107 protein-coding genes, 1 tRNA gene and 1 other annotated feature (1 of these 109 running past the window's edge) are annotated in these 115343 nt (G+C 40.2%); of the genes, 89 read left to right on the forward strand and 19 right to left on the reverse strand.

Features of this window, described 5'->3' with window-relative positions; all coding sequences use genetic code 11:
- Positions 1-450: 450 nt before the first annotated feature.
- Entirely contained in the window at positions 451-966 is a 516-nt protein-coding gene (locus tag O3607_RS06370) for a DUF308 domain-containing protein (RefSeq protein WP_302209198.1), read from the reverse strand.
- A 157-nt stretch (positions 967-1123) separates the two neighbouring features.
- Positions 1124-1327, forward strand: a binding site (T-box leader).
- A 180-nt stretch (positions 1328-1507) separates the two neighbouring features.
- Between O3607_RS06370 and O3607_RS06375 the strand changes: the two genes are divergently transcribed.
- The 5 genes from O3607_RS06375 (at position 1508) to O3607_RS06395 (ending at position 6478) form a co-directional block, all read left to right on the forward strand.
- Positions 1508-3046, forward strand: coding sequence for a 2-isopropylmalate synthase (locus O3607_RS06375; RefSeq protein ID WP_105089572.1), 1539 nt, complete (start codon positions 1508-1510; stop codon positions 3044-3046).
- A 1-nt stretch (position 3047) separates the two neighbouring features.
- Entirely contained in the window at positions 3048-4307 is a 1260-nt protein-coding gene (gene leuC, locus O3607_RS06380) for a 3-isopropylmalate dehydratase large subunit (protein WP_005387441.1), read from the forward strand.
- 1 nt (position 4308) lies between these two features.
- Entirely contained in the window at positions 4309-4800 is a 492-nt protein-coding gene (locus O3607_RS06385; protein WP_009351898.1) for a 3-isopropylmalate dehydratase small subunit, read from the forward strand.
- Positions 4801-5004: 204 nt separating this feature from the next.
- Positions 5005-6075, forward strand: a complete 1071-nt coding sequence (leuB, locus tag O3607_RS06390; RefSeq protein WP_287542782.1) for a 3-isopropylmalate dehydrogenase — start codon at positions 5005-5007, stop codon at positions 6073-6075.
- 73 nt (positions 6076-6148) lie between these two features.
- Positions 6149-6478: a multidrug efflux SMR transporter gene (locus tag O3607_RS06395; protein WP_060924999.1), complete on the forward strand. Its 330-nt coding sequence runs from the start codon at positions 6149-6151 to the stop codon at positions 6476-6478.
- A gap of 27 nt (positions 6479-6505) precedes the next feature.
- Here the strand turns inward: O3607_RS06395 and O3607_RS06400 are convergent, their stop codons facing one another.
- Positions 6506-6643, reverse strand: a complete 138-nt coding sequence (locus O3607_RS06400; RefSeq protein ID WP_316690111.1) for a hypothetical protein — start codon at positions 6641-6643, stop codon at positions 6506-6508.
- Between O3607_RS06400 and O3607_RS06405 the strand changes: the two genes are divergently transcribed.
- The 16 genes from O3607_RS06405 to O3607_RS06480 all read left to right on the forward strand — a co-directional run bounded on the left by O3607_RS06405 (position 6630) and on the right by O3607_RS06480 (position 23199).
- Positions 6630-7169, forward strand: coding sequence for a hypothetical protein (locus O3607_RS06405; RefSeq protein WP_119206645.1), 540 nt, complete (start codon positions 6630-6632; stop codon positions 7167-7169). The two genes, O3607_RS06400 and O3607_RS06405, sit on opposite strands and share 14 nt — an antisense overlap.
- 322 nt (positions 7170-7491) lie before the next feature.
- Entirely contained in the window at positions 7492-8679 is a 1188-nt protein-coding gene (locus tag O3607_RS06410; RefSeq protein ID WP_016476159.1) for an MBL fold metallo-hydrolase, read from the forward strand.
- Between the two features lie 684 nt (positions 8680-9363).
- Complete coding sequence (locus O3607_RS06415; protein ID WP_371443577.1) at positions 9364-11331, forward strand: S-layer homology domain-containing protein; 1968 nt, start codon at positions 9364-9366, stop codon at positions 11329-11331.
- 346 nt (positions 11332-11677) lie between these two features.
- On the forward strand, positions 11678-12163 hold the full coding sequence (locus O3607_RS06420) for a GNAT family N-acetyltransferase (protein WP_195186333.1): 486 nt from the start codon (positions 11678-11680) through the stop codon (positions 12161-12163).
- Positions 12164-12373: 210 nt separating this feature from the next.
- Complete coding sequence (locus O3607_RS06425) at positions 12374-13123, forward strand: DUF969 domain-containing protein (protein ID WP_038149042.1); 750 nt, start codon at positions 12374-12376, stop codon at positions 13121-13123.
- A 1-nt stretch (position 13124) separates the two neighbouring features.
- Positions 13125-14054, forward strand: coding sequence for a DUF979 domain-containing protein (locus O3607_RS06430; protein ID WP_129823523.1), 930 nt, complete (start codon positions 13125-13127; stop codon positions 14052-14054).
- Between the two features lie 117 nt (positions 14055-14171).
- Entirely contained in the window at positions 14172-14825 is a 654-nt protein-coding gene (gene pcp / locus O3607_RS06435; RefSeq protein ID WP_287533529.1) for a pyroglutamyl-peptidase I, read from the forward strand.
- A 32-nt stretch (positions 14826-14857) separates the two neighbouring features.
- Positions 14858-16186 carry an S-layer homology domain-containing protein gene (locus tag O3607_RS06440; protein ID WP_298697115.1) on the forward strand — a complete coding sequence of 443 codons (1329 nt, stop codon included), beginning with the start codon at positions 14858-14860 and terminating at the stop codon, positions 16184-16186.
- Positions 16187-16417: 231 nt separating this feature from the next.
- Positions 16418-17533, forward strand: coding sequence for a glutathione S-transferase C-terminal domain-containing protein (locus tag O3607_RS06445; protein ID WP_295218732.1), 1116 nt, complete (start codon positions 16418-16420; stop codon positions 17531-17533).
- A gap of 32 nt (positions 17534-17565) precedes the next feature.
- Positions 17566-19062 carry an MmgE/PrpD family protein gene (locus O3607_RS06450; RefSeq protein ID WP_371443578.1) on the forward strand — a complete coding sequence of 499 codons (1497 nt, stop codon included), beginning with the start codon at positions 17566-17568 and terminating at the stop codon, positions 19060-19062.
- On the forward strand, positions 19055-19894 hold the full coding sequence (locus O3607_RS06455; RefSeq protein ID WP_371443579.1) for a transporter substrate-binding domain-containing protein: 840 nt from the start codon (positions 19055-19057) through the stop codon (positions 19892-19894). Before O3607_RS06450 ends, O3607_RS06455 begins: the two co-directional genes overlap by 8 nt.
- A 55-nt stretch (positions 19895-19949) precedes the next feature.
- Positions 19950-20666: an amino acid ABC transporter permease gene (locus O3607_RS06460; protein WP_265138279.1), complete on the forward strand. Its 717-nt coding sequence runs from the start codon at positions 19950-19952 to the stop codon at positions 20664-20666.
- Between the two features lie 6 nt (positions 20667-20672).
- Complete coding sequence (locus tag O3607_RS06465) at positions 20673-21389, forward strand: amino acid ABC transporter permease (RefSeq protein ID WP_004694252.1); 717 nt, start codon at positions 20673-20675, stop codon at positions 21387-21389.
- Entirely contained in the window at positions 21386-22159 is a 774-nt protein-coding gene (locus O3607_RS06470; RefSeq protein WP_287499694.1) for an amino acid ABC transporter ATP-binding protein, read from the forward strand. Before O3607_RS06465 ends, O3607_RS06470 begins: the two co-directional genes overlap by 4 nt.
- Before the next feature lie 11 nt (positions 22160-22170).
- Positions 22171-22653, forward strand: coding sequence for a GNAT family N-acetyltransferase (locus O3607_RS06475; RefSeq protein WP_077707931.1), 483 nt, complete (start codon positions 22171-22173; stop codon positions 22651-22653).
- A gap of 147 nt (positions 22654-22800) precedes the next feature.
- Complete coding sequence (locus tag O3607_RS06480; protein WP_371443580.1) at positions 22801-23199, forward strand: hypothetical protein; 399 nt, start codon at positions 22801-22803, stop codon at positions 23197-23199.
- A 56-nt stretch (positions 23200-23255) separates the two neighbouring features.
- On the opposite strand, the gene rbsB is transcribed toward O3607_RS06480, so the two are convergent.
- From rbsB to O3607_RS06520, 8 genes are all read right to left on the reverse strand, one after another.
- Positions 23256-24158, reverse strand: coding sequence for a ribose ABC transporter substrate-binding protein RbsB (gene rbsB, locus O3607_RS06485; protein WP_060919259.1), 903 nt, complete (start codon positions 24156-24158; stop codon positions 23256-23258).
- A gap of 9 nt (positions 24159-24167) precedes the next feature.
- The gene (locus O3607_RS06490) at positions 24168-25103 is read right to left on the reverse strand and encodes an ABC transporter permease (RefSeq protein ID WP_123138321.1); all 936 of its coding nucleotides are present in this window, start codon (positions 25101-25103) and stop codon (positions 24168-24170) included.
- On the reverse strand, positions 25103-26584 hold the full coding sequence (locus O3607_RS06495) for a sugar ABC transporter ATP-binding protein (protein WP_316062152.1): 1482 nt from the start codon (positions 26582-26584) through the stop codon (positions 25103-25105). The genes O3607_RS06490 and O3607_RS06495 overlap by 1 nt, the downstream gene beginning before the upstream one ends.
- Before the next feature lie 67 nt (positions 26585-26651).
- The gene (rbsD, locus tag O3607_RS06500; RefSeq protein WP_005387472.1) at positions 26652-27065 is read right to left on the reverse strand and encodes a D-ribose pyranase; all 414 of its coding nucleotides are present in this window, start codon (positions 27063-27065) and stop codon (positions 26652-26654) included.
- A gap of 26 nt (positions 27066-27091) precedes the next feature.
- Complete coding sequence (gene rbsK, locus O3607_RS06505) at positions 27092-27979, reverse strand: ribokinase (RefSeq protein WP_005387473.1); 888 nt, start codon at positions 27977-27979, stop codon at positions 27092-27094.
- A 342-nt stretch (positions 27980-28321) separates the two neighbouring features.
- Positions 28322-28648, reverse strand: coding sequence for a type II toxin-antitoxin system RelE/ParE family toxin (locus O3607_RS06510; RefSeq protein WP_005387474.1), 327 nt, complete (start codon positions 28646-28648; stop codon positions 28322-28324).
- A gap of 4 nt (positions 28649-28652) precedes the next feature.
- Positions 28653-28934 carry a type II toxin-antitoxin system Phd/YefM family antitoxin gene (locus tag O3607_RS06515; protein WP_005387475.1) on the reverse strand — a complete coding sequence of 94 codons (282 nt, stop codon included), beginning with the start codon at positions 28932-28934 and terminating at the stop codon, positions 28653-28655.
- A 234-nt stretch (positions 28935-29168) separates the two neighbouring features.
- Positions 29169-29825, reverse strand: coding sequence for an NAD(P)H-binding protein (locus tag O3607_RS06520; protein ID WP_005387476.1), 657 nt, complete (start codon positions 29823-29825; stop codon positions 29169-29171).
- A gap of 254 nt (positions 29826-30079) precedes the next feature.
- Between O3607_RS06520 and O3607_RS06525 the strand changes: the two genes are divergently transcribed.
- From O3607_RS06525 to O3607_RS06645, 25 genes are all read left to right on the forward strand, one after another.
- The gene (locus tag O3607_RS06525; protein ID WP_039969495.1) at positions 30080-30325 is read left to right on the forward strand and encodes a type II toxin-antitoxin system prevent-host-death family antitoxin; all 246 of its coding nucleotides are present in this window, start codon (positions 30080-30082) and stop codon (positions 30323-30325) included.
- Positions 30326-30327: 2 nt separating this feature from the next.
- Positions 30328-30648: a type II toxin-antitoxin system RelE/ParE family toxin gene (locus O3607_RS06530; protein WP_129823534.1), complete on the forward strand. Its 321-nt coding sequence runs from the start codon at positions 30328-30330 to the stop codon at positions 30646-30648.
- A gap of 142 nt (positions 30649-30790) precedes the next feature.
- Entirely contained in the window at positions 30791-32416 is a 1626-nt protein-coding gene (locus O3607_RS06535) for a tryptophan transporter (RefSeq protein ID WP_005387479.1), read from the forward strand.
- Positions 32409-33221: an energy-coupling factor ABC transporter ATP-binding protein gene (locus tag O3607_RS06540; RefSeq protein ID WP_371443581.1), complete on the forward strand. Its 813-nt coding sequence runs from the start codon at positions 32409-32411 to the stop codon at positions 33219-33221. Before O3607_RS06535 ends, O3607_RS06540 begins: the two co-directional genes overlap by 8 nt.
- Before the next feature lie 9 nt (positions 33222-33230).
- Complete coding sequence (locus O3607_RS06545) at positions 33231-33899, forward strand: energy-coupling factor transporter transmembrane protein EcfT (protein ID WP_371443582.1); 669 nt, start codon at positions 33231-33233, stop codon at positions 33897-33899.
- A 312-nt stretch (positions 33900-34211) separates the two neighbouring features.
- Positions 34212-34712, forward strand: coding sequence for an N-acetyltransferase family protein (locus O3607_RS06550; RefSeq protein ID WP_371443583.1), 501 nt, complete (start codon positions 34212-34214; stop codon positions 34710-34712).
- 86 nt (positions 34713-34798) lie between these two features.
- A complete protein-coding gene (gene hisJ / locus O3607_RS06555) occupies positions 34799-35662 on the forward strand; it encodes a histidinol-phosphatase HisJ (protein WP_371443584.1) in 864 nt (287 codons plus the stop codon).
- A 116-nt stretch (positions 35663-35778) separates the two neighbouring features.
- Positions 35779-36168: a hypothetical protein gene (locus O3607_RS06560; protein WP_295213008.1), complete on the forward strand. Its 390-nt coding sequence runs from the start codon at positions 35779-35781 to the stop codon at positions 36166-36168.
- Positions 36169-36206: 38 nt separating this feature from the next.
- Complete coding sequence (locus O3607_RS06565; RefSeq protein WP_024064634.1) at positions 36207-36575, forward strand: hypothetical protein; 369 nt, start codon at positions 36207-36209, stop codon at positions 36573-36575.
- A gap of 169 nt (positions 36576-36744) precedes the next feature.
- Positions 36745-38442 (forward strand): ShlB/FhaC/HecB family hemolysin secretion/activation protein, encoded by a 1698-nt coding sequence (locus O3607_RS06570; RefSeq protein WP_371443585.1) that lies wholly within the window; start codon positions 36745-36747, stop codon positions 38440-38442.
- A gap of 66 nt (positions 38443-38508) precedes the next feature.
- The gene (locus O3607_RS06575; protein WP_371443586.1) at positions 38509-44625 is read left to right on the forward strand and encodes a hemagglutinin repeat-containing protein; all 6117 of its coding nucleotides are present in this window, start codon (positions 38509-38511) and stop codon (positions 44623-44625) included.
- Positions 44622-45014, forward strand: coding sequence for a hypothetical protein (locus O3607_RS06580; RefSeq protein WP_213467512.1), 393 nt, complete (start codon positions 44622-44624; stop codon positions 45012-45014). Before O3607_RS06575 ends, O3607_RS06580 begins: the two co-directional genes overlap by 4 nt.
- A gap of 474 nt (positions 45015-45488) precedes the next feature.
- A complete protein-coding gene (gene hisG / locus O3607_RS06585; RefSeq protein ID WP_371443587.1) occupies positions 45489-47090 on the forward strand; it encodes an ATP phosphoribosyltransferase in 1602 nt (533 codons plus the stop codon).
- A gap of 49 nt (positions 47091-47139) precedes the next feature.
- Positions 47140-48417, forward strand: coding sequence for a histidinol dehydrogenase (hisD, locus tag O3607_RS06590; RefSeq protein WP_371443588.1), 1278 nt, complete (start codon positions 47140-47142; stop codon positions 48415-48417).
- Between the two features lie 21 nt (positions 48418-48438).
- Entirely contained in the window at positions 48439-49029 is a 591-nt protein-coding gene (gene hisB / locus O3607_RS06595; RefSeq protein WP_371443589.1) for an imidazoleglycerol-phosphate dehydratase HisB, read from the forward strand.
- Between the two features lie 26 nt (positions 49030-49055).
- A complete protein-coding gene (gene hisA / locus O3607_RS06600) occupies positions 49056-49775 on the forward strand; it encodes a 1-(5-phosphoribosyl)-5-[(5-phosphoribosylamino)methylideneamino]imidazole-4-carboxamide isomerase (protein WP_371443590.1) in 720 nt (239 codons plus the stop codon).
- A 95-nt stretch (positions 49776-49870) separates the two neighbouring features.
- Positions 49871-50629, forward strand: coding sequence for an imidazole glycerol phosphate synthase subunit HisF (gene hisF, locus O3607_RS06605; protein ID WP_285365351.1), 759 nt, complete (start codon positions 49871-49873; stop codon positions 50627-50629).
- Between the two features lie 113 nt (positions 50630-50742).
- The gene (gene hisI, locus O3607_RS06610) at positions 50743-51060 is read left to right on the forward strand and encodes a phosphoribosyl-AMP cyclohydrolase (RefSeq protein WP_285365350.1); all 318 of its coding nucleotides are present in this window, start codon (positions 50743-50745) and stop codon (positions 51058-51060) included.
- Positions 51061-51062: 2 nt separating this feature from the next.
- Positions 51063-51389, forward strand: a complete 327-nt coding sequence (gene hisE, locus O3607_RS06615; protein WP_285365349.1) for a phosphoribosyl-ATP diphosphatase — start codon at positions 51063-51065, stop codon at positions 51387-51389.
- Positions 51390-51426: 37 nt separating this feature from the next.
- Positions 51427-52503 (forward strand): histidinol-phosphate transaminase, encoded by a 1077-nt coding sequence (gene hisC, locus O3607_RS06620; protein WP_371443591.1) that lies wholly within the window; start codon positions 51427-51429, stop codon positions 52501-52503.
- 200 nt (positions 52504-52703) lie between these two features.
- A complete protein-coding gene (hisH, locus tag O3607_RS06625; RefSeq protein WP_371443592.1) occupies positions 52704-53330 on the forward strand; it encodes an imidazole glycerol phosphate synthase subunit HisH in 627 nt (208 codons plus the stop codon).
- Between the two features lie 12 nt (positions 53331-53342).
- On the forward strand, positions 53343-54113 hold the full coding sequence (hisF, locus tag O3607_RS06630) for an imidazole glycerol phosphate synthase subunit HisF (RefSeq protein WP_295792534.1): 771 nt from the start codon (positions 53343-53345) through the stop codon (positions 54111-54113).
- A 247-nt stretch (positions 54114-54360) separates the two neighbouring features.
- Positions 54361-56193 (forward strand): carbon starvation protein A, encoded by a 1833-nt coding sequence (locus tag O3607_RS06635; protein ID WP_081442687.1) that lies wholly within the window; start codon positions 54361-54363, stop codon positions 56191-56193.
- A gap of 120 nt (positions 56194-56313) precedes the next feature.
- Entirely contained in the window at positions 56314-57927 is a 1614-nt protein-coding gene (locus O3607_RS06640) for a membrane biogenesis protein AsmA (protein WP_009351863.1), read from the forward strand.
- 119 nt (positions 57928-58046) lie between these two features.
- Positions 58047-58442, forward strand: coding sequence for a hypothetical protein (locus tag O3607_RS06645; protein ID WP_119206577.1), 396 nt, complete (start codon positions 58047-58049; stop codon positions 58440-58442).
- Between the two features lie 138 nt (positions 58443-58580).
- Here O3607_RS06645 and O3607_RS06650 read toward each other — a convergent pair whose 3' ends face one another.
- Positions 58581-59327, reverse strand: coding sequence for a copper amine oxidase N-terminal domain-containing protein (locus O3607_RS06650; protein WP_119206578.1), 747 nt, complete (start codon positions 59325-59327; stop codon positions 58581-58583).
- A gap of 300 nt (positions 59328-59627) precedes the next feature.
- On the opposite strand from O3607_RS06650, the gene queF reads away from it, so the two are divergent.
- The 16 genes from queF to O3607_RS06730 all read left to right on the forward strand — a co-directional run bounded on the left by queF (position 59628) and on the right by O3607_RS06730 (position 74368).
- Positions 59628-60125, forward strand: a complete 498-nt coding sequence (gene queF, locus O3607_RS06655; protein ID WP_024066478.1) for a preQ(1) synthase — start codon at positions 59628-59630, stop codon at positions 60123-60125.
- A gap of 49 nt (positions 60126-60174) precedes the next feature.
- Complete coding sequence (locus tag O3607_RS06660) at positions 60175-60987, forward strand: hypothetical protein (RefSeq protein ID WP_238672590.1); 813 nt, start codon at positions 60175-60177, stop codon at positions 60985-60987.
- A 213-nt stretch (positions 60988-61200) separates the two neighbouring features.
- Positions 61201-62115: a cysteine synthase A gene (gene cysK / locus O3607_RS06665; protein WP_129823540.1), complete on the forward strand. Its 915-nt coding sequence runs from the start codon at positions 61201-61203 to the stop codon at positions 62113-62115.
- Positions 62116-62217: 102 nt separating this feature from the next.
- The gene (epsC, locus tag O3607_RS06670) at positions 62218-62826 is read left to right on the forward strand and encodes a serine O-acetyltransferase EpsC (RefSeq protein WP_005387517.1); all 609 of its coding nucleotides are present in this window, start codon (positions 62218-62220) and stop codon (positions 62824-62826) included.
- 264 nt (positions 62827-63090) lie between these two features.
- Entirely contained in the window at positions 63091-63525 is a 435-nt protein-coding gene (locus tag O3607_RS06675; protein ID WP_005387520.1) for a DNA starvation/stationary phase protection protein, read from the forward strand.
- 50 nt (positions 63526-63575) lie between these two features.
- Positions 63576-63666: transfer RNA gene (locus O3607_RS06680), tRNA-Ser, on the forward strand.
- A 203-nt stretch (positions 63667-63869) separates the two neighbouring features.
- Entirely contained in the window at positions 63870-64622 is a 753-nt protein-coding gene (locus tag O3607_RS06685; protein WP_371443593.1) for a hypothetical protein, read from the forward strand.
- A gap of 19 nt (positions 64623-64641) precedes the next feature.
- Positions 64642-65904: an Nramp family divalent metal transporter gene (locus O3607_RS06690; protein WP_287499827.1), complete on the forward strand. Its 1263-nt coding sequence runs from the start codon at positions 64642-64644 to the stop codon at positions 65902-65904.
- Positions 65905-66199: 295 nt separating this feature from the next.
- Positions 66200-66802, forward strand: a complete 603-nt coding sequence (locus O3607_RS06695) for a hypothetical protein (RefSeq protein ID WP_285365337.1) — start codon at positions 66200-66202, stop codon at positions 66800-66802.
- A complete protein-coding gene (locus O3607_RS06700) occupies positions 66780-67526 on the forward strand; it encodes a YaaA family protein (protein ID WP_316058872.1) in 747 nt (248 codons plus the stop codon). The genes O3607_RS06695 and O3607_RS06700 overlap by 23 nt, the downstream gene beginning before the upstream one ends.
- Positions 67513-68649 carry a [FeFe] hydrogenase H-cluster radical SAM maturase HydE gene (hydE, locus tag O3607_RS06705; RefSeq protein WP_229055721.1) on the forward strand — a complete coding sequence of 379 codons (1137 nt, stop codon included), beginning with the start codon at positions 67513-67515 and terminating at the stop codon, positions 68647-68649. The genes O3607_RS06700 and hydE overlap by 14 nt, the downstream gene beginning before the upstream one ends.
- 92 nt (positions 68650-68741) lie before the next feature.
- Positions 68742-69407: a hypothetical protein gene (locus O3607_RS06710; RefSeq protein WP_371443594.1), complete on the forward strand. Its 666-nt coding sequence runs from the start codon at positions 68742-68744 to the stop codon at positions 69405-69407.
- Between the two features lie 134 nt (positions 69408-69541).
- On the forward strand, positions 69542-71608 hold the full coding sequence (gene fusA / locus O3607_RS06715; RefSeq protein ID WP_060925032.1) for an elongation factor G: 2067 nt from the start codon (positions 69542-69544) through the stop codon (positions 71606-71608).
- Positions 71609-71963: 355 nt separating this feature from the next.
- Complete coding sequence (locus O3607_RS06720; RefSeq protein WP_060925033.1) at positions 71964-72440, forward strand: YhcH/YjgK/YiaL family protein; 477 nt, start codon at positions 71964-71966, stop codon at positions 72438-72440.
- A 4-nt stretch (positions 72441-72444) separates the two neighbouring features.
- Positions 72445-73338 (forward strand): DMT family transporter, encoded by an 894-nt coding sequence (locus tag O3607_RS06725; protein ID WP_227283441.1) that lies wholly within the window; start codon positions 72445-72447, stop codon positions 73336-73338.
- An 88-nt stretch (positions 73339-73426) separates the two neighbouring features.
- The gene (locus tag O3607_RS06730; RefSeq protein WP_371443623.1) at positions 73427-74368 is read left to right on the forward strand and encodes a DMT family transporter; all 942 of its coding nucleotides are present in this window, start codon (positions 73427-73429) and stop codon (positions 74366-74368) included.
- Positions 74369-74420: 52 nt separating this feature from the next.
- Here the strand turns inward: O3607_RS06730 and O3607_RS06735 are convergent, their stop codons facing one another.
- Both O3607_RS06735 and O3607_RS06740 read right to left on the reverse strand, forming a co-directional pair.
- Positions 74421-75032, reverse strand: a complete 612-nt coding sequence (locus O3607_RS06735) for a Fic family protein (protein WP_195394526.1) — start codon at positions 75030-75032, stop codon at positions 74421-74423.
- Positions 75025-75213: a hypothetical protein gene (locus tag O3607_RS06740; protein ID WP_060925036.1), complete on the reverse strand. Its 189-nt coding sequence runs from the start codon at positions 75211-75213 to the stop codon at positions 75025-75027. Before O3607_RS06740 ends, O3607_RS06735 begins: the two co-directional genes overlap by 8 nt.
- A 135-nt stretch (positions 75214-75348) precedes the next feature.
- Between O3607_RS06740 and O3607_RS06745 the strand changes: the two genes are divergently transcribed.
- The 3 genes from O3607_RS06745 to dcuC all read left to right on the forward strand — a co-directional run bounded on the left by O3607_RS06745 (position 75349) and on the right by dcuC (position 79461).
- Positions 75349-76644: an amidohydrolase gene (locus O3607_RS06745; protein WP_285365327.1), complete on the forward strand. Its 1296-nt coding sequence runs from the start codon at positions 75349-75351 to the stop codon at positions 76642-76644.
- A gap of 162 nt (positions 76645-76806) precedes the next feature.
- Positions 76807-78051: a M20 family metallo-hydrolase gene (locus O3607_RS06750; protein ID WP_371443595.1), complete on the forward strand. Its 1245-nt coding sequence runs from the start codon at positions 76807-76809 to the stop codon at positions 78049-78051.
- 156 nt (positions 78052-78207) lie between these two features.
- Positions 78208-79461 (forward strand): C4-dicarboxylate transporter DcuC, encoded by a 1254-nt coding sequence (gene dcuC / locus O3607_RS06755; RefSeq protein ID WP_371443596.1) that lies wholly within the window; start codon positions 78208-78210, stop codon positions 79459-79461.
- 184 nt (positions 79462-79645) lie between these two features.
- Here dcuC and O3607_RS06760 read toward each other — a convergent pair whose 3' ends face one another.
- Complete coding sequence (locus O3607_RS06760) at positions 79646-80824, reverse strand: MFS transporter (RefSeq protein WP_371443597.1); 1179 nt, start codon at positions 80822-80824, stop codon at positions 79646-79648.
- A 49-nt stretch (positions 80825-80873) separates the two neighbouring features.
- Positions 80874-83087, reverse strand: coding sequence for a sel1 repeat family protein (locus tag O3607_RS06765; protein ID WP_371443598.1), 2214 nt, complete (start codon positions 83085-83087; stop codon positions 80874-80876).
- Positions 83088-83673: 586 nt separating this feature from the next.
- Here O3607_RS06765 and O3607_RS06770 point away from each other — a divergent pair.
- The 6 genes from O3607_RS06770 (at position 83674) to trpA (ending at position 90927) form a co-directional block, all read left to right on the forward strand.
- Positions 83674-85143 carry an anthranilate synthase component I family protein gene (locus O3607_RS06770; protein WP_371443599.1) on the forward strand — a complete coding sequence of 490 codons (1470 nt, stop codon included), beginning with the start codon at positions 83674-83676 and terminating at the stop codon, positions 85141-85143.
- The gene (locus tag O3607_RS06775) at positions 85143-85709 is read left to right on the forward strand and encodes an aminodeoxychorismate/anthranilate synthase component II (RefSeq protein WP_119206233.1); all 567 of its coding nucleotides are present in this window, start codon (positions 85143-85145) and stop codon (positions 85707-85709) included. The genes O3607_RS06770 and O3607_RS06775 overlap by 1 nt, the downstream gene beginning before the upstream one ends.
- A 588-nt stretch (positions 85710-86297) precedes the next feature.
- Complete coding sequence (gene trpD, locus O3607_RS06780; protein ID WP_298633145.1) at positions 86298-87308, forward strand: anthranilate phosphoribosyltransferase; 1011 nt, start codon at positions 86298-86300, stop codon at positions 87306-87308.
- A 3-nt stretch (positions 87309-87311) separates the two neighbouring features.
- Complete coding sequence (gene trpCF, locus O3607_RS06785; RefSeq protein ID WP_371443600.1) at positions 87312-88811, forward strand: bifunctional indole-3-glycerol-phosphate synthase TrpC/phosphoribosylanthranilate isomerase TrpF; 1500 nt, start codon at positions 87312-87314, stop codon at positions 88809-88811.
- 138 nt (positions 88812-88949) lie between these two features.
- A complete protein-coding gene (trpB, locus tag O3607_RS06790) occupies positions 88950-90143 on the forward strand; it encodes a tryptophan synthase subunit beta (protein WP_295804538.1) in 1194 nt (397 codons plus the stop codon).
- Entirely contained in the window at positions 90136-90927 is a 792-nt protein-coding gene (gene trpA, locus O3607_RS06795; protein WP_156719401.1) for a tryptophan synthase subunit alpha, read from the forward strand. The genes trpB and trpA overlap by 8 nt, the downstream gene beginning before the upstream one ends.
- Positions 90928-91065: 138 nt before the next feature.
- Here trpA and O3607_RS06800 read toward each other — a convergent pair whose 3' ends face one another.
- The gene (locus O3607_RS06800) at positions 91066-91356 is read right to left on the reverse strand and encodes a hypothetical protein (protein WP_227283452.1); all 291 of its coding nucleotides are present in this window, start codon (positions 91354-91356) and stop codon (positions 91066-91068) included.
- 166 nt (positions 91357-91522) lie between these two features.
- Here O3607_RS06800 and O3607_RS06805 point away from each other — a divergent pair, with 166 nt between their 5' ends.
- The 9 genes from O3607_RS06805 (at position 91523) to O3607_RS06845 (ending at position 102995) form a co-directional block, all read left to right on the forward strand.
- Positions 91523-92446 (forward strand): DUF805 domain-containing protein, encoded by a 924-nt coding sequence (locus O3607_RS06805; RefSeq protein ID WP_287536479.1) that lies wholly within the window; start codon positions 91523-91525, stop codon positions 92444-92446.
- Position 92447: 1 nt separating this feature from the next.
- Entirely contained in the window at positions 92448-93017 is a 570-nt protein-coding gene (locus tag O3607_RS06810) for a DUF805 domain-containing protein (protein ID WP_371443601.1), read from the forward strand.
- 218 nt (positions 93018-93235) lie between these two features.
- Positions 93236-93871: a DUF805 domain-containing protein gene (locus O3607_RS06815; RefSeq protein ID WP_024066823.1), complete on the forward strand. Its 636-nt coding sequence runs from the start codon at positions 93236-93238 to the stop codon at positions 93869-93871.
- A gap of 147 nt (positions 93872-94018) precedes the next feature.
- Positions 94019-94945, forward strand: a complete 927-nt coding sequence (locus tag O3607_RS06820; RefSeq protein WP_178884253.1) for a DUF3829 domain-containing protein — start codon at positions 94019-94021, stop codon at positions 94943-94945.
- 336 nt (positions 94946-95281) lie between these two features.
- The gene (ileS, locus tag O3607_RS06825; protein WP_371443602.1) at positions 95282-98116 is read left to right on the forward strand and encodes an isoleucine--tRNA ligase; all 2835 of its coding nucleotides are present in this window, start codon (positions 95282-95284) and stop codon (positions 98114-98116) included.
- A gap of 152 nt (positions 98117-98268) precedes the next feature.
- On the forward strand, positions 98269-98493 hold the full coding sequence (locus O3607_RS06830; RefSeq protein WP_227283456.1) for a hypothetical protein: 225 nt from the start codon (positions 98269-98271) through the stop codon (positions 98491-98493).
- A gap of 777 nt (positions 98494-99270) precedes the next feature.
- Positions 99271-100392: an inverse autotransporter beta domain-containing protein gene (locus tag O3607_RS06835; protein ID WP_129823571.1), complete on the forward strand. Its 1122-nt coding sequence runs from the start codon at positions 99271-99273 to the stop codon at positions 100390-100392.
- Between the two features lie 24 nt (positions 100393-100416).
- The gene (locus tag O3607_RS06840) at positions 100417-101682 is read left to right on the forward strand and encodes an inverse autotransporter beta domain-containing protein (RefSeq protein ID WP_302208569.1); all 1266 of its coding nucleotides are present in this window, start codon (positions 100417-100419) and stop codon (positions 101680-101682) included.
- Between the two features lie 62 nt (positions 101683-101744).
- Entirely contained in the window at positions 101745-102995 is a 1251-nt protein-coding gene (locus O3607_RS06845) for an inverse autotransporter beta domain-containing protein (protein WP_178884259.1), read from the forward strand.
- A gap of 114 nt (positions 102996-103109) precedes the next feature.
- Here O3607_RS06845 and O3607_RS06850 read toward each other — a convergent pair whose 3' ends face one another.
- Together O3607_RS06850 and O3607_RS06855 are read right to left on the reverse strand one after the other, a co-directional pair.
- On the reverse strand, positions 103110-105479 hold the full coding sequence (locus O3607_RS06850) for a tetratricopeptide repeat protein (RefSeq protein WP_371443603.1): 2370 nt from the start codon (positions 105477-105479) through the stop codon (positions 103110-103112).
- Positions 105480-105662: 183 nt separating this feature from the next.
- Positions 105663-106445 carry a basic amino acid ABC transporter substrate-binding protein gene (locus O3607_RS06855; RefSeq protein WP_039969510.1) on the reverse strand — a complete coding sequence of 261 codons (783 nt, stop codon included), beginning with the start codon at positions 106443-106445 and terminating at the stop codon, positions 105663-105665.
- Between the two features lie 248 nt (positions 106446-106693).
- Here O3607_RS06855 and O3607_RS06860 point away from each other — a divergent pair, with 248 nt between their 5' ends.
- Positions 106694-107875 (forward strand): amidohydrolase, encoded by a 1182-nt coding sequence (locus tag O3607_RS06860; RefSeq protein WP_371443604.1) that lies wholly within the window; start codon positions 106694-106696, stop codon positions 107873-107875.
- Here the strand turns inward: O3607_RS06860 and O3607_RS06865 are convergent.
- On the reverse strand, positions 107868-108194 hold the full coding sequence (locus O3607_RS06865; RefSeq protein ID WP_005387587.1) for a hypothetical protein: 327 nt from the start codon (positions 108192-108194) through the stop codon (positions 107868-107870). The two genes, O3607_RS06860 and O3607_RS06865, sit on opposite strands and share 8 nt — an antisense overlap.
- Before the next feature lie 131 nt (positions 108195-108325).
- Between O3607_RS06865 and O3607_RS06870 the strand changes: the two genes are divergently transcribed.
- The 8 genes from O3607_RS06870 to O3607_RS06905 all read left to right on the forward strand — a co-directional run.
- Entirely contained in the window at positions 108326-109465 is a 1140-nt protein-coding gene (locus O3607_RS06870; RefSeq protein ID WP_371443605.1) for an HAD family hydrolase, read from the forward strand.
- A gap of 117 nt (positions 109466-109582) precedes the next feature.
- A complete protein-coding gene (locus O3607_RS06875; RefSeq protein ID WP_227720587.1) occupies positions 109583-109780 on the forward strand; it encodes a 4Fe-4S dicluster domain-containing protein in 198 nt (65 codons plus the stop codon).
- Between the two features lie 273 nt (positions 109781-110053).
- Positions 110054-111589 (forward strand): glutamine-hydrolyzing GMP synthase, encoded by a 1536-nt coding sequence (guaA, locus tag O3607_RS06880; protein WP_371443606.1) that lies wholly within the window; start codon positions 110054-110056, stop codon positions 111587-111589.
- Positions 111590-111886: 297 nt separating this feature from the next.
- Positions 111887-113566 (forward strand): retron Ec67 family RNA-directed DNA polymerase/endonuclease, encoded by a 1680-nt coding sequence (locus O3607_RS06885; protein WP_322350894.1) that lies wholly within the window; start codon positions 111887-111889, stop codon positions 113564-113566.
- A gap of 257 nt (positions 113567-113823) precedes the next feature.
- Positions 113824-114147 carry a hypothetical protein gene (locus O3607_RS06890; protein ID WP_303881111.1) on the forward strand — a complete coding sequence of 108 codons (324 nt, stop codon included), beginning with the start codon at positions 113824-113826 and terminating at the stop codon, positions 114145-114147.
- Between the two features lie 30 nt (positions 114148-114177).
- Positions 114178-114642, forward strand: coding sequence for a GNAT family N-acetyltransferase (locus O3607_RS06895; RefSeq protein ID WP_303881113.1), 465 nt, complete (start codon positions 114178-114180; stop codon positions 114640-114642).
- Positions 114643-114697: 55 nt separating this feature from the next.
- Positions 114698-115117 (forward strand): GNAT family N-acetyltransferase, encoded by a 420-nt coding sequence (locus tag O3607_RS06900; protein ID WP_303881116.1) that lies wholly within the window; start codon positions 114698-114700, stop codon positions 115115-115117.
- 134 nt (positions 115118-115251) lie between these two features.
- A protein-coding gene (locus O3607_RS06905) for a GNAT family N-acetyltransferase (protein ID WP_303881119.1) crosses the window boundary here: on the forward strand, positions 115252-115343 show its 5' end (the start). The gene runs 397 nt beyond the window's last position; the window shows 92 of its 489 coding nt (coding positions 1-92); it begins with the start codon at positions 115252-115254; its stop codon lies beyond the right edge, outside the window.

The raw sequence follows: 115343 nt of genomic DNA on the forward strand, positions 1-115343 counted from the left end.
AACAAGAAGTATTGATGCTACCGGGCATTGGTAAAAAAACAGTGGAACAACTAGAGCATAATGGTGTTATATTTAAAGCCTAAGATGTGACTTGAATTTAATAGCGATCCTAGGATAACGAAGGGCTATTTGTCTTTTTCATAATTAATATAATCCCTTTGATGAGTATCTTGGTACTGATCAAGGGGATTTTAAATTACTACAGGGTTGTACTAATTTTTGTCCTATAACCCCATTATTACGCTAATGTTAGAGCGTTGGGCTAGTTGCTAAATAAAAGAGCTAGAAAAGCGTCTAACCACTTGCAAATGTAGTAGGCGAATACATTTAGCATGACGGCTAGCCAAAACAAATAAAATAGCTGCCACAAATACGAAATAGACATCGTAATTTATGACAGCTATTTGGCAGTACATGGTCAATCTTATAGTGTAATTATTTAGTTATATTCTATTTTTTAAAAGCCTCACCGATGGAATAAATTCCGTCAAATAAGAAACCGAAGGCGATGAAATAGATAAATGCTTCACCAAAAGCGATCGGCTCGAATATAAGTAATAGGCCTAATAGTAAAAGAATTAGTGCAAGCCATTTTGCATTACGTCCCATGAGTGATACCATGCTGTCGGACTTTCTTGATTTAATGAAAATAAAGATGGCTTCAATTACCATCCAGATGCCGATTGTGATTGGGAGTACTAATGGTAGGAATGCAAATCCGCCGGATATTAAATAGATACCGAATAGAGCATTGATAATGCCGCTGATAAGATACCAGCCGCTACGTAATTCAGACGATAACGTAAAATAATTTATAATAGAGCTGACCGCACTGACGAAAAAGATAATAGAAAAAAGCCAGGCAAAAGCTATGAGATTAATAACGGGATTTAAGAGTAAGAATATCCCCAGGATAATGCTTACAATACCCGATAAAATAAAGAAGAATTTACTTGAACCACTCATAATAATTCCTCCAATCATTGGTACTGCCTATTTACACTATACGTGAGATCATGGGGGATGTCAAATTGTAACGATAAAACTGTGTTTTCACAAAACTCACATGTCCATCCTGTTGACACAGTTCTATAGAATACCGTATAATACCTTTATATCTTAAATACGAGCTATGAATGGGTATAAAGGTTTACAAATCCTGCTTTCAGAGAGTTGCCGGTTGGTGCGAGGCAATAGAGGTTGTACGCTGACACTCTCCCGTGAGCTTTGGTGGCGAATGCAGCAGTAGTCATCGACGGTGGTTCCGTTATACCCGCAACGAGTCCCAATTAGGGTGGTACCGTGTTATGAATATAACGCCCCTTTGAGCAACGACAGTTGTTCTGAGGGGCTTTTTTTATTGTAAAAGTCTAGTAAAATTACTGATTTGATGTATCTACGTTGGCTTCAGCCGAAATAGCGTTGAAATCGGCGGTTTTACTAAACTTTCACAATGGATAGATATAATACAGTGTTATGTTTTATTAGTATAGAAAAGGTGAAGATTATGGATCAAAATCGCGTATATTTCTTCGATACAACCCTTCGTGATGGGGAACAAACACCAGGTGTGTCTTTACAAACTCCTGAAAAAATTGAAATTGCGAAAGGCCTAGTACGCCTCGGCATCGACGTAATCGAAGCTGGTTTCCCAGCAGCATCCCCTGGGGATTTTGAAGCAGTACAAACGATTGCACGCGAAGTGAAAGGCGCAACAATTTGTGCGTTGGCACGTGCTAATGAAAAGGACGTACAAAAAGCGATTGATGCATTGAAAGATGCGGAACGTAGCCGTTTGCATGTATTCATTGCTATCTCTGAACTTCATATGGAATATAAATTAAAAATGACTCGCCAAGAGGTATTGGATAAGGTTAAATCCGTATTGGCATATGCAAAAGGTAAGGTTGATGAAATCGAGTTTTCTGGTGAAGATGCGGCACGCTCTGATTTAGATTTCGCATGCCAAGTATTTGGTGTTGCCATTGCTGGTGGTGCAACAATTATTAATGTACCAGATACAGTAGGTTACATGAACCCTAATGAGTTCGGTGATAAAATCCGCTATATTAAAGAACATACACCAGGCATTGAAAATGCAATTATCTCCGTTCACTGCCATGATGACTTAGGTCTTGCTAATGCAAATACGTTAGCTGCTATTAAAGCAGGTGCACGCCAAGTAGAAGGCACAATTAATGGCCTAGGCGAACGGGCTGGTAACGTAGCGATTGAAGAAGTTGTAATGGCTCTTAAAACACGCCATGATTACTTCGGCGACCTTCAAGTGAACATTGATACAAAACAATTTACGAAAGTTTCTAAACTAGTAAGTCGTTTGACAGGTGTTGTAGTTCCTCCAAATAAACCAATCGTTGGATCTAATGCCTTTGCTCATGAGTCTGGTATTCACCAACATGGTATGATGAGCAATCCTGAAACATATGAAATCATGACTCCTGAGTCCGTAGGGGCTGAAAAAACAGACCTCGTATTGGGTAAACACTCTGGCCGTCATGCCTTTGCTGATCATTTGGCAAAACTTGGTTTCCAATCTTTCACAGAAGAGAAAATCAACGACCTCTTCGCTAAATTCAAAGAATTGGCTGACCGTAAAAAACAAGTATACGATGATGACATTATCGCTCTTGTAGTAGACAACTTACATCATAAAAAAGCATTCGAGCTTGTGGCTCAATACTACAAATTGGGTGAAAAAGGCTATGCTTACGCAGACGTTCGTCTCATGACTCCAGAAGGTGAGAAAGCAGATGCTGCCGTAGGTGACGGTCCAGTAGACGCATCCCTTAAAGCAGTTGAACGTGTAGTTGGCTTGCCAATCAGCTTAAAAGACTACCAAATCCGCGCTATTACAGCAGGTAAAGATGCCCTTGGGGAAGCAACCCTTAAGGTAGAATACAACGGTCGTTTATACCATGGTCGTGGTATCAGCACCGATATCGTTAAATCAAGTGTAAATGCATATATTAATGCAGTAAACTCAGTATTCCTAGCTATGGAGCTAGAACAAGAGGAGGAAAAATAATATGGGTATGACCATTACTGAAAAGAATATGGCTCGCCATGCGGGTCTTGATGTTGTAAAACCAGGCCAAATCATCGAATGTCATTTGGATGCGGTATTGATGAACGACATCACATTCCCACCAGCGCGTAAAGAGTTCTTAAAAATCGGCAAACCTGTATTTGACCGTCATAAAATTTACTTGGTACCTGACCATTTCACACCAAACAAAGATATTCAATCCGCTACACAAGCTAAAGTAATGCGCGATTTCGTACGTGAACATGGCATTACAAACTACTTTGAAGTGGGTAGAATGGGTATTGAGCACGTTATTTTGCCAGAAAAAGGCCTTATCGGTCCAGGGGAAATGATGATTGGTGCTGACTCCCACACTTGTACATATGGTGCAGTAAATGCATTCTCCACAGGCGTAGGCTCCACTGATGCGGGCGTAGCTATGGCAGAAGGTAAAACTTGGTTCAAAGTGCCTGAAACAATTAAGGTTGAGCTTATCGGCAAACCTAACAAATGGGTAACTGGTAAAGACGTAATTCTTGATTTAATCGGTCAAATCGGCGTAGACGGCGCTCGTTACATGGCTCTTGAATTCGCTGGCGACGGCGTACAACACATGACTATGGCAGATCGTCTTACAATTTGTAACATGGCTATCGAAGCTGGCGGTAAATGTGGCGTATTCCCTTACGATGCAGTAACTGAAGAATACATCAAAGGCCGCGTAAACCGTCCTGTTGAGCCAATCGCTCCAGATGCTGATGCAGTATATGCTCAAACGATTACAATTGACTTGTCCAAATTGCAACCAGTTGTAGCATTCCCTCATTTGCCATCCAACACACATTACATCAACGAAATCGACAAAGATATTAAAATTGACCAAGTTATCATCGGTTCTTGTACAAATGGCCGTTACGAAGACTTGGTGGCAGCTGCAGAGATCTTCAAAGGCCGCAAAGTAGCTCCATTCGTTCGTTGTATCGTAATCCCTGGTTCCCAAGATGTATACGACCAAGCTATGAAAGATGGTTTGTTAGACATCTTCATTCAAGCTGACTGCGCTGTGTCCACACCAACATGTGGTCCTTGCCTTGGCGGTTACATGGGTATCATGGCTGAAGGGGAACGTACAGTTTCCACTACAAACCGTAACTTCCGTGGTCGTATGGGTCACGTTGATTCTGAAGTATATTTGGCGAGCCCTTACGTGGCGGCAGCAAGTGCTGTATTAGGCCGCATTGCAGGCCCTGAGGAGGTTTAATATGGATTTTGAAAGCAAAAAAATCTGGCGCTACGGCGACGATGTAGATACAGACGTAATTATTCCAGCTCGTTACTTGGCAATTGCTGATTGGAACGAATTGGCAGAACATGCGATGGAAGATATTGATACAACTTTCGCACCTAATGTGAAAGCTGGCGAAATCATGGTAGCAGGTAAAAACTTTGGCTGTGGTTCCTCCCGTGAACACGCACCAGGCGTTATCAAAGCAAAAGGAGTGCCTGTTATCGTAGCACACTCCTTTGCCCGTATCTTCTTCCGTAATGCTATCAACATCGGTTTACCAGTAGTTGAAATCGGTGAACAAGTCGATCGTATCGACGCTGGCGATGCAATCGGCGTAGACTTGTCTAAAGGTATCGTGTATAACTTGACTAAAAACGAACAATACCAAGGGACTGAATTGCCACAATTCATTCAAGATATTGCGGCAGCTGGTGGTCTTGTGAACTTTGCGAAAAACCGCAAGTAAGGGCGAGCCGAACACTCGTCTCAAGCCTCCACTGGCCAGGTCTGACTTCGGCCTGCGGCCTTCGCAGGGCCAAAGTCGTTTTCGACGAGCATTCGGCTCTCGGGAGTGTGAAGGCGCGGCACAGGCTATATAGACCTGAATAGTGCAATAAAGGCTGATGAGTTTGTGGCTCATCTATGAGCATTTGTTATATGGAGAGGTAATATGAGCGAAAAGAATATCGTATTGATTCCTGGTGATGGTATCGGTACTGAGATTATTGCTGCAGCGAAGGCTGTTTGTGATGTGGCTTTTGAGAAAGCTAATGTAAAGGTTAATTGGATTGATAAAAAAGCGGGCGGTGCGTCTATTGATGCATATGGTGTGCCTTTGACTGAGGATACTATCGAGGCTTGTAAAGCAGCTGATGCTGTATTGCTTGGTGCTGTAGGCGGTCCTAAATGGGATAATGTGGATCCTACTATCCGTCCTGAAAAAGCAATCCTTGGTCTTCGCAAGGAGCTTGGTTTGTTCTGTAACTTGCGTCCTGTAAAAATCTATCCATCTTTGCAAGAGTATTCCCCACTTAAAAAGGAACTCGTACAAGATGTAGATTTCGTTATCGTTCGTGAGTTGACTGGCGGTATTTATTTCGGTGAACGCGAAGAGGCACAAGGTGAAGGCGCTAACGAGTTTGCTTGGGATAAAGAAACATACAGCCGTTACGAAGTAGAGCGCATCATGGATATTGCTATGGAAACAGCTCGCAAACGTAACAAAAAGGTTGTATCTGTAGATAAAGCAAATGTATTGGCTTCTTCTCGTTTGTGGCGTAAAATCGCTCAAGAGAAAGCTTCAGCTAATCCAGATATTGCAACAGATTACTTCTACGTAGATAATACAGCGATGCAACTTGTTGTAAATCCTGCACAGTTCGACGTTATCGTTACAACAAACTTGTTCGGCGATATCTTGTCTGACGAAGGTGCTGTTATCTCTGGTTCTATCGGGCTTTTACCATCTGCATCCATGGGTACTGGCACGGCATTGTACGAACCAATCCATGGTTCTGCACCAGACATTATGGGCCAAAACTTGGCGAACCCATTGGGTACAATCTTGTCCGCAGCTATGATGTGCCGTCACTCCCTTGATTTGCCTCAAGTGGCTGACGCTATTGAAAAAGCTGTTGAACAAGTGCTCGTTGATGGTTACCGCACAGGCGATATCTACCGCGAAGGCTTGAAACGCGTAGGTACCACAGAAATGGCGCAAGCTGTTATTGAACGCCTATAATAGGTGCGATTGAGTGCGTACTTATGAATTGAAGAGAGGGTTGTAAGGCCCTCTCTTTTTTGTAGGAGGGGTTATGTTATCTTATTTTTTACTTGCCTTATCTATAGGGCTTGAGCTATTTGCTACGACCATGTTGAAAGCATCTGATGGCTTTACGCGGCCGTTACAGACTATTGCCTGCGTATGTGGTTATGTAGGATCTTTCTATACATTGACGCATGTACTGAAATATATTCCACTCAGTGTTACCTATGCTACCTGGTCTGGCGTAGGTCTCGTGGTGACGGCTCTCATTTCTGTTTTTATCTTTAGTGAGGGCTATAATATGTACACCATTTTGGGGATAGGTCTTATTGTAGTTGGTGTTGTCATCCTTAACTTGTGGGGCAGTGTAGGGAATTAAAACTATAGCTAGTTTCTATATCATAAATTAGAATACTGTAGATGTAGATGTAGATGTAGATGTAGATGTAGATGTAGATGTAGATGTAGATGTAGATGTAGATGTAGATGTAGATGTAATTATTGAGCAATATATTTCAAAGGAGGCCTTTATGAATTCTTCCATGTATCGAAATTTAACCATTACTGCGTTATTGATGGCATTAGCCATCATGATTCCTATTATGATGCCTCTGAAAGTTGTCATTCCACCGGCATCGTATACACTAGCGAGTCACGTGCCTATATTCCTGGCTATGTTCTTGTCTCGTAAGATGGCTGCTTGTGTTGTTATAGGCTCTACGCTAGGTTTCTTTGTAGCTGGCTTCCCTATCGTTATCGTTATGCGCGCTGCATCTCATATCATCTTTGCCTTGATGGGGGCCTATTATATTAAACATCATCCAGGCGTATTGACTGGGGCTCTATCCTTTGCTACGTTCAACCTTGTATGTGCCATCGTTCACGCCATCGGTGAAGTATTAGCATGCCTCTTGTTCTATACTACGACTACGATGCCAAATATCGATCTTATCTACGTCGTATTTGTCCTTGTTGGTGGCGGGACCATCATTCATAGTATAGTTGATGGATATATTGCGTTATATATCTATAAAGCTATCCCAGGATTATCTAAGCCTGAGAATAAATAATCGGACGTTATTCTAGCTTATTTAAGGTAGATAATAAACAACCCGCTATTAAAACTACATATGCTCGTAACCACTCATAGGAAATCTATTGTACGCTAATGTATAGAATTTGATTATCTGTGAGTGGTTTTTTAGAATAATTATCAAATCTGTACCTGCAGATACAGACTTATCAATGTGATATGGGTATAATAAAACCACAGTTAATGACCGAGTTGTGATATATGCATAGGTATATAGATAGGTACATATACACAGATACCACATAGGCCATACATATTGTTAATTGTGAAAGACTTTCACAAGAATTATGGAGGTTATTATGAGAAAGCATATAAAAAATAACGTGTCTTGGGTTGGTAAAATTGACTGGGAATTACAAGAGTTTCACGGTTCTGATTACAGCATTAATAATGGATCTAGCCAAAACGCGTACTTGATTGAAGAGGAGAAAACTGTCCTCATCGATACCGTATGGAAACCTCATTCCTCAGAGTTTATAGACAATTTGGAATCTGAAATTGATCTAAACAAGATTGATTTTATCGTATGTAATCACGGCGAAGTTGATCATAGCGGTTCCTTGCCAGCTTTGATGGAAAAAATTCCAAATACGCCGATTTATTGTACAGAAAATGCTGTTAAATCCTTGGTTGGTCAATACCATCATCCAGAATGGAATTTTAAAACTGTGAAGACAGGTGATTCCGTAGATATCGGTAACGGTAAATCTTTGGTATTCGTAGAAATGCGCATGCTCCATTGGCCTGACTCTATGGCAACCTATATGACTGGCGACAATATTTTGTTCTCTAACGATGCGTTCGGACAACATTTCGCGGTAGAAGAATTGTGGGCCGATAAGGCTGATCAATGTCGTCTATGGGCAGAGGCGATGAAATATTACGCCAATATTTTGAATCCATTCTCTCCATTGGTAAAAGCTAAGGTTGAAGAAATTCAAAAGCTCAACTTGCCAATTGATATTATCGCTACTAGCCATGGTGCAATTTGGCGTGAAAACCCATTGCAAATCGTAGAGAAATACTATGAGTGGTCTCAAGCATACCAAGAAGACCAAATTACAGTCGTATATGACACTATGTGGGATGGTACAAAGAAATTAGCCCATAAAATTGCTGATGAGATTGCTAAACAATCTCCTGATACACGGGTTAAGATCTTTAACATCAGTAAAACAAATAAAAACGACATCATGACAGAAGTATTCAAATCAAAAGCGATCGCCGTTGGTTCTCCGACAGTAGGGAATAGTGTTATCTCTTCTGTAGCTGGTTGGCTCGACTTTTTGCGTGAATTGAAGTTTAAAAATAAAAAGGCTGCCGTATTTGGTACCTACGGTTGGTCTGGTGAATCTACGAAGGTACTTCGTGAAGAATTAACTAAATATGGTTTCTCTGTGGTAGAACCTGAAATTAAATGTAACTGGAATCCAGATGCAGATGATTTTGGTAAAGCAGAAGAACTTGTAAAAGCCTTGTTGGCTTAATATATAAAAAGCTCCTAACGTTCATGTAACGTAGGAGCTTTTTGGTATTTATGATAGCTATGGAAAGAATATGGATGCTGTATATATAGATTAAGCCTTGTTTTGTAAACTTATGCGAATATTTTGGGTGATATGTGTATACTTATTAAGTTATTTAAGTAGATATAGAATACTATTAAGAGTAAAAATAAAATTATTATAAAATCCAGAAAAATGATTAATTATTCTCTCATTGGAAGTTCAGAAAGTGTTCATGAAGTTAATGTGAATAAGGGTTGGTGGGCTACTTGAAATATTCATAAAACTTATTAAAATAGCAATTATTTATAAGTTATACAAAATATATTCTGTAGAATCTTTAAAAAGCTGTGATTTTTCTTACTCATCATTAAAAATGATGAGTATATTGATACAACAAAGAATGCCAGTAATCATGCTATTTTTTGGAATTATGAAGAGTTATTAATGAACTTTATATGGGAAAAAGGCTTGTTTATATCGTAAAACTTTGATATGCTATGCGGGTAATCAACAATATAAATTTTTCTTAAATTGAATCAAATATATTTCTTATGTGAGAAGTGAGAAGTATATTTTATCAGCCCGAGGAGAGAGGCGGAACTTAGAGAGGTTGAAAAATTGTATTGTGTTTGGTTAAGAATTTTAATTTAGTGAGGGTGTAAGATGAGAGAAAACAAACATTCCAAAAAATTAGCGTTTGCTGTATTGGCTGCTGCTGCAGCTGTAGGTGCTACTGTTGCTCCGGTAAGTGCAGCAACACCTGTATCTACAGCAGATGGTTTTATTTTTGCAGCCGTAGGTGATCAAGCTGGTCAAACTCCAGATACTACACATAATAGTATTTCTTATGGTACTGTTGCAAATGGTACAGCTACTAGCATCGCTGTAGGTCAAGGTAATACAATTACAAGCGCTAATGGTTCTAGCAGTGCATACGGTAACCAAAACTCCATTAATGGTAACCAAGCTAACGCATTTGGCGATGGTAACACTGTAACAGGTGCATTTGCACAAGCTTTCGGTGATAGCAACGTAATTAACGGTACAAATGCTATCGGTTATGGTTATAACAATACTGTAGATGGTACAACTAAAAACTACCGCGATCGTACTTTCGATAATGAACCTGATTCTGCTACATTGTTAAACGGTTCTTGGAATAGCAACTCCGTAGCTATTGGTTCTAAAAATACTGCATTAGGTAGCTCTGCATTGGCAGTAGGTAATGCAGCACAAGCAAAAATGAGCGAATCCGTTGCTATTGGTCATGAAGCTCAAGCTGACAAAACTTGGGGCATTGCAATCGGTACTCGAGCAACAGCTTCCGATGTACGTTCTTTAGCTCTTGGTCACCAAGCAAAATCCACTGGTTACAAAGCTAATGCTATCGGTGCTGATGCTACAGCTAATGGCAACCATGCTAATGCTATTGGTTCCTCTGCAACAGCTACTGGCGATCATGCACAAGCATTCGGTGCTGGAGCTCAAGCAACAGGCGTACGTACTAACGTATTCGGTTCTGATGCAGCTGCAACTGCTGATTACAGCATTGCAATCGGTAACAAAGCTAATGCATCCACTGCAAACTCCATTGCATTAGGTGCTGACTCCACTACTCGTTCTGCAACAAATGTAACTAGCGCAACTGTAGCTGGCCATACATATGGTGGCTTCGCAGGTACTAGCCCTGTAGGCTCTGTATCCGTTGGTAAAGCTGGTCAAGAACGCCAAATCCACAACGTAGCAGCTGGTAAAATTTCCGCTGATTCCACAGATGCTGTAAATGGTAGCCAATTGTACTCCGTAGCAAATGATTTACAAACTCAAATCAACAACTCCACACCAGGTCAAATCAACAATAATATTACTAACTTGAACAACCGAGTTGGCAATGTTGAAAAACGCGTTAATAAAGTAGGTGCAGGTTCTGCTGCATTGGCTGCTTTACATCCATTGGACTTCAATCCAGATGACAAATGGACAATCGCTGCTGGTTATGGTCACTACCACAATGCTAACTCCGCTGCATTGGGCGCTTTCTACCGTCCTAACGAAGACACAATGTTCTCCGTTGGTGGTACTGTAGGTACTGGCGAATCTCAATTGAATGCTGGCGTATCCATTCGTCTTGGTAAACGTTCCCCTGAGTCCCGCTCTCGCGTAGCTATGGGCCGTGAAATTGCTGAATTGAATGCACGTCTTCAAGATATGGAAAACAAATATAACAACTTGTTACAAATCTTGACTCCACATGCAATTGATCCTAGTAAAACTGCTGAATTCCCAGACGTTCCTCGTAACCACTGGGCTTACCAATACATTAGCCAATTGGCTGGTAATGGTATCCTTGTTGGCTACCCTGATGGCACATTCAAAGGCGACGTTAAGATGACTCGTTACGAATTCGCTACTATGTTGTACCGTGCACTTCAAAATGGTGCTCCTATCGATGACAACATGAAACGTGCTATGAACGAATTTGGTCCTGAATTACAAAATATCCGTCTTAACCACTTCCGTGTTGATCGTATTTCTGGTGCTGACAACGATCGTCATAAAACAGAACGTGTTCGCGTTAACAACGAACCTAAAACTCAACGCGACGTATACGGTTCCCGTATTAATCAATAATATATTGATAACTTCCCCTCGAGCTTTTGAAAGCTCAAAAACAGGATGTATCCTTGAGATACATCCTGTTTTTTTGTATTTATATAGATATTAATATATTGCCTCTGAAATATTAATATTTATACATTCCGTGTATATTGGATAACTTTTATGGTAGAGCAGTATTGATGCTATAAAAATATCTATATTACAATATATCATCCTCTATTTTCTTCTTAGGCATTAAAACTTCATGCAATATTTATGTAAATATATTGCAACTTAATACGTATAAGTGTATAATAACGGTCATAAGTAATAAATATGCAAAACTAGTGAATAAAAACATAAATATGAGGGAATGACAATGAAAGAATTTAGACAATTAACAGTAGCGGATACAGCAGAATATCATAAGGTATTAATCGACGGCTATGCAGCGATTAAAGACTATCCAATTACATTCGATGCTATCGATTTTACTGAAGAAGAATCCAAGGCATGGATCGAAACCTATCCTGTATATGGATTGTATATTGATGGGCAACTTGTTAGTTCCATTACGTTCTGTATGCCGTGGATTAAATATTCTACACCGGATAAATTTCCCCACATTGCTCACTTTGTAACGGCACCTGAGTTCAAAGGTAAAGGCTATGCTCGGGAAACGCTTGGTCATGCGGAAGAATTATTGATCGATCAATTTAAAACGCCAGCTGTTACATTAGGTACAGCACAAGAACATCCGTGGTTGCCTAAAATGTATGAATCTTTCGGCTTTAAAGCATATGATAAAGTTCATTTTAGAGGTAAACAACATACTACTATACTTTTCAAAAAAGATTTATTATAGTTGCCTAGTAACTAATCAAACCTTATACATAACTATTTTGATATAGAGTGTACTTAATGTGACATAATAACTGTATCAAATGAGAGTAATGTATAAGGTTTATTTGTTTATGCAAAAAAAACATATTTGGGTATATAATGTAAACATATATATTATATCTATGAACTATAGAACTAGTTTATAGATGGTTTGTAGAAAGGATGTGAGACTATGTTAGTCTTATCTGGTATTTTAGTGATGGTCATCGGTCTGATGCTGCGCTTTAATGCCTTGTTAGTTGTCGTAGCCGCAGGTTTTGTAACGGGCCTTGCAGGTGGTCTCAGTATCAACGATATCGTTGGTGCCATTGGGGAGGCTTTCGTTAAAAATCGTTATATGTCATTATTTATTTTGATTTTACCTGTTATTGGTCTTATGGAACGTCATGGCTTACGTGAACGAGCAGAAATTTTGATCGGCAAGATTAACGCTGCTACGGCTGGTCGTATCTTTATGATTTATTTATTTGTGCGCCAAGTAACTGTAGCTTTTGGTATTAACATGTCCGGTATGGTTGCCATGGTACGTCCGTTGATCGCACCTATGAGTGAAGCTGCAGTAGCTCAAGGTCGCCCAGTATCTCAACGTACTCTTGATAAGGTGCGTGGTATAGCTGCTTCTGCAGATAATACAGGCAATTTCTTCGGTCAAAACTTGTTCCTTGCTGCTGGTGGGTTATTGCTTATCAAAGGCGTTATGGAACAATTAGGTTATTCTGTAGAGTTAACAGATATGGTGTTATACGGATTGCCAACTGCTGTTTGTGCCTATATCGTTAACTTCATTCGCTTTATTATCTTTGATAAAACAATTCAAGCCTCTGTAGCTCGTGACGAAGAGGATATGAAATCTGGTAAATTAGTACCTAATGAATTTAATATCCTTGTTACACCAGAAGAATTAAAGAAGGAGGCTGAATAATATGTTAGAACTTATCTATAAAATGCAGCCCTTAGATTATGTATATCTTCTCGTAGGGATTATTCTATTTATCTTTGCCATTCAATCATTCCTTGATAAAGAACATAAATATCGTATCGGTACAGGCTTATTCTGGCTCTTGTACAGCGTGTCCTTTATCTTTGGCTCTTATCTATCTAAGGAAATCAATGGCTGGCTCGTTATCGCCATGGCTGCTATCGTCTTGGTAAAACAACTCGGCAAAGGTCATTACTTTGAATCTCCTATTGAATTCAAAAAAGGCGAAGCAGTTCGTATTGGTAATGTTATTTTCGTACCGGCTTTACTTGTTGGTATCATCACATTTATCATTGGCTTCTTTACTAAATTAGGCGCTCTTGTAGGCCTTGGTATTGCAGCCATCATTGCTATGGGTGCTGCTCTTTACATCACTAAGGGTTCATTTAACCAAGGGTTCCATGAAGGTCGTCGTCTCATCGATGCTATCGGTTGGACTGCTATTTTGTCCCAATTATTAGCGGCCCTAGGCTATCTATTTAATTTGGCTGGCGTTGGTAAAATTATCTCCAGTGCTGTAGCTAGTGTGGTGCCTGCCGATAATGTATTCCTCGTAGTTGTAGCTTACTGCATCGGTATGGTCATCTTCACAATGATCATGGGTAACGCCTTTGCAGCCTTTGCGATGATTACAAGTGCTATCGGTGTTCCAATGCTCGTTGTAGCTCATGGTGCAAACCCAGCTGCTATTGGTGCTATCGCAATGCTTGCTGGCTATTGCGGTACTTTGATGACACCTATGGCGGCAAACTTTAACATCGTACCGGTAGCGCTCCTTGAAATGCGCGACCAATACGGCGTTATTAAAGCTCAACTTCCAATTGCATTGATTATGCTCGTATTAAACATCTTATTGATGTATTACTTTATTTAACCCTTTTCTATGAAAGTATGATATTCTTATGAAACTATATGATATATCCTTTTAAGGTTACGTGTCATGTTTGATTATTTTAATGCACCATAAGATATATCGTTATGAGGTAGTGTGATGAAAACAATTTTGATTACCGGTTTTGATCCATTTGGCGGTGAACCTATTAACCCAGCTTGGGAAGCGGTAAAAATAATGGATGGCTATACCGATGGTGAGTATAAGGTAGTAACTCAAATGGTTCCTACTGTACGTTACAAATCTGTTGATACTGTGAAAGCAGCGGCTGAACAATGCCAACCAGACTTTATTCTATGTGTAGGTCAAGCAGGGGGGCGCCCAGATATTACAGTAGAACGTGTTGCTATTAACTGCGATGACTTCCGCATTCCAGACAATGGAGGCAACCAACCTGAAGATGAACCTGTTGTAGCAGATGGCCCTAGTGCCTATTTTGCAACGTTGCCAATTAAAAACATCGTTAATGCATTGCACCAAAATGGCATTCCTGCAAAGGTTTCTAATACAGCTGGTACCTTTGTATGCAATCACTTGATGTATGGAGTGTGTCATTATGCAGCACAAAAAGGCAATATTAAGGCGGGCTTCATGCACATTCCGTACTTGCCATCTCAAGTTGTGGATAAACCAAATCAACCAAGTATGGCTGTTGAAACTGTACGTGCCACATTGGAAACCATCGTTCACGTATTAGCTCATGGTGAAAGCTACAAGGCACAAGATATTAACTATACAACACCTCACGAATAAATGTGATATCTATATGAGAGAAGGTCTTTTTAATGAATAAAAAGTTGGTAGCAAGTTTAGTTTCCTGTATGGTATTGGGTTCTGTAAGTGTGTATGCAGCCAATCCATTTTCCGATGTAGATGCTTCTAGTTGGGCGTATCAATCTGTTGAGCAATTAGCAAATGCAGGTATTATTAATGGATACCCTGATGGAACTTTCAAAGGCAGCAATCCTATTACGCGTTACGAAATGGCTCAAATGGTGGCTAAAGCGATGGCTAACCAAGATAAAGCCAATGCTGAACAACAAGCGATGATTAATCGATTGGCCGATGAATTCGGTTCTGAGCTCAACACATTAGGTGTACGAGTAGCCAAATTAGAAAATCAAGTAGGGAATGTAAAGGTAACTGGTAACTATCGATTGCGTTACCGTGGCAGCGAATTGAAAAATGATACCTATGCGTATGGTAAACATTCTTCCTTTGATTATCGCGCCCGTGTTATCTTTAATGCTAAAGTTAATGATAAAACTGATGCTGTTGTACGTATTCAAGGCTCTAGTGAACTCGGTAATAGCAATGCAACACAAGGCAAAATTAATCTTGCCTATGTAGATCATCATTTCGGTAAAGACACAACTTTGCGCGTAGGGCGTCAGCTCTATACACCAGCTCTAGGTCTTATGTATGATGATCTCGTTGATGGTGCTCGTCTCATGTACAAACATGGCAAGCTTGATGTGTCCGCTAGTTATGGTTACTGGTTGGGCGGCGCTCCTACATACCAAACTAAAGACAATACTATTACTGCCGCTATGGTTGAAGTTAAAGGTAAACTCAATAAACATGTTACCCTTGGCGGTATGTATGGTCGCTTCCATAATGGTAAATTGTACCAAGGCCAAGATGTGGATGCACTTACTGGTAAACAAGTTAAATCCTTTATTGATTCTCCATACAAAAACATTTGGGGCCTCAACGCAAACATGAACTTTAAACGTTGGAACGTCTTCGGCGAATGGCTTACAGCACCAGGCGTATCTGATTCTCATGCGTGGATGGCTAGCCTTGGTTATGGTAACTATGACATTAAGAAAGCTCATACTTATAGCGTTCGCGGTCAATACTACTATGAAGAAGCAAATTCTCCAATCTTCAGTAGTGCCTTTGCTCCTGCCTATAGCTTCTACAATCAACACTATGTAGATAATAAAGGCGTCGGCCATGTACGTAATGGCTTTAAAGGCTTCGTAGCTAATGTAAACTACGTACCATTCCAAAATGTATCCATCGGTGCTTACTATGGCTTCGGTAATAAAGATATGGACGGTAATAAATTAGGTGATTACTGGCGTACAGATGTAAACTTCATGTTCTAATTACATAATCTAAATAAAGCTCGAGTTATATCTAGAAAAGATATAGCTCGGGCTTTTTTGTTTTCAATAATCATTATAAATTTTAAATACCTATTATTGACATAGGTATTTAAATAATGTAATATAATCACATAATCATATTAAGTTAGTAGGAATAAGTGAGGGATATCACAGTAGCTTTCAAAATAAGAATTGTAAAGCGAATCGAGATGACCTCTATAGGAGTATAGAATGAGTGAACACGTAGATGTAAGCAACATCAAGGATCCTAGTATCGCGGCAGCTCGAAAAGAAGTTGAGTTCCAACGTGCTATGAATCCTTGTCCTATCGATTTTTCTGAGTTTCAGTCTAGTAATCCTCGTTCTCAAGGGGAGCAAAAGGAGTATGAAGGTAAAGATGCATCGAATTTTAACCGTCGTCAAAAATATTCTGATAGCGAAGAACCTCAATTCACAACACCTTTTGGGAGTGAACCAGGGCTTCTACCTGTAGAAAAAGATCGTTACCGTCTTGTATGGTCTAAGCATTGTCCTTGGGCTCACCGCATTGCCATCGCCATCGATTTGCTTGGCTTAGATACAGTAATCTCTAAAGGCACTGTTGATCCATTGCGTCCAGCAGGCGTTATTGCAGACTGGTTCTTTACCCTTGATAAAGACGAAAAGGACCCTGTATTGGGCATTCACTCCTTAGGTGAAGCGTACCGCAAAGGCGACCCTAACTACGACGCACGTTCCACAGTACCAGCTATCGTAGATGTTACAACTGGTGCGGTAGTAAACAACGATTACCATGCGTTGACTACAGAATTAGCATTGGGCTTCAAAGATTTCATCTCTCCTGATGCTCCAGATATTTACCCAGAAGAATTGCGTGCCGATATCGATGCATTGAACGTTATCATCTACGCTGACTTCAACTTGGCGGTAAACTTGGCAGCTCTCGTAACAAACCAAAAAGATTACGAATACTACTATGACCGTATCTTTGCTCGCTTAGACTGGCTCGAAGAACGCCTTAGCAAGCAACGTTACTTGATGGGTGATACTATTACAGATCCAGATATCCGTATCTTCCCAACATTGGCACGCTTTGACCTTGTGTTCTACCAAAAATACTTGGTTAACAAAAAACGCCTCGTGGACTATCCAAACCTTTGGAACTACGCGAAGGACTTATACTCCAACCCAGCATTCGGGGGCACAACAGACTTTGACTCCATGCGTAAACGTTTCTACTATGTAGACCATACGCCATTTGAAGATCTACCACGCCTTGTTCCAAAAGGTCCAGACGACTCCATTTGGTTAGAACCAAATGACCGTGCTGAAAAATTTGGTAAATAATAGATTAATGTTAAATAACTGAAAGGGAACCCATGGATTTAGTAACACAGACGATTGTGAACTACATAGAACAAACGGATGTGACGAACCGTGAGGACCTCCTATCAGTGGCTCGCATTGCTTTTCTAGATTATCTGGCGTCCTTAGCCTCCGCTGAGACGGAACAAGCCGTTCAGGACTTAGCTCAGTTTATAGGGTCTAATCAAAATATAACTGTTAATCAGGATACATCTACTAATCAGAATAAAACAGCTAATCAGGATAAAACAGCTAATGTAGATGGTTATGACAGCTATTTAACCGTTAAACGAGCCGACAAGGCTCTGTATTATGGATTCGCCTCGCATTATCTAGATTTTGATGATGCCCAGGCAAATTTGGCGGGTCACTTTAGTACTGTTTTATATTCTGCTCTACTAGCAGTGCTGGATCCCACCGATACGTGGCATGATTTTCTTCATGCCTATATCATCGGGGCCGAGTTAGAGGGTATCATTGGTTCTCTCATCAATCCTGCCCATCGGACCCAAGGATGGCATTCTACGGGGACCGTTGGTGTTATTGGGGCGGCGGCCGCTATAGGCGCTTTGCGAGGCCTTCATGGTGAAAGCTTGGCTCAGCTCCTGTCTCTGGCTGCTACTCAATCGGCGGGCATGTTCTTTCAAAGTGGTACAGATGGTAAGCCGCTCCATGCGGGACTAGCAGCACGCAATGGCGTATGGGCTTACGAACTGTTACAACATACATCACTTCAAACAAGTACAAAACCATTTGACCCTGAACGGGGTTGGTTTAAGACCATCGGTAATATTACTGTTACATCAAATGACATCGCTAGTCGTTGGCTAGCGCCAGGGCAACTCATTGACCCTGGTTTATGGATGAAAGTCCACCCGTATTGCTCGGCAGCTATTTGTGGCGCTGAAGCAGCAGAAACCGTGGCACATAGTATATATACTACATCTTCTTCGTATGTGTCTAAGCACTACAACGTTTCACCAGATGCAGAGGAGCAAGGTAAACGTAGACTATGTGCCACCCTCGTTTCTTCCCTTTGGGATGATATAGATAGAGTTACTGTACACTTCCCGCCTGGTGCTGATGCAGCATTGCGGTATACAGCGCCAACAACAGGTCGAGAAGGGCAGTTTTCCATAGAGTACATCGTGTACCAAGTCCTTGCGTATGGAGCGGTACAGGATGAACTATTTAAGATTGATAGCATAGACCAATCAGTACGAGACTATATGAATCGTATAGAACGTGTCTATGACTTGCCGAAGGTATCCCAAACAGAGCGGATTACAAAGGTAACCGTTACCTTAAAGAATGGAGAGACTTTCACAGAGACGGTGAGCAATCCGAAAGGATCACCGAATAATCCTCTTACATTAGAGGATATACGCATTAAATTAGGTCTCACCTTAGAGACAAAACAAATAGATAGAATGATTGAGGCTTTTACCAATACTGATAAGGTAGAGCCATTCTTGCTAACATTGCGAAAAGAAGGAGTTTTACATGTTTAATACAAAGAAATTGACGAAATTATTCGCCATCGGCGCATTGGCACTAGGCGTGCTCGTTGTAGCTGGCTGTGGCGATGATACATCTAAGGAAGCGAAAGTAAATCCAGATGCTAAAGTAGTTAACGTAGCTACACGCGGTACAGTTCGCCCGTATTCCTACACAGATGATAACGGCAACCTTACAGGTTTTGACGTAGAGTTGTTGAAAGAAATTGAACGTCGTAATCCAGACCTTCACTTCAACTTCAAGCCTATGGCTGTTGATGCTGCCTTCGTAGCGATGGATGCAGGCCAAGTGGATATGATTGCGAACCAAATGCGCCGCAATCCTACACGTGAAGCAAAATACTACTACACAAATGAGGTTAACAACTACTCCACACGTAAATTAGTAGTTAAAAACGACCGCAATGACATTTCTAAACTAGATGATTTGAAAGGCAAAAAAATCGCCGTTACTACATCCTCTGAGTTTAATGAATTGGTAAAACAATTCAACGAAACAGCTAATCCACCAATTGACATTATCTACACAGATAAAGCAGGTGCTGAAACATTGAACCTCGTTGCTACAGGTCGTGCCGATGCAGCTGGTGAGTACGAATACGTAATTAACTCTGCTATTAAGGACCGTGGCTTACCACTCAAAGCCGTAGGCGATGTATTGGCAGTAGTACCAACCTACTTCTTGTCTAAACGGACAGACGACATGAAACAAGTAAACGAAAAAATCGATAAAACGATGAAAGAAATGCGTGCTGATGGTACGTTGAAAAAACTTTCTGAACAATATCTTGGTGGGGATTACACATTCGATCCAACACAAAAATAACGAATAGGCCGCCTTGGCGGCCTTATTCTATTATGTCTAGAAGCGAGGTGCTACTGTGGGCAAGTATTTTGATGTGTCCTACATGATCCAAGCGTTTCCACAGCTCTTGAATTATGTGCACGTAACGGTGCTCATTACCGTTATTTCTGCCATCTTAGGTGTTATTTTAGGCTCTATCATAGCCATCATTCGCCTCAAGAAGGTACCAGTATTAAACCAATTATTTATCGTATTTATATCCTTTATGCGGGGCACTCCATTCTTGGTACAGCTGTTCCTCATATACTTTGGGGTGCCAGAAATCATGTCCCATATGGGGCTTAACATGAGAAATGTGCCGGGCCTCGTATTTGTATACGCCGTGTTTACATTGCATATTGCGGCGTATAGTGCCGAAATCATGCGCTCCAGTATCGATGCGGTGGCTCCTGGTGAGAAGGAAGCTGCTAAGAGCCTTGGTATGACCGAGTTCCAAAGCTATGTGCGCATCATCTTGCCGCAGGCTTTCACTATGAGCATTCCACCGTTGACGAACCTCGTTATCGGCATGTTGAAAGGGACGGCGCTCATCTTTAACGTCGGCGTTGTAGATATGATGCGTAAGGCGGACCTCATGGGCGGCAATAGCCAGCGTTATCTTGAGTTATTCGTAGATGCAGCCATCATTTACGGCATATTAATTATCATCGTGTCCCTCTTGGGCCGATTGCTTGAAAAACGTTTTACCGTTGCGGGCAAGGAAACGCAACGCATTTTGATCAGTGAGGAGTAGGGGCTTATGGGACATATTATTGATTCAACCTATATTTATGGCACCTTCTTTGCTGTCATTCCTTATGTGAAAGTAACCCTCATGATCACCTTCCTCAGTGTTGGTTTGGGTACAATCCTAGGACTATTAAGTTGCGTGCTACAACAAAATAAAGTACCTGTGCTCAGTCAGCTCAGCTATTTGTACGTATTGTTGTGCCGTAGTATTCCGAACATGGTTCTCTTATACCTCGTGTACTATGGCTTGCCAATTCTTTTCCTCGCCTTAGAGGATCAAACAGGGGTGCATGTGCCTTTTGAAAAGGTGCCAGCTACCTTTGTAGCCGTTGTAGGCTTAACCTTACACACAGGGGCGTATTTGAGTGAAATCTTCCGGGCTGCTTTACAATCTGTACCGAAAGGGCAAATGGAAGCGGCTCAAGCCATCGGTATGACTTGGTTCCAAGCGTTCCGTCGCATTGTATTGCCACAAGCGACAGTCTTTGCGTTGCCACTATTTACGAACCAATTCCTTAACACTATGAAGAGTACGAGCATCGTATTCGTCATCACGGTTATTGAATTGTTTGGCGCTGCAAAGTTATATACAGAAGAAAATTCACAGTATTTTGAGGCCTACATCGTGGTGGCCGGTCTATTCTGGGTGATGGGGATTGTCTTTGAATTTATCTTCCATCGTTTAGAAATCTATGCAAGCAAGTATAAACGAGGTAATGCATTATGATAGATATTAAACAAGTTCACAAATCCTTCGGGAACCGTGAAATTTTAAAGGGCATCGACCTACATGTGCCAACGGGATCTGTAACGGTTATCCTTGGCCCATCTGGTAGTGGTAAGACGACGTTCCTTAGAACGCTTAACTTCCTTGAAAAGGCCGATGCAGGGACAATGCAATTAAATGATATTTCCGTAGACTTACATAAAGCATCTAACAAGGAAATCTTAAACGTCCGCCGTAACACATCCATGGTATTCCAGTCTTATAACTTGTTCTCCAATAAAACAGTTATTGAAAACATCATGGAAGGCCTTGTAACAGTTAAGAAAATGAAAAAATCTGAGGCCCGTGAAATTGCGCAACGCTTCCTCAAGGAAGTAGGTATGGAAGGCTATGATGATTACTATCCAGTACAACTTTCTGGTGGTCAACAACAACGTATTGGTATCGCTCGTGCCCTTGCGATGGACCCAGAGGTTATCCTCTTTGATGAACCTACATCTGCTCTCGATCCAGAGCTCGTAGGTGAAGTATTGGCTGTAATTCGCAAGATTGCGAAAGAACTCAAGGTTACGATGATTATCGTAACTCATGAAATTGGCTTTGCCAAAGAAGTGGCGGACCAAGTCGTATTCATGGAAGGCGGCGTCATCGTAGAACAAGGGGACCCTAAGGTTGTCCTTGAACATCCAAAAGAAGAACGAACACGCAAATTCTTGAGCCGTTACCTTACACTAGATAGTGAACAACCTCTAGATAGCGCAGCACTTTAAACGAGGTACATATGAAAGAATTTAGACAGTTAACCGTAGATGATGCAGCTGAGTATCATGAGGTGTTGATTGCGGGCTATGCGGAGAATAAGAACTATCCTATATCCTTTGATGCCATCAACTTTAGCCAAGAAGAGTCGCGGGCGTGGATCTTAAAATATCCTGTATTTGGTCTCTACGTAGATGGCTCCTTGGTATGCTCTATTTCATTCCGTATGCCTTGGATCCCAAAAGCTACGCCAGATGTATATCCGCACATTGCACACTTCGTGACGGCCCCTGAACATAAGGGAAAGGGCTATGCTCGTGAAGTCCTAGCTGAAGCAGAAGACCTATTGCGCAATGTATATAAAACACCAGCCGTAACATTAGGTACGGCTGCAGAACACCCATGGCTTGCCAAAATGTATGAAGGCTTTGGCTTTAAAGAATATAAACGAACACAACTACCTGGGAAGGTACATACCACTATATTCTTTAAGAAAACACTGTAAGAGGAACTCTAATTTGGAGTGCTACCATACAAATAGCGACTAGTTAAGCTAATCAACTAGTCGCTATTTTATTTCTAGTTACTATTTTGTTAATACATGTAATGTTATAATAAATAGAAATATTACTATTTGTGGAGTGTGAATAGGATGTATGAAATCGTAAATGAACCTAATTTAACCATTGCTTTTGATATGGATACAGAATTATCTCAATTTGGTGTGTTTGGCGTATATATTAAACAGGGCTACAATATCTGTGCTGGGTACATTGACCCTAGTGACTGGTCTGGTATTCATAGGGGATACAAAGAATTAGTTGAGCTATATGAAAACTGTAAAGGAAAAGCAACCTTTACTTATGTGTTAACTGGAGAAGGGGATACGCTTACATTCTCGTTAGATCAAAAGGGTGCTCTAACGATGGAGATTAACATCTGTACCACTTATAATTACAAATGTAATATGACTATTGAAAGTTTAGATCAAACGTATTTGCCAAAGTTTATTGAGTTCTTTAAAGTGTTTTTAGAGAAAGAGCCGAAATAAAAAGAGTCGCGTCTTTAAGATGCGACTCTTTTTCTGTACCCAGTTTCTATATACAATTATTTTGTAACAACTTTAAGATCTACAGGGATTTTAGCTTCTACAGCTTCGCCTTTGATAACTTTTTGAGCTGTATCAATAGCGATTTTACCCATTTGGTCTGGTTGTTGAGCAATTGTTGCAGCCAATGTGCCGTCTTTAACAGCTTTGTCTGCATCAGCAGTACCGTCAAAGCCTACGATGAAGATTGTTTTGCCTGCGGATTTAGCTGCTTGGATAGCGCCCAATGCCATTTCGTCGTTATGAGCGAAGATAGCTTGTACATCAGGGTTAGCTTGCAAGATATTTGTTGCTACGTTCAAACCTTTTGTACGGTCGAAGTCAGCACTTTGTTTTGCTACTACTGTTAAGTCTTTGTCAGCTACGTTGTGGAAACCTTGGCCACGTTCACGAGTTGCGGAAGCACCAGGGATACCTTCGATTTCTGCAACTTTTGCAGCTTTGCCTACTTTATCAACGATAAGTTGAGCTGCCATTTCGCCACCTTTTACGTTATCGGAAGCGATGTGAGCTACTACTTTGCCTTTGTCAGCAGAGCGGTCAACAGTGATTACAGGAATGTTTTTAGCATTTGCTGCTTCTACGGAAGTAGAGATAGCTGCAGAGTCTACAGGGTTGATGATCAATACGGAAACACCGCTTTCAAGCAAGTCGGAAATGTCGTTTGCTTGTTTTGCAGGGTCGTTTTGAGCATCAACGATTTTAACTTTAAGACCAAGCGCTTTAGCTTGAGCCTCAACGCCTTCTTTCATAGTTACGAAGAATGGGTTGTTCAATGTGGAAACAGAGAAGCCGATCGTGCCGGATTTTTTGTCGCCGCCGTTATCAGCGCTTTTACCACAGCCTGCTACAAGACCGATAACCATGATAGCCATCGCCAACAGTAACAATAGTTTTTTCATAGGAACCTCCTAGGCTTTCTTGCGGTCTGCAAGAACCGCCAATAAAATGACAATACCTTTTACAACTTGTTGATAGAAACTGGAAACGTCGAGAATATTTAACCCGTTGTTGAGGGTACCGATAATGAGGGCACCGATTAATGTGCCAACGATATGACCACGACCACCAGCAAGGCTTGTGCCGCCAAGAACTACGGCTGCGATAGCGTCGAGTTCGTAGCCTGCACCTGCTGTAGGTTGTGCAGAGTTAAGACGAGATGTGATGATTGCACCCGCGATACCACAGAGCATACCGGTTAAGGCATACACGAAGATTTTAACGCGGTCAATCTTGATACCAGCAATGTAACTTACCTTTTCACTACCACCTACGGCGTATGTTTTACGTCCTAAGGACGTGCGGCTCAATACGAACCAGAGGATGATGAAAGCTAGGAACATTGTGATAGCTGGAACTGGGAGGCCTGCAATATCTCCTTGGCCAAAGCCGTGGAATAGAGGGTCTTGGGTAAGGCCAGAGATTGGATTGCCGTCCGTGAATACTAAAGTCGCACCACGGTAGATGGTCATGGTCGCCAAGGTAGCGATAAATGGAGCTACGCGGCCATAAGTAATAACGAGACCGTTAATACCACCCAATACAAGACCAGCACCTGCAGCTAAGAAGATAGCCAATACAGGGTCAGTACCAGTTACGATGAGATTGGCCATCACTGCACTGGAGAGGGCGAGGATGGAACCAACGGATAAGTCGATACCGCCTGTTAAGATGACGAAGGTCATACCAAAGGCGATGATCGCATTGATGGATACTTGGCGCAACAAGTTACGCAAGTTAGAGAATTCAAGGAAACTGTCGTTCATGACAGAGATAATTACAAATAATAGGATGAGGCCGATGAGGGGGCCTAATTTTTTTACATATTGTAGCGCTTTGCTGTCCATTATTGTCCTCCTGTGGCTAATGTCATAATCGATTCTGGTGTTGCATCGCTGCGGTCCAAGATACCTGCTACGCGACCTTCATGAATGACCATAACGCGGTCGCTCATGCCGAGCACTTCAGGTAACTCAGAGGACACCATGATAATGGACACACCATCGTTCGTTAATTCATTCATTAAATCATAAATATCACGTTTCGCACCGATATCGATACCGCGTGTCGGTTCGTCCATGATGATAATGGATGGCTTTTTACCAACCCATTTTGCGATAACTACTTTTTGTTGGTTACCACCGGATAGGGACGATGCCGGTTCGTGAATAGATTGTGTTTTAACGCCTAGTTTTTTAGACAATTCGTCAGCAAAGGAATTGAGCTTGTTGCTATCTAGTATATGAGATGGGCAAATTTCGCCAAGGTTCGGCAAGGTAATGTTGGAACCGATGGAGAAATCGAGGATCAAGCCTTCGCTCTTTCTATTTTCTGTGATGAAAGCAATGCCAGCTTTGATGGCATCTTCTGGTTTTTTACAGTTGAGAACGGAGCCGTTAACTGTTACGGTGCCGCCATTATGTTTATCTACACCGAAAATGGCGCGCATAATTTCTGTACGGCCAGCGCCCATGAGGCCTGCTACGCCAAGGATTTCGCCTTTGCGCAAGAAGAAGGAAATATTGTTATCAAAACCTTCTGGTTTGAGGTTGTCCACGCTCATCACCACTTCGCCTGGTGTTGTGGTGCGAGCAGGGTAGAACTCGTCGATAGAACGGCCTACCATGTGGCGTACTACTTCGTCTACAGAAATCTCAGATGTTGGTTTAGTGATGATGGTGTGACCATCACGCATAACCGTAATTGTATCACATTCACTAAATACCTCTTCCATACGGTGAGAGATATATACGATAGCAACGCCGCGTGCTTTCATTTTGCGCATCATATTAAACAATGTCGCCGTTTCACGCTCTGTAAGGGCTGCTGTTGGTTCGTCCATGATGACAACCTTTGCATCTAACATCAAGATGCGGAGGATTTCTGTCATTTGTTGGTGACCAACGGAGCAAAGGCCCGCCTCAGTTGTGAGGGGCAACTCGATGCCTAGTTCGCGACATGTATTTTCCGCCTCAGCGAGCATTGCCTTTTTATCGAGCATGCCAAATTTATTGCGCTTTGGTCTCATTAAATATAGGTTTTCTAACAATGTTAGGTTTGGCCAAATGTTGAGCTCTTGGTGGATGAAAGCCACACCGTTTAGCTCGGCTTCTCTCGGGTTCGGGAAGGTGCGCTCTACGCCGTTGATGGTGATGGTACCAGCGTCTGCCTTGTGAATACCCGTAAGGATATTCATGAGGGTGGACTTGCCAGCCCCGTTTTCGCCCATCAAGGCGTGAACTTCGCCCTCCTTGAGGGTAATACTTACATCGCGCAGTACTTGGTTCGTACCAAATGCCTTCGCAATGCCTGACATAACAATTTCCATAACTACTCCTATATGATTGGTGAAAGTATCGTTTACACTTATGTGCTGCGTTTTGTATGCGATTATCCTACGGACGGTCGCTGAAAATACAATCGGCGCGCAAGATAATGTTGGCATACGGAGACGCTTCACCAGTTCTAATAATGCATTTGCATTGTTTTGTAGCTTCTTTGAAAGCTTCATGGCTTGTTTCGATCCATTCATATTGATCGGATGGGAAGGTAGACTCCAAGAAGTTGTAAGCCTTTGGATTATTTTCTTTAATTTCTGTTGCCACATGAACTGCTTCGGATTTCATATGCTTAGCGATGACGGATACTACTTGCTCAAAGCTTGGTACACCAAAATCTAAGGCTAAGTCAATCTTTTGAACCCCTTCAGGTACTGGTAAGCCACAGTCGGAGATACAAATTGTATCTGTGTGACCTAAATCAGCAAGCACCTTAGCAATATGGCTATTTAAAATGCCGTGTCGTTGCATGGTAAACTCCTTATCTATTCAATATGTTAATTCTCAGCCAAGAATGCAGCAACCTCATCCTTCGTAGGCATACCACCTTGGGCGCCCAAGCGTTGGATGGAGAGGGCTGCGGCTGCGTTGCCGTAGTGCAATGCATCGGCTAAGCTTTTACCATTAACGATAGCCGTTGCAAAGGCACCGTTGAATGTATCGCCTGCGCCTGTTGTATCTACTGGATCAACCTTAAAGCCAGATACGGTGTGAATTTCACCATTATCTGCATAACCTACGCCCTTGCTGCCGAGGGTAACGATGATTTTGTTTTCATTTGCCAATAATGTTTCCTCTGTAGATTGGTTAGGGTAGAGGGCAGATAGCTCATGCTCATTTGGCGTAATATAGGTTGCTAATTCTAACCACTCTGGATTGAGGTCAGCCGCTGGAGCTGGATTTAAGAGGACTTTCACATTAGCCTCGTGACAACGACGAACGATGTATTCGATGGTGGGAATAGGAATTTCGTTTTGCACCATTACGAGATCTGCTTGCTCGATAGCAGACCAAGCGTTATCTACTACGCTTTTGTCAACCTTAGCATTAGCACCTGCAATGACAATGATGCTATTATCGCCTTCCGCCAATGTGATGTGGGCTGTACCTGTTGTAGTATTCGGCACAGTAACAATGTAATCTGTATTGATGAAATTTTCTTTTAGATTATCTAAAATCATTTGGCCGTATGCATCTTCGCCGATGCAGCCTACCATAGTAACCTCTGCACCGAGACGAGCAGCAGCTACCGCTTGGTTTGCACCTTTACCGCCGTGGGCGATGTGCAATTCGTTGCCCATGATTGTTTCGCCTGCCGCCGGACGTTTATCCGCGAGCACTACAATATCCATGTTGCAACTACCAATAACAACAATGCGATTCATAATAACTCCTTAATCAGCCTCAGCCCTAAGTGGGACTAAAAATGGATATCGTTAATTTTTATACATGAATTTTGCGATATTTCATACAACAAAATGTATATATAAATAGTATCGATAACCGCATAGGCGTTTACTTTCACATATCTATTAGTATAACTTAATCATTTATTAGTATAGCCTAAATACGAAAGTTTATCTATATAAATAACTATAAAATATGGGAATAAGAAAAGGTATATCCAAAATCTATATTACATGAGTAAAAATGTACTGATTAGATTTTGGATATACCTATTTGAATGGTTATTTTGTTATTGAAAAAGTATTGAATAAGGTGAAACGTTATAATCCATTTAGTATATTTACATAATCTTGTCGTTGATCAAGTATAGAGATTAAATAAATTGTTTTTGTTTCCTCTACAACTGTGTAGAAAATGATAAGTTTTTCTAAAATTAACATTCGAAAGTCGCTGTCATTAAGTGCTCTAATTTTAGGTTTAGCCCCCATATATGGATGGTTCATAAGATTTGAAATCGAATTTTGAATATTTTCTTTGACTTGTATAGCTGTTTCTTTTGAAAACTGCATAGCTATATAAAGTATTTGCTGATGTAGCTCTTTATTGAACTTTTCCGTAGGAATGATTGTGTAGGTTTGGGTTTTCATAGAGTTACCCCATTTGATCTAGCATTTTATCAATACTGCTGAAGGTTTCATCAAGTGTAGTGGTGCGACCTTGAATGATATCGTTTTGCCCTTCTACAAGAGAGGATAGTAATTCTATTTTTGACTTTAACATATTATATGTATTATAGCCGAGACTTACGGTATCACCACGACCATTTACAGTAATAATGGCAGCCTCATCTTTAAGTTGTAAGGATTTAGAAATTTCAGGATACTTATTTCGTAAATCAGAGGATGGTCGAATTGTTTCACGTAATATTCCCATAGTTATCTCCTTATAATTTTAAAAGTGTTAGTTCATTATTTATATACTGTAATTATATCATTTAAACGATATAATTACAGTATATAAATATATATGAGATATTTAATTCAAATAGGGTTAACTAGATACTTTAATCATAAATGATATATAAAAAGACCATCTTCAAGCGCATTGAAGATAGTCTTGTATTGGTATATAGTATTTTCTCTTTTTTACTAAATATTCATTTATATATTAGTGAAAGCTTGGTTTGTCGTAGTGTGTGCCTGGTTCGCCAATACCGATGCTTGCACGGTGGAATGGTGTTTCATCATCTACATGTAAGATGTCGAAGATAGCTTTTACTACAGCTTCTCGTGTAACTTGGGCATCGTTAAATTGAACACCTTCAGGAATGAGCTCATAATTTGTATTTTCTGGATCATTGTAGAGCCATGTGAGGCGCAAGATTGTGTAGTTTAAGTTGGATTCGCGCAACACATTGCGTGCTTGACGTTCGCCTTGTACATAGCTAATAGGCAAGCTGTCGAAGGTCCATTTTTCAAGTGCTGCAGGGAATTCGCCAGAAAGACCAGCCATAGAAAGACCGATAACACGGCGTACGTTTTTACGGCTCAATGCTTTCACAATAGCCGCCATATCGCTGCCAGACTCCATAGCGCCTACAAATACGATCTCTGCATTTGTTACCGCTTCCTCTAATTTAGCAGGATTTTGGAAAGAACCCTCGATGACAGTAACGCGTTCATGTTCTAAAATTTCTGGATGTAAACGAGTACTCAATTGGCGACCATATAATGTAAGGTGCATATCTGTATATGTTAATAATGTAGCAGTCAACTTTTGTGCAATTTGGCCAGCGGCCCCTAAAATTGTAATATATTTGTACATATAGACCTCCTATGTCCTAGGCATAAGTATTTGTATGCATTATATCACAACTATATGACGAGAAAGTGAGAATAACAATTTAATTAATAGCTAGAATTTCTTTTGTTGTTATAAGATACTCAAATCGATTTCTTCAAATTTTAGAGATGCGCTGTAAAATTTGATGTTGAATTTACATGATAATTTAACTACAATAATGATAAGATATTAGAAAGATGAGTGTTATATCACTAAAGTATTCTGGAGGTGATAGTATGCCGAATATAAAACCTATTTCAGATTTACGTAATTATTCTGAAGTTTTACGTGATGTTACTATAGATAGTCCTGTATTTTTAACTAAAAATGGTAGAGGTAGGTATGCAATTATGGATATTCAAGATTATGAACGTGTAATGGCTACTATAAAACTTATGGGGGCTTTAGAGACAGGTCGTAAATCTGGTGAAGAACAAGGCTGGATTTCATCAGAGCAACTAAAGAGTGAATTGGGGATTTGATTATGAATAATCAAATTAGCTATGCACCAAAAGCACGAGAAGATTTGCTAGAAATAAAATCTTTTATAGAAGAAGAAACCGGTGATATTGAGTTAGCTAAGAAAACCGTTTCGGATATAGTGACTACGAATGACTCGTTGAGTATATTTCCAGAAATGGGGCAGCGATTATTGATTAATTTAGAAAGCAAAATTGAATACAGATATTTACTTTGTCATAATTATTTAAGTTTTTATCGTTATTTAGACCGGACTATCTATATTGATAGAATATTAAACAGTAGACGTGATTATCTTAGAATACTATTAGATGAAGTACATTAGTTATTAAAAGCACTATCGTTAATAGATGGTGCTTTTTATCATATGATAAACATACTATCTATAATAGTATCTTGCCTTTCACAAATCTCTGAAGAATGTTACAATAGACACTATATATTCATTTTTAGAAAAGAGGCTATTTATGGAACGGATTCAAGATCTTGTGTACACGCATGTGCAGGGTGGCCAGTTTAGATGGGTTACTGTCAGCACATTGATGCTCGCATTGGGCACGATATTGCATTTGGTGAGCCCTAGTGTGGCTGGGGTAACGCCGAACTGGACGATTGCTACGTACTGCGTAGCTATTTTATTGACTCGCCCTAGTTTGAGTCAAACATTAGGGATTGGCCTTGTAGCGGCCCTCATTAACGTATTGACGTCTAAGTCAGCATTTCCTTATGGCAACTTGTTGTCAGAGCCAGGCGGTGCGTTGACGGCAGCTCTCGTGACACGCGCTATGTTGTCCGTGAAGTTCCGTAAAATCGGTGGTTTTGATTTAACGCCAATTCTATCTGGCTTTTTAGCGACTGTTGTATCTGGTGGTATCTTCGTTACTATTTTGTGGAAAGTATTGGGCTTACCAGACAATGTATATATGTATGGTATGTGGCCGATGGTTCTTATCGTAGGCGCTTTGAATGGTGCCATTACGCCAATCTTGTACATTCCGGCGCAACGTCTATTCTCCAAACGCGGTATGTTGCCAAGTACAGATCAATTGACATCTGACCATAGTCACATGACGATTTTGCCTGAGCGCCAAGCTAAGATTTCCATTGAACACGTAAATTACTACCATCCTAAGGCGACGACACCATCTCTTGAAAACATCAATCTCGACGTACATGATGGGGACTTCCTCGTTGTGACTGGTCCTGCTGGTTGTGGTAAAAGTACTCTTTGCATGGCTATGGTAGGGGCTGTGCCTAAATTCTACGGCGGTCGCCTTGAAGGCATGGTGTTCGTAGATGGTAAAGCGACTACGCAAATGGAAATTCCTGAATTGGCTAATCACATCGGTGTAGTTCTTGCCGATTACGATACACAACTCGTAACGATGACTGTTCGTGAAGAAGTGGCCTTTGCCATGGAAAATCGCGGTTATGACCGTGAAACCATCAAAGCACGTTCTGAAGAGGTGTTTGCACAAGTTGGTCTTATCGGCTTAGAAGATCGCAAAATTACTAGTCTATCCGGTGGTCAACGCCAACGTTTGGCGATTGCTTCCGTATTGGCTACGAACCCAACTGTTCTTGTTCTCGATGAACCAACGAGCTCCCTTGACCCAGATGGGACTGCCGAATTATATCGCCTCGTAGGTGATTTGAACAAGAAACACGGTATTACCGTTGTCGTTATCGACCATGACTTACACGCTGTATTGCCGTATGCAAACCGCATGGCTCTCATGGTGGATGGCTCTATTGCATGTGACGACGATGTACCAACTACGCTTCGTTACATGTACGAACACAATATTCACGTTGATGCGTTGCCATCCGTGTTCACTACGTATATGGAACTTGAACAAGCGGGCTTCCACAGCGATGAGCCTTGGCTTAGCATCGAGTCTGCTATCAAGGGCTTGCACCAAATTGAAATGGCTCACGCCATCCAAACTGAGGTGCATGGTGAAAGCAACTCTAGAGTAAATCAATCTAAAACAGTAGAAAATTCTACTAATCAATCCAATACAGTAGTAAATAAACAACCAATTCAACGCGTTGATGATGTACAAGGAAAGGACGGTGGCGCTCATGCTTAAGGTTGAAAATATCCGCTTTGGCTATGTGCCATCCGTAGACATCTTCCGAGATGTGACTTTCACCATCGAAGGTGGCGAATATATTGCCATCGGTGGTCGTAATGGTTGTGGTAAAACGACGATTACTCGTTTGCTCGTAGGCCTTGAAAAGGCTAGCGAAGGCCGCATGTACTATAACGGCACAGATATTACGTCTATGCCACCATCTAAACGTGGTCAATTCATCGGTTATGTATTCCAACAACCGGATCGCCAAATGTTCAGACCTACTGTAGCGACAGAGGTTGCTTTTGGCCCTGAGTCTTTGGGCCGTAGTAAATCCGAAGTGAAACAAATCGTCGACGAAGTGTTGGAACGCACAGGTATTGCTCACTTGCGTGATGCGTATCCTCCAACATTGCGCCGCGGCGAAAAGCAACGCGTTGCTATCGCTTCTGCATTAGCGATGCAATCTAAAATCCTCATCCTCGACGAACCAACAAGTGGTCAAGATGGTAAGGAAACTAAAGAGTTGTTAGCGTTATTGCGCCAACTCAATCAAGAAGGCATTACGATCCTTCTCATTACACATGATATGGAAATCATGGCTAGCGAATGTAGCCGTGCACTCATCATGGGTAACCAAACCGTTGCCTTTGATGGCAGTCCAGAAGAATTATTCAAGAAGTCTACGGACGAATTGCAAGACCTAGGCCTTACAAAACCTCCAAGTGTGGAACTTTCACTAGCGGTACCATCCCTCGGTTATTGCAAATCCATGGATGAATTGAAATCTAAGTTAGTGGCTCAGTTGGGCAGAAAATAGGAGGGACATATGGAACGTTTAGTACCGTTAACAAAAATCTTGATGACCCTCGCTGTATCCGTGTGGGCCATTCTATTACGCGACTGGGCATCTCTATTGGCCTTAGTCGTTGTAGAACTTGTCGTGTTATTTGTTGCAGGTTTATTAATCAAACAACGTAAGGCTGTAGCGGCATTGACTAGTTTTGCTGTATTCCTTGGCATCATTCAATTCCTCGGTAGCGGCGATATAACATCTGCCATCGTATCTGGCTTGCGTATGCTTGCGATGACACTTGTGTTTATCTGTCTATTGGCAACTACAAAATTGCAAGACCTTACAGCAGCGCTCGTAACACAATGCAAAATTCCTTATGAATATGCATTTATGTTCACCGCAGCACTTCGCTTTGTGCCTGACTTCATTGCTGAAAGCCATGCTGTACAAGAGGCGCAAGCGTGCCGTGGTTTATCCTTAGAAGGCAACTTCATTAAACGCATGAAATCTTACGCATCCGTGATCCAACCATTGCTCTTAAAATCCTTGGGCCGCTCCGAAACAATGGCGTTGTCCCTAGAACTACGCGGCTTCGGTGGACCTACTCATAGCTTTGCAGCGTCTGTAGGCTTGAAAACTATCGATTACGGCGTGATTGGGGCATTGATTGCTATTACAATACTACTATTCGTAATTGTGTAATAGATAGAACTAGATAAATTCATAGTGTTAATTGTGTTATAATTAATTTGAAGAGTATGGGGTATCTTAATTGGTACACCTGAAAAGACACCTGGAAATGGCCAAATTTCTAGGTGTCTTTTGTTTATCTTTTGGAAATTTATTTATGATATCCTACTGATAGGTAGTAAGCGTACAAAATATTGCCTACAATATAACAAAAAGGGCGAGTTGAAACTCGTCCTTTTTTCTTGCGTATTTAGGTTCTTTTTATATATTATGTTATATAGAAATAATTTCAGTTTTGGATAACAACTGTTTTGAGGGCTTCTTATGAGTGAATTAGTAATACGACCAATTACAAAGGATGATATCGCAGTTTGTTTAGATATTTATAATTACGAGGTTGTGAACGGCGTAGCAACGCTTGATCTTGAGCTGCGTACGTTGCCAGAGTGGCAGGAGTGGTATGAGGCGCATCAAACTTCAGAGCATTGTATTTTTGTAGGTCTTATAGATGATGTAGTTGTAGGTTATGCATCGCTTTCACCATATAGAACAAAGGATGCTTTCAAAAGTACTGTCGAATTATCTATTTACATTCATCAAGAATATAGAGGCAAAGGCGTGGCATCTAAGTTGATGGCACATATTTTAGACCACGCAAAAGAAACGGATACATTGCATACGGTGGTGTCTGTTATTACGGCAGGGAATGCAGCGAGCACGGCATTGCACGAGCGTTTTGGATTTACCTATTGTGGGCTAACACCGCAAGTTGGTTTCAAACATGGTAAATATCAGGATACCGAAACATACGCATTATTGGTATAATAAAACATAGATATTAAAGTAAAGACTAATAATGTACAGATGATAGATAAGGGTTCGCCAAGGGGTAGGGCGAATAGGGTGATTGAATGAACATGAAGGATGAACGGCAGTTTGTTGGATACAGCAAGTATCGAAGCCGTCTTGTAGATGGTCATGTGCATACAGAATTGTGTCCCCATGGTAGTGGGGACCGAACTGCATTGATGATTGAAAAGGCCATCGAGTTGCGTATTGAAAAGGTATGCCTTACAGAGCATGCGCCGTTGCCAAAGGCTTTTGCAGCTGAATATGGTGGTGACCAAAAGGCCTATGATACAGCGTCTTTGAAATTAAACCAAGTTGATAGCTATCTAGAATTAGGTCGTCAATTACAACGTGCCTATGGTACACATATCGATATCTCCCTCGGCTTTGAGGTGGATTATATTCCAGGCTTTGAGGCAGATATTCAGGAGTTCCTAGACCGTTATGGTCCATTAACGGATGATAATATTTTATCCGTTCACTTTATGGAAGGCGTTAATAATGCCTTTTACTGCTTAGACTATAGCCCTGAAGAATTTGAAAAGGGTTTTGGTCCGTGGATTGAAAAACAATATGAGTTGTATTACAAATATTACTCTACTGTACGCCAAGCCGTACGTGCTGACCTCGGCGAATATACACCAAAACGCATCGGTCACTTTGATTTGATTAAGAAATACCAACATCACTTTGGTTTTGAACATCACTTAGATCGTCGTAATGCGCAGGTGGTAAGTGATATTTTACATATCATGCGCGTACAAGGTCGCGAGCTAGACTATAACATGAGTGGTTTCTTTAAACCAGACTGCCGTGAAATGTATCCAAGCCGCTTTATCCAAGGCATGGCTGCTGTCATCGGCGTGCCATTTGTATTGGGCTCTGATGCACATAGCATAGCAGATATAGAAAAAGTTTGGGGATAATTGCAAAAGGTCTATACTTGGCTCTATTCTTTGTAACATATGGGTAAAAGTATAGGCCTTTTTATATATTACCGTGATTTAGATGCACAGAATCGTTAAGTAGGATAGGAAATAATATGAATTATAGTGCTGCAACATATATAATAATTTGCGTATTTATCATATACTTATTCGATGTTTTTAAAGTGCAGTCTTTTCGATTAAACAATATTGATTTAAAGAAGAGTGTAGAAATTAAAATTTTTCAGTTAATAAAAGGTCTCGCTGTGGTAGCATATACTGTAATTCCTTGGGGCCACACCTTGTGGGGAACAAGAGTATTAGCAGTAATCTTTTTATTGGCAGTATTAGGTGATATTTATTCTAGAAATAAAGTTGCTAAAGCGGTTACAGGTTTGTCAGTTTCTGAAAAAGAACGTTTATGTCGTTCTGCTAACATGCTTTATCTTTATTTTATTCCGTATATGCTAGTCTGTGTAACTGTAATTATTTTTATGAATTTTTAGTGTGTTAGCTGATTAGGCATTTTAGAGGAACAGAACGTATGGAGATAATACTTAAAATTCTAACTCTTATTATACTTATTGGTATATTCTATAACATTAGACAACGCAAGAAGTATGATGAATGGAATGAAAAGAAAAATCAAGCCATATATGATTTGGGGCAAATTTTGGCATGTGACAGAGAACAAGCTAAGTTTGTAATAGATCAACTAGGACATCATGCGGTACCTATTGATGCGGTAGTTGAGCCTATGTCTGTTGTCTCTATTCATGGTGAAAGTATGTACGGCTATGCTTTCGCTTATAATGAAATAAAGGGATGTTTTACTCTAAACGATAAGTTTGAAATAACAAATTTGATTTATAATGATGTGGACTTATTACAGTTAAATTCTTTATCTTTGTAAGATACAATGCAGTGATATTATTTTAAATAGAAGGTAGTTGATAAAATTAATCAACTACCTTCTATTTTTACCAAAATAATAAATAGAATACAAAAATGTTTAATATTTTATTGCAAAAAAAAATATAATTTAATATATAATTTACTTTATGAAGAAAGGAGAGGAATTAATGAGAGTTGTATGTATTGCAGCAGGTTGTGTTAGCTTGCTGACCACATTCGGTATTATGCCTAGTTTTGCGGCAGAAGTATCAAACCCATTTATACAACAAGAAGCGGCCCGAGCCGATGCTTCATTACGCCAACGTGCAGAAGCACCAATGACTGGGGCCGCTTTGCCGCGTTCAGAATCTGCCTATACAGGTTTAGATAAAGTGCCAATGAAGTCATTACCTAAGGAAAGTACATCGTTTGCAATAGAGCATATTGTAGTAACTTCTTCAGAACCAGTGTTACAAAAATATAAAAATCAATTGCAGGTATATAACCATAATCGCATTGGAACTGAGGGTATTCAGTTTTTACAAAAGGAATTACAAGAGCAACTGTTATCTGATGGGTATATTACGAGTCAAGTAGTTGTGCCAAATCAAGATTTACAGTCTGGTACACTCACTTTTGAGATTATGCCTGGCTATGTAGAAGATATTGTTCTTACAAATTCTAAAGCACGTACTAATTGGCGTAGTGCCTTTCCTGTAAGACCGGGTTACGTATTACGTCGTCAAGCTCTTGAGCAAGGGATTGACCAAATGCGTAATGTACCAGGTCAAGATATTAAGATGACTATAGAGCCAGGTACAAAACCATTACATTCTATTATTAAGCTTACTGTTGAGCAAAAAGGTTTCGTACACGGATCTTTGATGCTAGATAATTCTGGAAATAAATCGACAGGGATGTATCAAGGAGCTGTATTTTTATCTTTTAGTCAATTGGCAGGACTCAATGACGTATTAACTACTAGCTTTACAAAAGATATCAGTCATCATGATGATGGTCATGGATCAAAACAATATGCGGTTAGCTATTCTGTTCCTGACGGAAATCGTACGTATCGTATTTCAACGTACAAATATAGCTATAATCAATTGGTATTCATGCCAAATGCGTTTCGTTCTTCTGGCACTACGCAAGGTACAGAATTTGCAGTAGAGCAAGTATTAAATAGAACAAGTCGCTCTAAGACTTCGGCTGTAGCTAAAGTCATTCATAAGGAGCGTCACAATTATTTAGATGATGTAGAGCTTGGTGTACAAGAGCAACATACAACCGCTGTCGAGGTGGGTTTATCTCATCGTCAATATAGTGGGAATACTGTATCCGATGTTTATCTATTCTATCGACAAGGTATTAATGGATTGGGTGCTCAAGTACGGAGTTGGGAAGGCTTGTCAGATAATCCTACTACACTATATAAAATGGCAGGCGTAGAAGGTCAAGTTCAAACGGGTGTTCGTATGGGTCATAAGCAAGGTATGTATACGATGCGTTTTAGAAGCCAGTTTACAGACCAACGCTTATTTGGTACCGAACAATTTAGTATTGGTGGTCGTTATTCTGTACGAGGCTTTAGTGGAGAAGAAACCTTAAGAGGAGATTCTGGCTATTACGTACAAAATGAATGGGCATTACCATTTAGAAAGCAACAAGTCACCCCTTATGTAGGTGTAGATATTGGACATGTATGGGGCCCATCTACAGAAACGCAAGTAGGTAATACCTTGGTTGGTGGCGTAGTCGGGGTTCGCGGAACAGTTGGTGATGCTGTAAATTACGATGTATCACTGGGAACCCCTATTAAAAAGCCAGAAGGGTTTGATACAGATACGCGTGTGTGGGCCTTTAGAGGTAGTTATCAGTTTTAAGTGTTGTAATCTAGTGCAGCTATACCGTTACATGGTGAATGGTATGTACTAGAAAAGGAGAGTAATATGAATATAAGAAAGCATACGGCAATGGCTATCTTTGCTGCATTGTTAGCGACTAACTCTGCACCATGGATTCCTATGGCCCTTGCTAATCCTGTTGTACCTGATCAAGGTAAATTAGGACCAAAAATAGAAGAAGCTAGAAATGGCATGACTGTCGTTAATATTAATACACCTAATGATAAAGGGTTATCACATAACCAATATAATGCATTCAATGTAGACGAAAAGGGGCTTATATTAAATAATGCGAATCGACCTGTAAATACAGAGCTTGCAGGCTATATTATGGGGAACCCTAATTTAGTAGGTCCAACGGCTAATACAATTTTAAATGAAGTAACGGGTACAGGCTCTACTTCTATGAATGGTGCTCTTGAAGTAGCCGGTAATAAGGCACATGTTATCGTTGCCAACCCTAATGGTATTTCTGTTAATAATGGCACATTTATTAATGCAAGTAGCGCTACACTCACAACAGGTAATCCAATAATTAATAATGGTAGTGTTACAGGCTATAATGTACAAAAAGGTGTTATTACAGTTGGTGAAAAAGGTCTTAATGCCTCTAAAACAGCACGTACAGATATGCTTGCTGAGGCTGTAAAGCTCAATGGTAAAGTTTGGGCCCAAGATGCTCAAGTTGTAACGGGTAAGAATGATATTTCCGTAGATGCTACTGGTAAAGTTACAAATACTCACAAAACTGGTGAATCGAGTCAAGTCGGCCTTGATGTAGCTGCTATTGGTGGGATGTATGCTAATAGTATGTACTTGGTGGGTACCAACGAAGGCTTTGGGGTTAATAACCAAGGCGTATTGTCTGCACAAAACAAACTCACCATAGATAGTACTGGTAAGTTGCAAAATACAGGTACGATAGCTGCTACAGATGCCAATATTACAACCCAAAGTCTAGAGCAGATGAATAAGGGTAAACTTTATGTAGATACAGCAAAGATTACTACTGACTCTATAATACAAACTGGTAATGCTACGACTAAAGAAGCACCTGTTATGATTGCTCAAAAAGATTTGTCTATAGCAACAAAATCTATTGTTAATACAGATGGTAGTGTAATCAAAGCAGAAGGTAAATTACAGCTTGGTAAAACGATGGATGAGAAAGGTACAGTATCCGGTAAAATAGATTCTGTAGTAAATACTGCATCTACCATTGAGTTTGGTCAAGGTGGAGCTTTACTTGCGAAATCTGTAGATAATAAAAATGGTGGTATTACCCTTAAGCGTGTAGCGGTAGAGGGTAAAGAGCATATCAAAAACGAAGTAGCTCCATCCGGTAGTATTAAGCGTTATCAATTGTCTGAGGAACGAATTTATGGACATGATGATGAAATTCCAAAAGATAAAGTAGTTGTACACTCTTCTGAGAATCTACAACTTTCCATAAATGGTAAACATCATGATAGTTGGACTAAATATGAATATGATCGTACACGTGAGGAAGATGTAGTAGATACATCTAATCCTGGACGAATTATTTCTGGCGGTAATTTACATGTGGATGTAGATCATATGGTGAATGAGGCTAGTCAAATTAGTGCTGTTGGAGATATAACTGGTACTGTAGGTCATTATGAGCAAAGCAATCCTAAAGGTAATGAATATATAACTGAAGAGGGTACAGCTACAAGTTATAGCCGTCATCATAAAAACGGGTGGGATACTACCAATATTCGTGAAGCAGAATATAAGAATACTAAGGTGAATCCTAAAGATGTACCTGTTGCCGTATATGGCGGTCATGTAGAAAATAGTAAAAGTGATGCTACAGTAGATGCATCTTTATTAAATAGTATGAGTCAGTTATCGACGAATCCTAATACTACCTATGTGATTGAAACTGATCCAAACTTTACAAATCGTCGCAACTTCTTATCTTCTGATTACGTATTATCTCGTCTTAAATTAGACCCTATGAATATACAAAAACGTTTGGGTGATGGCTACTATGAGCAGCAACTCGTTATGCAAGAGATTATGCGTCAAACCGGTAAAAGTAGACTACAATCTGGTCTTTCAGCAGAAGAACAATATCGCCAATTGATGGATGCAGGGATTAGTGTAACTAAATCTCAATCTATTGTATTAGGTAGAGGTTTAACAGAGGCTGAGCAAAAGAATCTTAAAGAGGATGTAGTGCTCCTAGTTAGTAAGTCTGTTGTATTACCAAATGGCAAAACTGAAACTGTGCTAGTACCTACTTTATATTTAGCACCAAACACAAAACGAGTAGAAGGTGGTGCTAATTTACAAGCCCAATCTATTAACCTATCTGTTGATACTATGCATAATAGCGGGAGCATTGTAGCGGATAAGGATGTGATTCTTACTGGTAATTCCATTCACAATGATAATGGTCTTATTAAAGGTAACACGGCTACGGTTACAGCAAATGACGAAGTTCGTAATACACAAGGCACTATTATAGGCAATGATACAGTCTCTGTGTATGCTAAGAAAGACGTTATTAATGAAGGTGGCAGCATTACACAAATTAATGCAGCTGGTTCCACAAAAGTTAGCGCGGGTCGAGATGTAATTAATAAAGGCGTACAGTATGAGGCCGGTAATAGCAAGGTTGAGTGGAACAGTAGCAACAACCGTCGTGAAACGATTACTGGTGTAGATCAAGGCCGTATTGGTGGTGCTGGTCAAACAACAGTAGTAGCAGGCCGAGATGTATCTATGGAGGCAGGTATTGTCTCCTCTGATGTGAATACAACTGTTACGGCAGGTCGCAATGTAACGATGAAAGCAATGAATGCTACACATGAGCTTGAAGAACATCGTTTTGATAAAGGTAAATCTGGTGGTGGACACTCTCAAACGACTCAGTCTCATGATCTTGTGAAAGCACAATCATCGGTTGGTAGTAGCATTGAAGGTAAGAACGTTTCTGTTGTAGCCTCTGATGCAGTACAATTGGAAGGTAGTCAAGTGTTAGCAGCAGATACAGTGAAAGTATCTGGTAATACGGTTGCATTAAATACTGCAAAAGCTAATAGTACAGTTAATCATGTGTACCTAGATAAAAAGAAAAGTTTAGTAAAACGTGAAAGCACCAATGCGGTGGATGATGTAACTGCTACATCTGTAACTGGTTCTACGGTAAGTGGTAAAACTGTAACTATTACTAGTGCTCAAGATGTAACGGGTCAATCTGCTCAAGTTTTGGGCGAGAATACCGTATCTGTTACCGCTGGTGGTAAGGTAGAATTGGGCGCTGACAAATCTACTACGGATGGCTCTAGTGTTTATCGTCATAAAAAATCTGGTTTTTTGGGCGGTGCCGGTATAGGTTTCTCTATTGGTAAAGAAAAACACAATATTGATGAAGCAAACCATGAAGAGGCTACTGTACGAAATACAATTGCTAGTACGAAAGGGACTGTAAATATCAAGGCTAATGATATAGTTCATCTTACAAGCGCAGATATTGTTGCTAAAGAAGGTGCTGTGTTAGACGGCTCTGCTGTTACATTAGATGGTAACGTGGATCATAACCACATGACACATGATGAACGCTACAAAAAAACTGGTCTTACCGTGTCCTTAGGTGGTGCAGTAGCTAATACACTTACAAATACTACGCGCACTATAAAACAAGCAGGTGGTCGTGATGACAAACGGTTGGCTGCACTTGAACTCAATGAAGCTCGTAAACAATTGCAAGATGGATATGAAGCAGTAGATGCAGCTTTACATGGAGAAAAAATACGCGATGCCGTAACAGGTAAAGTTGATAAAGTAGACGGTAAAGCTAAACGAGGAGCTAAAAATATTGATGATGCTATTAACTTATCTGTAAGCATTGGTAGCACTTCTAGAAAACAAGGGCAAGTAGTAGATATAAATACATATCAAGGTGGCACTCTTGTTAGTGATGGTAATGTATATATCAAGGCTCGTGATGCTCAGAAAACTGGTATTGGTTTAACTGGTGAAACAGTTGAGGCCAAAAAATTAGTATTAGATAGCGCTAGTGATATTAATCTTGAGGCTGGTAAGAATACTGTAGATGTTAATAACACCTATAAAAGCTCTGGATGGAGTGTTGGGGCAGGTATTAGCTTAACTGGTGGTGGCCTCCTCGATATTAATGCTAGTGGTTATATGGCTCGTCAAAATGGAGCTACCCATCAAGAAGGTTATATTCCAACAAAGATTAAAGCAGCTGAATTAGCACAACTTAAAGCAAAACGTGACACAAATATTATTGGTTCTACTGTATCTGGTAAAAAGGTAGAAGTAGATACAGGCCGTGATTTACATATTCAAAGCTTACAAGATGTAGATAACTTTAAAGAACATAGTAAATCTGCAGGCTTTTCTGTGTCCTCTAAACCAACGTTTAAAGACATCATGGGGAGTATCGGCGGTAGTGTTGGAAGGATTGATAGTAAATGGAAAAGTGTTACAAAACAGGCAGGTATTCATGCTGGAGATGATGGTTATATTATTAATACTGGTAATAAAACTAAACTTAAAGGTGCCATTATTTCAAGCAAAGCTGCAAAGAATAAAAATACAGTATCTACAAAAAATCTTATTATGGAGGATATTACCAATGAGGCTGAATATTCAGTTTCGGAAAATGGAGTACAATATAATAGATTTGGTGATATTAAATCAAAAAGTAAACATGATTTAGATAAGATATATAAAGAGCTTGGTGCGACACCAACAGGGGGGCTTGGTGCACATGATAAGTCTAGTTCTACTACCCAAAGTACAATCAGTGAAGGTATAATTAAAGAGAATGGTCGAATGGTAGATGTGAAAAGAATTAATACTGATATAGAACATTCCCTAAATACATTACATGCAATCTTTGATCGTAAATCTATTGAAGAGAAACAAGAACTGGCTAATCTGTTCAGTATTAATGCTAATGAGGCTATTCACCAAATTGCAAAACATGAAGGCTGGAATGATGGGGACCCTCGTAAGGTGGCATTACATACATTATTTGGAGGCGCTACGGCTTCTTTAGGTGGTTCTAACTATGCAGAAGGCGCTTACATAGGTGGAATAACTGAGGCGATGATGCCAGAATTAAAAAAATGGGCTGGAACAATAACAGGTCCAGACGGTAAGCAATATGTAAATCCAGAGAGATTACAGCAAATAGCATATATTTTGGGGTATGCTACGAATAAGAGCTTAGGTCAAAATGGACAATCTGGCGCTTATGTAGCACGTATGAGCGCCAAGTATAATCAAGGTTTTGAACTTTCTGAGTTTATGGATGATCCAATACAGTTTATGAAGCGTAGATTGGTAGAAACTAAGGGCGATGGTCCAAGTTACCAGTTTGCTGATAGACCAGTAGATAATACCTTAACGATTAATGAGCGTGCTGATATATTAGGGGGGAATGAAGGCTATTATAGCAAAGAGGAAGTTGAACAGGCCCATAAAGATCAAGATGCATATCAAGCTGAAATTAACGAAACAGTTCAAGCAGCCTTAGAACGTAATAGAACTCGAAATGAAGACCAGTATACAGAACCTTATACACCACCTATTGAGACAGAACAAGTAGTTGGTGGTGAAAGTGAAGCTACGCAAGCATATAATGTTTCGATGAGTGAAATTAATAATCCTACTGATGTTTCTAAAAAAGATGTTAATCGTGCTATTGCTGTAACTGGTGGAGTATCTAGTACTTGGTTAGTTGGCGGAGGATTACATCATGAGGGGGAGAGGTTGACTAATAAAGTTATATCGACAGATAAAGCGCTAAAATTAGGAACAATTTTAGGAAAAAGTGCAAGCAAAGCTGTAGCAATGGAAGTCGGTGGGTTGGCTGGAGATGCTGCGTTTACTGCAATTAATATGAATCAAAATAGAATTGAGTTTGAAGGTCGCCCTGATTTGATTGAAAAGGCCGATGAATTGGATAAAACATCACTAGCTATTGGCGCGAGTGGTTCTGCTGCTACACTTGGTACGGGAGTGGTAGGTACACCTGTTGCTGCTGCTTTTGTTGGTACAGGTTTTGTAGTGGGAAATACAATATATAGCTTTAATGCAGAGCTTGAGAAAGATAAGTTAAGAGAAGAGTATAAACTCTGGAAAACGGGGAGAAAATGAGTAAACTTGGAATATTAGGATATTTTTTTGTTTTTATATCTATATCATTATCTATAGGGTTATATAAAATTGAGATCCGTAAATGTTCATTTGATGAAAAATATGAATATATGAAAAAACATAGAATTTTTGGTAGCCTAACAAAGTATTTATCTATAATCTCTATTATAAGTTTAGTGGTATTAAATCTTAAATTTTTAATGGATAAAGATTATAAATTTATAGTAGATTATGGCAGTATTTGGTTGATTTTCTTCTTTTTTACAATACTCACGGGATTTTGTCAAAAAAGAGATAGTATATATTTTAAAGAGGGCCTTATTGCAGCGTTTTCTGCATTATGGGGGATTATCGTGTTTACTTATGCGTTTAGAAAAGTCCTTTTTTAAATAGAAAATATATATTGTTTTACTATATTAGACTAATGATATGGAATTCTTTAAGAAACCATAGCAAAGGGGCATCTCGAAGGAGGTGCCCCTTTAGTTATTAATAAGGAAAACTACACTTTATTAACAGGGAAATTCTTTATGCTATACTTTAAACTGTGTTAATATGATAAAATAAACGGTATAAATACTTCAACAACTAGGTTTATTACCTATAATGACCCATAATTAAATTTGAGTAATACTAACGGTTCTATTGACAATTCTATAGAACCGTTATATTATAATTTCATACTTTAACAAAGTAAAGCGATAAAATAGAAAAGTATCGATATAGGTAAATTTTTTCTCATAACAAACTGAATAGCTAGATGACTTAAACCGTCATATAACTTAAGTGGTTAATACAGATGACATATAGCATTCAAAAACATGAGAAATGATATAGATCAAATGATAGAAAGGATGTTTACGATGGAACAGCAGCAATTACCTACGGGGTTCCGTGATGATATAGGGGCCGTAGCGGAGCGCAAGGATGATGTGAGCCAATATGTGCTTGGTCTATGTCGCAGCCGTCAGTACACTAAGATCTCTACGCCTCTTGTGGAGTACAAGGATGTATTTAATGGCTATGCAATGGGGCGCGGTCAGCATATGTACGAGTTCATGGATAGTTCTGATGAGTCCGTCGTAATTCGTCCTGATTTGACTATGCCAATCGGTCGTTTCTTGGCGACTACCAATATTGAATTGCCTCGCACGTTCTATTACTTGGGCGATGTATTTATGAAAAATAAAAAGCACCGTGGCGATGTGAACCAAGTTACGCAAGGCGGCATCGAGATGGTAGGCTATGAAGGCATTGGAGCCGAGCAAGAGTGTTTCGCTATTATCAAAGAGGTAAACGAAACGAAGCTGGGCAATAATTTACTATTAGAAATTGGAGACGCTCGTTTCTCTCGAGCTATTACCGATGCTCTTGGTCTTAGTGATGAAGAAAAAACTGAGCTCTTAGAAGCTTTGTTTACTAAATACTTGCCACGCTATAACGAGTTGATTTCCGATTTTAAAAATAGTGCGTTATATCCATTCTTAACTGTATGGCCACGCTTGTTCGGCACGGTCCGAGATATTAAGGATGAGCTCAACCAAATTATCCTGCCAGCCGGGGCGCAACGCATTTTAGATAATCTCGTAGACATGGCCAACCAAGTGGCTCAAACAGGTCAACAGGTTCGCATTGATGTGTCTACTGAGCCTCTTCAATCCTATTACACAGGCCTCACATTTAGAGGCTATGTGGACGGTGTGTCCCAATACATCGTCAGCGGCGGTCGTTATGACGGCTTGCTATCTAGCTTTGATGGTACACCGATGCCTGCGGTGGGGATGGCTTTCAACATCGACGTCTTGACCGATGTAACCTTGAATGGTGAAAGCAACAATCAAGATAATGGTAAATTGCGTATCGCTCTTACAAAGGGCCGCGTAGAGAAAGATTTTATTCCTCTCTTGGAGTCCTGTGGCGTAGACTGTGAGCCATTGCGTAACAAGGCGCGTAAGCTTATCATTCCGTTGGGCGATGCTATTGAGGTTATCCTCGCTAAAGGCCCAGATGTAACGACTTACTTAAAAAACGGTGTTGTTGACCTTGGTATCGTTGGTAGTGATGTACTAGACGAACAAGACGATACAAGCTATGAAATGCTAGATTTACAAACTGGTAAATGCCAATTTATTTTGGCCTCTTTGGCAGGGTATGATCCTAAAGAAGGTCGTCGTCAACGTATCGGTACAAAGTACCCAACCATTACAAAACAGTACTTTGGTGCCCAAGATGTGGAAATCATCAAAATTGAAGGCTCCGTTGAATTGGCTCCGTTAGTAGGGCTCGCTGATGCCATCGTCGATATTACAGAAACTGGTACAACCTTGCGGGAAAATAACTTAGAAATCTTCGATTGGTTACAAAAGATTTCCACTCGTTTAGTAGCTAATCCATTAGCGTTAAAACAAAAGAGAAATACTATTTTTAAACTTATAGATCAGCTTTCAGAAGCCATTAATAAATAAGAGATAGAACTAATAGTGCGAATAGCATATATAGGAAGAAGGATAAGACATGAAAATTTATAAGGAATCATTAGATACGATGCTTGGTATCGTACGAAATTACACTCAACAAACTACAGACATGGAAATTGAACGGTGCGTATACGATATCATCGACGATGTGCGCACCAATGGTGATGCGGCTTTAAAGGCATACTCTGAAAAATTTGATGGCGTATCCATCGAAGACTTCAAGGTGCCTCAAGAGGAAATCGACGCTGCTTATGAGTCCTTATCTGATGATTTGAAAGCTGCTTTATTAAAGGCAAAGGCTAATATTACAGAGTTCCACAGCCGTGAAATTGAGCAAGGCTTTGTAGACATGGATACACCGGGCATCATCCGTGGACAAAAGGTTATTCCATTGGCTCGCGTTGGCCTTTATGTTCCTGGCGGCACAGCGGCTTACCCTTCTACTATTATCATGACTGCGTTGCCAGCTAAAATTGCAGGTGTTAAAGAAATCGTTATGGTTACACCTCCTCAAAAGGATGGTATCAATCCTGCTGTATTGAGCGCTGCAAAACTTGCTGGTGTTGATGCAGTATACCAAGTTGGCGGTGCTCAAGGTGTAGCGGCTCTTGCGTATGGTACGGAAAGCATTCCAAAGGTTGATAAAATCGTAGGCCCTGGCAACATTTACGTTGCTACAGCAAAACGCCAAGTGTTCGGCCAAGTTGACATCGATATGATTGCAGGTCCTAGTGAAATCGGTGTTATCGCTGACGATAGTGCTAATCCAGTACACCTTGCAGCAGATCTTTTGTCCCAAGCGGAACATGATCCTCGGGCGCGTGCTATCATGGTTACTACTAGTGAAAGCCTAGCAAATGCCGTATCTGATGAGGTAGAACGCCAATTAAAATTGTTACCTCGTGAAAGCATCGCTCGTCCAGCTATTGAAAATAACAGTTATATTGCTGTTATGGATAGCGTTGAAGACATGTTTACGGTCATGAACGAAGTAGCACCTGAGCATTTGGAAATCCAATTGCCAGATCCAATGGGCTACATGAGCCTCGTTCAAAATGCAGGCTCCGTATTCCTTGGCGCTTATGCATCTGAGCCATTGGGCGACTACGTAGGCGGTACAAATCACGTATTACCTACAAGCGGTACAGCACGCTTCTCATCTCCACTTGGTGTATATGATTTCGTAAAACGTACATCCTTTACACAATTCACAAAAGAACGATTAGAAGAAGTAGCAACACACATTACTACATTAGCTCGTACAGAAGGTCTTGAGGCACATGCTCGCGCCATCGAAGTACGTTTTGAGAAATAGATTTGAGGTATAGAGGTCGTTATGATACGCACAGGTACGGTGCAACGCACCACTCAAGAAACAGATATTAAAGTAGAACTTACCCTTGATGGGGCGCAAACGAGCTCCATCTCCACAGGAATTGGCTTTTTGGACCACATGTTGACGCTACTCGCGAAACATGGGCGCTTTGGTCTCGTAGTAGAGGCAAAGGGCGATACATACGTAGATGCTCACCACACTGTGGAGGATATCGGATTGGCCTTAGGTCAGGCACTGGTGAAAGCCTTAGGCGATAAGGCTGGTATCGAGCGTTACGGTGATGCGTGGGTTCCTATGGACGAAGCTTTGACGCAAGTTGTGATCGACTTGAGTGGCCGTCCGTACCTCGTGTTCCAAGGCGAATGGAGCACTCCGGTTTTAGGTGGTAACTTTGAAACAGAGCTTGTAGAGGATTTCTTCCAAGCACTAGCCATGAGCGCTGCTATGAATTTACATGTTCGCAATTTATATGGTCGCAATACACACCACATCATTGAAAGCATGTTTAAGGCTACAGGCCGTGCTTTGCGCAAGGCCGTTACGATTAACCCAGATATTCAAGGGGTAAATTCTACAAAGGGCGTTATTTAATATAGTCATTGAATAAAGGAGAACCTATGATTTTTCCAGCTATAGATTTACAAGATGGTCGCAGCGTTCGCCTCTATAAAGGTGACTTCGCGCAGGAAACGGTGATCAATCCTAATCCAGTGGACCAAGCAAAACAATATGAAGATGCCAAGGTAGGCGCACTCCACCTCGTCGATTTAGACGGTGCTAAGGCGGGCAAACCTGTTAACGTAGACATTGTAAAAGCAGTGCGTGAAGCTTTCACAGGCATCCTTGAAATCGGTGGCGGTATTCGCGATAAAGCGGCGGTTGACCTCTATTTAGGCTTAGGCGTAGATCGGGTTATTCTAGGCTCTGTGGCTCTCAAAAATCCAGAGCTTACCAAACAAGTGATTGCAGAATACGGTGCAGAGCGCATCGTCATCGGTGTAGACGGCAAAAATGGCAAGGTCGCTGCTGAAGGTTGGCTTGATCAATCCGATGTGCCTATGACCGATTTAATCGGCGCTATGGTTGAAGGCGGCGCAAAGTACTTTATTGTTACTGATGTGGACCGCGATGGTACCATGCAAGGTGCTAACGAGGATTTGCTTGGCAATTTGCAAAAAGCATTCCCTACAGCACGCATCGTTGCGTCTGGGGGCGTTCGTAATTTAGAAGATATTAAATCCCTTGAAGCCAAAGGTGTTATGGATAGCATCGTTGGTAAGGCTTTGTATGAAGGAACGATTACATTAGAGGAAATTGCCGGGTACAATCAACGATAATTATATTGCTGATGCTATTCCTGTAGTATTTACAACATGTGTTGTTTAGCATGACCGATGAAATAGATTGATAACATTTAGTGGGGAGTAGAATTATGTTAGCGAAACGGATTATTCCATGCCTTGATGTGGATGATGGGCGCGTTAAAAAAGGAGTTAACTTTGTTAACCTCGTAGATGTCGGCAGCCCCGTAGATATTGCGGCTTCCTATGAACAGCAACAGGCTGACGAATTAGTATTCTTAGATATTACGGCTACTGTCGATGCACGGACTACTATGCGCGACGTGGTGCAAGAGATTTCTTCCCAGGTCTTTATGCCGCTCACCGTTGGTGGTGGTATTAAGAGCGTTGATAATATGACGGCTTTGTTGAAAGCTGGCGCAGATAAGGTATCTTTGAATTCTGCAGCCCTTGCAAATCCTGAACTCATCACCGAAGGGGCTCAAAAGTTTGGTAACCAATGTATGGTAGTGGCTATCGATGTAAAAACAGACGAAGAGACTGGCGAATGGTACGCTTATACGCATGGTGGTCGTAAGCGCACCGAATGGAAAGCCCTCGATTGGGCTAAGGAAGCTGTGTCTCGTGGAGCAGGGGAATTGCTCGTAACGAGCATGGACAAGGACGGCACTAAATCTGGCTTTGATATCAAACTATATAAAGCCATTGAAGCCGTAGTAGATGTACCTATCATCGCATCTGGCGGGGCCGGCAAGGTTCAAGACTTTATAGAACTCTTTGAACAAACCGGTGTTACCGGTGCATTGGCAGCATCTATCTTCCACTTTGGAGAAATTAAAATTTCTGATCTTAAAAACGAATTACGAGCTCGAGGAATTACTGTACGATAAAAGTAATTTACATAATTAGAGTATGGTAAACGAATTAAATACCTCCACTATGGTAAAGGTACTAAACAAAACATTGAATTTTGAAAAGATTACTTGTATTAAAGGATTACAATATGAAACCGGATTTTGAAAAGGGAAACGGCTTATTGCCAACGGTTGTGCAAGATGCAGATACAAAAGATGTGCTCATGGTGGCGTGGATGAACGAAGAAAGCTTTCACAAAACACTAGAAACAAAGGAAACGTGGTTTTGGTCTCGTTCTCGCCAAGAGCTATGGCACAAGGGCGGTACGAGTGGCAATGTGCAACATGTGGTGAGTATGGCCCTCGATTGTGATGGGGATACATTGCTCATTCAAGTTAAGCCAGAAGGCCCTGCGTGTCACACGGGGCGCACAAGCTGTTTCTTTAATGATGTAGATTGGAGTTAGTTATGGCACAACAAACATTGAACGAATTATACGAAATTATTAAGAACCGCAAAGCGAAACCTAAGGAAGGTTCTTATACGAATTACTTATTTGATAAAGGTCTCGATAAAATCTTGAAAAAGGTAGGCGAAGAGGCTACAGAGGTTGTCATCGCTGCAAAGAACGAAGACCCTCAAGAGTTGATTTACGAAACCGCAGATGTGTTGTATCACTTGCTCGTATTATTAGCAGAGAAAAATATTCCTTACGAAGCCATTGAGGCAGAACTTGCGAGCCGTGAAGGGGTAGTGAGTAAGACTACAGATCGCCCAGAAATTACGAATTTATAATATACTTCATTAAGAAAATAGTTAGAAAGGATAGCCTATGAAAGAGATAATTCGCACATTGAAACCCTATATACCAGAGGAGCCTGCTACAGCGGTAAAGGAACGCCTTGGGGTAGACCGATTAGTGCGCTTGTCAGCCAACGAAAACCCATATGGTACATCTCCATTAGTGCGTGAGGCTATTCTTAGCTATGTAACACATAATGATGCTAACTATTATCCTGATGGTAACGCTACTGATTTGCGTATGAAATTGGCTGCGTATTGGAAGGTACAACCAGAGCAACTCGTTATCGGTGTAGGCCTTGATGAGGTTATTGCCATGGTCAATAAAACCTTGATCAGCGCTGGTGACTCTATCGTGGTAAGCGTGCCAGCCTTCTCCGAGTATGCTTTAAATGGTCTCGTTGAGGGTGCAGAAATTCGTGAAGTTGAGGCGGATTTTGAAACAGGTCACTATGATTTCGCCGCACTGTTAAAAGCTGTAGATGACACAACACGCCTCGTATGGATTTGTAATCCTAATAACCCTACAGGTACCTATGAGACTGTTGAAGATATCCGTAACTTTATTGCAAAAGTACCAAAAGAAACATTAGTTATCATCGATGAGGCCTATATTGACTTCGTTACATCCGTAGATGTTCCTACAGCACGTGCATTACTAGATGAGTTCCCAAATGTAGCTATTATGCGTACCTTCTCTAAGGCGTATGGCCTTGCTAATTACCGTGTAGGCTATATGATGACGCCTTTAGAGCTTGCGAACTATATGCAAACTATCCGCTTGCCATATAATCTTAATACTTTATCCCAAGTAGCAGCAGAAGCAGCCTTTGATGATCAAGCATTCTTAACAAGAATAATATCTCAAAATGCAGAAGAGCGGGCTAAATGGGAAAGCTTGTTTGATGAATTAGGTATTCACTACTACAAGAGTGAAGCGAACTTTATTTTCTTTGCTGTATCCGATGCAGAAGGCTTGGCTGATGCATGGCTAAAAGAAGGCTATCAAGTGCGCCGTGGACAACGAGACGGTTGGTTGAGACTTACTATTCCAATGGCTCAAGATGGAGCTGTTATGCGCGGTATATTAAAACAATTCATGAATTAATCAATATGGGATATATCATATATACTAATAATTTGCGCCTTATGATATCAACTTTCATTCTATAGAATGGAGTTTAGCTTTTACCCAATTGAATGGCAGGAGTTTGTATTCTGTTTAGAGAATATATATAACGAAAACGACGTGAACGACGAGCCCTAGTAATGACTGGGGCTCATTAAGGCTGTTGAAAGGAGTATATTATGATTGCCATTATAGATTATGATGCGGGCAATACATTTAATGTCCAGAAAGCGTTGGCCTACATCGGACTTGATGCGGTGCTAACAGCAGATCCTGAGGTTATACTAAATGCCGATGGCGTTCTCTTGCCAGGTGTAGGCGCCTATGCGTCGGCAGTAGCAGTTCTTAAGGAACGTGGTCTCGTCGATGTCATTCATGAAGTGGTAAAACGAGAAATACCATTATTAGGTATTTGCTTGGGTATGCAGCTATTATTTGAAGAGTCCGAAGAATATGGTCCAACACTAGGCTTAGGACTTATTCCGGGCAAGGTAAAAGAAATCCCTCGTGACCTTGGCCTCAGTGTACCTCACATGGGGTGGAACAAAAATACAGTGCACCATCCAGACAGTGCTTTCAGCAATGTAGACAATCAATATACCTATTTCGTTCATTCCTATTATGTAGATACAGACCCTGAATTTATTACATCCACTGCAAACTATGGTATCGATGTACCTGGCGTTGTAGAGCGCGGTAGAGTGTATGGAATGCAATTCCATCCTGAAAAAAGTGGTGTAGTAGGTTTAAATCTATTACGTGCATTTGGAAATATTACGGAAGCCTATGCAGCGGCGAAACAATAGGAGGGTCATTCTATGTTAGCGAAACGTATTATTCCTTGCCTTAGTGTGGCAAATGGTCGTGTCCAGAATGGTGTGCAATTCCGCGATATGGTTGATGCCGGCGATCCTGTTGAATGTGCGGAACGTTATGAGATACAAGGGGCGGACGAACTTGTATTATTAGATATAACGGCTACAACAGAAGGCCGTAAAACCTTTACTGATATAGTACTTAATGCATCGGATAAGGTATTCATGCCATTAACTGTAGGTGGTGGCATTGCTTCTGTGGAGGATATGACGCAGCTTATGAAAGCTGGTGCCGATAAGGTTTCTGTCAATACGGCGGCACTATCTAATCCATCCCTTATCACAGAAGGGGCAAAGAAGTTTGGCAATCAAGGCATCGTTGTGTGCTTAGACGTAAAATATAATCCTTTTGAGAAAATGTGGTATGCCTATGGACATGGCACATCCGATGATCCGGGGGCACAATGCAAAAATGCTTTAGAATGGGCGAAAGAAGCGGTAGACCGTGGTGCAGGTGAGTTATTGGTAACGAGTATCGATAGACATGGCACAGGTCTTGGCTTTGATATTGAATTATATCAAGCCTTGGCAGAGGTTGTTGATGTGCCTGTAACGGCCTTTGGTGGTGCTGGAAATATACAGCATTTTGTGGATTTATTTACAAAGACAAATGTAACTGGAGCTCTTGCTGATGCGTTGCTACATAACAAAGTATTAACAATAAAAGATATTAAAAAAGCACTTCATGAAGTAGGCATCGTCGTAAGACAATAGATAATTACTATCAAAATAAAACGATAAAAGCATTCTCTTATTAACGGAGAATGCTTTTTATTTATGCTTTTAACTCATAATGTACATTCAAAATGAGAAATCGATAATTGACACTTTTATGTTTAGATATACAATAATTATTGTAAGTACTAAAAGTTTTGAGAGCCAATGTGGCATGGATGTGCAAAAGATTTATCAGTTTTTTTTATATAACACCATGTCACACAAGACAATTGGAGGTGTTTATATGGTTATGAATGGTATTTACTTAGTTATAGCCTCCGCGTGTATTCTAATTTTAGCGTACCGCTTTTATGGGGCTTTCATAGCGGCTAAGGTGTTGACCTTGGACCAATATCGTCCGACGCCGGCTATGGTTCACAACGATGGTCACGATTACGTGCCAACTAACAAATGGGTAACCTTTGGTCATCACTTTGCAGCCATTGCAGGTGCAGGCCCTCTCGTAGGTCCTGTTATTGCAGCCCAGTTCGGGTATTTGCCTGGTGCCTTATGGATCCTAATCGGTTCTGTATTGGCTGGTGCTGTACATGATATGGTTATCTTATTCGCTTCAGTTCGCTATGACGGTAAGTCAATCGCGGATATTGCGCGCGAAGAAATCAGTAAATTAGCTGGTTTCGGTGCGATGCTTGCTACATTGTTCTTATTGATTATCACCCTTGCGGGTATGGCTGTAGTAGTAGCTAACGCATTGCATAACTCCCCATGGGGGTTCTTCTCCGTATTTGCTACAATTCCAATTGCAATTTTCATTGGTATTTATTTGAAATGGTTGCGTCCTGGTAAAATCCAAGAGGCTACTATCATTGGTGTAGCGTTAATCTTCGTAGGCATTATCTACGGTCCTAACATCGCAGCTAGCGAATATGCTTCTTGGTTCACATACGACTTGCAAACTATTGAAATTATGCTTGCCGTGTATGGTTTCTTTGCAGCAGCATTGCCAGTATGGTTATTGCTCGCTCCTCGTGATTATTTGTCTACATACCTTAAAATCGGTACAATTGGCGCCTTGGCTCTCGGTATTATCATCGTAATGCCTGAAATCCAAATGCCAGCTGTTACTCCTTATATCTGGGGTGGCGGTCCTGTATTGAAAGGTTCTGTATTCCCTTACATCTTCATTACTATTGCATGTGGTGCGTTATCTGGTTTCCATACTGTTATTGCAACTGGTACAACACCTAAAATGCTTACTAATGAAAGAGAAATCTTACCTATCGGTTATGGCGCAATGTTAACAGAAGGCTTCATCGCTATGATGGCGTTGATCGCAGCGACTGCATTGCATCCAGACGATTACTTTGCTATTAACTCCACAGTAGAATCCTTCAAAGCGTTAGGACTTCAAGTTCATGAATTGCCAGCGTTGTCCGCAATGGTTGGTGAAGACTTGATGCACCGTCCTGGTGGCGCCGTATCCTTAGCAGTAGGTATGGCTCATATCTTCTCCAGATTGCCTAACATGGATCACTTGATGGGTTACTGGTATCACTTCTGTATCATGTTCGAAGCCTTGTTCATCATGACTTTGATCGATGCTGGTACTCGCGTAGGTCGTTACTTACTTCAAGAATTATTAGGTCATTTCCATCCTAAATTCAACGACCAACATTGGGCTCCTGGCGTATATGGTTGTGCAGCTTTAATTTGTATCTTGTGGGGCTACCTAGTTCTACAAGGTAACATCGGTATTATTTGGCCTCTATTCGGCGTATCTAACCAATTATTAGGTACTATGACATTGGCTGTAAGTACTACAGTTATTATGCGACTTGGCCGCAAACGCTATGCATGGGTTACAGGTATTCCATGTATCCTAATGGCTATCGTTGCTATTGCTGCAGACTTTGAAAACGTATTTAACAGCTATATCCCAGCTGGTAAATGGATCCTAGTAGCATTCAGTGCTGCCATGTTCCTCATGATCCTTATCGTATTAGTAGAAGCAGTTCGCAGCTGGATTCGTTTGTCTGACATTCCTCAAGACTATCGCACTCAAGAAGAAATTGAAGCTGAAAGCCTTGTAAAATACGGTAAACAAGCAAAAGCATAACATCTTAAAGATTAGTGGAGCTATTTTATTTTAATGGGACACTCCTTTCAATATTCAGGCCGATATGTTTTGGGGCCCCATTAAAATAAAAATATAAATGCATCATGATATAATAATGCTATGAAATATTACATACGTTCCTATTGGACAAAATATAAACAATTGTATAAGAAAGGCCTAAAAGGCATTGCTGCTTTTCTTGCCATTGGAGCGATTATTTTCTTTGTATTGGCTACAATAGCGAGTCGTGGGATGGGTGTTATCTTCAACGAGGTTATGGCGCGACAAACGATGATGCGTGGTTCTGTAACCGTAGAGAGTTTAACTGCAACGCCGTGGGGGACATTATCCTTTACCGATTTGGTGTGGAAGGACCCTGAAGGTCGTGAATTGCTCACCGTTCCCAGTGGTAAGATACGCGTTAATATGTGGGACGTAGTCACTCGTAACTTTAAGGCTTCTGCCATAAACGGAATCGAGCTAAATGATGCGACCATTGTAGTCGATTTAGATGATAACAACCGGCTCGACTTCGTGCCTGCCTCACCTGATGTGAATAAGCCTCTTGATGAGGTGGAGCCGCGACCTAAGCCGCCTAAAAAGACGACGCAAGATCGGCAAGAGGAATTGGCTAAAAAGGTTCGTAATTTTAATTGGGAAGGTCAACATTTGGACCTTACCATTACACTTAGAAATAATCAGCTAGAAATCTTTCAGAAAAATCGTCACTATGTGATGAAGAATGTAGAGGCTAAAATCCATCTTGATAGTAAGCGCGCTATTCGCATTGATATGGAAACCGGTAAGTTTGGTGGAACCGCTATTGGTGATGGAATGACACTAAAAGGTCGCGTTGATTTAAAGGATGTGTTAAAGCATCGCATGCCTCAGTTAGATTTACAGTTTGATGTGAAAGGTGTGGACCCCGCCTCTCTTGGTTTTGGCGATGATATTCACGATGCTATGACCTTGCTGACGCGAGTAACTGGTGATTTTAATCGACCGTTGGCTAAAGGCCGTGTAACGATGCCTATTTTACGTATTCCTGCGCTTACCTTTGAAAACGTAGTGGGTGATGTGACGTACCAAGATGGCATTTTAAATTTTGAAAATGTTAATGCTAATGTATATAGTGGCAAATTAGAGGCAAAAGGTGTATATAATCTAGATACAAGAGCCTATACGATTACAGGGATAGCAAAGGACCTTGATAGTAGTGAGGCTCTTAAAACACCTGAATTTGTTGTACCGGTGTCGGCTAATTTGAACTTTAAAAGCGAAGGCTTGCCTCGTGATATGGAGGTGTGGGGTAATTTCTGGTCTGGAGAAGGCCACTATATGCTTATACCGATCCAAAGCATTACTGGGAACTTTCACAATAAGGGGCGGCATCTGTCCTTTAGTGATGTGAAGGTGAATACGAATATTACGACCATTTCCACAGATGCGCTTCGCATCGATAATGGTCAGCTTACAATGGGGCCACTCAATATTACGTCCCACGGGGGCAGTAATTTTATCATCTACGACGAATCCTTCGATGAGATCGATGAGAATATGGATCGGATTAAAGCTGGCATGAAGCAAGCTGGCGAAAATAGCAAACGTGCATCTGAGTCGTCTAAAGATCTCGATAACTTTAAGCCTCCTGAGGATTTAAAAGCATCCTTTGATAATGTAAAACGCCAAATGGATGGGGTGAAAGATGCTTTCAAAGGTATCAAAATAAAGTGATAAATGAAATATAAATGATATTAACTCTCTTTCATTGTGCGTTTATGTAGATAGTTTATAATAAATCTCCGTTATCATAATTTTTGATAAAATACTTTTATGTTATTTGGAGGTTTTTTATGAAAGCATCAAAACAATTCTCTATCGTTTTGGCAGCAGCTGTACTTGCTTTTGGCGCTGTTACAGTAGCACCACAACAAGCAGACGCTTCTTATGGCTACAAATATACTGATTCCCAACGTCCACCAGTATCTACTCCAACAGGTTATGTTAATCCAGCCATGGGTTCTACAGTAACTGTTACAGATCCTGCACCTACTACAAATAAATTAACTACTCCTAAAGCTAGTACTACTATTGAAAACATTACTGTGACTAATGTTGCACCAAAATACTCTGATTACAATGATATTGCAGCATACTCTCTAGCAGTAGCTGACTATTTCATGGCGAAGATCATGGCTATATATGGTAGTGGTAATACAGCACTTAACCGTTATGGTTTTGGCAGATAATATAGCCATCAAATTTAGTAAAACTAATTTTGAATAACTATATACGTTATACAAATAAAAAGGTCCCGTATGGGACCTTTTTATTTGTATAAATTTTTCGATGCGTTGAGAGCTTGTTTAACAATCTCTTAGCTTCGCTTATCGATCTAATCCGTTAGCGCGTTGGTATTCAGATTTATCTGTAGATTGAGCTTGATCGTCTGTAGTTACAGTATCTTTAGCTAAGGATTTCTTAATTTTAATAAGAGGTTTTTCCGTAGCCTTTGGACCTTCTTTTTTCTTTACATCATTTTGAGATGGTGGCAAGAATGTGTTGAGTTCATTCTTGTGAGATACCTCTGTGTTTGTAGTAGACGCTAATTGTGCGCGTTGAGGGGCGATGAAGATTTCATCCTTCGTAACTTTTACATCGTTCAACAATAATTTGAATACTTGTGGTTTTACAAAGATAGTACCATCTACCTTGCGAGCTGCAGGCAAGAAGGATTCAGTAGTATCAAGGTTAATGATTTTTAATTTACCATGACGTACAACTTCTGCAGAATCTGGTTGGATGGCTAGTGTAGCAATGTTCATGTCTACTAATGCTGTTTTAGTAGGCTCATCCCATGCTACTTTATAGCCTAATGCTTCAGATACTTGGCGCAATGCTACGAGCGGTTGACCATCTACATAGATTACATTTTGCTGACCATTAATAGGCTCAACAACCTTGCCATCTACATTGATATGATGGGCAGTTGTAACAGATGCAGGCTTTTCAAGGTTCATAGCTGGACCTGGATTCTCCATGCCAATAGCCGCTTGTGCAGGTTGTGCCGTGCCAAATGTGAAAGCTAATGCACCTACAGCGATGCTAGATAAAATAAGCTGTTTTAATTTCATAAGTGACCTCCATAAGGTATTATATCGTTCTGAATAAACTAACATTACCAAATGTATATGAATATTTTATTATAAATTTTAATTTTGTACAATCTATATGTGAGCGCAATATAATTGAACTAGAGTATGGGGATAGGATAGTTTATTCAGAGACATAGGATGAACTGGTCATTTAACTATAGTCTGAAATCGTTTATCTCTATAAGTAGTGTATTCTTTTATATGCTATAATTAAGTGTTACATGAATTATTCAATATATTTAATTATAGAGTTCTAGAAGATATAGAAAGAGGTTCTTTATGGCATCCGGCAGATCTGAAAAAGAGTTACAAGGGGTAACGATGTTAGGTCACAAGACCGATTACCCAACTGATTATGCACCACAGGTATTAGAGGCGTTTGATAACAAGCACCCAGACAACGATTACTTCGTTAAGTTTAATTGTCCTGAGTTCACTAGCTTGTGTCCTATGACAGGTCAACCAGACTTTGCCACAATCTATATTTCTTATGTACCACATAAGAAAATGGTTGAGTCCAAGTCTTTAAAATTGTACCTATTTAGTTTCCGTAACCATGGGGATTTCCATGAAGATTGCATCAATATCATCATGAAAGACCTTATCAAGTTGATGGATCCAAAGTACATCGAGGTATGGGGCAAGTTTACGCCACGCGGTGGTTTGTCCATCGATCCATACGCAAACTACGGCAAGCCTGGTACAGAGTGGGAAAAGACGGCAAAAGAGCGCCTTCATTTCCACGACATGCAGCCTGAGCGCGTAGCATACCGTTAATATGGTATATGAATATATAACAATGGGCACATCGTTCATAATGTTTTTTATGATCGGTGTGATCTTGTCTATTCACCCTGCATCCATAATCGTAGGGGAGCATACGCAGTTGTCACATCTCAGCAGATGGACTCGGTGGAATGGGTATCTTATCTTTATATTGACCCTGTTTCTTGTGGATGTACTCATAACAAATGGTATATATGCTGCATTTTATGATGTTTATGGTAATTTATCGTCTTTGAGTGAGCTAACATTTGATCCGATGGCTCTATTCTTTAGTGAAAGCTTCCAAATAGGCGTTGTTTTCGTCTTTGTTTTAGTATTGTTACAAGTGTTAGGCCTCGTCGATTTAGCGCATGGTGAAAGGAATTTATCATTTCACTATGACCAACTACATCAAGGCAAAGAACAACCGTCTTGGATGGAACGGTACATGGCACATACAAAGGGCACGTTGGGTTCAGGTATGGTTGGTCTGCTTTATATGTTGCGGATGACCATGAGAACTATGTGGCCTTATATTATATGTCTTATATGGTTCAAGCTTATAGCTATACTCGCTAATGTGCTACTTTCACCAGTCATCAATCGTTTAATGCATGTTGAACCGATGACATCAACGCATATCATACTAGATCCTTATGTAGCGATATATTTGATAGCAGGATTTTTGTGGGGCTATGTAGCGCTACACTATGACATAGACAAAGCGTATAATGTAGCGAATAGCACTGTTATAGCCATCATTCCGCGGCTTACCATTATACTAGGGGTAGCCATCTTTATTGGGCTTGCGCTAGCTATCATTGTGGTGCCTATTACCTGGGGTGTGGTGGTAAACACGTTGACAAATTTATAAATAAACCTAGTTATTTCCTGTATTTTTAGGGTTTTAAAAGCAGTTCTCATTCTCTTGACAATGCATAGATGCAGGTGATAGAGTATGAGTGTATTTATGGGAATACACAAATGGTTATATCCAGTGTATAGAGAATAACAAGGTGAAAATCATATCGTCCTTGGGATGTTCCTGAGGACGATTTTTATCATCTATCGCCAAAAGGAGGATCAGATGAGCATAGTCACAAATCAAACAACTAAACTGATTGGTAAAACTCCGGTATATCAATTACCAAACACCAATATCTATGTAAAACTTGAAAAATATAATGTAGGCGGTTCTGTGAAAGACCGCGCTGTACTTGGCATGTTGCAAGACGCTAAGGAAAAAGGACGCCTTCACGAAGATAGCATTATCGTTGAAGCTACAAGCGGTAATACAGGTATTGCTCTTGCCATGGTGGGCGCCATCTTGCATATTAAAACTGTTATTATTATGCCTGAAAGCATGAGTAAAGAACGCCGTGAGCTTATTAAAGCTTATGGTGCACAGCTCATCTTAACGCCGAAAGAAACGGGTATGAGAGGTGCTCTTGAACGAGCTAATGAAATTTTAGTTAAATACCCAAATGCTTTCACATTGGGCCAATTCGTAAACCCTGCAAACCCAGATATGCATTATCGTACAACTGGTGCCGAAATCGTAGAACAAGTACCAAATGTAGATGTATTCATAGCGGGTATCGGTACTGGTGGCACTTTCACAGGTGTTGCAAAACGATTGAAAGAGCATAATCCTAACCTAAAGGCTATCGCCGTAGAGCCAACAGGTTCTCCAGCCATTACGGAAGGTAAGGGCGGCCCTCACAAAATTCAAGGCATTGGGGCTGGCTTTATTCCTGAAAACTTTGATCAAAGCTTAATGGACGGTGTACAAACTGTAAGCGATGAAGAGGCTTTTAGCGAAGTGCAAACCTTTATGCGTGAAAGTGGTGTTTCTATTGGCCTTTCCTCAGGAGCAGCCATCGTTGCGGCAAAGCGTATCGCTCGTGAAGAACCAAAGGCGAATATCGTGGTGATTGCGCCAGATGGGGTAGAAAAATATTTATCCCTCTTGGACTTCGCCAATAATGAATATGTAAAGTAACGGATTTCGCATAGATAAAGCATCTTATGTATAGGAATACATACCACATATGTTGTATACTATATATTATATATGAGTAGAGTTATTTGAGATGGAGTCGCTATGATACAAGGTTTACGCGAATTATGGGGCAAAATTCAATATAATATTAAGCGCGTAATGGATTCTGACCCGGCAGCAACAAATGTGTGGATGGTTATTTGGACATACCCGCATATTACAGCCTTGTTCTGGCATTTCTTTGCGCATCGCCTTTATAAGGCGGGATGGCCAACCTTGGCCCGTCGCGTAGCGCTTCACTCCCGTCACGTAACCGGCATTGAAATCCATCCAGGTGCTACCATCGGTCGTGGTTTATTTATCGACCATGGCATGGGTGTCGTTATCGGTGAAACGGCAATCGTAGGGGATAATGTGACCTTGTTCCACCAAGTGACGTTAGGTGGCATGTCCTCTAAAAAGGTAAAACGCCATCCGACCATTGAAGACGAAGTGCTCATCGGTACAGGTACGAAAATCTTAGGTGATATTACTATTGGGGCACGCACTAAAATTGGTTGTAACCTCGTTATCAAACACGATATACCTAAAGATATGGTTATCTTTGAAACAGATCCAGAAAATATGTATGTCCGTAAACCTCGTCGTACTAATAATGGCCAGGCAGAGGAAAAGAAAATTCCTGATGATTACATAGAATACTATATTTAATATAGTGTAATAAAACCGCATATAATATAGAAGGATAGAACCTCTAACTATTAGTTGAACTAGTAGTTAGAGGTTTTTTTATAAAAATATTCAAAAAAATCGATTTAATGTATTGACAAGGAAAATCATTATTGGTAAAATAAATCATGTAATCAATACTGATTACAAATTAGATAAACGAATTGATGGCATAGAAGCCGACTGGGTTTATTCTGCTTTTTGAATAAACTATATTTGAGAATTAAAAGAAAAAGGAGAATTACTATGAAAAACTTACAACAAGTAAACCAATATTTAGCAGATCTTTCCGTATGGAACGTAAAATTACATAACCTACATTTCAACGTAACAGGTCCACAATTCAAATCCATTCACGAATATTTGGAATCCATCTATGATGAAGCGTTTGAATACTTCGATGCAGTAGCAGAACACGTGAAAATGCAAGGTCAATTCCCATTGGTTAATTCTGCAGAATACGCTAAATTGACTAAAATTGAAGAATTGGGTCAAGAAGATATCCCTCAAGCGAAAGTAATTGAAATTCTTCTTAAAGACTTCAAATACATGAATGATCAAGCTGTAGCAATCCGTGCAGCTGCCGATGAAGAAGGGGACTTCTTGCTCGTAAGCATGATGGAAGATCACGTTGCATACTATGTAAAACAAATCTGGTTCATCGAATCCATGTTGAAATAATACGATTGACAATGCCTTATTGGGTATGATATGATTACCCAGTAAAGCATGGAGGATTACTCAAGAGGCTGAAGAGGACGGTTTGCTAAATCGTTAGGGCGGGTTACCGTCGCTAGGGTTCGAATCCCTAATCCTCCGCCATGCTGAGACCTCACATCACGCGATGTGAGGTCTTTTTGTTTATTGTAGTATTTACTAGGTATGGACCTTAATGTGTAAGGACTCAAATGAGTTTAAGGTCTTGTAAATATTGATGTATACAGGCGTGTAAGGTTATAGAGTTGACGTATGACAAGGGGTTTCATATAATAGATTGTATAAAATGTAATTTTAAGGAGACTCTTATGAATATGAAATATACACGTCACATGAATTTACTTCGTCGCGCTATGGGTATCGGCACATTATGTCTTGTTGCCTCTGTTGGCTTTGTTCATGCTGAAAGCATTGCTATTCCAAGTGCACGTCCTATGGTGGATGGTGTTAGTGCTGATGTAGAAACTGTAAGAAGTTCTAGTAAAGTAGAACATCATGCGAGTGCTGGTGTAATTACGCCAAATGATTGGACGTATACGGCATTACAAACGCTAATTAAACACGGTGCTATTACGGATACACATGGTTTTGTCTTTGATGGCAATACAAGCTATACTAAGGATGAACTCATGCCTCTTATCGATGAAGTTGTAACTAAACGGGAGCAAATGAACGATAACGACCGCCAATATGCATTGCGTATTTACCAAGAAAATATGCGTGATGTAATGGATTATCGTATTGCTCGCGATAAGAAGGTTACCCGAGAGCGCCGTCAAAAATTAGACGAGAAACGTGCTGAAAAGGCAAAAAAATCTGGTAAAACATATCAAGTATCTAAATCTCAACAAGAGGCTTTAGATGCAGCTAATGACGAAGTGGCAAAACCAGAAGAGCGCGCGTTAACTGATGAACAAATCAAAGAAAAAATGAAGAAGTTCAAAATTGATGACTCTCGCGTTAAAGTAAATAATAATGTGCGCATCCGTTATACCGGTGGTAAGGATACAAAATCTAAAACCGATGCTCGTATGCAAACGGAGATGACTTTCACTCTATAACCCTATTTAAGGAGTTATAATGATTGATTTTTTAAAGAAACAGCTGTTTACCGTCCACCAAAACGGTAAGCAGCAGGTGAGCGAGGTCTTTAAATATATAGGACCTGGCATCATCGTAACGGTTGGGTTCATCGACCCTGGCAATTGGGCGGCCAATCTCGCTGCTGGTGCTAGTTATGGTTATGAACTATTGTGGGTAGTTACGCTATCTACGATTATACTTATTTTATTGCAACATAACGTGGCCCATTTAGGCATTGTACGAGGCCAATGTTTATCCGAATGTGCTTATGAATTCTTGCCGCGTTACGTGTCTAGGTTCGTATTGAGTACGGCGGGCATTGCAGCGGCAGCGACCGCACTGGCCGAGTTTATCGGTGCAGCCATCGCATTGAAAATGCTTTTTGGCATTCCTCTTTTGATAGGTAGTGTTTTGACGGCTATTATCTGTACCATTATGCTCATAACAAACTCTTATCGGAAGCTAGAGCGTATCATTGCAGGATTCGTATCCCTCATTGCGTTGGCGTACCTCGTAGAGGTCAATATGGTAAATGTAGATTGGGCGGCAGCTGGTATTGGTTGGGTAGACCCTAAGGTTCCTAATGAATCGATGCTCGTTATTTTGAGTATCTTAGGGGCGGTTATTATGCCTCACAATTTGTTCTTGCACTCAGAAATCATCCAAAGTCGCCAGTTCAACACGCAAGATCCTTCTGTAATGAAGCGCCAATTGCGTTATGAATTTCTAGACACTCTATTATCTATGGGTATTGGCTGGATGATTAACTCCGCCATGATCTTATTGGCGGCGGCAGTGTTCTTTGCTCATGGCATTGAAGTAACGGAGCTTGAACAGGCTGAGGAGTTGTTACGACCTCTCATTGGACCTGCAGCAGGCACTATCTTTGCTATCGCATTGCTCTTTGCTGGCTTTGCATCGTCTGCTACGGCAGGTATGGCAGGGGCGAGTATCTTTGCCGGTATGTTTGGTGAGTCTTACGATATGAAAGACTTCCATACAAGATTAGGCTTGGCATTAACCTATATTCCAGCATTGCTTTTGATTGTATTCGTTACCGATTCGTTCCAAGCCTTGTTGATCTCTCAAATGTTCTTGAGCTTGCAACTACCTATCACAATTTTCTTGCAGCTTTATATGACTAGTAGCCGCAAGGTAATGGGGCAATATGCGAACCATACATATACGAATGTACTATTATGGGGCATTGGTATTGTGGTAACTGTTATGAATATCTACTTACTCTATGTAGGCGCATAACATATAAGCTTATAGTAGGTGTATAATACACAATCTCATATTTGAATGAAGCTAGTAGACTAGTAGTAAGGCTTAGAAAACAATCGAATTGTTAGCTCACAGTGTAAAGCTAATAATGATAGAGAAAAAGACCGCGTTGGCGGTCTTTTTTGTATTCGGTTATGTATATTGATTATGTAAAAAGCGTATCCAAGAATACCCATGGGGGCTATAAAATATGTTACAATTAAAGATAGCATAAATCTGTAGGGAGAATTCCCCCACCAGTGTAATAGATAGAAATTAGGAGGACCTAATGGCAGACGAAGTAAAAGTACAAGATGCAATGCAATCTGATTTCAGTGTTGTAGTAAACGATATTGCAGAGGAATTATTAACGCGCCTAAATATGGATGAGGATGGCTCTATTATCGACATGTTCCAAACAGGTTCTTTTGATCCTTGGCAATTATTCGTATTCTTTGGCGCTTTAGAAAAAGCGCTCGTTGATTTTAGAACAGATAAACGCAAGAAAACTGTTATTGTTCATGCCCAACCTGAGGCCCTTATCGGCATTGGCCGCGTAGTGACACCTGTATCTACTATGCTCGAGCATGTGTTGATGTCTCGCTTGAACGACATGAGCGAAGGTCGACTAGAAACAGGTATGCTTACTGTGTCTGCTGAAAGCATCGATTACGAAGGTGTAAACCTTAAAGGTCGTCACGTTGTTATCGTATGTGACCTTGTAGACGAAGATTCTGATTACCTCAAAGAATGCATTAGATTATGTAAAGAATTGAAAGCTAGCCACGTTGTGGCGGTGCCTCTCATGTTGTGGAATCCAGAATTGATTGACAATTTGACAGAGGAAACTATCAAGGCGGAATTATCTCATGAAAATCGTCCTCTCTCCTAGTAAGACAAAAACAATTATCGATGCTGCGAAGAATGATGGGGCAGTCAATCATGCAGTTCGAGACGGTCAGTTTCAGCCGCACATCACGCAAGAGATTGTAAAACATGTACAGTCCCTTGATGTAATGGCCCTTGGCAAGGCTTTAAAGCTAAAGGATGACAAGGCCCAAGCTCTCTTTGATTTCTATCAAGATTTTGAATCCCATCCTGTAGGCCTAGCTTGTGAAAGCTACGATGGTATTGCTTTCAAATATTTGGATTGGGGCAACCTATCTAATGAGGCTAAGGCCTTTGGTGAAAGCCATCTTGTTGTGATGTCTGCCTTGTACGGCGTCGTAGAGCCTACGATGGGCGTTAGAGACTATCGACTAGATATGGTCGATAAGGTAGGTATTAATTTATACGATACGTGGCGCGAAACGGTGGATGCATACTTTCACAAGGAAGATTGGATCCTCAATCTAGCGTCTAAAGAATATGCCAAGATGGTAAACCATCCAAAGGTAGTGACCGTTGAATTTTGGGAATTACGAGGCGATACATTTAAACAAATGAGTACGTCCTCAAAAATGAGTCGCGGTGTGATGGCTCACGAATGTTTAACTCGACAAGTGAAACAAGTGCGGGATTTGCCACGCGAAATTAATGGATTTACCTGTGTTACAAATATTGAATCCATTACCATACCAAGCGAATCGATGACGGTTCGTTATGAAAGGAAGTGATTGTTTGCAAGTGCAAGACATTCTCGGAAAAGACCTCGTTGGCGATGAATGGCTAACCGAGGATGAGCTAAGATTTCTCATGTCTGTAACTGATGAAGAACAGTTGCAGTTAATATATAAAAAGGCATACGAAGTAAAGGCGAAATATGTACAGCCTGTAGCGTACTATCGAGGACTCATCGAGTTTTCGAACCGATGCATCAAAAACTGTAATTATTGCGGTATCCGTCGTGAAAATGACAAGACGGAACGCTTTGATATGAATCGAGAAGATATTATCAAGATGGCGCAGTGGGCCTATGACCATGAATATGGATCTATTACACTCCAATCTGGTGAACGCAGTGATGATATATTTGTCGATTATGTGGTAGATCTTATTCGCGAGATTAAAGCCATCGGCGACGGTTCCCTAGGCATTACGATGTGCGTAGGGGAGCAAAGCGAAGAGGCGTACCGCCGCATGCGTGAAGCTGGCGCTAGTCGTTATTTATTACGCATTGAAACAACAAATAAAGAACTGTACCATAAAATTCATCCTCAAGATGAATTGCACTCCTTTGAAACGCGCGTTGAATGCTTACGTAGCTTGCGCCGCGTAGGCTTCCAAGTAGGTACAGGTGTTATGATTGGTTTGCCTGGTCAAACTGAAGAAGACCTAGTAAATGATATCTTATTCTATCGCGATATGGATATCGACATGATCGGCATGGGACCATATGTGGTACATCATGATACGCCGCTAGGCCAAGAGGCATTGGCGATGGGCATCGATGACGAAGCCGGTAAATTGCGCCGTATTCAATTGGGCCTAAAGATGATTGCGTTAACACGTTTATTCTTAAAAGACGTAAATATTGCGGCCACAACAGCATTACAAGCTTTGGATAAACTAGGCCGTGAAAAAGGTCTTGCTGCAGGTGCTAATATCTTGATGCCTATCATTACCATCCCTGAACATCGGGCAAAGTATTTGCTATATGATAACAAACCTTGTGTAGATGATAATGCAGACAAATGTAAAGACTGCTTAACGCGCCGCGTTATGTCCATCGGTGACACCGTTGGGTGGAAGCAAAATGGTGACTCCAAACACTACGGCAAGCGTACGGGAGAGTTTTAGCTTTCTCTGTGTAGCTAATTCATTGATTCTATTATAAGTTTTGGGGTAGTTTTACCTATATATAGATGGGGCCCCATTACATGAGGTGTATTATGGAGACAAAATGGTATTCTGATTTTTGGCGGTTGTTTGTGAGTCCTTTTAGCGGCGGTATTGATCAAGTTGTACAATCGGGGACATTGAAAAAAGGATTCTGGGGCACTGTATTCTTATGGGCTATCCCATATATTATATTGGCTTTATTTGGGACTATGTTAATTCCCTTTCTCCCTCATAATGAATTTACTGGTTTAACCTATTTACTCGGTATCGGTGCTAGCTTTATATTCATCTTTGCATGGCTTATTAGTATCGGCTGGTCCTTTGTGATGGTGGCCATCGGTTCGTATGTATATAACTGGGTTATCACTAAGATGGGTGGTACCGACAACGTACAAGCCATTATGAAAGTTAGTTGGTATTTACAAGGGTATGGCGTACTATTATTTAGTATTGGTTATACGATAGTCTTGGTTTTAATGGGCATATTAGGTCTAGCATCCGATAGTAGTGCCCTTGCTGGTGTCATCTATGTTGTAGGAACAATAGCATTATTTGTTATATCCATTTGGGTATCCTTAGAACTTATGGCAAGACAAGTAATGCTCACGAAGATGAAAGTATTCATTGCTTGCATCTTAACGTCCATAATCTTCGCTATAATTTGGGCACTTTTCATGGCACTTCTTAGTGGCTGTGCCTCTTTAGTGGGTAGATAATACTGATTTATAAATTAATATTAATAAAGAGTCCTCTTTTTTTGATAAATTTTTTCGGAAAAAGAGGACTTTTCTATTTGGGTGTCGAAATGTAATAGCAAAAGCCGTAATTTGCCATTAAGGAGGCGATTCCGATGAAAGAGTACAGTAGTGATAAAATTAGAAATGTTGCTGTTGTTTCCCACGATGGTGCGGGTAAAACAGCTCTTGTCGAATCTTTGTTGTTAACCTCTGGTGCGGTTGATTTCGTAGGTAAAGGCCAAGACAATAAACATATTATGGACTTTGAACCTGAAGAAATTAAACGTAACGTAACAATCCAATTGGGCATGGCTCCATGTGAATGGCATGACCACAAGGTTAACTTCGTAGATACTCCAGGCTATAATGAATTCCATGGCGAAGTTCGTGCCGCTTTGCGTGCGTGCGATGGTATGTTGATGGTACTATCCGCCACATCTGGTGTAGAAACTGACACAGTTCGCGCATGGGATTATGCAGTTGAATTACAAATGCCACGTATGGCATTTATCAATAAAATGGATGTTGATGGTGCCGATTTCTTCGGTACTATTGAAAGAATGCGGGAATTATTTGGCAAAGGCATTATGCCATTGCAGATTCCTATCGGTGAAGGCGCCAACTTTGAAGGCGTCGTAGACGTAGCAAAAATGACTGCGTTTACTTACAAGGACGGCCAACCAACAGAGATTGCTGTACCAGCTCACCTTATCGAAAAGGCTCAAGAAATTCGGGAAATGACCGTAGAAGCCGCGGCTGAAGGTAGCGATGAATTGTTGGAAAAATATTTAGAAGGCGAAGAATTATCCTTAGAGGAAATTCGCCAAGGCTTGCGTGAAGGGATGATTAGTGGCCGTGTGTGCCCAATCATGTGTGGCAGTGCCACATCTCGTATTGGCCTAGATCAAGTATTGGATCGTATGATCCGTTACATGCCGGATGCAACTAAAAAAGTGATGACCGCAACTGATGCGGAAACCGGCGAACAATGTGTAGTACATGTAGATAAACCTTTAACTGCATTCGTATTTAAAACATTGTTAGACCCATTCGCAGGCAAACAAAGCTTTGTACGTATCTTCTCTGGTGAACTAAAAGAAGGCGATCGCCTTTATGATGTAAACCAAGGTGTAGAAGAAAAATGGGGCAAGATGGTTACCCTTATCGGGAAGCAACAAATCCCTGTATCTGCCGCTAAAGCTGGCGATATCGTAGTGATACCGAAATTGGCTAATGCTAAGACTGGCGATACATTAACTGCTCCTGACTTTAAAGTGACATACGACGCTATCCGTTTCCCTCAACCTCTATACACAGTAGCATTAGAACCTGTGAAAAAAGGTGAGGAGGAAAAATTAGCTGGTGCTGTTCTAAAAGTAGCAGAAGAAGATCCTACATGCGTAGTAGTGAAAAATGCTGAGGCCCGTCAACTACAAATCGATTGTATGGGCGAGGTTCATCTCGAGCATATCCTCAACAAAATGGATCGTAAATATGGCGTACAAGCTAAACTTGTGACTCCATATATTCCATACCGCGAAACCATTAAAGGCTCCGCTGAAACCGAGTCTAAATATAAGAAACAAAGTGGCGGTCATGGTCAATATGGTCACGTTAAGATTCAAGTGGACCCATTATACGATGGAAGCGAATTTGCATTTGTAGACAAAATCTTTGGTGGTGCTGTACCTAAACAATACATACCAGCAGTGGAAAAGGGTGCCAAAGAAACCCTAGATAAAGGCTTAATTGCGGGATATCCTATGATTGGCGTGCAAGTGACACTCTTGGATGGATCTTACCATAGCGTAGACTCCTCAGAGTTAGCATTTAAAGTAGCTACGTCACAGGCTATCAAGGATGTAATTCCTAAGGCGAAACCAGTCCTATTAGAACCAATCTATGAAGTCAACGTGTTTGCACCAGATGCTTTCATGGGCGACATCATGGGTGATTTGAATAGCCGTCGAGGTCGTGTATTAGGCATGGAACAAAGTGAAAGAACAGGTATTTCTGTTGTTAAAGCACAAGTACCATTGGCTGAAATGGCCGACTATGTAACTGCATTGCGCTCTATCACTCAAGGGCAAGGCGTATTTAACCGTCAGTTCTATACTTATGAAGAGGTTCCACATAAGCAAGCGGAAGAAATTATCGCTGCTCGTAAGACTCAAGAATAAAGTTAAGAACATGTCCACGTACTGTATCAAATACAGTTAGAATCACTACAACTGAATAGATAATTGCATATCGTAACAACTTAATAGCATAACAATTGACGTAAGTCATAAATTTGAATAGTATTTTACACGAGCCCTCCATATATGTAGCGTATGGAGGGCTTTTACTATATTTGAAATAGATTAGGATTGGCTTAATCGATAACGGAGAATATTGAGACCTAATCATTGGTATGTATAGATGCAGTGGAAATCATAGAATTGCTAGTCCTTTATGTATATATGTGCTAACATTAAGATAATATAATTGCTTATGTATCGGGTGTTATTTCCATATATCGGGAAAGGATCGCATATGTTTTTCTCTAGCATTACTGCAGATTATACAAAAATGGGTTATCCTAAAGCCATCGTACGAGCTTTAGATTTCTTAAAAAATACAGATTTGAAAGCCTTGCCAGGTGGCCGTCATGCCATTGAAGGAGATATGATGTACGCCAATGTAGACGATGTAGAAACAAAATTGTTTGAAACTACAAAACCTGAGTCTCATCGCAACTATGTAGATATTCAATTCATGGTAGATGGAGAAGAAAATATGGGCTTTTTCGTAGATAAAGGCCTCGTAAAGCCTGTGGAGTCTTATCCAGATCGTGATTGCTATTTCTACCCAAACGAAGCTGTTGATGAAGGACACATCCACTGTCCAGAAGGGTACTATACAGTATTCTTCCCATCTGATATCCATAGACCACTATTAGCTGTTAATGATAAGCCTATTAAAATTCGCAAGGTTGTTGTAAAAGTACATGTAGATCTCTTAGGCGACTAATCCTATGAAGCGATATGAAATTATAGGTGTTTTACTAACCCTATTAGGAGCTGTTTTATGGGGCGTATCAGGTGCTTCAGTACAGTTCTTAAGTAACTTTAGGGATATGAACTTGGAATGGCTAGTCACCATGCGATTAATTACAGCAGGATTATTGACTGTTATCTATGCATGGTTTAAATATGGTAATTCTATCTTCCATGTCTTTCGTAGTTTAAAAGATACAGCAGGCCTTATCGTTTTTGGCGTATTTGGTATGGCTTTATGCCAATATACATACTTTAAATCCATTGCCTTAGCAGGGGCCGGTATTGCGACGGTGCTTCAATACTTGGCGCCATCAATGATTATTATTTATATGCTTGCCCGTTATGGTAAAAGGCCCTCTAAAGGGGAAATTATTTCCGTTATACTGGCCTTGGTAGGTACGATTTGTTTGATGGGGAATGATGGCTTTTCTATGGAGCGATTCCCATTGGCAGTGCTCGTGTGGGGCCTCTTATCTGCTGTAGGCGTCGCTGTATATAGTGTTTCTCCTGTAGATTTACTATATAAATATGGAACCTTGCCGATTGTAGGATTTGGTATGCTTCTCAGTGGTATTGTGGCTGCCATTTTATTTCATCAGCCAAATTCGTATGCTATGTGGGATGTATGGACTATTATTGGCTGTTTCAATGTTGTCTTTTTGGGGACCATTGTATCCTTTAATGCTTATTTAGAAGGTGTTAAGAGAATAGGTGCCGTTCCAGGATCCATTTTGTCATCTATTGAACCGATTTCGGCAGCTTTCTTTGGATGGGCTTTGTTAGACAACCAATTTAGTGCATTAGGGCTAATTGGCATGGCCATGATCATTGCTACTGTTATTATAATTGCTCTGGAAAAACGTACATAGTTTGAGGCCTTTTTGCTGGATATTGCGGCTTAGAGGCCTCTTTGTTATGATTGTACATAATGTGAAAGTAGTTGTGATAGGAGGTTATATGGAGGAAAAACAATGGAAAGGTATGGCCCTTGCCATTTTAGGTACCCTACTTTGGGGGCTTTCAGGCACATCTGTACAATTCCTTGAAAATGCAAAGCATATCAATGTGGAGTGGCTACTAGAAGCGCGTTTGCTCATAGCAGGTATATTGACGATAGGACTTGCTTATATAAGGGATGGTAAGCGTATTTTCTCTATCTTTACAGAACCTAAGGATATAGGGAAATTATTAGTATTTGGTATTTTAGGTATTGCTTTATCTCAGTACTCATACTTCAAGGCCATTGCCATTTCAGGCGTCGGTATTGCTACGGTCCTTCAATATGTTGCGCCTACGCTGATCATCATCTATTTGTTTTTGAGATACTTTAATAAGCCATCTGTACCAGAGTTTTTCTGTATTATATTAGCCTTAGTGGGAACACTCTGTATCGTCATGCAAGAAGGGCTAGATGTTTCGAACTTTAATGTGCTTGCTTTATTCTGGGGGCTTGTATCGGCAGCTAGTATCTGTGTATATACATTGCAACCTATTGAGCTATTAAAGAAATATGGCACCACATCTATTGTGGGCTTTGCCATGTTTGTCTGTGGTATTTTATCTTTAGCTATGTTTCAACAAGTTGAATCAGAAGCCCTCTGGGATGGCATGACCTGGTTAGGATTATTCGCCATCATCATACTTGGTACGGTCGTATCCTTTAATGCTTATATGGAAGGGGTTAGACTCATTGGTGCTATACAAGGCTCTATACTTTCATCATTAGAACCAATCTCAGCAGCGATCTTTGGATGGGTATTGCTAGGGAATCATTTTACGCTGGTCGGTATTTTTGGCATGATTTGCATCATTGCAACCGTATTTATTATCGCCTGGGATCGACACCGTCAAATTAAACGAGAAGTACTAGAAAAACTGAATAAAGTAGAAATGAAATAAACAAACGAAAACACATATACCATGAGGTATATGTGTTTTTTGTAATCAAATATTATATTTTTTCTAATATTTTTTCAAATAATAGTTCTAGTTTCTGTAAGTCGCCATGTACGGTTCCGTCCATATATGTATTATATACAGTATCATCTTCAGAAACCCGAATTTGAGCTTTATACCCCTTTGATAATGCTAATACTCGAATAACTTCACGTTGTGTGCGACCATTACCTTCCCTAAATGGATGAAAGAAATTTAGGCAATCTAAGATTTTAGCTAAGTTCTTAATTATACTTTCTTTTGTATTGGTTTTTTGATGATATGTATTTAGCAAATCATTTATAAAGTTCTCGGCAGAGCTAAATGATTGTATCGACATAAAAGGATTGCCACTCTTTGTAATATTAACTTTTCTATATTGACCGGCCCAAGAATAAACATCTTGGAATAAATACTTATGGAGCTTTAGTATATCAGTCATAGAATATACTGGAATTGGTAACATATATAAATCTGCAAGCCGTTTTGATACATATAAATGCTCATTATTTTTTGCTAAGTTAGGATCTAGAATGTTTTGTTTATTTATTAATACAAATGAATTTTCATAGGTATAGAAATTATCTAAATCTATGTACTGGTAACCTTCGTATTGGTTCTTAGCCAATTTGTAGTTCCTTCCTTCTGTTTGTAACATAATTTTTTAATTCTAGAACTGATTCAGTTGTAGGAGTGAAGTCTTCAATCATAGATGAACCTACGGCATACCAAACTGCATCAAAGTCCTCATAATTATCAAATTGTACATCTAAAATGGTGAGTTTTTCTTTATTAACATTTAATGTCATAGGCACCTCCTTTGTTACTATTATTATATCATAGCTAGTCTCTTTATATTGTATACATGACCTATTTGGTTGACTATTTACTTATCTATTCATATAGTTAGTATATAAGTACTAATTAATTTTTAGGAGGTTCCTATGTCTGTAAAAGATTTTGTACAACAACGCCGCGATGATTTTATTGCTTTACGTCGTGATTTTCATATGTATCCAGAGCCAGCTTGGCTCGAATATCGTTCTGCCGCTAAAGTAGCTGAAAAGCTAATTGCTTTAGGGTATGATGTGGCACTCGGTGCAGAAGTGCTTGATTTAGATTCTCGTATGGGCTTGCCTAGCGAGGATGTTATGAAAGCAGCAATGGCTCGTGCTATGGATGAAGGTGCTGATCCTGAACTAGTAGAGAAGATGGGCTATGGTAAAACAGCTATTGTGGCAACTATGAAGTTTAGTGATGATGGTCCTGTAGTAGCGTTCCGTGCAGATATGGATTCCAATGATGTAATCGAATCTAAAGCATCTAACCATACTCCTGCTAAGAAGGGTTTCCGTTCCCGCCATGAGAAGGCTATGCATGCTTGTGGTCATGATACACATATGACAATGGGCCTTGGTCTTGCTGAATATATTGCTACACATAAGGAAGGCTTGAAGGGTACTATTAAACTTATCTTCCAACCAGCAGAGGAAGGCGTACGTGGTGCTAAAGCGATGGTAGAGGCTGGCGTAGTAGATGACGTTGACTTGATGTTCGGCATGCATATCGGATTCAATGAACAGTTATCTAATTGCTTTGCTTGTAGTGATCATGGCTTTTTAGCGACTACAAAACTTGATGCTGTATTCCATGGCTATTCTTCTCATGCAGGTGGTTCTCCAGAAAAGGCTCAAAATGCCATGCTTGCAGGCTGTACAGCTGTTATTAACTTACAAGCCATTGCTCGCCATAGTGCAGGTGCATCTCGCATGAATGTAGGTGTTTTTGAAAGTGGTACAGGCCGCAATGTTACTCCTGATGTAGCAACACTTAAATTAGAAACTCGTGGTGCTACTACAGAGATCAATGATTATATGATTGAACGCACTAAGACAATTATTAAAGGTGCTGCAGAAATGCATGATTGTACCTTTGAAATTACAAAACAAGGTGAAACTCCTGCAGGCCGTATTAGCGATGATTTAGCTCGCGAAGTACAATCTATCATTGAACCATTAGGTATCTTTAAAGAAGTTCCATTCGATTATAGCGGTGGCGGTAGTGAAGACTGTGCTTACTTCTTAAATCGTGTTATTGATCGTGGTGGTCGAGCAACCTATATGGTATTGGGCTCAGCTATTAAAGCACCTCATCATAATCCATTATTCGATATCGATGAAGAAGACATGCTAAACGGCATTGTTGCATTAGGTACAATTGCTACTCACTATTTAAAATAGGACATATTGATTGAGATATTGTGATGATAGGACATATTGATTGAGATATTGTGATGCATATATCCAAACTATAGATGCATAACTATATAGAGGTATACATCGGAATATGTATAGTGTGCTATATATTAGATGTAATATGAGTATTAGATTGTGGGGAGTTATATGATTCAACGAGAGCGTTTAGCTAAGGACTTTGATGCTATGGCACAGTTGACTGCACCTGGTGAAGGTATAAATCGTCTAGCTTTCACCGATTCTGATTGGGAAGGTCGCCAATATATCATTGACCGTATGACTGATGCGGGACTCACCGTGGAAACTGATGGTTTCGGGAATGTTATAGGTTATAAGGTTGGTAAGAATCCTGATTTACCGGTTGTCATGGTTGGTTCTCATACGGACAGCGTGCCTAATGGAGGCAATTATGATGGTGTTGTGGGTGTATTATCTGCTATCGAAGCGATTCGCAGTATGACTGATGATGGCTTTGAACATGATCATACCATTGCAGTAGTAGACTTTATGTGTGAAGAGTCTAGCCGCTTTGGAGCAGCCACATTGGGTAGTAAAGTTATGCGTGGTGAATTGACATTGCAAGATTTACATCGCTTAGTAGATAAACAAGGTGTGTCCTTGTATGATGCTTTGAAAGGTCGTAATTTAAATCCCGATGCTATTGAGCATATGGAATATGAGCGACCTGTAAAGTCTTTCACTGAAATACATATCGAACAGGGTAAGGTGCTAGAGCATGAAGCAAAACCCATCGGCGTTGTAACTGGTATTGCCGCACCAGAGCGGTTCTATGTAACCATTCGTGGCAATGCAGATCATAGTGGGGCTACACCAATGAACTTGCGTCATGATGCACTCTGTGGGGCTTCTAAAATCATTCTCGGTATTGAGGAGATTGCATCTATGCAAGAGGAGCCTCCAGTAGTGGGTACAGTCGGTGTAGTAGAGGTTGTGCCAGGAGCGATGAACGTTATTCCTGGAGCAGTTAAACTGGGCGTAGATATTCGCAGTATTTCTAAGGTGGCCCGAGATTCTGTAGTTACCCTCATTAAGGAATTTATTGATGTTATTGCAGAGAAACGAGGCTTATCCTATACGATTGAACCTGTTGCACAGGATCATCCTGTAGTGATGAATCCGGCTATGATTCGCGAAATTGAAGAGGCTGTTAAGTCTGTAGGCGTAGACTATATGACTATGCCAAGCGGTGCTGGTCATGATGCCATGCATTGGGCTGATGATGTTCCTACAGGAATGATTTTTATCCCATGCCGTGAAGGTATTAGCCATAATCCGGCTGAATTTGCAGATATGGATGACATCGTTACGGGAGCTAAGATATTAGACACGGTGCTAAGAAAGCTTAGCTTAGAAAGTACTAAACTTAACTAGGTTGAGTATTGTGGAATATTTGAGGTAGATATAATTTAGTTAGATTTGTGTTAACTAGCTAAGATATCATATTTTACGTGGTTAGAAGGATGTATTCCGTAATACAATGGCAGAGAATACTTGCTATTGGTAGGGAATACATGGATTGGAGAGATTATGGTTATTGCTGGTATTGTTATCGTAGTGGCAACGTTTATTGCCATTATTAAGCAGTTTGAAACACGGCTTGTGTTGTTATTATCGGGCTTATTAATGTGTTTTATTGGTGGACAGCTTAGTGCTGGTACGACAACCTTTGTAAAAGAACTTACAAATCCAGGGCTTGTACCAACCATTTGTACAGTGCTTGGTTTTAGTTATGTTATGGAGTATACAAAATGTACAGAGCACATGGTATATTTCATCTCTGCAGGCCTTAAAAAAATGACTAAAATCATCATTCCTGGTGCTGTTATTATTACGTTCTTGATTAATATTGCGTTACCTACAGCGGCAGGCTGTGCAGCTGCAGTAGGTGCTCTATTAATTCCTGCACTTATTCGCTCCGGTGTGCATCCAGCGATGGCAGGCTCTGCTATTTTCTTAGGTACATGGGGTAGTGCATTGAGCCCAGGTCTTATGTTTAACCCACAAGTAGCACAACTAGCAGGTGAAGACGTAATGACCGTTATTGCGAGCTTCTCTATGCAAGCCATTATTGGCATTGTCGTAGCAGCTATTTTGCTTAATATTGTTGCCATTGTTAAGAAAGAGCATACAGGATATGTATTGAAAGATGCTAACGAAGAAGAAGGTAAAGAATTTAAAGTAAATTATTTATATGCTATCATCCCAATTATTCCGCTTGTATTACTCGTACTCGGTAGTAAACAAGTAGCAGTGATTCCTGAAATTTCTGTTCCTGTATCTATGCTCATTGGTACAGCTATTGGTATTATTGCCGTACGTCCTAATGTAACGGAAGCAGTTAAGAAATTCTTCCGCGGTACTGGCGATGGCATGTGTGATGTAGTCGGTCTTATGGCTGCGGCGGCAGCCTTTACTGCGGGTATGCAGTACATTGGACTTACAAATGCACTCATTGATGGTATGAAGAACTCTCAACAAATCGCTCAAATTGGTGCAGCCTTTGGTCCATTCTTATTAGCTGTTATCTCTGGTTCTGGTAATGCAGCAGCCCTTGCGTTTAACGGTGCTGTAACACCTCATGCGGCAGACTTTGGCTATGGCATTATGCAACTCGGCTCCATGGCCCAATTGGGTGCTGGCATCGGCCGTAGTATGAGTCCAGTAGCAGGTGCAGGTATCATCATTGCTGGCCTTGCAGGTATTAACCCTATGGAAATGGCGAAACGCAATGCTGTACCATGTATTGTTGCTACAGTTGTGATTATGCTGTTGTTACTATGATTAGATTAAAATGTAGCTGTAAAACTATAAATTCATAAATTACAGGTATATTAAAGACGTTAAACTTTAGAATACATAATAAAAGAACCCTATTGTGATCAAAATGAACTGCACCCCAAAAATTGTGTCCAATTTTTGGAGGTGCAGTTCAATCATGATAGGGTTCTATTTATATGTCTTTCTATTATTTAAGTTTGAAGCCAATCCAGAGAGCAGAAATAATAAATAAGCCACCACTAACCCAGAATAGGGTAGTAAAGCCTAGCCATGCCATAAGGCTGGCACCACCAACAGACCCTAAGAAATACCCGAAAAACAAACAAGACTGATTATAGGAAAATACTTGTCCTGTAAATTCTCGAGGTGTTTTTGAAGAGAGGTAAGTGTTTAAGGCAGGCAACATGCCACCTAAACCAAAACCTTGTAGGAACCTGATGATTGCAAGTTGATATACATCAGAAACATAGGCTTGAGGGATATTTAGAATCCCTACATAAATAAGAGATACTACTAATACTTTCCGTGGCCCAATCTTGTCGACTAATTTACCTAGTGGAGAACTACTCATAAGTTGAGCAATACCCATAGCGGAGAATACAGCGCCTGCAATAAATGCTAGATTTTCTGTATCACTAGGAACGATTCCCTTAATATATACAGAGATAACAGGTTGTAAGGACATGATGCATATTGCATAGATAAAGGATGCTACACATAATGCGACAATACTATTAAATTCCGGTATTTGCTCTTTCAACTTACGGATGGAAAGTTTTTCAGGATTCGGTTGTGGTACATAATTTTCATGGATGAATATAGTAGCCAGCACACCAGCTAAACCCATGAGCGTACCGACGATGATGAAGTCATTGCGAATGCCTACTGTATCTGCAATATATCCACCCAATAAAGGCCCTATTAGTGAACCAGCAAGATTAGCAGATGCTAATAATCCTAAGGCCCAACCTGTCCGCTCAATAGGTGATTCTGAAGCTATTAATGTAATTGATGCCGAGTAAAAGCCACTTACTAGACCTTGGACGAGCCGGATTAAAACAACCCTTTCAGGTGTAGTTTGAAAAGCAATTAATACATTGCATAATGCCATGCCAAAGCTAGATCGTATTAATGTAATTTTACGACCTTTTTTGTCCGCAACACGCCCCCAAAATGGTGCTGCTAAGCAGACGATTATATAGGTTGCGCCAGTGGCTAACCCAGACCATAAGGACATAGCTTCTGGAGTTTGCACGCCTAAATCATGAAAGTATAAAGGCAGAATTGGAGCTAACTGGCTTACACCAAAGGCTGTACAGAACACACAGACTAAACTGATGTATACCGTTCGTTTCCACGTTTCCAAAACATCCCTCCTTTCTTAGTCTTAGTACGTTCTTAATAAAATAATACGCTTATTTCTTTTTAATTTCATCCCAATCGCTTAAGTCCGGAAGTTTATTGCTTGTTATAGACTCCTGAATCCAGTAGTTGATGGAGGTTAAGTTGCAAGACTCTCGTTCAAAGCCATATTCGTTGTCCTCATCTACAGTGGCATAGAGTCGAATGCGTAAGTTTTTACCTTTTGCGCGCTCGATGTAATAGCTAATACATTGCTCATCAAGGCTAGAAGGGCGAACCTCAATAATATTATACTTGCCATTCGCTACGCCTTCTAAGGCATCCTTAATCATTTGGTTTGGATATTCATATTGATTGAGGTAGAAGATATCGTTGTCACAAGTTAATACATATTCTCGTGGAGGCGTAGTGTTTTTGTACTGTTTCTCCCAGCTTTCATCAATAACAGGTAATGTAGCATTATCATAGAAGTTTTTAATTAATGCGAGACCTTCAGGAATGGACATTTCTTTAAAGTATCTCATTTCATATACCCTAGGATCCACGTTTTCATCCTGTCTGCTAGTATCCTCAATGTAGCCGTATAGATAGATAGTACAGGAGTTTTTGTCTTCATTATGGAACATAACGATACTGTACACATCGTAAATTACGTTTTCTATGGATTGGCGGTTATCATAGATGATAAAACTGAGGTATTTTTGTGTATCCCATTCGCGCTCGATGAAATTCCAGTCGTATTTATTAGTACGCCAACCAGTAGTAGAGTCCTCGAAGATTTCTAATACATCTACGGAGTTTTGAGGCCATGCAGGTGGCATAGGATTACATGTTGTAGAAGATTGCTGTATGCCTTCTTTGTACTGATAGTGTCCATCAACGAGTTCAAAGGCTTCTAATCGTTCAGAGGCTTCGTCAGGAATTGCCAACGGCTTACCAGTACCAAAACAATTATCATTTATTGTGTTGAGACGATTGATGCTTTCACGAGCATGCTCGTAGAACGTAACGGCTTGGTCTAAATCAGGTTCTTTTGTCATGGCCCCAATTTCGTAGCAATAGCCGGCGGCCAGTTGCCATAGATGGTTCGCATAGTCATAACTACCGTATCTATCGTAACATTTGCTAGCCTGATTGACGCACTCTATGGCGGTTCTTATGGCAGGGGTATTACCTTTTTTGAAAGTAAATACATAAGCGAGATATGGCCAAATACCATCGAGAGTGTAAATAGCTGGTTGTTGTAATAAGTGAGCGATGCGAGACCAGTCTTGAGACTGACCATCGATATTCAATGTGCGAAGAATGATGGCTTGCATTGTAACATAAGCGTGGTCGTTAAAGTCTAAATAATCTGGGCTTATAGCAGCACGCTCGTAGTATCTGAGGGCCTTTTGAATATTCTGAGGGATTCTTTTGTTAGACTCACAAGGTTTTGCATAGTACTCGGCAGCTTCACGCAAACACATGCCATTATTCATGGCGGCACCGCGCTCAAAATATTCGAGCGCTCGTTCATGCTCCCCGCGAGACTTACAAATATCGCCTGCTAAATACATCATGAGTGGCAAATCTGCTGCAGCCCCTTCAAAAATAACTTGTTCTTCCATTGCCTTATTATTTTGCTCGGCATAGGTAAGGCGCAAGTTGCGGTACGCAATGACAAGACCTGCCGCTGCAGATTTATGTAACCATTGCTGCGCAATGGCCGTTACTTTATTTGCCAATCTACGTTGATCTACTTGTACAAATAAAGATTTAAAAAAATGGACAACACCAGATGGTTCACCTTCATTAACTATCTTTCGTGCAGATGGCAAGAGGCGGTAATCGCCCCATTGGAATACATTGGCAATGGCGTAGGCACAGTAGGAACAACCTTTTTGGGCGCCCTCATAGACGCGCTGGAATGCTTGGTCCTTCGTCATAGGCAACTCTTTTTCAATAGTAGGTGTAAGGGCACCAGAGGTACGCATAGCCTGTAAAATAGCGATGGCACTGCCTTTGCGAATAGCCGTATGTAAATAACTATACGCCTTAGTATCATCCTCGGGGAAACCTGCTTCAATCCAGGTGAACTGAGGGCCAGAATAGACGCGTGCCAAAATAGCATACACATCGCCAATACCTGGAATCTTTTGGCCTTCCTCGTCAAGTTTCACAAGGGCATCAAGCTCAGCTTTGCCCGCCCAAGCTATATCTTTATTACACTGGTGGAATATTTTATTGAAAGACTGCTGTATTTGATCAGTGAAATAAAAACTCATACTCTCTCCTCCGCATAATAATCAGTAGAAGCTGATAACATATGTAGTTTCAGTATACTATTAGTGTTTAGGGGAAAACAATATAAATGTTCTGAATTTCTTGACTGCTTGAGAGAGGATATATTCAATTTTAGATATTTGTATTGATTATGTTTACATAGCTTTTGGAAAGTTAAGATTCTCCTTGACTTTCATTCTATAGAAACATTATAATCAGATTATAATTTTATACTCGCCTAAAAGAAACCGATGAGGTGGAGATAAAAATAGGAAATGCACTCACAGAGAGCGGGATTAGCTGAGAACCCGTAGTACGCAGCTTATTAAATGGACCACCGAGGGCGCATGGAACAGAATGAATTTCATTCCTAGTATGGTGCGACGTCACACGAGCGTTAGTCGTGAGGGATATGTTAGTATCCTGCGAAAGAGGAATGCGCTGCATTCAAACAAGGTGGTACCGCGATTTATAGCATAATACAAGTATTTTCTAATACTCTTGTAAAAATAGAACTATAGACTCGTCCTTGACGTTACATTGTCATGGGCGAGTTTTTTTATTGGCAACTGCCAGATGGAGGTTCTCATGATTTTTCCTAGTTTAGACCGTGTGAAAGCTATCGCACCGGGCTACGATATCGTGCCTGTATATATGGAAATTTTATCCGACGTACGCACACCGATTAGCGTGTTGAAAGCGTTAAAACAAGTGAGCAGTCATACGTACTTGCTTGAAAGTGCGGATAATAGTAATCATTGGGGCCGTTACTCCTTCTTGGGCTATGATTCTAAGATTGAGCTCTTCTGCAAAAATCATCAAATGACTATCAAAGACGGTACAACACGTACCTTTGATTGTTCAGACCCAGCTGCAGAGATTCGCAATATTTTGAGCCAATATAAAAGCCCTCGCTTAGAAGAATTACCAACCTTTACAGGTGGCTTTGTAGGTTACTTTGCTTGCGAATATATCCGCTATATCGAGCCAACCCTCGATTTCCCAACACCAGATGATGACCCTGCGATGGTAAACGATGTAGACCTTATGCTCTTCGATAAGGTAATCGCATTCGACCATTACAAAAACAAAATCTACCTGATTGCTAACATCAGCACAAATGATTTAGAACGTAACTACAACAAGGCTGAGCTCGAATTAAAAGCATTAGCTGATCTCGTAGTAAACGGCAAAGAGGCAGATGTTCCAAAAGGTATTCTTAAAACAGAGTTCACTTCTGAATTTACAAAGGATGAGTTTGAAGCAGTTGTTAAAAAGACACAACATTACATCAAGGAAGGGGATATCTTCCAATGTGTTGTATCTAACCGCCGTGAAGCTGAGTTCGATGGCAGCTTGTTAAATGCGTACCGCGTATTGCGTACATTGAACCCATCTCCATACATGTTTTACCTATCTGGTGGCGATGTAGAGCTTACAGGTGCTTCTCCAGAAACATTGGTAAAATTGACAGACGGTAAAATGTATACCTTCCCAATTGCAGGTACTATGCGCCGCGGTAAAACCGAAGCAGAGGACCTCGCTATTGAAGAAAAACTCATTAACGACGAGAAAGAGTTGGCTGAACATAACATGCTCGTTGACCTTGGCCGTAATGACCTAGGTAAAATTGCTAAATTCGGTTCCGTACAAGTAGAGGCGTTACATATGTTGCAACGTTTCTCTCATGTAATCCACATTACATCTACTGTAAGTGGCGACATTCAAGACGGTAAAGATGCTCTCGATGCCATCGGGGCTACATTGCCAGCAGGTACATTGTCCGGGGCTCCTAAAATTCGTGCTATCGAAATCTTACACGAACTAGAAAAAAGCCCGCGTGGCGTATACGGCGGCGCTGTAGGTTACATTGATTTCTCCGGTAACATGGACGTATGTATCGGTATCCGTATGGCTATGAATAAAGGCGGTAAGGTCTATGTTCGCGCTGGCGCAGGTATCGTTCGCGATAGCGTACCTGCTAGTGAATATAACGAAACCTTGATCAAAGGCCAATCCATGATTTCCGCAATTACAGATGCACAGGAGGTAGAATAATGGTACTCCTTATAGATAATTACGATAGCTTCTCCTTCAATTTATACCAATTAGTAGGCTCTATCGATCCAGACATTAAAGTCATCCGCAGCGATGAATTAACAGTTGAAGAAATCCGTGCTTTAAAACCAGATTACGTGATACTTTCACCAGGACCTGGCAGACCAGCTGATGCGGGCGTATACGAAGACCTATTGCGCGAATGCAAAGGCGAATTCCCAATCCTCGGCGTATGCCTCGGTCACCAAGCCATCGGCGAAGTATTTGGCGGGACCGTATCCTATGCAAAACAAGTGATGCACGGCAAACAAAGCGTAGCCAAACAAGTGCACCCATCTAAAATCCTAAAAGGCGTACCTGAACAATTCGAGGTGGCTCGCTACCACTCCTTGGCAATTATTGACGAAACCATGCCAAGCGAACTCATCGTTACATCCATTACAGACGACGGCGAAGTAATGAGCGTAGAACACAAAGACTACCCAATCTACGGAGTGCAATTCCATCCGGAATCCATCATGACACCGAACGGGGAACAAATGATTCGCAATTTCTTAGAAAAATAACCACTGTCTAATTTAGGTATTCGAGGGACTATTATTAGGCTCTAGAACGGATAGAGCAGAAATAAGGTCTCTCGGAACTCCGAGTGGCCAACGCCCCACTACGTGGGCCCGCCAAGTCGTTCCTTAAGACCTTATTTCCTGCCAACTCAATCTTGGTAGTACCTATAATAGCCCTCTACAATACATATATCGAACAGTAACTATATTTTTCTAAAGAAATATGCGAACCAGAACCCCTAATATAAGAAAATGGTGGTGCGTAGCACCACCATTCCCACTCTCCCGATAAAGGGATGACCTGTGCGTTACTCCATATAATGCGCAGGATCATTTAAGAGATATTGAATTGTTGTTCATTTTATTGTGCGTGTGACAATGAGTAGGGCATATAAAAGATTAAGTGTTCTAGTGTTTATGTGAGTTCACGGGGTTCTAGGCCCGACTTTGGCCCTGCGAAGGCCGCAGGACGTAGTCAGACCCGGCCAGTGGAGGGCATAGGTCCACGTGAATCACATGTAGCATTAAGGCAGGTATATGCCCTATTAACGTGGAATCAAAGAAAATGAACAACAAGTAAGGAGCTATAAAATGATTAAAGACGCATTATATGCAGTAACGCATGGTCAAGATTTATCCTACGATCTTGCTAAAGATACAATGAACAAGATTATGAGCGGCGAGGTGGCTGAGGTGCCTATGGCTGGTTTCTTATGCGCCTTGGCGGCAAAGGGACCTACTGTAGATGAGGTTACAGCCTTTGCTGAGGTTATGCGCGAGAAGGCTGGTTCTGTACCTCATGAAGGTACTGTTGTGGAAATCGTAGGTACTGGCGGCGACGAAGCGAATACGTTCAATATTTCTACTACTTCTGGTTTTATCATTTCTGCCGCAGGTATTCCTGTAGCAAAGCATGGTAACCGCAGTGTATCTAGTAAATGTGGCGCTGCTGACTTGATTGAAGCATTAGGCGCTAAGTTAGAGCTTAATGGTGAACAAAATGAGGCAGTCCTCAACAAAGCAAATATGTGCTTCATGTTTGCTCCTGTATACCACCAAGCTATGAAATATGCAGGCCCTGTACGTAAAGCGTTAGGTGTTCGTACTGTATTCAACATCCTCGGACCTTTGGCGAACCCAGCAGGCGCTACTGTAGAGTTGATGGGCGTGTACGATAAATCTTTAGTAGAACCATTGGCTCGCGTATTGGCTAATCTTGGCGTTAAACGTGGCGCAGTTGTACACGGCTTTGATGGCCTTGATGAAATTACGGCTACCAACAAAACGTACGTATGCGAAATTAATAATGGTACTTTCACAAGCTATGAATTCGATCCTAAGGACTATGGTTTCGAATACGCTGATAAAACTGAGCTTGAAGGTGGCGACGCAACAGTAAATGCTGAGATTACACGCCGTGTTCTCGGTGGTGAGCAAGGCGGTAAACGCACAGCGGTTCTTCTCAACGCTGGTATGGCGATTTACCTTGCAAAAGATGGCATTACATTAGCAGAGGGCATTGAAGAGGCGAAAAACATGATCGACTCTGGCAAGGCGCTTGCTACAATGGAACAGTTTGTGAAAGCAACACAAGAGGTATAACCATTGATTTTAGATAAGATTGTAGAGGCTACTAAAATTCGAGTGGCCAAAGAAAAAGAGGTGGAAACGCTTGAGGCTGTGAAAGCAGCGGCCTTAGCGTTACCATCTGATACAGGATTTCCTTTTGAAGCAGCCCTTCGCCAGCAAGACTTTAACTTCATTTGTGAAGTAAAGAAGGCGTCCCCTTCAAAGGGGATTATCGCTGAGCATTTCCCATATTTAGACATCGCAAAAGAATATGAAGTAGCTGGGGCAGCAGCCATCTCTGTATTGACTGAGCCAGACTTCTTTAAGGGTGACAAAAAATATTTACAAGAAATTGCTAGCACCGTAAAAATCCCTGTACTACGCAAAGACTTCATCATCGATGAATACCAAATCTACCAAGCGAAGGTGTGGGGCGCTAGTGCAATCCTATTAATCTGCGCATGCCTCGATGTACCGACATTAACAAAGTTCCGCGAGTTAGCCGATTCTCTTGGTTTATCCTCTTTAGTAGAGGCCCATGACGAGCACGAAGTGCAAATGGCCATCGATTGCGGTGCCCGCATTATTGGCGTTAATAACCGCAATTTGAAAGACTTTACGGTTGATGTACAAAATAGTGTACGCTTGCGTAATCTCGTTGAAGACGATGTAATCTTTGTATCTGAAAGCGGTCTAGAAACACCAGAGGATATCCAAGTATTGCGAGATAATAATATTGGAGTGGCCTTGATGGGGGAAACCTTCATGCGTTCTCCTAACAAGGTTGAAAAGTTGGCATATCTTTATGGCCCCACATACTACACGCCAAAGGTTAAGATGTGTGGCATCTCTAAAGTAGAAACAATTCCGGCTATTGTAGATGTAAAGCCAGACTACATGGGCCTTGTATTTGCACCGAGCAAACGACAAGTGACGGTAGACCAAGCTAAAACATTAGTGGAAGAACTTCATAAACAATACGCAAAAACATATGGTGCAGTTGAAGCGCCAATGAATGCTGAAACAGCACAAGATAGTAAGAAATTTGTCCAAGAAAATCCTAATTTTGAGAACATTAAAACGGTAGGCGTTTTTGTAAATGAAACAGTAGATAACCTTGTGGCAATCGCAAATGAGGTTAATCTTGACGCAGTGCAATTGCACGGCGATGAAGATGAAGCTTTCATCCAAGCTCTCAAAGAGAAAACAGATGTAGAGGTTTGGAAGGCTGTTCAAATCCGCAGCGCTGCAGATGCAGAGGCGTGGATCGATAGTAGTGCGGATATGCTATTATTTGATGCGTATCATAAGGATGAACGAGGTGGTACGGGCGAAGTGTTCGACTGGTCTTGCTTAGATGAGTTTGAACGTCCATTTATGCTCGCTGGTGGTATCGACAGTACTAACGTGGCGCGTGCTATTCGCACAGTTCGCCCTTACGGTATAGATATTAGTAGCGGTATTGAAACAGATGGCGTGAAGGACGATGAGAAGATTAAAGCTTTTACCAACATTGTGAGAACAATAGCTCACTAAATCACAAAAAATACATAAATCTAAGATATAATAATATTTTAGGCACATCCGATGGAATTCATCGATTGTTGAGATAGATGCCAATAGTAACGCTATACAGGCGTGCTAGTAGGAATGGCATATGGAAAGGTAAGTTATATGAGTGAACAAAGACATGGTTATTTTGGCTCCTTCGGTGGCCAATTTATGCCAGAAACATTGATGAATGCAGTCATCGAATTGGAAGAGGCATACAACAAGTACAAAGATGATCCTGATTTCGTGCGCGAACTCGAGGATTTACATAAAAAATATACAGGTCGTCCATCCCTTTTATACTATGCAGATCGCATGACAAAAGACCTTGGTGGCGCCAAAATTTATTTGAAACGTGAAGATTTGAACCATACTGGTTCCCACAAATTGAACAATGTAATCGGCCAAATGTTATTGGCAAAACGGATGGGTAAAACTCGCGTTATTGCTGAAACTGGCGCAGGTCAACATGGTGTAGCAACAGCTACTATTGCTGCGTTGATGGGCATGGAATGTGAAGTATACATGGGTGCTGAAGACTGTGAACGTCAAGCGCTTAACGTATACCGTATGGAGTTATTAGGTACTAAGGTGCATCCTGTAACAAGTGGTACTAGCACATTAAAAGATGCTGTTTCTGAAGCGTTGCGCGAATGGACAAACCGCATGTCCGATACGCACTATGTATTGGGCTCTGTTATGGGCGCTCATCCATTCCCTATGATCGTTCGTGACTTCCAATCTATCATCAGCCGTGAAGCGCGTGAGCAAATCCTTGAAGCAGAAGGCAAATTGCCAACAGCTGTTATGGCTTGTGTAGGTGGCGGTTCCAATGCGATGGGTATGTTCTATCACTTCATTCCTGATGAAGGGGTTCGCCTTATCGGTTGTGAAGCAGCTGGTCGTGGTGTTGATACAGAGGAACATGCAGCAACAATTGCGAAGGGCTCTGTTGGTATCTTTCATGGTATGAAATCCTATTTCTGCCAAGACGAAGACGGCCAAATTGCTCCAGTATATTCTATCTCCGCAGGTCTTGATTACCCTGGTATCGGTCCTGAACATGCGTACTTGCATGATAGCGGTCGCGCTGAATACGTACCTGTAACGGATGACGAAGCAGTAGATGCTTTCGAATACTTGTCTCGCTTAGAGGGCATTATTCCAGCTATTGAAAGTGCTCATGCAGTGGCACATGCACGTAAAATTGCGCCTACTATGAGCAAGGACGATATCATTATTATTTGTTTATCTGGTCGCGGTGACAAAGACGTAGCGGCTATGGCGAAATATAGAGGGGTGGATCTTCATGAGTAAAATTAAAGACGCTTTCACAAAGGGTAAGGCATTCATCCCATTCATCAGCGCTGGTGATCATGGCATCGAGAATACAGAACGTTATATTCGCGTCATGGTGAAAGCCGGCGCCGACATGGTAGAAATTGGTATTCCTTTCTCCGATCCAACAGCGGAAGGTCCAGTTATCCAGGAAGCGAGCACACGCGCATTATCTACAGGCGTAAAAATTCACGATATCTTTGATATGGTGCGTCGTTTGCGTAGTGGAGATGATGCAGTGACAGTACCACTCGTGTTCATGACCTATTTGAACCCTATCTATGTATTCGGCCGTGAAAAATTCTTTACCCTCTGCGAAGAGGTTGGTATCTCTGGTGTCATCGTGCCAGATATGCCGTTTGAAGAAAAAGGGGAACTCGGGAGTGTAGCTAATAAACACGGCGTTGAAGTGGTATCCTTGATCGCTCCTACATCTGAAAACCGCATCGAAATGATCGCAAAAGACGCAGAAGGCTTTGTGTACTGCGTATCCTCCCTCGGTGTTACAGGTATGCGTAGCGAAATCAAAACGGATATTAAATCCATTGTTGAGACGATTCGCAAATATACAGATATTCCTGTAGCCGTTGGTTTTGGTATTTCTAAACCTGAACAAGCGGAAGCAATGGCTCGTGTATCTGACGGTGCTATCGTAGGCTCTGCTATCGTTAAAATCGTGGCAGAACATGGTGAACATGCAGACCAAGCATTATTTGACTACGTACAATCTATGAAACAAGCTGTACTAAAAGCTGACGCATAATAACAGCTACTGCATAATAAAATAGATAATACAATACATACTAAAAAGGACGTTATACATGTGTATAGCGTCCTTTTTAGGTTAGTTAGTTTAGTTATGTGTTATATGACTGGATAACCAGTTATGAAAGGGGAATGATTAGCCGTTTGTAGATTCGGAACGTTGATGTTGTTCACTGCGTTTAGCAGTGGCATTTTTATCATGTTTTTCACGTTCAGAAATTTTATGTTTTCTATATTTCTTTTGATCTGGTTTGAACCATGGATGAGCACTGCTGTCCACTGTGCCATCATCGTTCTTTACCATGCGATGGTTTTCACCAATTTGGAAGTGGTAATCTTTGGCTTGCGCTACATTAGCACCAATGCCTACTGTTAAGAATGCTGCCAAGCTGGCCATAGCTACTACTTTAGTCAATTTAGCGTTCATAAGTATTATCTCCTATACAAACTTAATTGCACGAATTTTAGTTGTAAAAAATATATTATTAGTATAGGTAAAATTAATGAAGAAGAAATGAAATGTTTGCCTTGATAAAGCATAGTATAATAGGATTATCTAAGTTTGTATCATATCTAAATATAGTAGGAGTTTTATGAAACAGAGAGTATATGAAATCCTCTATCGCGAGCTAGTAGAAAACTATGCAAATGGTAAAGGACGAACAACGACAGCCGATTTTTGGCTTACCATAAGTGCTATGACCTTTGTATACGGTCTAGTTACATTCATAGCAGGTCTTGCTACCTTCATTCCTTATGGATTTCTATATGCTATATCCTTAGGGGGCGGCGTATTGACTGCATTGACGGTATTATTAACATTGCCGACTATTATGCTAGTAGCAAGACGGTTGCGTGATTCTAATAATGATCCAACATTGATGATTCTTGTCTTTGTTCCTATTTTAGGATGGTTGGTTTTGCTCTACCTATTATGTAAACGGTCGGCTCCAACACAAGAAGTAAACGTAACTAATGAACAGATATCTGCAGAAACAAGTATAAAGGAAAAGAAATCAATTTCGGGTGTATTCATCGTGGCTATCCTTGTTTTAGGTTGGGTTACTAGCAGTGTAGGGACATCTATGATGGGGCATAATTATATGGTAGAAGAAACAGCCTTTGGTAATTTAGGACAAGGTGCTTTTACCAAAAAAGCAAACCGTTTACTACGTAGTGATTCTGCTACAACAGAAGGTTATCTAGTTGTGAAAGAGTATTACCAAGCACTTGCGAATGGGGATTATCATAGTGCGTATCGAGAATTGAGTAGTCGTGAAATGGAACGATATGGCACCTTTGATCTTTGGCAACAGGCTAAGGCAAAGGAACAACGTTCTGCTGTTGAATCTATACAATTAGATTATGTGTCTCAAGATATTGATGATGATGTAATTGTGGATTATATCGGATATAGAGTGGACTTTGTAGATAAAAGACCATCTATGTTAGTACGTTTATATAGTGTGGGTAACGGTTGGAAAATCGTTGGTTTTGAAGAGTTTGAGGAGGACTAGTATGGCATCTGTAAATGTATATGATTTAAACTATACCGATGCCTTCGTGCTAGGCATCAAAAACTACGCCAATTTTAAAGGTCGTGCGAGCCGTAGTGAATACTGGCGATTCATGGCTGGAATGATGATGGTTCAAGGAACACTAGGGGGCGTAGCCATTCTTTGTAAAGGTATTGGTCTTTATAACTTCGAGTCTATTATTGATACGATTAGGTTGTTAGTCACTTTATTTTTTGTGATTCCCAATATTGCCATCACAACGCGACGTATGCATGATATTGGCCGTAGCGGCTGGACTCAACTGATTTCCTTTATTCCCATTATAGGCTTCTTTATATTCTTGAACTATGAATTGAAACGAGGCGATGAAGGCGAGAATGGTTACGGTGAAAGAACTGCCTATATACCTATTACTAGGAATATAAGTGAATCTACAGGGCTTGAAGCAACTCCATCTCGAAAACAAGACTGGGTTATGGGCATTACCATCTTTGTTCTTAAATCCATCGTCTTTGGTGATACTATCGGTGATATATTATGGTATGGCATTAATGCCAATGGCTACATATAGTAATAACCTGTATCAAATAGCATACTTATTATTTTATTTTATAAAAGTTTAACAACTCCTTTATAGACAATATAACACTTTGTAGTAAAATGAAATCAAGATGAATTTAAAAATATAGATATGGTTACGTTACAACATATCTAAGTTACTATATGTGTTAAGAACAACAGGACTTTATGAGCTTCACTGTTTCCTGCTGTGAATGGAAGGAGTTTAGTATGAGACCTTGTCCCTATTGTGGACACGAGGTGTTAAAAAGTGAACGATACTGTCCAAACTGTGGACGTATTCGTAAAGCACCCATTTCGTTAGATAAATATAGTCTAGGCATGATTGAAAACTTTAAACAATGTTTTGTTTATAAATACGCTGACTTTGAAGGGCGTGCCAGTCGTAGTGAATATTGGAATTTCTTTTTGGTGTATCAATTGCTATTTGTAGCTATTTTATTTACTTGTGCATTCTTGAGTTATATCAGTCCGCTCTCTAGTGTGGTTGGCGTTGGTTTCGGGCTAGTCATTCTTGTACTTATGTCCGTCGTTATGGTCATCCCTAGCGTAGCTGTTGCAGTACGACGCTTGCACGATCAAGGCCGTTCTGGCGGACTTGTCTTTGTGGGCCTCGTTCCTGTTATTGGTACAATTATATTGTTAGTGTTAATGGCTCTTCCTGGTGAAAGCCATACAAACCGTTTTGGATTACCAACAGGGCACGTTATCCTTACAAAACAAATGGCTCATGAAATTGGCTTAATAGATGCTACACCTACCACAGGCCTTACAGCAGGATTACTATGTGCAATCTTTGTGCTGTGGTTCCTGGTAGATCGATTACTAACAACAAGTGTGATGTAAAAATGACAACTCTCCTTATAGCTTCACTATAGGGAGAGTTTCTTTTTTAGTTAATTTAGATGTCTATTTATTGTCGCATATTGTTTTGGTGCTACTATTTTAATACAATAGTTTTACTAGAGGTTAAACGTATATAGGAGAGCGTGTATGAATGGTATAAATTGGTGGCGTCGCTTAGGGATAGTCTGCTGCGTGATGGTAACATTAGGTTGTATTAGTGGTTGTCAGTGGAATTTAGATAATCTAAAGCAATATAGTCAAGATTCATCAGCAAGAGACAGTAAAAAGGATGAAACGAAGAGGGTGTTTCGCTTCTATTTGGCTGCTACAAATGAGTTTAACTACAATGAGGTTAAATACGGTAGCCAATATGATCTAATCTGGCAACAGGCAAGTTCAAATGAACCACTAACGGATTTTAAGGTACAGGATTATGAGCGTCTTGAACAGGAACTAGTAGCTGCTAAAGAGGCAGGTCGTTCATACGAGGATCTTGAAAGCACAACAGATGCTCTATTGCCTATCTTGCATGACATCGTAAGCGATGTAAAGGCTTTAGATTCGTATTATAAAGCAAAGCAGTATGAAAAAGATAATTATGCATTTAGTCAAGCTACACTAGCTAAGCTTTCAGCGTTATTAGAAGTATTTGAACCAAAATATGAAGCGTTAAATGAGGCAGTTGCGGCTGCTCATAAAAAAGAACGTAATAAAGATATTGAGTTGATGCGTTCGAATGGTCAAGTGAATGGTGCTCATATGATAGAGATGATGGGGTACTATAGTGATATTGTTAGCCATATAATTGAGCGAGGGCCTAATAGTGATGTGCAATGGGTGAAAGCTCAAAAGGACGCAGCCAATGCAATTGTACCTAAGTTTACGTCTGTGGAGGTACAAAATCGGATTGAACAAGCTAAGAATCTTGATGCGGCTATTGATGCATTTGTAGCAGAACAAAGTGCTGAGACACATCATGAGGTAATTTCACAATATAATGAGCTAGCTCGGACACCGATGAATTTTAAATTACTAGATAAAGTACAAGATGCTTATATACCTGAAGGTATATAGTTTACTTGTTGACAATTTCCCCGTTTGAGTTCTATAATTATCTATTATATGAATATTGCGTTGAAAAAGACGGCACATCTCAGACGGATTTAGTAGAGACCAAACTCATGGGCTGAAAGGTTTGGAAATCTAGAGATTTGCGGATCACTTTGGAGCAAGCAGGAACCCTGCCGGTGAACACCGTTATATGTCTAAGTGGCTTTCACAAAATGAAGCCTAGTTATTTCGTATGCTCGGAATATTCTAGCTTTCACAGAAGGTCAGTAGGGTGGTACCACGGATATTACGTCCGTCCCTTCGGGGACGGGCGATTTTTTTATGTAAAAGGAGCACATCATGGATTACGGTAAGACGTTACATTTGCCTGAAACAGAATTCCCAATGCGCGGCAATTTGCCTAAGCGCGAACCAGAAATTTTAAAGTTCTGGGAAGACAACAAAATTTATCAAAAACGTTTGGAATTGCGTAAAGACGCAAAACCTTTCATCTTGCATGATGGCCCTCCATACGCAAATGGTAAATTGCATATCGGTCATGCCCTCAACAAAACGTTGAAGGACATCATCATGAAATACAAAACAATGACTGGTCATTATACTCGCTATATCCCTGGTTGGGATACGCACGGTTTGCCAATTGAGCATGCGGTTATTAAAAACACTGGTCTTAACCGTCATGAAATGGCGCCATTGGACTTGCGCAACAAATGTAAGGAATATGCATTAGAATGCGTAGAAACTCAAAAACAAGACTTCATTCGCTTTGGTGTATTAGGCGAATGGGAACGCCCTTATTTGACATTGCGCCCTGAATTCGAAGTAAAACAACTTGGTATCTTCGGCGAAATGGCAAAACGCGGCCACATCTATAAAGGCCTTAAAACTGTATACTGGTGTACACACTGCGAAACTGCATTGGCAGAAGCAGAAATCGAATACGCTGAGAAAAAATCCTTCTCCATTTACGTAAAATTCCCTTACGTATCCGAGAAAAAGGTAACATTGCCAGCTGGCGTAGATCCAAAACAAGCATACTCCGTTATTTGGACAACTACTCCTTGGACAATGCCTGCCAACGTAGCTATCTCTGTTAACCCAGAGCTTGAATATGGTTGGGTAAAAGTAGGCGACGAATACTACTTGATGGCTACTGAACTCGTTGATGCGGCTATGAAAGATATCGGTATCGAAGACTACGAAATCGTAAATCGATTCTCTGGTGCAGATTTAGAATTGGCTGAATTCAAACATCCATTTGTTGAACGTAATGCTACAGTATTGTGTGGTGACCATGTAACACTCGAAGCAGGTACTGGTTGCGTACATACAGCTCCTGCACACGGTGAAGATGACTTTAACATCGTTATGCGTTATAACAAGGAAGGCAAAACTGAACTTCCTATCGTATCTCTTGTTAATGAAACTGGTAACTACACTAAACAAGTGGACGACAACCGTTATGGTGATACTGAATTCCCATTGGCTGGTGTAGAAATCCATGATGCAGAGGTGCCTGTAATCAAAATCTTGGCGCACAACAATGCATTGCTTCATAAATCTAGCTTGCGTCACCAATACGCTCACTGCTGGCGTTGTAAAAACCCTGTCATCTACCGTGCTACAGAACAATGGTTCTCCTCTGTAGATGGGTACCGCCAACAAGCACTTGATGCAATCGACAATCAAGTACAATGGATTCCTAAATGGGGCCATGATCGTATCTTCAACATGGTTCGCGATCGTGGTGACTGGGTAATTTCCCGTCAACGTATTTGGGGCGTGCCAATTCCTATTTACTATTGTGAAAGCTGTGGCGAGCACATCATCAACGATGATACGATCAAAGCATTACAAGAAAAAGTAGCCGTAGAAGGCTCCGATGCTTGGTGGGCTCACAGTGCAAAAGAATTGTTACCAGAAGGTTTCAAATGTCCTCATTGCGGTCATGATGAGTTCAAAAAAGAAACAGACATCATGGACGTATGGTTTGACTCTGGTTCCTCTTGGTCTGGCGTACTTGAAGTTAATGGCTTAGATGTACCATGTGCTATGTACCTTGAAGGTTCTGACCAACATCGCGGTTGGTTCAACTCTTCCTTGTTGACTGCAGTAGCAACAAATGGTAAAGCACCATACAACTCCGTATTGACTCACGGCTTCGTTGTGGACGGCGAAGGTCGCAAAATGTCTAAATCTGTAGGTAATACAGTAGCACCTAGCGACATTATCGACGTATACGGCGCTGACGTTATGCGTTTGTGGGTATCCTCTGCGGATTACCAAGCAGACGTACGTTTGTCCAAAGACATCGTAAAACAATTGTCCGAAGTATACCGTAAGATCCGTAATACATTCCGCTTCTTGCTTGGTAACTTGGATGACTTCAATCCAAACACTGATAAAGTGGCTTATGCAGATATGTCCGAATTCGACAAATGGGCATTGTTGCGCTTAGAAGAAGTACGACAAAAGGTTACTGACGCATACGAAAACTATGAATTCCACATGTTGTACCATGCAATTCATAACTTCTGCACAGTAGACTTGAGCTCCATCTACCTTGATGTAATGAAAGATACTATGTATGCTGAAAGCAAAAACAACGTAGCTCGTCGTTCTGCTCAAACAGCAATGTACGAAATCTTGAAAACATTGGTAGCTATGGTATCTCCAGTACTTTCCTTCACAGCTGAAGAAGTTTGGAAATACATGCCTAAAGAAGACGGCATGCCTGAATCTGTTATGCTTCAAGATTGGCCACAAGGTCATCCTGAACACTTCAACCAAGAATTGGCTGATAAATGGAACCAATTGTTAGACTTGCGTACATCCGTACAAAAAGCATTGGAACTTGCTCGTCAAAACAAAACAATCGGTCACCCATTGGATGCATCCGTTACAGTATATGCTGAAGGCGCTGCATTCGACGCATTGAACGCTCTTGGTGAAGAAGGCTTAGCTAAACTCGTTATCGTATCCGAAGCTCACATCGTAAATGGCGCTGCTCCAGCAGAGGCTGTAAAAGACGAAGAAACAGGCGTTGCAACAGTAGTTGCTCCATCTGAACTTGAAAAATGTGAACGCTGCTGGATCCACCGCGATACAGTAGGTCAAGACAGCGAACACCCTACACTTTGCCACCGCTGTGCAGAGGTAGTAAGAAGTATATAACATATAATGAATATAAAGCGAAAAATGATTATATTTATCTGATATATCGGTTATAGTGACTTTATTAATTTTATCTGATTATAATATTGGACCTTTTAAGGTATAATGATTATATATAGAGGTTTCATTATTTTTGAATGGAGGGCTATATTATGTCCATGACAAAAAAAATAGAGAAAAAATTATTGGATAAAGAAGAAAAGCGCGCTAAAGAATTATTAGATGAGTTAGGTGTGGATAAAAAAGACGATTCCGACGTTAAAGTGAATGTGGAAACCGGTAATAAGCTCTATGATCGATTATTGGAAAAAAAGACAAAACGGTTGTATGTACAAGAAGAGGCATTAGGGATAAAACCTGATTCGGATAAAAAATAAATTTAGGTCAAGACAGCAAATACCCTACACTTTGCCATCGATGTGCAGAGGTTGTTACATCTCTATAATCCAAAGAACATAATACATACTATGATTTGTCTATTATGTATTAACTTCTAAATAGGAAACCCTTCTCTATACTATCTTTAGTTATTCTTATACTAAAGTAGTGAGAGAAGGGTTTTCTTGTTATATGTATCTGTCCTGTAAGTACGTTTATGAAAATTTACATCTCTTAGTTTGTTAATTATTAAAATTTTATAGAAATTTATGAATTCATTGTATGCTATCTTTCTCATATAACTAATCGTATTAATTGAGACATTGTCATTTCCCTCATGAAAAATTAATGTGTAAATTTTTACTCATTTCACATTAGATTTAATGTCCTAGTTTAAGATATTTATAGTTAGTTTAGTTATTGTGCTTATATGAGAAGGAGGAAGAGCAATGGTAGCAACTATCATTAAAGCAATTTTGGCTGCACTTACTGGTTTAGCAAACGCAATCTTGCCTTTATTCAAATAACAATTTCATTCCCCAGAAAAAAGACCACCCAGCTTGCGGGTGGTCTTTTTCTTTTGCCTGAAAATAGAAATCAATTTGTAACATAATGATTTAGAGAATCTTTAACTATCGTTTAACTATAGGGCTTTATATTGACTATGGAAAATAGCATACCTATAATTAAGATGAATAAACCATGAAATAAACGTGAAGGGCGGATAGGGTTGTGTGGTTTTATTTCTTATACAAAACGAGGGGAGCGTGTAAGTTATGAGAAAAAACATAATTATTAAGGCGTTAGTTTTAGGATCTATAGGATGTGCTTTCACTATTACAGGAATGGCAGCCAATGGGCATGGGCAAGGTTACGCAGATTCTACTACAGAAGTGAATGGGGCAAAGCATGAAGCAGTTCGTTCAAATTGGATGGATCGCACAGATATTACTGTAGGGGCTCAATCTAAGATGGGAGCTCAAGTTTCTGTTGAAACATTACAACCTTTGACCCATTATGATGAAAACTCTAAATCAGTGTTCTTTGTACAAGGCGGCATCGGTAAAGGTGGACAAGAAGATAAGGCTAGTTATTTCTCTGGTGGTAATGGAGGATTTTGGTATCCGTACAATCCAATTACAAAAAAAGGTGAACAACGGTATAGACCTGAGGAACATCATGATACTAAGTCATTGGGGACTGTTGCCAATGTTGGGTTAGGCTATCGTGTTCTCAGTAAGCATGAACATGCGTATGTAGGCATTAATACGTTCTATGACCATTCTTTCTCGAAAAAATATAACCGTATCAGCGGCGGTTTGGAATATGTATCTGGCCTTAATGAAGTTCGCGCTAATATCTATAAGGGGTTAAATAGTACAAAATCTGAACCTTATAATGTACCTTTATATGAAGGTTATTTTGAATTCTTGTTAGATGGTGGCCCTGCAGGCTATACAGTTTACAAATCTCAAAAAGCATTGTCCGGATATGATGTAAGCTATGCACGCACCTTTAAAAATGCTCGATGGGCACGTGCTTATGTAGGAGCTTATCATTGGAATGGTTTAGGTGTTAAAACTCATGGTGAAGGACCAGCCTTAGCTCTTAATGTTGGTAAAAGCCACGGCTGGCAAGCTGGTACTACATTGCAACTTACACCACATGTTTCTCTAGATGTAGGGTATACATCAGATAATAATCATTCTAGTGGGGCCTATGGCTTTGTTAAATATACATTGGGTACATCTAAATTTGCTTGGCATGGTGGTAAGCACAGTGATGATACCATTACCAATGCACGGGCTAGAATGTTAGATAAAGTAGATCGCAGTCCAATGCGAGTAGGTAATACCTATGAAGAATTCTGGATGGTAGTACCTTATGATCACTTATAAAGGTTAGTGGGGCGTAAGTAATATATGAAAAGCAAGTTAGTATTTAGAGCCATGGTATTAGGTGCCATAGCATGTGCATTTAGTGCTACAGGTTTTGCAGCAGATGTACAAAATGGACATGGACAAGGTATTGCAGATTCTACTACAGAAGTAAATGGGGCTAAGCATGAAGCGGTTCGTTCCAATTGGTTAGATCGAACAGATATTGCTATAGGTGTGCAAACTGGGGGCTCATCTGATTCACACAAGGGGATGTTCCCTAGTGATTATAATAATAACTTTTACAATACAAAATCAGATTACGGGAATATCACTAAAGCCTATATAGAAACATTGCAGCCTATTACCCATTATGATGAAAATTCTAAGAGCGTTGTGTTCGTACAAGGTCGTATTGGCCGTGGTGGTGAGAAAATCTCCTCTAAAGAGGTAAGAGGTTATTTCACTCCAGACCTTGTAATGTCACCATTTGGGTTTGATGTTTTTACGGAAATCAATACAGATGAAAAAACATCTGAGTCGTTAGGAACGGTTGGTAGCTTAGGTGTTGGTTATCGTATTCTTAGTAAACATGAACATGCTTATGTAGGTGTTAACGCTTTTGTAGATCGTGCTTTCACAGGAAATTACAATCGTATCAGTGGTGGTGTAGAGTATGTGAATGGACTCAACGAAGTATATGCCAATGTGTATAGAGGCCTTGGTGATAAGGAACTCGTAAAAGGCGGTGGCGGTAATCCATATCCTAAACGATTGTATCCTAATGGCTATCCAGATACATTCCCATACAATACCATTCCTAGTGAAAATTATAATACCTATGTAGGTGGTGGCGTGTTAGATGGATATGAAATAGGGATTGTAAGGTCCTTTAAAAATGCACGTTGGGCTCGTGCCTATGTAAATGGGTATCGTTGGAATGGCAATGGATTTAACCACAAACAAGAATATAATTGGGGTCGTCCAGGTCATTGGTCCGTGCCATGGTTTACTGCACGAAATGCTAACCATTATAAAGGCATTAAAATTGGTGCTGAATTACAGTTAACACCACATATATCTTTAGATATTGGGTATAACAATGCCAATAACATGTCGAAAGGGATGTATGGCACTCTTAAATATACATTAGGTACATCTAAATTTGCCTTCTGGGGTGGCAAGCATAGTGATGATACGATTACTACAGCTCGCTCTAAAATGCTAGATAAGGTACGTCGTCAAGACATGATTGTAGAATCCTTTGATGACATTGAATACGATTATTTGGCGCCAATTGATCATCTATAATACCACTGTAGTTTAGATTATAGATATTAAATAAGACATGTAATAATAGGAAAGTAATTTATATGAGCAAGACATTAATGATAAAAGCAATGGTTTTAGGTGCTGTAGCATGTGCATTTAGTGCTACAGGTTTTGCAGCAGATGTACAAAATGGACATGGCCAAGGTATTGCAGATTCTACTACAGAAGTGAATGTGGCTAAGCATGAAGCAGTTCGTTCTAACTGGATGGATCGTACAGATATCGTAGTTGGCGTTGGTATGAAAAATTCTGAAGAGTCGAGTAGCCATCACTTCCATAATTTTACGCCTTGGGAAAATCATCCTATTGTGGGGACTTCTGATAAATCCAAATCTACAGAACTCAACAAGTTATACATTGAGACATTACAACCTATAACCCATTACGATGAAAATGCTAAAAGTGTTGTCTTTGTACAAGGTCGTATTGGACGCAGTGGAGAAAAGATAACCTCTAATAAATTAAATAATTATTGGGTTCCAGCTAGACCTGCAGGGACGTTTACGGTATATAATGGGCAAACAGATAAGGAAGAGTCCTTAGGTGTAAATGCTAATGTTGGTGTAGGGTATCGTCGCCTTAGTAAAGGTGAGCATGCTTACGTTGGTGTTAATGCATTCTATGACCATGCATTTAAAAATGGATATAAACGTGTTAGTGGTGGCTTAGAATATGTGGTAGGGCTTAATGAATTCCATGCCAATATTTATAAAAATTTAGGATCTAATGAAAGAAAATATATAGGCCTTCATGGGCGAACTGATACATGGTATGATCCTACAGGATTGTATCCATATGGAATGGATCCTGATCAAAGTCTTTATGATTATGCTAGGGTTGATTATGAAAATCACTGGGCTCTAAGTGAAAATACTGTAGCTAGAGGTTATGATATTGGCTATGCTCGAACATTTAAAAATGCTAGATGGGCTCGTGTATATGCAGACTATTATAACTGGCGTGGTAGAGAGGCTGTAAAAGTAGGGTATTATAAATTACCAAAACGCGATGCTATTAAAGGCTTTAAAGTGGGGGCAGAATTCCATATTACACCACATCTTACTCTTGATGCGGGTTATAAAACAGCGTCTCATCATTTGAGTGGTCCTTATGCAACTTTGAAATATACAATCGGTACATCCAAGTTTGCTTGGCGTGGTGGTAAACATAGTGAAAGTGCGATTACAACAGCTCGCTCTAAGATGCTTGATAAGGTACGTCGCATTGATATGGTTGTACAAGAAACTGTAGAAGAAACTTATGATCATGGCGTTGTCGATGTAGGCTTATAGGGGCTTTTGCGTACATTATCGTCATAATCATTTATAATAGTTTAGCTTGTTCATAGGTTATAAAAAAGGAGCTAGTACATTATGTACTAGCTCTTTTTATGTTCTTGGTTATTTCTATTGTAATGCCTTAGGTACGCTGAGTTTTTTCCAGTTGTCTAGTTCAGGGATTTCTAAGGTATTAATCGTTTTTTGAATCCAGTAGTTTAATGATACTTCGTTACCTAAATGTTGTTCAAATAAATAGGTATTACCTGGCGTATCTAGAGGTTTTCCATCTTTGTCGATGGAGTGACGCACGGATTCTTTCAAATAGAGTTGCACTCTAAATGGATTTGCGTGATTACCTCTGAAAATGAAATAAGATGGGCCGATAAAGTCATGGGTACGGACATTAATTTGTTCGTACTTTTTATCTTTTAAGCCTTGTAATGCGGTTTGTATCATTGCGTTAGCATCGTCGTACTCCTCAAGTAGGAATGCTTGTTGATCTACATCGAGTACATAATGCCAAGTTGGTTTTTCCTCGTTCGTTTCGATGGACCAGTTATCTCCTAATGCAGGTAATTGGTGCGTATCGTAGAGGTCTTTTAATAGCTGAATGGTATTCTCTTTTTTGAATAGTGCTCGATAGATCATCTCTTGACCTTCTGTAGGGTCATAACCATGTATTCTGACTTGGTACGTATCACGTAGCATACGCTTTACATCTAGCTTAAAAATGTTGCGTAGCTTGTCTGGAACGGATAGGAAATGATTGTAAAAGCTAAGTTTCATTTCGTCTTGTGATGCTAAGGCGTGCTCGATGGTTTGCCAATCATATAAGGTAGTGTCCCATAAGAAGTCATCCATGTTTACAGATAAACGTGCTGCATTTTGAGGCCATTCAGTGTGACCAGGCCGTACTGTTGAAGTAGACTCTGTGAAGCCCTCTTTATAGTGCCAATGGCCGTCTATTTCTTCGAAGGCTGCCAAGCGCTCTTCTGCTTCATCATCGATAGGGATATCCTTCAGCTCTTCATCAAGATTTGCCTTGTGAGATAGTATATATTGATGAGAGTCTTCGTAATAGGCTACAGCGGCATCTAAATCAGGTTTGCCTGTGACATAGCCTTTTTCATAGGCATACCCTAAGGCAACTCGCGTTAAAGCTCGTGTAATATCATAGAAGAGAACACGATCTTCCTCTTCTAATGCGCGCTTTTCCTCATCGAGTACACGTGTTAATGATTGTACACCGAAACGTATATTTTTCGTTACCCCTAAGCCATGGATTCGCATGTAACCGATGTATGGCAAGGAGAACATAAAGCGTTCTTTAGTGGCTGCCATGTGTGTTAAGTCTGCAATGAGACCCCAGTCGAGAGGAAGGTGGCCTATGTGGAAAATATAACCGAAGGCCGCTTGCAATGCAGCATAGCCGGCGTCACTAAAATGCTTAGTAGCTGCGCGACGGTAGAGGCCGATTGCTTTTACAGGATTATACGGAATTAGGCGGCGTAGCTCTTTTGTATCATAAAAGTGATAGTAATAATCCGCTAATTCAGCGGTGCTTTCAGCTTGGCCCAAGGAGGCACCTTTCGTGAACCATGTGAAAGCATCCTCAAATTTTCCATGTTCATGACAGTCTAGGCCAGTGTAGAGCATCATAGTTGGATTGCCTAGCTCAGCAGCAGTTAAAGCTACACGGCGTGCATTATCAAAATCGCCTTCGTCGATATAGATGTTACGTAAATTGCCTTGGAACATGGCAAGTCCATTGTTGAGGGCCTTGTTAAACCATTCTTTGGCCAATTTAGTAGCATTTTCCTGTAATATTTCGTCTGAAACAGTGCCTTGTAAGGCTCCAATACGTTCTTGTATAGAACCTTTTTGTAAGCTTTGTTGAATCCGTTTTGCCCAGCTTAGGCGGGGTGGTGTAATCATATCCCGAGCTAAGCTGATGCGATCATCATCGCGCCAGAAAAAGACATTACCTATAATGTATTGGCAAAAGGCATCGCCTTGTTCAGCGTAGTCGTAAACGATACGAAATGCATCATTAAAGGATATTAACATATCCTTTTCAACCGTAGGTGTAATGGTTCCATTGATACGCAATGCTTGTAAGGTGCCGATAGGACTACAGCGGCGAATGCTATCGTGCAAGCATTGATAGGTGCGCATGTTGTTTTCAGGGAAATTAGATTCCTCCCACGTAAAGCGTGGACCTGCGTAGATACGAGCCAATAAAGCATATGCATCAGCTATCTCTCGAGACTCTGGATCGTTTGCTATTTTTAATGCGTCCTCTTTCGTATCGATTTCATTTTCTAGAGAGGTGGTCATATCGTTGCGCAAGGCTTGATGCTTTGTTTGCTCAGGGCTTTGCTGATTATTAACGATAAGCTCTAATTGGCGTAAGCCTTCTTGAGCCATCTCTTGATTATATGATGTGAAAATCATGTGGAAGACCTTTTCTAGGCGTTCCGTAAAGTACTGTGCCATAAGGCCTCCTTTAATTAGTTACATTTACTATAGAATACGTATTTATTATATAACGAACGCGAGGGACCGTAAAAGAGGGATTAGAATAAAAAATCCCCTCTGAAAAAACTTTGAAATCACAATACTGTGCGTCCTGTAGTCTTTCAGAGGGGTCATATTTATCCTAGTTTATAGAGATAGATATTATTTTTTGTTGTAATCGCCGAACCATTTGTCGTAGATTTTTTGGTAAGTGCCGTCTTCTTTAAGTTCTTTAAGAGCTTTGTTAACAGCTTCTTGTAAAGCTTTGTTGCCTTTTTTCACGCCAAGAACTGTACCTTCAGCTTTAGTAGGTTCGCCTACGAGTTTAAGGTCTTGATCAGCACCTTGTTTGAGGTAGTACATAGCCACTGCGTTATCGATGATAGCACCGTCGATTGTGCCAGCTTTCAATTCCATGAAGATATTAGCATTGGAATCGATTTGTTTTACTGTTGTATTAGGGATTTTTTGAGCCATTTCAACAGGGATTGTACCGATTTGAGCACCTACAGTATGACCTGCTAATTCATCCATGTTGTGGATTGTTGTGTTGTCTTTACGAACAACTGTGATGAAACCACCTTGGTCGAAGTATACATCGGAGAAGTCCAATGCTTTTTCACGTTCAGGTGTAGCGTTGATACCTGCTGCGATCATATCGATATCGCCAGATTGAACTGCTGGAATCAAAGCATCGAAGCCCATGGATTTGAATTCCATTTTTAAACCTAATTTTTTCGCAATTGCTTCGGACAAATCAACGTCGAAACCAACGTATTTGTCGCCTTCAGTGAATTCGAATGGTGGGAATGTAGTTTCAGAACCTACACGCAATACACCTTCTTGTTGTGTCATTTTTGGTTTGTCATTGCCACAACCAGCCAATAAACCCATTGCTGCTACCGCTACGAGGGCGATGGCTGTCAATTTTTTGAACTTAAACATAGAAACCTCCTCAAACATCCATATACATGGTTTATCAAATTCTGTTTATATTGTACGGAATTTTACAATAATAGGCAATAACATTGTATAATTAAGAGTAAATGAGTTTTATATTTATCATTATATTTAAAATTTTTATTTAAGATGGCTCTCTCTTAGGCCATATTTTATAGTAATATAACATTTTCCATTTTAGGTTGTAGAGCATCTTCATTCTTTACAATCATTGACGTATATATGGAGGCACTATGTCCCTTATCAATACATTTTCTGATCTTTGTAAAAGCTTGGCAACTGATGCTTTTGCCATCAATTATACATTAGCTAAGAACCCCGAATTGTCGAGTCATGAATTTGAATCCGTCAAAACGATCGGCGCTGTTCTTGAAAAACATGGCATGGATGTTACCTATGAATTCTGTAATTTGCCAACAGCGTTCAAGGCTTCTGCTGTGAAAGTAGATAACCCAAAAGGTCGTTTGGCTATCCTTTGTGAATATGATGCACTCCCTGAAGTAGGCCATGCATGTGGTCACTCTGCCAGTGGCTCTATGAGTGTTCTGGCAGCATTAACACTACATAAAATGCAACAAGACGGCGTTGCTTTCAATATGGACATTGATATTATCGGTACACCTGATGAAGAAGCCACAGGTTGCAAGGTGGATATGTGTAACGCAGGGGTATTTAAAGACTATGATTTTGCTATCATGGTTCACCTTGATGGGGAAGAAACACGACCAAATTCACAATTCTTGGCGCTCGACTGTTTCCGCGCTCGCTATCACGGTAAACCAGCTCATGCAGCCGGTGAGCCTTGGAATGGTATCAACGCGGTAAACGGTGTGCAACTCGCTATTCATGCGATGGATATGATGCGTCAACAAGTACGACCTGAAAGCCGTATTGGTACATGGATCATTGCCGGTGGCACTGCATCTAATGTCATTCCTGACTTTGGCGAATTAGAGGTGACCGTGCGTCATACTGAACGGGAATATTTGAATGGTCTATCTGAACAGATTAAGAACATCTTTGAAGGGGCCGCTCTCTGTACTAGCACTACTGTAGATGTAGAGTTCTATGGCAATCCTTATGATGATATGAACCAAAACCATAGAGGAACAGCTCTCATTGAAGACGTAATGTCTGATATGGGCATTGATTTCAAGCCAGGCCCAGCAGATATCGGGGGCAGCTCAGACATTGGTAATGTTAGCTATCAATGTGCTGCATTCCACCCTAAATTGCGACTCGCTGGGGAAGACAAGGTGTGTCACTCTAAAGAATTCGCTGCGGCTATGCTAGAATCTACCATTGAACAAACAATTGTGGACGGTGCTAATATCATAGGCCGTACCTTGTTACGATTGGTAGAAAATCCAGCTGTATTAGAAGAAATCGTTGCTGAATTTAATGCATCTAAATAAAGCGTTTTCTATATCTATCAGGATGGCTGTAATAGTGTAGGTAGAATTCGTGGCCTTTTTCAGAGTTATTAATTATGGATGATAATGAGATGTTTCCATTTATGAAGCTCTGAATCTTGGTGAAATAGGCACCTAACTCACGTTCGTGATAATAGAGTGCCCAGACCACGTTATTTCCAGCGATGATTGGAATGTACTTAAACTCAAGGAATTCAAATAAACCAGCGATAGTGATATCATTTGGTACGGTAAACTCTTCGCGATGATGATTCATATCATCGCCTGCACAAACTGCATCTCGATCTATTATGATGCGCATATAATTTCACTTCCTATCTATGCCTTACATACTATCTGTGTATCCTTTTAACAGATATATTTGTAACTATTACTGTACTACTGATTGAAAATAATATCTATCTATTTATATACCGTATTAAAGGAGGCTTTATGTCCTCAACTGAAACATTACAAATTAAAAATTATATAGGGCTTACCGGTGATAAACCCATCCGATTCATTGCATCCGATGTAGATGGCACCTTGGTTAATGATGCGAAAGCAATTCCTGATGAGGCTATTGAGGCGATTCGTGCTGCTCGTGAAAGTGGGATTCGTGTAGCCATCGCTTCTGGTCGTGCTTGGAATGAGATGAACGATGTCATCGAGAAGTTGCCATGCTTACGCTACTTCATGTGTACTAATGGTGCTTATGTAATGGATAAGGAAGAAAAACGTTCGCTATTCCATGTAACATTTGATAAAAAGCAAGCCTTATATTTATTGCGTAAACTTTTAACCTATGGCGTCTATGTGGAGGCCTATGTAAAAGATAAAATCTATGGCATGTATCCACCATCTCGTTGTATTACGCCGGAACGTTTATGTGCCTGTGCAGATGAACGTAATGAGGGCGATGGCAGTAATACAAAGAGTTCTCATAGCGTAATGAATAATCATATTTCTGCTGATACAGAAGGTCATCTGCCTGGTGAAACCCATGATCACTATGCTTTGGCTGAAGGTGATGCAGCAGCGAATACAAAGATGTCTGAGTGTGAAGTCGAACAGTCTAATTTCTTCTTTAGACCTAATATTCGTCCATTTATCTTGGCAACACGTACGATGGTGCCTGATTTACTGGCTCATATGGAAGCCTTAGACGAAGGCCCTGAAAAGATGCAAATCTTCTACGGTGATGAGCCTATGCGCCAACACATCTTACAAGACTTACGCGATGAATACCAAGGTATGTCTCATGACGGTACAGGCCGTGAACGTTTTTATGATGTACTACTCTCTAGTGAAGGTAACTTAGAATTCGTATTACCACATACCACAAAGGGGACAGCTGTTGAGGCTTTAGCCAGTCATTGGGGCTTTAGTCCAGACGAAGTAATGACACTGGGTGATAGTGAAAACGATCTATCCATGCTACGCTTTGCCGGTGCTAGCGTTGCTATGGGTAATGGTAAACCGAATATTAAAGAAGCAGCGCGCTACGTGGCTACAGATAACAACCACCAAGGCGTAGCAAAGGCTATCTATTCAGCTATTGCGTATAATAATGAATTACTTAAGAAATCGTAATCATATCTCAAATTAAAGATACTACCAGTTAAAAATAAATACTTTTAACTGGTAGTATCTGAAAAACTATATATATTCCTTTGTCGTTTTATATCAAAATAGCAGGAGGTGATGTAAATGGGGAATCTAAAATTTCATATTGATGATACTTGTGTTAAGTGTGGTGCATGTGCCGTGGATTGTCCTGTTCAGTGCATCACCAAAGGGGAGACTCGATTTAATATTGGGAAAGGCTGTATCGGCTGTGGCGATTGTTATTCCATCTGTCCGGTTGGGGCCGTCAAAATGTCTAAACGCGAGGATCATAAAGAGTAGGATTTAACATAAAGAGCTGGCCAGAGTAGGATATAGTTGGTAGTTGTTGGAATAGCTTAGGTTCATTTCGGGGAAATACATTAAAATCCGAACATTAAAATCTTTTCTATAAATTTCATACGGAATATATGGAGTCCATATACTTCGTATGGTATAATGAAATGTAATGAAAATTAGCGTTTGCTTCGAAAAAACGCACCCCCAGTACAGAAATGTATGGGCATTAAAAAATGGTGAATATACTTTCACAAATAGATGCATATGGAGGAAGGCATGGAAAACAAGGAATTTGTTATTGTTGTTGACTTTGGTGGTCAATATAATCAATTGATCGCGCGCCGTGTTCGTGAAAATCACGTATACTGCGAAGTATATCCATACAACAAAGCGCTGGACAAAATTAAAGAATTAAAACCGCAAGGTATCATCTTCACAGGTGGCCCTAACAGCGTGTATGAAGAAAACTCTCCAAAAATCGAAAAAGAGATTTTTGAACTTGGTATTCCTATCCTTGGCATGTGCTATGGTATGCAATTTATGGCGCATACATTGGGTGGTGAAGTTAAATCTGCGGATAACCGTGAATTTGGTAAAACACCTACTAAAGTGGACACTACATCCCCATTGTTCAAAGGCTTGGACGAAGACCAAGTTGTTTGGATGTCCCACGTTGACTATGTAGCAAAAGTACCTGAAGGTTTCGAAATCGTTGCTCATACAAAAGACTGCCCTGTTGCATCCATGCAAAACAAAGAGCGTAAATTATACGCTATGCAATACCATGCAGAAGTATTGCATACTGAACATGGTAAAGAAATGCTTCACAACTTCTTGTATGAAGTGTGCGGCTTCACAGGCACATGGACAATGGCAAACTATGCAAAAACTGCTATTGATGAAATCCGTAACACTGTAGGCGATGGTAAAGTATTATTAGCATTGTCTGGCGGTGTAGATAGCTCCGTTGCGGCAGCTCTTATTTCTAAAGCTGTTGGCGACCAATTGACTTGTATCTTTGTTGACCATGGTTTAATGCGTAAAAACGAAGGCGACGAAGTTGAAGCAGCTTTCAAAGATTCCGGCATGCATTTCATCCGCGTCGATGCGGAAAAACGTTTCTTAGATAAATTGGCTGGTCTTGAAGATCCAGAAGCTAAACGTAAAGCTATCGGCGAAGAATTCATCCGCGTATTCGAAGACGAAGGCCGTAAAATCGGCTCCGTTGACTTCTTGGCACAAGGTACAATCTACCCTGACGTTATTGAGTCCGGTACTGGCGAAGCAGAAGTTATTAAATCTCACCACAATGTAGGCGGCTTGCCTGCAGTTGTAGACTTCAAAGGTCTTATCGAACCATTGCGCAACCTCTTCAAAGACGAAGTACGTGAACTTGGTTCTGAATTAGGTTTGGCTGATTACCTCGTATGGCGTCAACCATTCCCAGGGCCTGGTCTTGCTATCCGCGTAATGGGCGAAATCACTAAAGAAAAACTCGACATCTTGCGTGATGCGGACTATATCTTCCGTGACGAGATTGCAAAAGCTGGACTTGATCGCAGCATCAACCAATACTTTGCAGTATTAACATCTACACGTACTGTAGGCGTTATGGGCGACTTCCGTACATACGATTACACATTGGCATTGCGTGGCGTAACAACAACAGACTTCATGACTGCTGACTGGGCACGCATCCCTTACGACGTATTGGACACAATCTCCCGTCGTATCGTAAACGAAGTACAACACATCAACCGTATCGTGTACGATATTACATCTAAACCACCTGCAACAATTGAGTGGGAATAATAAATACATTTGGCGATATAGAGCCTCCCATCAGTTTGGTGGGAGGCTTTTATGGAAATTGGAATTTTATTTTAATTATTGTAATTTGTTAGCATTAAATATTTATTTTTATAAGAACAAGCTTGATAAATTTTAGAAAAGGAGGTAGGCTAAAAGTAGCGTATGGTTAGAGTTTTTGCTTGTGGTTCGCAAGCGTTGAGTCTAATGTGAGAATTGCTTTCAGCTCTCGATGATTCTTTAGTAAGTTCATATAAATATGATGAATTTGAGATAAAGAGTAACCATACGCTTTTTATTATGAGTAATTATGATGAAGCTCGTAAGGAAGTAGCTAAGCTGATAAATATTGAGCTTAGAGCGATTACTTATGTGCTATATAAAATAGGAATTGAAGAATCATATAAATCATTTGAAATTCCAAAGAAAGCTGGAGGAACTCGAGTAATTGATTCTCCGAATAAGCAGCTAAAAAGAATTCAAAGACAATTAGGTAAAAAAATATATGATATTCATAAAAACTATATAGATCAAAAAAGAATAGCTTCGAATATATCTCATGGGTTTGAAACGGGCAAAGGTATAATAACTAATGCTCGAATACATAAAAATAAAAAATATCTATTAAATATAGATATTGCTAATTTTTTTTCATCAATTAATTTTGGTAGAGTACAAGGTTATTTTAATAAAAGTCAAGAGTTTATGTTTTCGAAAGAAGTTTCTACCATAATTTCTCAGTTAGTTTGTTATGCGAAGAAACTACCTCAAGGTGCACCAACATCTCCAATAATTTCTAATTTAATTTTTAATATTGTGGATTTACGTATTTTATCATTGGCAAAAAAATATAGGCTATCGTATACTCGATATGCTGATGATATGAGCTTTTCTACTAATAATAGAGCCTTCAAAACAGATCATATTGAATTCATAAAAGAATTGAAGGTTCTTCTTAAAAATAGTGGATTTGATATTAATGAAAGTAAAACTAGATTAGAGTATTACTCCTCGCGACAAGAAGTAACTGGCTTAACTGTAAATAAGAAGATAAATGCTCATCGTAAATTTATAAAACAGACTAGAGCTATGGTTGATCAACTCCTTAAAACAGATAGTTTTAAAATAGATGGGGTTATTGGTACTCAAGAGCAATTAGAGGGCCGCCTAGCTTTTATAAATCAACTAGATTGGTATAATAATGACCTAGAATCTGAAAGTAAAAAGAACAAAGGCAATAAGAAATATATATCGGGTTTAAATGCTCGAGAAAAACAATATCAGTATTTTTTGTTCTATAAGTATTTTTTTAAACCGAGTAAACCTACTATTGTAACTGAAGGTAAAACTGATATCATCCATATAAAGGCTGCTTTAATGAAGTATAGTGATAGATATCCAAATCTTATTACTAAAAATGATTCAGGTAAATATGTATTTAATTTATATTTTTTGAATAAAACTAAACGATTAAAGTATTTTTTGGGCATTGTACAAAATGGTGCTGATACAATGAAGAATATTTGGAATTTTTATAATGGAAGTAATAACTGTGATAATTTATTAAAATACATAAATAATAAAAGAGAATATGGAATGATAACAGATGTTAATCCTGTCATTCTTTTATTTGATAATGAGCAAAAAACAGATAAACCATTAAAGAAGTTTCTAAAACATATAGGAGCTGAATTAAATACAAATCAAATTTTGATGCATTTGAATGCTAATTTATATCTGCAAACAATACCTTTAATTAATAAGTTCCGTGAGTGTGAAATAGAAGATTTATATACTGAAGAGGTTTTGAATATATCTATTCATGGAAAAAGATTTGAAAAAATGGTAAAAGATAGTGCTGAAGATACCTTTTCAAAAGATATATTTTCAAAATATATTATAGAAAATTATCAAGAAATTGATTTTAGTAACTTTCTGCCTCTATTGGATTCAATAAATCGAGTTAGTAAAACTGATTGAGCTCATAATATAGTATTAACTGTATAGTGAAATATAAGAAACCATGGGATGATGCTACTTGTAATCATCCCATTTTTGATAAGTAATTATGTATATACTATAATGAAAGGACTTATTAGTTAATACATTTGTTTATAACTTGTAGAGGATGTAATGTATTTTAAGCTTGATTCTATATTTAAAGACGTTTATTTTACACTGTTTCATGAACTTATACTTTACAGGCAAGATGGTATATGTAATTGATGAGGTCTAATATGAGCAGTTTAGATTTTACGATTAGTTGCACTGTTACTTTCTTTAGTAAGAAAAGGACAAACCCACCAAATTTAATTAATGGAAAGTATAGTCCTCATATTGTTGTAAAAGGCACTGAGGAGCATATTAAAATCAACTTTATTGATGGTGAAGATGTTATCTTTGATCAGCCAATACGAGCCAATGCGCTGCCAGTAAATGAGGATGTAGATTATTCTAGTTTACAAGTTGGTATGGAGTTCTTTATCATGGAAGATAGTGTAATTGTTGGAGCGGGGCTTGTAAAAGAAATCTTTCAACATGGACCACATAAAAAGAAATAATTGTAAGGCATTATATTCATTGGAGTTTTTATGATTAACATAGTTGATGGCAAACCGTATTTAGATCAAGTAAAAGAGTTAATTCAAGAGTATACTCAGTGGCTCGGTCGTGATTTGTCCTTTCAGAATTTAGATAAAGAATTGGCTGATATTGCTGAGAAATATACGGCTCCGAATGGTGAGTTATTAGTAGCTATCGATGGTAATAACGTGGTGCTTGGCATGGTGGCGTATTATCAGCATAGTGAGAGCCGTTGTGAAATGAAACGTCTCTATGTACGTCCTGAGGGGCGCGGTCATGCTCTAGGTGATCGTCTTATTGAAAGTATCATGGACCATGCTAAGGTCTCTGGTTATAAAGAAATGGTGCTAGATACAATTGCACCATTGCAAGCAGCGATCCATTTGTATAAGAAGCATGGCTTTGTTGAATGCGAGCCGTATTATCATAACCCTATGGATGATGTGATCTATATGAGCAAAGAACTTGTTTAATAGAGATTATCTATTTGATAGAGCATATATCTCAGGATTTGTTGGAGGTGCTGTTATGGCGATTACCTATACTGAAGAAAGAAATTTTACGCCCCAGCAGGTAGCAGATTTATTTCTATCTGTTCGTTGGGTGATAGGCAAGTATCCTGACCGATTGCATAAGGCTCTAAAGAATTCTTCTCGCGTGATTTCTGCGTGGGATGGTGACCGTTTAGTCGGTCTAATCCGCATTATGGATGATAGCGAGCTAGTGTGCTTTATCAATTATGTGCTAGTGCATCCTGATTATCAGGGACATGGTATTGCAGGCCACTTACTTGAAATGGTGAAAGACGCTTACAAGTCGTACTTGTACATTAATGTTATGATTGGTGATAGCACTAATGCACCGTTCTATGAGAAGCATGGGTTTAAGATAAAAGAGAACTCATTGCCGATGCAGTATCGAAATGTACCTAAATATACGAAAAGATGATCGTCGGATAATCTGTATAGCAAGTAAGTGGTCACATTGTTAATAAAAGGCTGCACGTACATAGCGTTACGTGTAGCCTTTGTTATGTAAACAGTATATACTAAAACGGATATGTAGATGCGATGGAGAAGAATATGGATATATTAATACGAAAAGCGACACCCGAGGATTTAGATTTAGTTACGCATATAGAAGCAACTTGTTTTCCTCCGGCAGAGGCGGCATC

It is taken from the genome of Veillonella sp. 20925_1_51 (genome assembly GCF_041431445.1).
GTDB classification, from domain to species: Bacteria; Bacillota; Negativicutes; order Veillonellales; family Veillonellaceae; genus Veillonella; species Veillonella nakazawae.

Bases quoted from the DNA above. Each gene is read 5' to 3' on its own strand.
- O3607_RS06545 (WP_371443582.1), top strand. From the start codon at position 33,231: ATGGAACGTTTAGTACCGTTAACAAAAATCTTGATGACCCTCGCTGTA.
- O3607_RS06840 (WP_302208569.1), top strand. From the start codon at position 100,417: ATGAAAAGCAAGTTAGTATTTAGAGCCATGGTATTAGGTGCCATAGCA.
- hisF (WP_295792534.1), top strand. From the start codon at position 53,343: ATGTTAGCGAAACGTATTATTCCTTGCCTTAGTGTGGCAAATGGTCGT.
- O3607_RS06395 (WP_060924999.1), top strand. From the start codon at position 6,149: ATGTTATCTTATTTTTTACTTGCCTTATCTATAGGGCTTGAGCTATTT.
- O3607_RS06425 (WP_038149042.1), top strand. From the start codon at position 12,374: ATGTTAGTCTTATCTGGTATTTTAGTGATGGTCATCGGTCTGATGCTG.
- O3607_RS06800 (WP_227283452.1), bottom strand. From the start codon at position 91,356: ATGAACGCTAAATTGACTAAAGTAGTAGCTATGGCCAGCTTGGCAGCA.
- O3607_RS06565 (WP_024064634.1), top strand. From the start codon at position 36,207: ATGGAGATAATACTTAAAATTCTAACTCTTATTATACTTATTGGTATA.
- O3607_RS06560 (WP_295213008.1), top strand. From the start codon at position 35,779: ATGAATTATAGTGCTGCAACATATATAATAATTTGCGTATTTATCATA.
- O3607_RS06730 (WP_371443623.1), top strand. From the start codon at position 73,427: ATGGAGGAAAAACAATGGAAAGGTATGGCCCTTGCCATTTTAGGTACC.
- O3607_RS06855 (WP_039969510.1), bottom strand. From the start codon at position 106,445: ATGTTTAAGTTCAAAAAATTGACAGCCATCGCCCTCGTAGCGGTAGCA.
- leuB (WP_287542782.1), top strand. From the start codon at position 5,005: ATGAGCGAAAAGAATATCGTATTGATTCCTGGTGATGGTATCGGTACT.
- O3607_RS06675 (WP_005387520.1), top strand. From the start codon at position 63,091: ATGAAAAACTTACAACAAGTAAACCAATATTTAGCAGATCTTTCCGTA.
- O3607_RS06845 (WP_178884259.1), top strand. From the start codon at position 101,745: ATGAGCAAGACATTAATGATAAAAGCAATGGTTTTAGGTGCTGTAGCA.
- O3607_RS06860 (WP_371443604.1), top strand. From the start codon at position 106,694: ATGTCCCTTATCAATACATTTTCTGATCTTTGTAAAAGCTTGGCAACT.
- trpD (WP_298633145.1), top strand. From the start codon at position 86,298: ATGATTAAAGACGCATTATATGCAGTAACGCATGGTCAAGATTTATCC.
- guaA (WP_371443606.1), top strand. From the start codon at position 110,054: ATGGAAAACAAGGAATTTGTTATTGTTGTTGACTTTGGTGGTCAATAT.
- O3607_RS06645 (WP_119206577.1), top strand. From the start codon at position 58,047: ATGAAAGCATCAAAACAATTCTCTATCGTTTTGGCAGCAGCTGTACTT.
- hisC (WP_371443591.1), top strand. From the start codon at position 51,427: ATGAAAGAGATAATTCGCACATTGAAACCCTATATACCAGAGGAGCCT.
- O3607_RS06515 (WP_005387475.1), bottom strand. From the start codon at position 28,934: ATGGGAATATTACGTGAAACAATTCGACCATCCTCTGATTTACGAAAT.
- O3607_RS06650 (WP_119206578.1), bottom strand. From the start codon at position 59,327: ATGAAATTAAAACAGCTTATTTTATCTAGCATCGCTGTAGGTGCATTA.
- hisJ (WP_371443584.1), top strand. From the start codon at position 34,799: ATGAACATGAAGGATGAACGGCAGTTTGTTGGATACAGCAAGTATCGA.
- O3607_RS06415 (WP_371443577.1), top strand. From the start codon at position 9,364: ATGAGAGAAAACAAACATTCCAAAAAATTAGCGTTTGCTGTATTGGCT.
- hisI (WP_285365350.1), top strand. From the start codon at position 50,743: ATGAAACCGGATTTTGAAAAGGGAAACGGCTTATTGCCAACGGTTGTG.
- O3607_RS06745 (WP_285365327.1), top strand. From the start codon at position 75,349: ATGTCTGTAAAAGATTTTGTACAACAACGCCGCGATGATTTTATTGCT.
- dcuC (WP_371443596.1), top strand. From the start codon at position 78,208: ATGGTTATTGCTGGTATTGTTATCGTAGTGGCAACGTTTATTGCCATT.
- O3607_RS06725 (WP_227283441.1), top strand. From the start codon at position 72,445: ATGAAGCGATATGAAATTATAGGTGTTTTACTAACCCTATTAGGAGCT.
- hisB (WP_371443589.1), top strand. From the start codon at position 48,439: ATGATACGCACAGGTACGGTGCAACGCACCACTCAAGAAACAGATATT.
- hisF (WP_285365351.1), top strand. From the start codon at position 49,871: ATGTTAGCGAAACGGATTATTCCATGCCTTGATGTGGATGATGGGCGC.
- O3607_RS06700 (WP_316058872.1), top strand. From the start codon at position 66,780: ATGAAAATCGTCCTCTCTCCTAGTAAGACAAAAACAATTATCGATGCT.
- O3607_RS06810 (WP_371443601.1), top strand. From the start codon at position 92,448: ATGGCATCTGTAAATGTATATGATTTAAACTATACCGATGCCTTCGTG.
- epsC (WP_005387517.1), top strand. From the start codon at position 62,218: ATGATACAAGGTTTACGCGAATTATGGGGCAAAATTCAATATAATATT.
- O3607_RS06870 (WP_371443605.1), top strand. From the start codon at position 108,326: ATGTCCTCAACTGAAACATTACAAATTAAAAATTATATAGGGCTTACC.
- O3607_RS06640 (WP_009351863.1), top strand. From the start codon at position 56,314: ATGAAATATTACATACGTTCCTATTGGACAAAATATAAACAATTGTAT.
- O3607_RS06820 (WP_178884253.1), top strand. From the start codon at position 94,019: ATGAATGGTATAAATTGGTGGCGTCGCTTAGGGATAGTCTGCTGCGTG.
- O3607_RS06635 (WP_081442687.1), top strand. From the start codon at position 54,361: ATGGTTATGAATGGTATTTACTTAGTTATAGCCTCCGCGTGTATTCTA.
- O3607_RS06550 (WP_371443583.1), top strand. From the start codon at position 34,212: ATGAGTGAATTAGTAATACGACCAATTACAAAGGATGATATCGCAGTT.
- O3607_RS06835 (WP_129823571.1), top strand. From the start codon at position 99,271: ATGAGAAAAAACATAATTATTAAGGCGTTAGTTTTAGGATCTATAGGA.
- O3607_RS06480 (WP_371443580.1), top strand. From the start codon at position 22,801: ATGTATGAAATCGTAAATGAACCTAATTTAACCATTGCTTTTGATATG.
- O3607_RS06900 (WP_303881116.1), top strand. From the start codon at position 114,698: ATGGCGATTACCTATACTGAAGAAAGAAATTTTACGCCCCAGCAGGTA.
- O3607_RS06830 (WP_227283456.1), top strand. From the start codon at position 98,269: ATGTCCATGACAAAAAAAATAGAGAAAAAATTATTGGATAAAGAAGAA.
- ileS (WP_371443602.1), top strand. From the start codon at position 95,282: ATGGATTACGGTAAGACGTTACATTTGCCTGAAACAGAATTCCCAATG.
- O3607_RS06400 (WP_316690111.1), bottom strand. From the start codon at position 6,643: ATGGAAGAATTCATAAAGGCCTCCTTTGAAATATATTGCTCAATAATT.
- O3607_RS06420 (WP_195186333.1), top strand. From the start codon at position 11,678: ATGAAAGAATTTAGACAATTAACAGTAGCGGATACAGCAGAATATCAT.
- O3607_RS06815 (WP_024066823.1), top strand. From the start codon at position 93,236: ATGAGACCTTGTCCCTATTGTGGACACGAGGTGTTAAAAAGTGAACGA.
- O3607_RS06375 (WP_105089572.1), top strand. From the start codon at position 1,508: ATGGATCAAAATCGCGTATATTTCTTCGATACAACCCTTCGTGATGGG.
- trpA (WP_156719401.1), top strand. From the start codon at position 90,136: ATGAGTAAAATTAAAGACGCTTTCACAAAGGGTAAGGCATTCATCCCA.
- O3607_RS06495 (WP_316062152.1), bottom strand. From the start codon at position 26,584: ATGGAAATTGTTATGTCAGGCATTGCGAAGGCATTTGGTACGAACCAA.
- O3607_RS06410 (WP_016476159.1), top strand. From the start codon at position 7,492: ATGAGAAAGCATATAAAAAATAACGTGTCTTGGGTTGGTAAAATTGAC.
- O3607_RS06440 (WP_298697115.1), top strand. From the start codon at position 14,858: ATGAATAAAAAGTTGGTAGCAAGTTTAGTTTCCTGTATGGTATTGGGT.
- hisG (WP_371443587.1), top strand. From the start codon at position 45,489: ATGGAACAGCAGCAATTACCTACGGGGTTCCGTGATGATATAGGGGCC.
- O3607_RS06465 (WP_004694252.1), top strand. From the start codon at position 20,673: ATGGGACATATTATTGATTCAACCTATATTTATGGCACCTTCTTTGCT.
- rbsK (WP_005387473.1), bottom strand. From the start codon at position 27,979: ATGAATCGCATTGTTGTTATTGGTAGTTGCAACATGGATATTGTAGTG.
- O3607_RS06575 (WP_371443586.1), top strand. From the start codon at position 38,509: ATGAATATAAGAAAGCATACGGCAATGGCTATCTTTGCTGCATTGTTA.
- O3607_RS06775 (WP_119206233.1), top strand. From the start codon at position 85,143: ATGGTACTCCTTATAGATAATTACGATAGCTTCTCCTTCAATTTATAC.
- O3607_RS06570 (WP_371443585.1), top strand. From the start codon at position 36,745: ATGAGAGTTGTATGTATTGCAGCAGGTTGTGTTAGCTTGCTGACCACA.
- O3607_RS06720 (WP_060925033.1), top strand. From the start codon at position 71,964: ATGTTTTTCTCTAGCATTACTGCAGATTATACAAAAATGGGTTATCCT.
- O3607_RS06695 (WP_285365337.1), top strand. From the start codon at position 66,200: ATGGCAGACGAAGTAAAAGTACAAGATGCAATGCAATCTGATTTCAGT.
- O3607_RS06445 (WP_295218732.1), top strand. From the start codon at position 16,418: ATGAGTGAACACGTAGATGTAAGCAACATCAAGGATCCTAGTATCGCG.
- O3607_RS06690 (WP_287499827.1), top strand. From the start codon at position 64,642: ATGATTGATTTTTTAAAGAAACAGCTGTTTACCGTCCACCAAAACGGT.
- leuC (WP_005387441.1), top strand. From the start codon at position 3,048: ATGGGTATGACCATTACTGAAAAGAATATGGCTCGCCATGCGGGTCTT.
- hisD (WP_371443588.1), top strand. From the start codon at position 47,140: ATGAAAATTTATAAGGAATCATTAGATACGATGCTTGGTATCGTACGA.
- cysK (WP_129823540.1), top strand. From the start codon at position 61,201: ATGAGCATAGTCACAAATCAAACAACTAAACTGATTGGTAAAACTCCG.
- O3607_RS06660 (WP_238672590.1), top strand. From the start codon at position 60,175: ATGATCGGTGTGATCTTGTCTATTCACCCTGCATCCATAATCGTAGGG.
- queF (WP_024066478.1), top strand. From the start codon at position 59,628: ATGGCATCCGGCAGATCTGAAAAAGAGTTACAAGGGGTAACGATGTTA.
- O3607_RS06580 (WP_213467512.1), top strand. From the start codon at position 44,622: ATGAGTAAACTTGGAATATTAGGATATTTTTTTGTTTTTATATCTATA.
- O3607_RS06740 (WP_060925036.1), bottom strand. From the start codon at position 75,213: ATGACATTAAATGTTAATAAAGAAAAACTCACCATTTTAGATGTACAA.
- O3607_RS06450 (WP_371443578.1), top strand. From the start codon at position 17,566: ATGGATTTAGTAACACAGACGATTGTGAACTACATAGAACAAACGGAT.
- trpB (WP_295804538.1), top strand. From the start codon at position 88,950: ATGAGTGAACAAAGACATGGTTATTTTGGCTCCTTCGGTGGCCAATTT.
- O3607_RS06430 (WP_129823523.1), top strand. From the start codon at position 13,125: ATGTTAGAACTTATCTATAAAATGCAGCCCTTAGATTATGTATATCTT.
- hydE (WP_229055721.1), top strand. From the start codon at position 67,513: ATGAAAGGAAGTGATTGTTTGCAAGTGCAAGACATTCTCGGAAAAGAC.
- hisE (WP_285365349.1), top strand. From the start codon at position 51,063: ATGGCACAACAAACATTGAACGAATTATACGAAATTATTAAGAACCGC.
- O3607_RS06895 (WP_303881113.1), top strand. From the start codon at position 114,178: ATGATTAACATAGTTGATGGCAAACCGTATTTAGATCAAGTAAAAGAG.
- rbsB (WP_060919259.1), bottom strand. From the start codon at position 24,158: ATGAAAAAACTATTGTTACTGTTGGCGATGGCTATCATGGTTATCGGT.
- O3607_RS06885 (WP_322350894.1), top strand. From the start codon at position 111,887: ATGAGTAATTATGATGAAGCTCGTAAGGAAGTAGCTAAGCTGATAAAT.
- rbsD (WP_005387472.1), bottom strand. From the start codon at position 27,065: ATGCAACGACACGGCATTTTAAATAGCCATATTGCTAAGGTGCTTGCT.
- fusA (WP_060925032.1), top strand. From the start codon at position 69,542: ATGAAAGAGTACAGTAGTGATAAAATTAGAAATGTTGCTGTTGTTTCC.
- O3607_RS06710 (WP_371443594.1), top strand. From the start codon at position 68,742: ATGGAGACAAAATGGTATTCTGATTTTTGGCGGTTGTTTGTGAGTCCT.
- O3607_RS06865 (WP_005387587.1), bottom strand. From the start codon at position 108,194: ATGCGCATCATAATAGATCGAGATGCAGTTTGTGCAGGCGATGATATG.
- pcp (WP_287533529.1), top strand. From the start codon at position 14,172: ATGAAAACAATTTTGATTACCGGTTTTGATCCATTTGGCGGTGAACCT.
- O3607_RS06475 (WP_077707931.1), top strand. From the start codon at position 22,171: ATGAAAGAATTTAGACAGTTAACCGTAGATGATGCAGCTGAGTATCAT.
- O3607_RS06525 (WP_039969495.1), top strand. From the start codon at position 30,080: ATGCCGAATATAAAACCTATTTCAGATTTACGTAATTATTCTGAAGTT.
- O3607_RS06370 (WP_302209198.1), bottom strand. From the start codon at position 966: ATGAGTGGTTCAAGTAAATTCTTCTTTATTTTATCGGGTATTGTAAGC.
- O3607_RS06510 (WP_005387474.1), bottom strand. From the start codon at position 28,648: ATGAAAACCCAAACCTACACAATCATTCCTACGGAAAAGTTCAATAAA.
- O3607_RS06765 (WP_371443598.1), bottom strand. From the start codon at position 83,087: ATGAGTTTTTATTTCACTGATCAAATACAGCAGTCTTTCAATAAAATA.
- O3607_RS06385 (WP_009351898.1), top strand. From the start codon at position 4,309: ATGGATTTTGAAAGCAAAAAAATCTGGCGCTACGGCGACGATGTAGAT.
- O3607_RS06470 (WP_287499694.1), top strand. From the start codon at position 21,386: ATGATAGATATTAAACAAGTTCACAAATCCTTCGGGAACCGTGAAATT.
- O3607_RS06530 (WP_129823534.1), top strand. From the start codon at position 30,328: ATGAATAATCAAATTAGCTATGCACCAAAAGCACGAGAAGATTTGCTA.
- O3607_RS06875 (WP_227720587.1), top strand. From the start codon at position 109,583: ATGGGGAATCTAAAATTTCATATTGATGATACTTGTGTTAAGTGTGGT.
- O3607_RS06405 (WP_119206645.1), top strand. From the start codon at position 6,630: ATGAATTCTTCCATGTATCGAAATTTAACCATTACTGCGTTATTGATG.
- O3607_RS06750 (WP_371443595.1), top strand. From the start codon at position 76,807: ATGATTCAACGAGAGCGTTTAGCTAAGGACTTTGATGCTATGGCACAG.
- O3607_RS06805 (WP_287536479.1), top strand. From the start codon at position 91,523: ATGAAACAGAGAGTATATGAAATCCTCTATCGCGAGCTAGTAGAAAAC.
- O3607_RS06890 (WP_303881111.1), top strand. From the start codon at position 113,824: ATGAGCAGTTTAGATTTTACGATTAGTTGCACTGTTACTTTCTTTAGT.
- hisA (WP_371443590.1), top strand. From the start codon at position 49,056: ATGATTTTTCCAGCTATAGATTTACAAGATGGTCGCAGCGTTCGCCTC.
- O3607_RS06850 (WP_371443603.1), bottom strand. From the start codon at position 105,479: ATGGCACAGTACTTTACGGAACGCCTAGAAAAGGTCTTCCACATGATT.
- O3607_RS06685 (WP_371443593.1), top strand. From the start codon at position 63,870: ATGAATATGAAATATACACGTCACATGAATTTACTTCGTCGCGCTATG.
- O3607_RS06535 (WP_005387479.1), top strand. From the start codon at position 30,791: ATGGAACGGATTCAAGATCTTGTGTACACGCATGTGCAGGGTGGCCAG.
- O3607_RS06490 (WP_123138321.1), bottom strand. From the start codon at position 25,103: ATGGACAGCAAAGCGCTACAATATGTAAAAAAATTAGGCCCCCTCATC.
- O3607_RS06540 (WP_371443581.1), top strand. From the start codon at position 32,409: ATGCTTAAGGTTGAAAATATCCGCTTTGGCTATGTGCCATCCGTAGAC.
- O3607_RS06770 (WP_371443599.1), top strand. From the start codon at position 83,674: ATGATTTTTCCTAGTTTAGACCGTGTGAAAGCTATCGCACCGGGCTAC.
- O3607_RS06520 (WP_005387476.1), bottom strand. From the start codon at position 29,825: ATGTACAAATATATTACAATTTTAGGGGCCGCTGGCCAAATTGCACAA.
- O3607_RS06455 (WP_371443579.1), top strand. From the start codon at position 19,055: ATGTTTAATACAAAGAAATTGACGAAATTATTCGCCATCGGCGCATTG.
- hisH (WP_371443592.1), top strand. From the start codon at position 52,704: ATGATTGCCATTATAGATTATGATGCGGGCAATACATTTAATGTCCAG.